General features: G+C 58.3%; 108 protein-coding genes, 2 tRNA genes and 1 pseudogene (2 of these 111 running past the window's edge). 63 read left to right on the top strand and 48 right to left on the bottom strand.

The features are described 5' to 3' along the window. Nucleotides 1-483, bottom strand: partial view of a serine hydrolase domain-containing protein gene (locus AC3ISI_RS06025; RefSeq protein WP_489335919.1) — the beginning only. 612 nt of this gene lie to the left of the window's left edge; only the first 483 of its 1,095 coding nucleotides appear in the window; it begins with the start codon at nucleotides 481-483; the stop codon falls past the left edge of the window. 157 nt (nucleotides 484-640) lie between these two features. Further along, the gene (locus AC3ISI_RS06020; RefSeq protein ID WP_489335917.1) at nucleotides 641-1,519 is read right to left on the bottom strand and encodes an acyl-CoA dehydrogenase middle domain-containing protein; all 879 of its coding nucleotides are present in this window, start codon (nucleotides 1,517-1,519) and stop codon (nucleotides 641-643) included. Between the two features lie 154 nt (nucleotides 1,520-1,673). Between AC3ISI_RS06020 and olsB the strand changes: the two genes are divergently transcribed. Both olsB and AC3ISI_RS06010 read left to right on the top strand, forming a co-directional pair. Next, nucleotides 1,674-2,429 (top strand): L-ornithine N(alpha)-acyltransferase, encoded by a 756-nt coding sequence (olsB, locus tag AC3ISI_RS06015; protein WP_489335915.1) that lies wholly within the window; start codon nucleotides 1,674-1,676, stop codon nucleotides 2,427-2,429. Next, nucleotides 2,429-3,220 (top strand): lysophospholipid acyltransferase family protein, encoded by a 792-nt coding sequence (locus AC3ISI_RS06010; RefSeq protein WP_489335914.1) that lies wholly within the window; start codon nucleotides 2,429-2,431, stop codon nucleotides 3,218-3,220. The genes olsB and AC3ISI_RS06010 overlap by 1 nt, the downstream gene beginning before the upstream one ends. A gap of 116 nt (nucleotides 3,221-3,336) precedes the next feature. Here the strand turns inward: AC3ISI_RS06010 and AC3ISI_RS06005 are convergent, their stop codons facing one another. Further along, on the bottom strand, nucleotides 3,337-3,912 hold the full coding sequence (locus AC3ISI_RS06005; RefSeq protein ID WP_489335912.1) for an acyl carrier protein phosphodiesterase: 576 nt from the start codon (nucleotides 3,910-3,912) through the stop codon (nucleotides 3,337-3,339). A 171-nt stretch (nucleotides 3,913-4,083) separates the two neighbouring features. On the opposite strand from AC3ISI_RS06005, the gene AC3ISI_RS06000 reads away from it, so the two are divergent. The 3 genes from AC3ISI_RS06000 to AC3ISI_RS05990 are packed head-to-tail and all read left to right on the top strand — an operon-like array spanning nucleotide 4,084 to nucleotide 6,665. Next, a complete protein-coding gene (locus AC3ISI_RS06000) occupies nucleotides 4,084-4,386 on the top strand; it encodes an ArsR/SmtB family transcription factor (RefSeq protein WP_110966785.1) in 303 nt (100 codons plus the stop codon). Between the two features lie 35 nt (nucleotides 4,387-4,421). After that, nucleotides 4,422-5,588: an MFS transporter gene (locus AC3ISI_RS05995; RefSeq protein ID WP_489335910.1), complete on the top strand. Its 1,167-nt coding sequence runs from the start codon at nucleotides 4,422-4,424 to the stop codon at nucleotides 5,586-5,588. A gap of 27 nt (nucleotides 5,589-5,615) precedes the next feature. Continuing rightward, a complete protein-coding gene (locus AC3ISI_RS05990) occupies nucleotides 5,616-6,665 on the top strand; it encodes an alkene reductase (RefSeq protein WP_489335908.1) in 1,050 nt (349 codons plus the stop codon). Nucleotides 6,666-6,910: 245 nt separating this feature from the next. On the opposite strand, the gene emhR is transcribed toward AC3ISI_RS05990, so the two are convergent. Next, nucleotides 6,911-7,543: an efflux system transcriptional repressor EmhR gene (gene emhR / locus AC3ISI_RS05985; protein WP_489335907.1), complete on the bottom strand. Its 633-nt coding sequence runs from the start codon at nucleotides 7,541-7,543 to the stop codon at nucleotides 6,911-6,913. 265 nt (nucleotides 7,544-7,808) lie between these two features. On the opposite strand from emhR, the gene AC3ISI_RS05980 reads away from it, so the two are divergent. The 7 genes from AC3ISI_RS05980 to AC3ISI_RS05950 all read left to right on the top strand — a co-directional run bounded on the left by AC3ISI_RS05980 (nucleotide 7,809) and on the right by AC3ISI_RS05950 (nucleotide 17,829). Beyond that, on the top strand, nucleotides 7,809-8,966 hold the full coding sequence (locus tag AC3ISI_RS05980) for an efflux RND transporter periplasmic adaptor subunit (protein WP_489335905.1): 1,158 nt from the start codon (nucleotides 7,809-7,811) through the stop codon (nucleotides 8,964-8,966). Between the two features lie 3 nt (nucleotides 8,967-8,969). Continuing rightward, nucleotides 8,970-12,134 carry an efflux RND transporter permease subunit EmhB gene (gene emhB / locus AC3ISI_RS05975; protein WP_489335904.1) on the top strand — a complete coding sequence of 1,055 codons (3,165 nt, stop codon included), beginning with the start codon at nucleotides 8,970-8,972 and terminating at the stop codon, nucleotides 12,132-12,134. Continuing rightward, the gene (gene emhC / locus AC3ISI_RS05970; RefSeq protein WP_489335902.1) at nucleotides 12,131-13,591 is read left to right on the top strand and encodes an efflux RND transporter outer membrane subunit EmhC; all 1,461 of its coding nucleotides are present in this window, start codon (nucleotides 12,131-12,133) and stop codon (nucleotides 13,589-13,591) included. The genes emhB and emhC overlap by 4 nt, the downstream gene beginning before the upstream one ends. Before the next feature lie 431 nt (nucleotides 13,592-14,022). Further along, nucleotides 14,023-15,285: an OprD family porin gene (locus AC3ISI_RS05965; RefSeq protein WP_489335901.1), complete on the top strand. Its 1,263-nt coding sequence runs from the start codon at nucleotides 14,023-14,025 to the stop codon at nucleotides 15,283-15,285. Between the two features lie 227 nt (nucleotides 15,286-15,512). Beyond that, nucleotides 15,513-16,160 carry a hypothetical protein gene (locus AC3ISI_RS05960; RefSeq protein ID WP_489335899.1) on the top strand — a complete coding sequence of 216 codons (648 nt, stop codon included), beginning with the start codon at nucleotides 15,513-15,515 and terminating at the stop codon, nucleotides 16,158-16,160. A gap of 47 nt (nucleotides 16,161-16,207) precedes the next feature. Then, entirely contained in the window at nucleotides 16,208-16,969 is a 762-nt protein-coding gene (locus AC3ISI_RS05955) for a DUF3050 domain-containing protein (protein ID WP_489335898.1), read from the top strand. Nucleotides 16,970-17,007: 38 nt separating this feature from the next. After that, on the top strand, nucleotides 17,008-17,829 hold the full coding sequence (locus AC3ISI_RS05950) for a methyltransferase domain-containing protein (RefSeq protein ID WP_489335897.1): 822 nt from the start codon (nucleotides 17,008-17,010) through the stop codon (nucleotides 17,827-17,829). A gap of 111 nt (nucleotides 17,830-17,940) precedes the next feature. Here AC3ISI_RS05950 and pcaC read toward each other — a convergent pair whose 3' ends face one another. The 12 genes from pcaC to AC3ISI_RS05890 form a co-directional block, all read right to left on the bottom strand. Further along, a complete protein-coding gene (gene pcaC, locus AC3ISI_RS05945; RefSeq protein ID WP_489335896.1) occupies nucleotides 17,941-18,333 on the bottom strand; it encodes a 4-carboxymuconolactone decarboxylase in 393 nt (130 codons plus the stop codon). A 10-nt stretch (nucleotides 18,334-18,343) separates the two neighbouring features. Then, nucleotides 18,344-19,135, bottom strand: a complete 792-nt coding sequence (gene pcaD, locus AC3ISI_RS05940; RefSeq protein ID WP_489335894.1) for a 3-oxoadipate enol-lactonase — start codon at nucleotides 19,133-19,135, stop codon at nucleotides 18,344-18,346. Between the two features lie 11 nt (nucleotides 19,136-19,146). Next, nucleotides 19,147-20,511: a 3-carboxy-cis,cis-muconate cycloisomerase gene (locus tag AC3ISI_RS05935; RefSeq protein ID WP_489335893.1), complete on the bottom strand. Its 1,365-nt coding sequence runs from the start codon at nucleotides 20,509-20,511 to the stop codon at nucleotides 19,147-19,149. Between the two features lie 45 nt (nucleotides 20,512-20,556). Next, nucleotides 20,557-21,861, bottom strand: a complete 1,305-nt coding sequence (locus tag AC3ISI_RS05930) for an MFS family transporter (RefSeq protein ID WP_489335892.1) — start codon at nucleotides 21,859-21,861, stop codon at nucleotides 20,557-20,559. A gap of 185 nt (nucleotides 21,862-22,046) precedes the next feature. After that, a complete protein-coding gene (pcaG, locus tag AC3ISI_RS05925; protein ID WP_489335891.1) occupies nucleotides 22,047-22,613 on the bottom strand; it encodes a protocatechuate 3,4-dioxygenase subunit alpha in 567 nt (188 codons plus the stop codon). A gap of 1 nt (nucleotide 22,614) precedes the next feature. Beyond that, a complete protein-coding gene (gene pcaH, locus AC3ISI_RS05920; RefSeq protein ID WP_489335889.1) occupies nucleotides 22,615-23,319 on the bottom strand; it encodes a protocatechuate 3,4-dioxygenase subunit beta in 705 nt (234 codons plus the stop codon). Nucleotides 23,320-23,356: 37 nt separating this feature from the next. Continuing rightward, nucleotides 23,357-24,562, bottom strand: a complete 1,206-nt coding sequence (gene pcaF / locus AC3ISI_RS05915) for a 3-oxoadipyl-CoA thiolase (protein WP_489337631.1) — start codon at nucleotides 24,560-24,562, stop codon at nucleotides 23,357-23,359. Beyond that, on the bottom strand, nucleotides 24,559-25,338 hold the full coding sequence (locus AC3ISI_RS05910; protein WP_007947286.1) for a CoA-transferase subunit beta: 780 nt from the start codon (nucleotides 25,336-25,338) through the stop codon (nucleotides 24,559-24,561). The genes pcaF and AC3ISI_RS05910 overlap by 4 nt, the downstream gene beginning before the upstream one ends. Beyond that, on the bottom strand, nucleotides 25,338-26,195 hold the full coding sequence (locus tag AC3ISI_RS05905) for a CoA transferase subunit A (RefSeq protein ID WP_223512219.1): 858 nt from the start codon (nucleotides 26,193-26,195) through the stop codon (nucleotides 25,338-25,340). The genes AC3ISI_RS05910 and AC3ISI_RS05905 overlap by 1 nt, the downstream gene beginning before the upstream one ends. A 268-nt stretch (nucleotides 26,196-26,463) precedes the next feature. Next, nucleotides 26,464-27,810 carry a 4-hydroxybenzoate transporter PcaK gene (gene pcaK, locus AC3ISI_RS05900; protein WP_489335887.1) on the bottom strand — a complete coding sequence of 449 codons (1,347 nt, stop codon included), beginning with the start codon at nucleotides 27,808-27,810 and terminating at the stop codon, nucleotides 26,464-26,466. Between the two features lie 140 nt (nucleotides 27,811-27,950). Then, a complete protein-coding gene (gene pcaR, locus AC3ISI_RS05895) occupies nucleotides 27,951-28,793 on the bottom strand; it encodes a pca regulon transcriptional regulator PcaR (RefSeq protein WP_489335886.1) in 843 nt (280 codons plus the stop codon). 22 nt (nucleotides 28,794-28,815) lie between these two features. Beyond that, entirely contained in the window at nucleotides 28,816-29,271 is a 456-nt protein-coding gene (locus tag AC3ISI_RS05890) for a hypothetical protein (protein WP_489335885.1), read from the bottom strand. A gap of 202 nt (nucleotides 29,272-29,473) precedes the next feature. On the opposite strand from AC3ISI_RS05890, the gene AC3ISI_RS05885 reads away from it, so the two are divergent. After that, nucleotides 29,474-29,674, top strand: coding sequence for a hypothetical protein (locus AC3ISI_RS05885; protein WP_007935837.1), 201 nt, complete (start codon nucleotides 29,474-29,476; stop codon nucleotides 29,672-29,674). A gap of 377 nt (nucleotides 29,675-30,051) precedes the next feature. Then, nucleotides 30,052-31,527: an inorganic phosphate transporter gene (locus tag AC3ISI_RS05880; RefSeq protein WP_489335883.1), complete on the top strand. Its 1,476-nt coding sequence runs from the start codon at nucleotides 30,052-30,054 to the stop codon at nucleotides 31,525-31,527. A 206-nt stretch (nucleotides 31,528-31,733) separates the two neighbouring features. Here AC3ISI_RS05880 and ccoM read toward each other — a convergent pair whose 3' ends face one another. From ccoM to AC3ISI_RS05865, 3 genes are all read right to left on the bottom strand, one after another. Beyond that, the gene (gene ccoM, locus AC3ISI_RS05875) at nucleotides 31,734-31,847 is read right to left on the bottom strand and encodes a cytochrome c oxidase subunit CcoM (protein ID WP_317849332.1); all 114 of its coding nucleotides are present in this window, start codon (nucleotides 31,845-31,847) and stop codon (nucleotides 31,734-31,736) included. Nucleotides 31,848-31,991: 144 nt separating this feature from the next. Beyond that, nucleotides 31,992-32,153: a hypothetical protein gene (locus tag AC3ISI_RS05870; protein ID WP_085988412.1), complete on the bottom strand. Its 162-nt coding sequence runs from the start codon at nucleotides 32,151-32,153 to the stop codon at nucleotides 31,992-31,994. Between the two features lie 72 nt (nucleotides 32,154-32,225). Then, the gene (locus tag AC3ISI_RS05865; protein WP_489335882.1) at nucleotides 32,226-32,567 is read right to left on the bottom strand and encodes an aspartate-semialdehyde dehydrogenase; all 342 of its coding nucleotides are present in this window, start codon (nucleotides 32,565-32,567) and stop codon (nucleotides 32,226-32,228) included. A 218-nt stretch (nucleotides 32,568-32,785) separates the two neighbouring features. Here AC3ISI_RS05865 and rapA point away from each other — a divergent pair, with 218 nt between their 5' ends. Beyond that, complete coding sequence (gene rapA / locus AC3ISI_RS05860) at nucleotides 32,786-35,632, top strand: RNA polymerase-associated protein RapA (RefSeq protein WP_489335881.1); 2,847 nt, start codon at nucleotides 32,786-32,788, stop codon at nucleotides 35,630-35,632. Nucleotides 35,633-36,089: 457 nt separating this feature from the next. Here rapA and tnpC read toward each other — a convergent pair whose 3' ends face one another. Then, nucleotides 36,090-37,643 carry an IS66 family transposase gene (gene tnpC / locus AC3ISI_RS05855; protein WP_489332794.1) on the bottom strand — a complete coding sequence of 518 codons (1,554 nt, stop codon included), beginning with the start codon at nucleotides 37,641-37,643 and terminating at the stop codon, nucleotides 36,090-36,092. 17 nt (nucleotides 37,644-37,660) lie between these two features. Continuing rightward, the gene (gene tnpB, locus AC3ISI_RS05850) at nucleotides 37,661-38,020 is read right to left on the bottom strand and encodes an IS66 family insertion sequence element accessory protein TnpB (RefSeq protein ID WP_489332793.1); all 360 of its coding nucleotides are present in this window, start codon (nucleotides 38,018-38,020) and stop codon (nucleotides 37,661-37,663) included. Between the two features lie 71 nt (nucleotides 38,021-38,091). Between tnpB and AC3ISI_RS05845 the strand changes: the two genes are divergently transcribed. After that, on the top strand, nucleotides 38,092-38,421 hold the full coding sequence (locus AC3ISI_RS05845; RefSeq protein ID WP_489335880.1) for a lipid II-degrading bacteriocin: 330 nt from the start codon (nucleotides 38,092-38,094) through the stop codon (nucleotides 38,419-38,421). A gap of 513 nt (nucleotides 38,422-38,934) precedes the next feature. On the opposite strand, the gene AC3ISI_RS05840 is transcribed toward AC3ISI_RS05845, so the two are convergent. Further along, nucleotides 38,935-40,284 (bottom strand): spinster family MFS transporter, encoded by a 1,350-nt coding sequence (locus AC3ISI_RS05840; RefSeq protein ID WP_489335879.1) that lies wholly within the window; start codon nucleotides 40,282-40,284, stop codon nucleotides 38,935-38,937. Nucleotides 40,285-40,575: 291 nt separating this feature from the next. Between AC3ISI_RS05840 and AC3ISI_RS05835 the strand changes: the two genes are divergently transcribed. Continuing rightward, nucleotides 40,576-40,941 carry a YkgJ family cysteine cluster protein gene (locus AC3ISI_RS05835; RefSeq protein WP_452625201.1) on the top strand — a complete coding sequence of 122 codons (366 nt, stop codon included), beginning with the start codon at nucleotides 40,576-40,578 and terminating at the stop codon, nucleotides 40,939-40,941. Nucleotides 40,942-40,944: 3 nt separating this feature from the next. On the opposite strand, the gene AC3ISI_RS05830 is transcribed toward AC3ISI_RS05835, so the two are convergent. Further along, the gene (locus AC3ISI_RS05830; RefSeq protein ID WP_489335878.1) at nucleotides 40,945-41,832 is read right to left on the bottom strand and encodes an NAD(P)-dependent oxidoreductase; all 888 of its coding nucleotides are present in this window, start codon (nucleotides 41,830-41,832) and stop codon (nucleotides 40,945-40,947) included. A 196-nt stretch (nucleotides 41,833-42,028) separates the two neighbouring features. On the opposite strand from AC3ISI_RS05830, the gene AC3ISI_RS05825 reads away from it, so the two are divergent. After that, nucleotides 42,029-44,224, top strand: coding sequence for a hypothetical protein (locus tag AC3ISI_RS05825; protein ID WP_489335876.1), 2,196 nt, complete (start codon nucleotides 42,029-42,031; stop codon nucleotides 44,222-44,224). A 319-nt stretch (nucleotides 44,225-44,543) separates the two neighbouring features. Here the strand turns inward: AC3ISI_RS05825 and AC3ISI_RS05820 are convergent, their stop codons facing one another. Continuing rightward, nucleotides 44,544-44,849: a DUF2288 domain-containing protein gene (locus tag AC3ISI_RS05820; RefSeq protein WP_489335875.1), complete on the bottom strand. Its 306-nt coding sequence runs from the start codon at nucleotides 44,847-44,849 to the stop codon at nucleotides 44,544-44,546. 351 nt (nucleotides 44,850-45,200) lie between these two features. Between AC3ISI_RS05820 and AC3ISI_RS05815 the strand changes: the two genes are divergently transcribed. From AC3ISI_RS05815 to AC3ISI_RS05775, 9 genes are all read left to right on the top strand, one after another. Beyond that, on the top strand, nucleotides 45,201-46,328 hold the full coding sequence (locus AC3ISI_RS05815; protein WP_489335874.1) for a branched-chain amino acid ABC transporter substrate-binding protein: 1,128 nt from the start codon (nucleotides 45,201-45,203) through the stop codon (nucleotides 46,326-46,328). A gap of 232 nt (nucleotides 46,329-46,560) precedes the next feature. Next, nucleotides 46,561-47,484, top strand: coding sequence for a high-affinity branched-chain amino acid ABC transporter permease LivH (gene livH, locus AC3ISI_RS05810; protein WP_462038688.1), 924 nt, complete (start codon nucleotides 46,561-46,563; stop codon nucleotides 47,482-47,484). Further along, nucleotides 47,481-48,737, top strand: coding sequence for a high-affinity branched-chain amino acid ABC transporter permease LivM (locus tag AC3ISI_RS05805; RefSeq protein WP_489335872.1), 1,257 nt, complete (start codon nucleotides 47,481-47,483; stop codon nucleotides 48,735-48,737). The genes livH and AC3ISI_RS05805 overlap by 4 nt, the downstream gene beginning before the upstream one ends. Continuing rightward, a complete protein-coding gene (gene livG, locus AC3ISI_RS05800) occupies nucleotides 48,734-49,501 on the top strand; it encodes a high-affinity branched-chain amino acid ABC transporter ATP-binding protein LivG (protein ID WP_489335871.1) in 768 nt (255 codons plus the stop codon). The genes AC3ISI_RS05805 and livG overlap by 4 nt, the downstream gene beginning before the upstream one ends. Further along, nucleotides 49,502-50,203: an ABC transporter ATP-binding protein gene (locus AC3ISI_RS05795; RefSeq protein ID WP_027925631.1), complete on the top strand. Its 702-nt coding sequence runs from the start codon at nucleotides 49,502-49,504 to the stop codon at nucleotides 50,201-50,203. Between the two features lie 302 nt (nucleotides 50,204-50,505). Then, complete coding sequence (locus AC3ISI_RS05790) at nucleotides 50,506-50,814, top strand: BufA1 family periplasmic bufferin-type metallophore (RefSeq protein ID WP_489335870.1); 309 nt, start codon at nucleotides 50,506-50,508, stop codon at nucleotides 50,812-50,814. A 25-nt stretch (nucleotides 50,815-50,839) separates the two neighbouring features. After that, nucleotides 50,840-51,694 (top strand): MNIO family bufferin maturase, encoded by an 855-nt coding sequence (gene bufB / locus AC3ISI_RS05785; protein WP_489335869.1) that lies wholly within the window; start codon nucleotides 50,840-50,842, stop codon nucleotides 51,692-51,694. After that, entirely contained in the window at nucleotides 51,691-52,452 is a 762-nt protein-coding gene (locus AC3ISI_RS05780) for an HvfC/BufC family peptide modification chaperone (protein ID WP_489335868.1), read from the top strand. Before bufB ends, AC3ISI_RS05780 begins: the two co-directional genes overlap by 4 nt. After that, nucleotides 52,449-52,931 carry a DoxX family protein gene (locus AC3ISI_RS05775; protein ID WP_489335867.1) on the top strand — a complete coding sequence of 161 codons (483 nt, stop codon included), beginning with the start codon at nucleotides 52,449-52,451 and terminating at the stop codon, nucleotides 52,929-52,931. The genes AC3ISI_RS05780 and AC3ISI_RS05775 overlap by 4 nt, the downstream gene beginning before the upstream one ends. 150 nt (nucleotides 52,932-53,081) lie before the next feature. Here AC3ISI_RS05775 and AC3ISI_RS05770 read toward each other — a convergent pair whose 3' ends face one another. Next, nucleotides 53,082-53,996 (bottom strand): LysR family transcriptional regulator, encoded by a 915-nt coding sequence (locus AC3ISI_RS05770; protein ID WP_489335866.1) that lies wholly within the window; start codon nucleotides 53,994-53,996, stop codon nucleotides 53,082-53,084. A gap of 104 nt (nucleotides 53,997-54,100) precedes the next feature. Here AC3ISI_RS05770 and AC3ISI_RS05765 point away from each other — a divergent pair, with 104 nt between their 5' ends. The 3 genes from AC3ISI_RS05765 (at nucleotide 54,101) to AC3ISI_RS05755 (ending at nucleotide 57,122) form a co-directional block, all read left to right on the top strand. Then, nucleotides 54,101-54,700 (top strand): short chain dehydrogenase, encoded by a 600-nt coding sequence (locus AC3ISI_RS05765; RefSeq protein ID WP_489335865.1) that lies wholly within the window; start codon nucleotides 54,101-54,103, stop codon nucleotides 54,698-54,700. 59 nt (nucleotides 54,701-54,759) lie between these two features. Beyond that, on the top strand, nucleotides 54,760-55,413 hold the full coding sequence (locus AC3ISI_RS05760) for a COG3650 family protein (RefSeq protein ID WP_489335864.1): 654 nt from the start codon (nucleotides 54,760-54,762) through the stop codon (nucleotides 55,411-55,413). Nucleotides 55,414-55,508: 95 nt separating this feature from the next. After that, complete coding sequence (locus AC3ISI_RS05755) at nucleotides 55,509-57,122, top strand: NAD(P)/FAD-dependent oxidoreductase (protein WP_489335863.1); 1,614 nt, start codon at nucleotides 55,509-55,511, stop codon at nucleotides 57,120-57,122. A 116-nt stretch (nucleotides 57,123-57,238) separates the two neighbouring features. On the opposite strand, the gene AC3ISI_RS05750 is transcribed toward AC3ISI_RS05755, so the two are convergent. Next, nucleotides 57,239-58,336, bottom strand: a complete 1,098-nt coding sequence (locus tag AC3ISI_RS05750; RefSeq protein ID WP_489337629.1) for a PLP-dependent cysteine synthase family protein — start codon at nucleotides 58,334-58,336, stop codon at nucleotides 57,239-57,241. Nucleotides 58,337-58,581: 245 nt separating this feature from the next. Here AC3ISI_RS05750 and nhaA point away from each other — a divergent pair, with 245 nt between their 5' ends. The 3 genes and pseudogenes from nhaA (at nucleotide 58,582) to AC3ISI_RS05735 (ending at nucleotide 61,068) form a co-directional block, all read left to right on the top strand. Next, nucleotides 58,582-59,769 (top strand): Na+/H+ antiporter NhaA, encoded by a 1,188-nt coding sequence (nhaA, locus tag AC3ISI_RS05745; RefSeq protein ID WP_489335862.1) that lies wholly within the window; start codon nucleotides 58,582-58,584, stop codon nucleotides 59,767-59,769. A 120-nt stretch (nucleotides 59,770-59,889) separates the two neighbouring features. Then, nucleotides 59,890-60,823, top strand: a pseudogene (locus AC3ISI_RS05740) (colicin E3/pyocin S6 family cytotoxin). A 14-nt stretch (nucleotides 60,824-60,837) separates the two neighbouring features. Further along, the gene (locus AC3ISI_RS05735) at nucleotides 60,838-61,068 is read left to right on the top strand and encodes a pyocin S6 family toxin immunity protein (protein ID WP_489335861.1); all 231 of its coding nucleotides are present in this window, start codon (nucleotides 60,838-60,840) and stop codon (nucleotides 61,066-61,068) included. 173 nt (nucleotides 61,069-61,241) lie between these two features. On the opposite strand, the gene AC3ISI_RS05730 is transcribed toward AC3ISI_RS05735, so the two are convergent. Further along, a complete protein-coding gene (locus tag AC3ISI_RS05730) occupies nucleotides 61,242-61,706 on the bottom strand; it encodes an outer membrane lipoprotein (protein WP_489335859.1) in 465 nt (154 codons plus the stop codon). Nucleotides 61,707-61,872: 166 nt separating this feature from the next. Here AC3ISI_RS05730 and AC3ISI_RS05725 point away from each other — a divergent pair, with 166 nt between their 5' ends. Beyond that, entirely contained in the window at nucleotides 61,873-62,109 is a 237-nt protein-coding gene (locus tag AC3ISI_RS05725; RefSeq protein WP_489335857.1) for a hypothetical protein, read from the top strand. 5 nt (nucleotides 62,110-62,114) lie between these two features. Here the strand turns inward: AC3ISI_RS05725 and pdxH are convergent, their stop codons facing one another. The 5 genes from pdxH to dinG all read right to left on the bottom strand — a co-directional run bounded on the left by pdxH (nucleotide 62,115) and on the right by dinG (nucleotide 69,996). Then, entirely contained in the window at nucleotides 62,115-62,762 is a 648-nt protein-coding gene (gene pdxH, locus AC3ISI_RS05720; protein WP_489335856.1) for a pyridoxamine 5'-phosphate oxidase, read from the bottom strand. A gap of 24 nt (nucleotides 62,763-62,786) precedes the next feature. Next, a complete protein-coding gene (locus AC3ISI_RS05715) occupies nucleotides 62,787-63,755 on the bottom strand; it encodes an OmpA family protein (protein ID WP_489335855.1) in 969 nt (322 codons plus the stop codon). Nucleotides 63,756-63,868: 113 nt separating this feature from the next. Further along, nucleotides 63,869-65,014, bottom strand: coding sequence for a serine hydrolase domain-containing protein (locus tag AC3ISI_RS05710; RefSeq protein WP_489337628.1), 1,146 nt, complete (start codon nucleotides 65,012-65,014; stop codon nucleotides 63,869-63,871). Between the two features lie 231 nt (nucleotides 65,015-65,245). Beyond that, a complete protein-coding gene (locus AC3ISI_RS05705; RefSeq protein WP_489335854.1) occupies nucleotides 65,246-67,756 on the bottom strand; it encodes a beta-agarase in 2,511 nt (836 codons plus the stop codon). Between the two features lie 95 nt (nucleotides 67,757-67,851). Next, the gene (dinG, locus tag AC3ISI_RS05700) at nucleotides 67,852-69,996 is read right to left on the bottom strand and encodes an ATP-dependent DNA helicase DinG (protein ID WP_489335853.1); all 2,145 of its coding nucleotides are present in this window, start codon (nucleotides 69,994-69,996) and stop codon (nucleotides 67,852-67,854) included. A 99-nt stretch (nucleotides 69,997-70,095) separates the two neighbouring features. Between dinG and AC3ISI_RS05695 the strand changes: the two genes are divergently transcribed. Continuing rightward, the gene (locus AC3ISI_RS05695; protein WP_489335851.1) at nucleotides 70,096-70,560 is read left to right on the top strand and encodes a CopD family protein; all 465 of its coding nucleotides are present in this window, start codon (nucleotides 70,096-70,098) and stop codon (nucleotides 70,558-70,560) included. Between the two features lie 124 nt (nucleotides 70,561-70,684). On the opposite strand, the gene AC3ISI_RS05690 is transcribed toward AC3ISI_RS05695, so the two are convergent. From AC3ISI_RS05690 to AC3ISI_RS05675, 4 genes are all read right to left on the bottom strand, one after another. Beyond that, nucleotides 70,685-71,443, bottom strand: a complete 759-nt coding sequence (locus tag AC3ISI_RS05690; RefSeq protein WP_489335850.1) for a collagen-like protein — start codon at nucleotides 71,441-71,443, stop codon at nucleotides 70,685-70,687. Beyond that, nucleotides 71,436-71,714, bottom strand: coding sequence for a DUF1145 domain-containing protein (locus AC3ISI_RS05685; protein WP_489335848.1), 279 nt, complete (start codon nucleotides 71,712-71,714; stop codon nucleotides 71,436-71,438). The genes AC3ISI_RS05690 and AC3ISI_RS05685 overlap by 8 nt, the downstream gene beginning before the upstream one ends. Before the next feature lie 147 nt (nucleotides 71,715-71,861). After that, nucleotides 71,862-72,581: a PA1041 family peptidoglycan-binding anchor lipoprotein gene (locus AC3ISI_RS05680; RefSeq protein ID WP_489335847.1), complete on the bottom strand. Its 720-nt coding sequence runs from the start codon at nucleotides 72,579-72,581 to the stop codon at nucleotides 71,862-71,864. A 90-nt stretch (nucleotides 72,582-72,671) separates the two neighbouring features. Then, entirely contained in the window at nucleotides 72,672-73,361 is a 690-nt protein-coding gene (locus tag AC3ISI_RS05675; protein WP_489335846.1) for a PA1041 family peptidoglycan-binding anchor lipoprotein, read from the bottom strand. Nucleotides 73,362-73,549: 188 nt separating this feature from the next. On the opposite strand from AC3ISI_RS05675, the gene AC3ISI_RS05670 reads away from it, so the two are divergent. The 4 genes from AC3ISI_RS05670 to AC3ISI_RS05655 are packed head-to-tail and all read left to right on the top strand — an operon-like array spanning nucleotide 73,550 to nucleotide 75,269. Continuing rightward, nucleotides 73,550-74,047, top strand: a complete 498-nt coding sequence (locus tag AC3ISI_RS05670; protein ID WP_489335844.1) for a DUF6231 family protein — start codon at nucleotides 73,550-73,552, stop codon at nucleotides 74,045-74,047. Nucleotides 74,048-74,051: 4 nt separating this feature from the next. Next, nucleotides 74,052-74,528, top strand: a complete 477-nt coding sequence (locus AC3ISI_RS05665) for a YchJ family protein (RefSeq protein ID WP_489335843.1) — start codon at nucleotides 74,052-74,054, stop codon at nucleotides 74,526-74,528. Between the two features lie 40 nt (nucleotides 74,529-74,568). Continuing rightward, a complete protein-coding gene (locus tag AC3ISI_RS05660) occupies nucleotides 74,569-75,054 on the top strand; it encodes an LEA/WHy family protein (RefSeq protein ID WP_489335842.1) in 486 nt (161 codons plus the stop codon). A 5-nt stretch (nucleotides 75,055-75,059) separates the two neighbouring features. Continuing rightward, the gene (locus AC3ISI_RS05655) at nucleotides 75,060-75,269 is read left to right on the top strand and encodes an SEC-C metal-binding domain-containing protein (RefSeq protein ID WP_150780435.1); all 210 of its coding nucleotides are present in this window, start codon (nucleotides 75,060-75,062) and stop codon (nucleotides 75,267-75,269) included. Between the two features lie 125 nt (nucleotides 75,270-75,394). Here the strand turns inward: AC3ISI_RS05655 and AC3ISI_RS05650 are convergent, their stop codons facing one another. Then, nucleotides 75,395-75,949 (bottom strand): cysteine hydrolase family protein, encoded by a 555-nt coding sequence (locus AC3ISI_RS05650; protein WP_489337627.1) that lies wholly within the window; start codon nucleotides 75,947-75,949, stop codon nucleotides 75,395-75,397. A gap of 213 nt (nucleotides 75,950-76,162) precedes the next feature. Here AC3ISI_RS05650 and AC3ISI_RS05645 point away from each other — a divergent pair, with 213 nt between their 5' ends. The 8 genes from AC3ISI_RS05645 (at nucleotide 76,163) to AC3ISI_RS05610 (ending at nucleotide 85,972) form a co-directional block, all read left to right on the top strand. Then, nucleotides 76,163-78,613, top strand: coding sequence for a penicillin acylase family protein (locus tag AC3ISI_RS05645; protein WP_489335841.1), 2,451 nt, complete (start codon nucleotides 76,163-76,165; stop codon nucleotides 78,611-78,613). Nucleotides 78,614-78,745: 132 nt separating this feature from the next. Next, nucleotides 78,746-79,780, top strand: a complete 1,035-nt coding sequence (locus AC3ISI_RS05640) for a ligase-associated DNA damage response exonuclease (protein WP_489335840.1) — start codon at nucleotides 78,746-78,748, stop codon at nucleotides 79,778-79,780. Continuing rightward, nucleotides 79,777-81,465 (top strand): ATP-dependent DNA ligase, encoded by a 1,689-nt coding sequence (locus tag AC3ISI_RS05635; protein ID WP_489335839.1) that lies wholly within the window; start codon nucleotides 79,777-79,779, stop codon nucleotides 81,463-81,465. Before AC3ISI_RS05640 ends, AC3ISI_RS05635 begins: the two co-directional genes overlap by 4 nt. Nucleotides 81,466-81,775: 310 nt before the next feature. Further along, nucleotides 81,776-82,558, top strand: coding sequence for a transporter substrate-binding domain-containing protein (locus AC3ISI_RS05630; RefSeq protein WP_489335838.1), 783 nt, complete (start codon nucleotides 81,776-81,778; stop codon nucleotides 82,556-82,558). 57 nt (nucleotides 82,559-82,615) lie between these two features. Next, nucleotides 82,616-83,344, top strand: a complete 729-nt coding sequence (locus tag AC3ISI_RS05625; RefSeq protein ID WP_489335837.1) for an ABC transporter permease — start codon at nucleotides 82,616-82,618, stop codon at nucleotides 83,342-83,344. Then, entirely contained in the window at nucleotides 83,341-84,051 is a 711-nt protein-coding gene (locus tag AC3ISI_RS05620) for an ABC transporter permease (protein WP_027925663.1), read from the top strand. The genes AC3ISI_RS05625 and AC3ISI_RS05620 overlap by 4 nt, the downstream gene beginning before the upstream one ends. A 24-nt stretch (nucleotides 84,052-84,075) precedes the next feature. Continuing rightward, complete coding sequence (locus tag AC3ISI_RS05615; protein ID WP_489335835.1) at nucleotides 84,076-85,194, top strand: succinylglutamate desuccinylase/aspartoacylase family protein; 1,119 nt, start codon at nucleotides 84,076-84,078, stop codon at nucleotides 85,192-85,194. Between the two features lie 13 nt (nucleotides 85,195-85,207). Continuing rightward, complete coding sequence (locus AC3ISI_RS05610) at nucleotides 85,208-85,972, top strand: ABC transporter ATP-binding protein (protein WP_489335834.1); 765 nt, start codon at nucleotides 85,208-85,210, stop codon at nucleotides 85,970-85,972. A gap of 78 nt (nucleotides 85,973-86,050) precedes the next feature. On the opposite strand, the gene AC3ISI_RS05605 is transcribed toward AC3ISI_RS05610, so the two are convergent. Both AC3ISI_RS05605 and dcd read right to left on the bottom strand, forming a co-directional pair. After that, nucleotides 86,051-86,260 (bottom strand): hypothetical protein, encoded by a 210-nt coding sequence (locus tag AC3ISI_RS05605; protein WP_489335832.1) that lies wholly within the window; start codon nucleotides 86,258-86,260, stop codon nucleotides 86,051-86,053. 107 nt (nucleotides 86,261-86,367) lie between these two features. Continuing rightward, the gene (dcd, locus tag AC3ISI_RS05600) at nucleotides 86,368-86,934 is read right to left on the bottom strand and encodes a dCTP deaminase (RefSeq protein WP_007947207.1); all 567 of its coding nucleotides are present in this window, start codon (nucleotides 86,932-86,934) and stop codon (nucleotides 86,368-86,370) included. A 354-nt stretch (nucleotides 86,935-87,288) separates the two neighbouring features. On the opposite strand from dcd, the gene AC3ISI_RS05595 reads away from it, so the two are divergent. Beyond that, nucleotides 87,289-87,498, top strand: coding sequence for a cold-shock protein (locus AC3ISI_RS05595; protein WP_002554837.1), 210 nt, complete (start codon nucleotides 87,289-87,291; stop codon nucleotides 87,496-87,498). 110 nt (nucleotides 87,499-87,608) lie between these two features. Here the strand turns inward: AC3ISI_RS05595 and AC3ISI_RS05590 are convergent, their stop codons facing one another. Continuing rightward, nucleotides 87,609-88,616 carry a DUF481 domain-containing protein gene (locus AC3ISI_RS05590; protein WP_489335830.1) on the bottom strand — a complete coding sequence of 336 codons (1,008 nt, stop codon included), beginning with the start codon at nucleotides 88,614-88,616 and terminating at the stop codon, nucleotides 87,609-87,611. 136 nt (nucleotides 88,617-88,752) lie between these two features. Between AC3ISI_RS05590 and AC3ISI_RS05585 the strand changes: the two genes are divergently transcribed. The 4 genes from AC3ISI_RS05585 (at nucleotide 88,753) to AC3ISI_RS05570 (ending at nucleotide 93,554) form a co-directional block, all read left to right on the top strand. Further along, nucleotides 88,753-89,133, top strand: coding sequence for an MGMT family protein (locus AC3ISI_RS05585; RefSeq protein WP_489335829.1), 381 nt, complete (start codon nucleotides 88,753-88,755; stop codon nucleotides 89,131-89,133). Nucleotides 89,134-89,177: 44 nt separating this feature from the next. Continuing rightward, nucleotides 89,178-90,761 (top strand): AmpG family muropeptide MFS transporter, encoded by a 1,584-nt coding sequence (locus tag AC3ISI_RS05580; RefSeq protein ID WP_489335828.1) that lies wholly within the window; start codon nucleotides 89,178-89,180, stop codon nucleotides 90,759-90,761. Nucleotides 90,762-90,867: 106 nt separating this feature from the next. After that, the gene (locus AC3ISI_RS05575; RefSeq protein ID WP_489335827.1) at nucleotides 90,868-92,583 is read left to right on the top strand and encodes a proline--tRNA ligase; all 1,716 of its coding nucleotides are present in this window, start codon (nucleotides 90,868-90,870) and stop codon (nucleotides 92,581-92,583) included. 17 nt (nucleotides 92,584-92,600) lie between these two features. Then, a complete protein-coding gene (locus AC3ISI_RS05570) occupies nucleotides 92,601-93,554 on the top strand; it encodes a hypothetical protein (protein ID WP_489335825.1) in 954 nt (317 codons plus the stop codon). Nucleotides 93,555-93,677: 123 nt separating this feature from the next. On the opposite strand, the gene dinB is transcribed toward AC3ISI_RS05570, so the two are convergent. Next, a complete protein-coding gene (gene dinB, locus AC3ISI_RS05565) occupies nucleotides 93,678-94,739 on the bottom strand; it encodes a DNA polymerase IV (protein WP_489335824.1) in 1,062 nt (353 codons plus the stop codon). Between the two features lie 300 nt (nucleotides 94,740-95,039). Between dinB and AC3ISI_RS05560 the strand changes: the two genes are divergently transcribed. The 4 genes from AC3ISI_RS05560 (at nucleotide 95,040) to AC3ISI_RS05545 (ending at nucleotide 99,644) form a co-directional block, all read left to right on the top strand. Then, a tRNA-Met gene (locus tag AC3ISI_RS05560) sits at nucleotides 95,040-95,116 on the top strand. 232 nt (nucleotides 95,117-95,348) lie between these two features. Further along, a tRNA-Met gene (locus AC3ISI_RS05555) sits at nucleotides 95,349-95,425 on the top strand. Between the two features lie 278 nt (nucleotides 95,426-95,703). Then, nucleotides 95,704-98,346, top strand: coding sequence for a bifunctional lysylphosphatidylglycerol flippase/synthetase MprF (gene mprF, locus AC3ISI_RS05550; protein WP_489335822.1), 2,643 nt, complete (start codon nucleotides 95,704-95,706; stop codon nucleotides 98,344-98,346). Continuing rightward, entirely contained in the window at nucleotides 98,346-99,644 is a 1,299-nt protein-coding gene (locus AC3ISI_RS05545; protein ID WP_489335820.1) for a virulence factor family protein, read from the top strand. Before mprF ends, AC3ISI_RS05545 begins: the two co-directional genes overlap by 1 nt. A gap of 84 nt (nucleotides 99,645-99,728) precedes the next feature. Here the strand turns inward: AC3ISI_RS05545 and AC3ISI_RS05540 are convergent, their stop codons facing one another. The 3 genes from AC3ISI_RS05540 to AC3ISI_RS05530 are packed head-to-tail and all read right to left on the bottom strand — an operon-like array spanning nucleotide 99,729 to nucleotide 101,864. Beyond that, nucleotides 99,729-100,400 carry a PP2C family protein-serine/threonine phosphatase gene (locus AC3ISI_RS05540; RefSeq protein WP_489335819.1) on the bottom strand — a complete coding sequence of 224 codons (672 nt, stop codon included), beginning with the start codon at nucleotides 100,398-100,400 and terminating at the stop codon, nucleotides 99,729-99,731. Continuing rightward, entirely contained in the window at nucleotides 100,397-101,095 is a 699-nt protein-coding gene (locus AC3ISI_RS05535; protein ID WP_489335818.1) for a hypothetical protein, read from the bottom strand. Before AC3ISI_RS05535 ends, AC3ISI_RS05540 begins: the two co-directional genes overlap by 4 nt. Nucleotide 101,096: 1 nt before the next feature. After that, nucleotides 101,097-101,864: a MarR family transcriptional regulator gene (locus AC3ISI_RS05530; RefSeq protein ID WP_489335817.1), complete on the bottom strand. Its 768-nt coding sequence runs from the start codon at nucleotides 101,862-101,864 to the stop codon at nucleotides 101,097-101,099. Between the two features lie 492 nt (nucleotides 101,865-102,356). Between AC3ISI_RS05530 and AC3ISI_RS05525 the strand changes: the two genes are divergently transcribed. Further along, complete coding sequence (locus AC3ISI_RS05525; RefSeq protein ID WP_489335815.1) at nucleotides 102,357-102,683, top strand: DUF3077 domain-containing protein; 327 nt, start codon at nucleotides 102,357-102,359, stop codon at nucleotides 102,681-102,683. A 230-nt stretch (nucleotides 102,684-102,913) separates the two neighbouring features. On the opposite strand, the gene AC3ISI_RS05520 is transcribed toward AC3ISI_RS05525, so the two are convergent. Next, a complete protein-coding gene (locus AC3ISI_RS05520; protein WP_489335814.1) occupies nucleotides 102,914-103,072 on the bottom strand; it encodes a hypothetical protein in 159 nt (52 codons plus the stop codon). 162 nt (nucleotides 103,073-103,234) lie between these two features. After that, a complete protein-coding gene (locus AC3ISI_RS05515) occupies nucleotides 103,235-105,136 on the bottom strand; it encodes a potassium transporter Kup (RefSeq protein WP_489335813.1) in 1,902 nt (633 codons plus the stop codon). 289 nt (nucleotides 105,137-105,425) lie between these two features. Between AC3ISI_RS05515 and rimO the strand changes: the two genes are divergently transcribed. The 5 genes from rimO to tsaA all read left to right on the top strand — a co-directional run bounded on the left by rimO (nucleotide 105,426) and on the right by tsaA (nucleotide 109,700). Beyond that, nucleotides 105,426-106,763, top strand: coding sequence for a 30S ribosomal protein S12 methylthiotransferase RimO (gene rimO / locus AC3ISI_RS05510; protein WP_489335812.1), 1,338 nt, complete (start codon nucleotides 105,426-105,428; stop codon nucleotides 106,761-106,763). A gap of 111 nt (nucleotides 106,764-106,874) precedes the next feature. Next, nucleotides 106,875-107,348 (top strand): GNAT family N-acetyltransferase, encoded by a 474-nt coding sequence (locus AC3ISI_RS05505; RefSeq protein ID WP_489335811.1) that lies wholly within the window; start codon nucleotides 106,875-106,877, stop codon nucleotides 107,346-107,348. 190 nt (nucleotides 107,349-107,538) lie between these two features. Then, entirely contained in the window at nucleotides 107,539-108,249 is a 711-nt protein-coding gene (locus tag AC3ISI_RS05500; protein WP_489335810.1) for an rRNA pseudouridine synthase, read from the top strand. 76 nt (nucleotides 108,250-108,325) lie between these two features. Then, the gene (locus AC3ISI_RS05495; protein ID WP_223512306.1) at nucleotides 108,326-108,796 is read left to right on the top strand and encodes a YehS family protein; all 471 of its coding nucleotides are present in this window, start codon (nucleotides 108,326-108,328) and stop codon (nucleotides 108,794-108,796) included. Nucleotides 108,797-109,001: 205 nt separating this feature from the next. Continuing rightward, nucleotides 109,002-109,700 (top strand): tRNA (N6-threonylcarbamoyladenosine(37)-N6)-methyltransferase TrmO, encoded by a 699-nt coding sequence (tsaA, locus tag AC3ISI_RS05490; RefSeq protein ID WP_489335809.1) that lies wholly within the window; start codon nucleotides 109,002-109,004, stop codon nucleotides 109,698-109,700. 188 nt (nucleotides 109,701-109,888) lie between these two features. Here tsaA and fpr read toward each other — a convergent pair whose 3' ends face one another. Further along, the gene (gene fpr / locus AC3ISI_RS05485; protein WP_008054100.1) at nucleotides 109,889-110,668 is read right to left on the bottom strand and encodes a ferredoxin-NADP reductase; all 780 of its coding nucleotides are present in this window, start codon (nucleotides 110,666-110,668) and stop codon (nucleotides 109,889-109,891) included. Between the two features lie 122 nt (nucleotides 110,669-110,790). On the opposite strand from fpr, the gene AC3ISI_RS05480 reads away from it, so the two are divergent. Next, nucleotides 110,791-111,717 carry a LysR family transcriptional regulator gene (locus AC3ISI_RS05480; RefSeq protein WP_007947183.1) on the top strand — a complete coding sequence of 309 codons (927 nt, stop codon included), beginning with the start codon at nucleotides 110,791-110,793 and terminating at the stop codon, nucleotides 111,715-111,717. Here the strand turns inward: AC3ISI_RS05480 and AC3ISI_RS05475 are convergent. After that, nucleotides 111,714-111,958, bottom strand: the 3' portion of a protein-coding gene (locus AC3ISI_RS05475) for a diacylglycerol kinase (protein ID WP_034149863.1). Its footprint extends 118 nt past the window's final position; the window shows 245 of its 363 coding nt (coding positions 119-363); the start codon falls outside the window, past its right edge; the stop codon is at nucleotides 111,714-111,716. The two genes, AC3ISI_RS05480 and AC3ISI_RS05475, sit on opposite strands and share 4 nt — an antisense overlap.

Genomic DNA, 111,958 nt, shown 5'->3' with positions numbered 1-111,958 from the left:
ACGGGTGTAAAGCATGGCCACCACCGAGGACTTTAACGGGGCGTATTCGTAGTCTTCCTGCCAGTCCAGCCCCGAGGCCCAGTGCAACAGGTCAGCCATCGTCACACCGGGGTGTTTTTTCATCGGTGGATAAAACGTCTGCACCGAATCCTGGAGCTTGAACAGGCCTTCGCCATACGCCACCCCCAGCACCGTGGCCATGAGGCTTTTGCTGATGGACCACGTCAGGTGTGGCGTGTCGGCGGTGGTCGGGCCGGCGTAGCGTTCATAGATCAACTGGCCGTCGCGGATCACCAGCAAGGCGTCAGTGCGGATGCCTTTTCGGGTGCTGTCATCACGGGGTGGGAAGGCGTAGGTTTCCAAGGCCTGGAGCGCTGGCCCTGAGCTTTTCGGGCCGATGGACCATTGCTCGTCCGGCCAGTTTTCGGCGTGGGCGGTGAGGCCGAGCAACAGCATGACAATCAGGGACAAGCCTTTGAACATGGCGTGGGCTCAGAGGGATTAACTTACAGAGCCTAGTTGAGGTTGATGACAGTTTTGGAGTTTGTGTTGCCAGTCAGGCCGCCTTCGCTGGCAAGCCAGCTCCTACCGGGGAATGCATTTCAAACTGTAGGAGCTGACTTGCCAGCGAAGGGGCCAGTCAAATCACCGCCAACGCTTTAGCCAATCGCTTACCCCTGGCCCCCGCCGCCAAATCCATCACCAGCCGATCGCGCTGCCACATCGCCGCCCAATGCGGCGGCCCGTCGGCCAGCGCCTGATCGATCTCGGCCTGGAGCCCCTCGAACTGGGCAAACAACCCACCCAGCAACACATGCCCGGCCGGATTGTTCGGTGCCTGACGGCTGACTTCCGCACACCCGGCCAGCAACGCCAGTAACCGCAGTTGCAAGACTTGCGGCCAGTCACTGTCCTGGCCAACGCCATACAGCCACGCGGTCATGGCGCTCAATACGTAAACATCTTCAAGGGTGCGGAACGGTTTGACGTAAGCATCCCAACCATCCCCCGCCAACAACTCGCACAGGGCATTGTCGAGCAACAACCGGCCGTGACTTATGTCTGGTATGAGCGCGATGGCCGGGAGTTTTTCCAGACGCACGCCCGGCTCATCGGGGTAGACCACTGCCAGGCTCAGACGCGCCGCCTCGCCGGGCGCTTCACTGCGGGCGGCAATTAACAGCCATTCGGCGGCATCACCGGCGGTGACGAAATCCTTGCGCCCGCTCAGGCGCAAATCGGTGAGGCGGGTTTGCATGTCCGCCGGCCGCAGGCTGCGCTGTTCGGTGGCGCACAACGCGCCGAGCCTCAGCGGCGCGCTCGGCCAAAGCATTCGCAACGCCGCCTGATACCCCACCAGAAACGCCAGCCCCGGCGTGGCCATCACGCGCGCGCCCGCCACCGCCAACTCGAACGGCGTCACCGTGCCCAATTGATCCAACAAGGTCGCGAAACCTTCCGCCAGGTCCGGGTTGGCGGGCAGGCGCTCGCGGCGCTTCAACAGGGTTTGCCAGGGCATAAGAGGCTCCTCGTGGGCTGTCATATAAGCATCACCAAAGCTTAATGGCGATGACACTGGGGCTACATAGCCTGACCTTGCACAAAACGGCCACATAAAGAAAGTCGATCCGCTGTAACTCACGTCAGGTGAGCAGCCCGCAAGGAGATTTGCAATGACTCAGATCGCCCGCATCAGCGACACCGGCAACGACCGCCGCCTGCAAGCCGAACGACTGATCGGCAGCGCCGCCTTGCAGGAAGCTCAGGCCTTGCGCTTCAACGTGTTCAGCGACGAATTCAACGCCAGGCTGAAGGGCGCCGAGCTGGGTTTGGACATGGATGACTATGATGTTCACTGCGCCCACATCGGCGTGCGTGACTTGAACACCGGACGTCTGGTGGCGACCACCCGTTTGCTCGACCATGCGGCGGCCAGCAGTCTGGGCAAGTTCTACAGCGAAGAAGAATTCAGTCTGCACGGCCTGGTGCACCTCAAGGGCCCGATTCTGGAAATCGGCCGTACCTGCGTCGACCCTGCGTACCGTAACGGCGGCACCATCTCTGTGCTTTGGGGTGAACTGGCCGAGGTGTTGAACCAGGGCGGCTACAGCTATTTGATGGGGTGCGCGAGCATTCCGATGCAGGACGGCGGCATTCAGGCCCACGCGATCATGCAGCGTCTGCGCGAACGCTACCTGTGCACTGAACACCTGCGCGCCGAACCGAAAAAGCCGTTACCCACCCTGGATATCCCCTCCAACGTCATCGCCGAAATGCCGCCGCTACTCAAGGCCTACATGCGCCTCGGTGCGAAAATCTGCGGTGAGCCGTGTTGGGACGAAGACTTCCAGGTGGCCGACGTGTTCATTCTGCTCAAGCGCGACGAACTCTGCCCGCGTTACGCCAAGCACTTCAAGGCGGCCATGTGATGAGCCGCCTTCGGGTGTACGCGCGGATTGCGCGAGTGTTGGTGGTGGTCGCGTTGGGCTTGAGCATGGCCAGCGTGTTCGGATTGTTCGAGCGGATGGGCATCGCCCACTCGATGATCCGCCGCCAGCGTTGGTCGCGATTTTTCATGGCGCGGTTGAGCAATGCCCTGCCCTTCCACGTCACTGTGCATGGCGAGTTGCCCAAAGCACCGATGCTGTGGGTCAGCAATCATGTGTCCTGGACCGACATCCCGCTGCTGGGCATGCTCACGCCGCTGTCGTTCCTGTCCAAGGCCGAAGTGCGCACCTGGCCGGTGGCGGGCTGGTTGGCGGCCAAGGCCGGCAGTCTGTTTATCCGTCGCGGGTCGGGCGACAGTCAGCTGATTCGCAAACAAATGACCCGGCACCTGGAACAGAAGCATCCGCTGCTGATGTTCCCGGAAGGCACCACCACCGATGGCCGTTCGTTGCGCACGTTTCATGGGCGCCTGCTGTCGGCGGCGATTGATTCAGAGGTGCAGCTGCAACCGGTGGCAATTCGTTACCTGCGCGAGGGTCAACTCGACACCTTGGCTCCGTTTATTGGTGACGATGATCTGCTGTCGCACTTGATGCGCTTGTTTGCCAATGACCGTGGGAATGTGGAGATTCATCTGCTCAAGCCGATTGTTTGCGAAGGCCGGGAGCGTGCGGCGCTGGCGTTCGAGGCGCAGCAAGCGGTGCAGAAGGCGTTGTTTGGGGTGATTCCTGAAACTCAGAAAATCCCAATGCGTCCCGCAATTGCTGCCTGACACAATCTTTGATTCAACTGGAAACCCTGTGGGAGCGAGCCTGCTCGCGATAGCGGTGTGTCATTCACATGGATGTTGAATGTTAAGCCGCAATCGCGAGCAGGCTCGCTCCCACATTAGATTCGCGGTGTCGCTGCAAAGGCCTGAAGCTGCGGATAGAACAACCGAAAGTCCTCACTCAACGGTTCATACAACACCCGCAATTCCTGCATCGCCGCCGCCAGCTCCTCAGGCCGGGTCAACCGTCGCGAAATCCCCCGCAGCACCTGCTCCAGCACCTCGAATTCCCGGTAAGAACCCAACCAGTCATTCGCCACCATGTACGGCGCGATCTTCGCCAGGCGCTCGGGCAATTGCGGCTCGGCCTTCAGCACCCGATACACATCAGAGGTGAAGAGTTCCAGTGGCCGGTCAGCGTACAGTGTCCAGTCCCGTGCCAGGCAATGGTCAAAAAACACGTCGAGTACGATCCCGGCGTAACGTCGGCGCGTCGTGGAAAACCGCGACAACGAAACATCCACCAACGGGTGGCGGTCGGTAAACACGTCGATGCTGCGGTGCAGCTGGATGGCCGCCTCGATCTCCGGAGCGTATTGCCCTTGCAGCCGTCCTTTGACGAAATCGCCATACAGACTGCCGAGCCATTGGCCGGGACGCTGACCACCGAGGTGAAGATGTGCGAGATAGTTCATGGGCGCAGCTTAGCACTGCGCCTTTGGATCTTTACATCCCACGTATCGTTATAACCCGATATACCGAATTGTTAGCGGTTCAGAGCCAAATCATATTTGTATATCGCGAAATACCGATTTAAAGTTCGCTTCATCGCGATATAGCGTTTTAACCATCACGAGTTCACCCCCATGACCATTAATCTCGACGAAATAATAAAAGCCCTGGCACACCCAGTACGGCGAGAAATTCTGCACTGGCTCAAAGACCCGGACGTCGAATTCCCGGACCAGTCCCACAGCAACGAGCACGGCGTTTGTGCCGGGCAGATCGATCAACGTTGCGGCTTGTCGCAGTCCACCGTGTCCGCGCACCTGGCGACCCTGCAACGCGCCGGCCTGATCAGCAGCCGAAAAGTCGGCCAGTGGCATTTCTTCAAACGCAATGAGGAAACCATTCAGGAGTTCCTCAAAACCTTTAGTAAAGAGCTCTGACCCTTAACGTCAGCCAGCCGACAAGGAATTAACCCATGCCCCTCTCGCTCCTCATTCTGGCCTTGAGCGCCTTCGCCATCGGCACCACCGAGTTCGTCATCATGGGTCTGTTGCCTGATGTGGCGGCGGACCTCGGTGTGTCGATCCCCGGCGCTGGCTGGTTAGTGACCGGTTACGCCCTGGGCGTGGCCATCGGGGCGCCGTTCATGGCGCTGGCCACCGCCCGACTGCCGCGCAAGGCGGCACTGGTTGCGTTGATGGGGATCTTCATCGTCGGCAACTTGCTCTGCGCCCTCGCCAGTGACTACAACGTGTTGATGTTTGCCCGCGTCGTCACGGCCCTCTGCCACGGTGCCTTCTTCGGTATCGGTTCAGTGGTGGCAGCCGGTCTGGTGCCGGCTAACAAACGCGCTTCGGCCGTGGCCTTGATGTTCACCGGGCTGACCCTGGCCAACGTGCTCGGCGTGCCACTGGGCACCGCGCTCGGCCAACAAGCCGGCTGGCGCTCGACCTTCTGGGCCGTGACGGTAATTGGTGTGATCGCCCTGATTGGCCTGATCCGCTTCCTGCCGGCCAAGCGCAATGAAGAAAAACTCGACATGCGCGCCGAACTGGCCGCACTCAAGGGCGCCGGAATCTGGTTGTCCCTGAGCATGACCGCGCTGTTTGCCGCCTCGGTCTTCACCCTGTTCACCTACGTCGCGCCGCTGCTGGGCGAAGTCACCGGTGTCTCGCCCCGTGGCGTGACCTGGACGCTGATGCTCATCGGCCTGGGCCTGACCGTCGGCAATATCATCGGCGGCAAAATGGCTGACAAAGGCATGGCCGCAACGCTGATCGGCGTGTTTATCAGCATGGCGGTGGTGTCCACCTTACTGACGTGGACCAGCGTCGCGCTGATCCCGACTGAAATCACCCTGTTCCTCTGGGCGACCGCGTGTTTTGCCGCCGTACCTGCCCTGCAAGTGAACGTGGTGACCTTTGGCAAAGCGGCACCGAACCTGGTGTCGACCCTGAACATCGGCGCTTTCAACATCGGCAACGCACTCGGTGCCTGGGTCGGGGGCAGCGTCATCGCCCACGGCTTCGGCCTGACCAGCGTACCTCTCGCGGCTGCCGCACTGGCGGTACTCGCCCTGCTGGTGACCTTGATTACTTTCCGTCAGAGCGGCAATCCCGAACTGGCTCCAGCGACTAACTAACCACATAGACCTCACGAGGGTGCATTCATGACGACTATTTTCGATCCGATCAAACTGGGCGACATCGAGTTGGCCAACCGCATCATCATGGCGCCGCTGACCCGCTGCCGCGCCGACGAAGGCCGCGTGCCGAACGCGCTGATGGCCGAGTACTACGTCCAACGCGCTTCCGCCGGCCTGATCCTCAGCGAAGCCACGTCGGTTACGCCAATGGGCGTTGGCTACCCGGACACCCCCGGCATCTGGTCCAACGACCAGGTACGCGGTTGGGCTAACGTAACCAAAGCCATCCACGGCGCGGGCGGCAAGATCCTCCTGCAACTGTGGCACGTCGGTCGGGTTTCTCACACCTCGTACCTGAACGGTGAAGCGCCGGTTGCACCAAGTGCCATCCAGCCAAAAGGTCACGTCAGTCTGGTTCGCCCACTGGCGGATTACCCAACCCCGCGAGCCCTGGAAACCGCTGAAATCGCCGACATCATCGACGCCTATCGCACCGGGGCCGAGAACGCCAAGGCCGCGGGTTTTGACGGTGTGGAAATCCATGGCGCCAACGGTTACCTGCTCGATCAGTTCCTGCAAAGCAGCACCAACCAGCGCACCGACAACTATGGCGGTTCTCTGGAAAACCGAGCGCGCCTGCTGCTGGAAGTGACCGATGCTGCCATTGAAGTCTGGGGCGCTGGCCGCGTCGGTGTACACCTGGCACCGCGCGCCGACTCCCATGACATGGGCGACGACAACCTCGCCGAAACCTTCATCTACGTCGCTCGCGAATTGGGCAAACGTGGCATCGCGTTCATCTGCTCGCGGGAAAAAGAAGCCGGTGACAGCCTTGGCCCACAATTGAAAGAAGCCTTCGGCGGCCCGTACATCGCCAACGAACGCTTCACCAAGGACAGCGCCAACGCCTGGCTGGCCAGCGGCAAGGCCGATGCGGTCGCCTTCGGCGTCCCGTTCATTGCCAACCCGGACTTGCCCGCACGTTTGAAGGCCGATGCGCCGTTGAACGAAGCGCGTCCAGAGTTGTTCTACGGCAAAGGGCCGGTGGGTTACATCGACTACCCGACGCTGTAAACGTGATCCATTGAAATGCAAAAGCCCCGACTCTTGAGAGCCGGGGCTTTTCGGTTTTCGGGGTGGAGTGCTCACGCTCATTCACACCCAGGACACAATTTCACTACAAAATACGTACGTCGCTACCTGTCAACCAGGGGAGCGTCCGTATATAAAAGCACCCCTGGCCATAAAAGCGAGCCGGTGAAGGAATCGGCGCCCGCCTTGATCGTTGACATGAACGAAGCCAGTGACTGACTTTTGTTTCATTTGCGCAGGCTTGGGCTCAAGCGCAGCATGTCCAGCCCGGTCTCCACCCAACGCTCGGCGTCGATGTGCAATTGAAAACTGTCGGGGGCCAGCAGCCACTGGTAGAGGATGCCATCGATATACGCGTGCAGACTGATGGCCGCACGCGCCGTGTCGAGGTCTTCGGGCATTTGCCCCCGATTCACGGCATTACTCAGGGCCAGGGCAATTCGCACATTGCAATCCAGGCTGACCGTTCGACGCTGCTGACGCAGGTCGCACATTTCATCGGTGAATTCGCATTTATGAAACAAAATCTCATTGATGCGTCGGGTTTTCGGGTCCAATGCAACTTGATAAAACAAATGTATCAGCAGCTTGCGCATGCAGCCGAGCGGATCAAGTTCATCTTCGCTTTCACTGGCCCTGGCCATTTCGTCCAGCGGCTCATGCAAGGTATCCAGCATGGCCTGCACCAGATCGGCCTTGTTGCTGAAATGCCAATAGATTGCACCGCGAGTAACGCCGGCCAAGGTAGCGATATCCGCCAGTGTCGTACGCGCCACGCCCCTTTCATAAAAGGCTTTCTCTGCCGCTTCAAGTATCTGGCTGCGGGTTTCTTGAGCTTCCTCTTTGGTGCGACGGACCATGGCAGTAAAACCTCAATCAGGGTGCTTCAGCGATGTCTGAATATCAGCTGAATAAAAGTGGAGCGACCGCTCTAGGGCGCCGTCCCCGTCTTACAATTCAAACCTTTGAACGGCTTTTGTAGTGAAGTGGATACGCAGCCGAGGTGTTTACAAACAACCATGAACGTAAGTATATTCCTTAGCAAGCTACTTATCTACTCAGCCCCCCATTTTTACCTTTCCACCTTTCTCGTGCGCATGATGCGCGCCTGACCCGAGGATTTTCATGCAATTCAAGCCAGCTGTTACCGCTCTGGTCACTGCCGTCGCCTTGGCATCGCTGCTCAGCGGATGCAAAAAGGAAGAAGCCGCACCAGCCGCACCGCCTCCTCAGGTCGGCGTTGTTACCCTGCAAACCCAAGCCTTCACCCTGACATCTGACCTGCCGGGCCGTACCAGCGCCTACCGCATCGCCGAAGTTCGTCCTCAGGTGAACGGCATCATTCTCAAGCGCATGTTCAAGGAAGGCGGCGACGTCAAGCTTGGCCAGCAGCTGTATCAGATCGATTCGTCGGTTTATGACGCTACGTTGAAAAGTGCAGAAGCCAACCTGCAACAAACCAAGTCGATCTCCGACCGCTACAAGCAACTGGTCGCCGAACAAGCGGTAAGCCGTCAGGAATACGACACGGCCGTGGCCAATCGGATGCAATCGGAAGCTGCCCTGCAAACCGCCCAGATCAACGTGCGCTACACCAAGGTTTACGCACCGCTGACCGGTCGTATCGGTCGCTCCAACGTGACTGAAGGCGCGCTGGTCACCAGCGGCCAGGCTGATCCGATGGCGGTGATCCAGCAAATCGACCCGATCTATGTCGACGTGACCCAGTCCTCGGTGGAATTGCTGCAACTGCGCCGCGAACTTGAAAGCGGTCGCCTGCAAAAGTCCGGTGATAACTCGGCAGCGGTCAAGCTGACCCTCGAAGACGGCAGCCAGTACAAGCTGGACGGCAAGCTTGAATTCTCAGAAATCTCGGTTGACCAGACCACCGGTTCCGTCACCCTGCGCGCCGTGTTCCCGAACCCTGAGCACACCCTTCTGCCGGGCATGTTCGTTCACGCCCAGTTGCAGTCCGGTGTAAACGCGGCAGCGATTCTGGCCCCGCAACAAGGCGTAACCCGCGACCTTAAAGGCACCCCGACCGCCCTGGTCGTTGGTCCGGACAACAAAGTTGAACTGCGTCAGCTCAAGGCCAACCGCACCGTCGGTAACCAATGGCTGATCGAGGATGGTCTGAAGGCAGGCGATCGCCTGATCACCGAAGGGCTGCAATTCGTCAAGCCTGGCATTGAAGTCAAAGCCACTGAAGCGACTAACGTTGGCGTAAAGAACCCGGCCCCCGCACAGGCAGCTGACAAAGCTTCCAGCGGCAAAGGGGAGTAAACCATGTCGAAATTTTTTATCGACCGTCCGATTTTCGCCTGGGTGATAGCCCTGGTGATCATGCTGGTCGGTGCATTATCGATCCTCAAACTGCCGATCAACCAATACCCGAGCATTGCGCCTCCGGCAATCGCCATTTCCGTTGCCTATCCGGGTGCTTCGGCACAAACCGTACAGGACACCGTGGTGCAGGTGATCGAGCAACAGCTCAACGGTATCGACCACCTGCGTTATGTGTCCTCGGAAAGTAACTCCGACGGCACCATGACCATCACGGCGACCTTCGAGCAAGGCACCAACTCCGATACCGCGCAGGTTCAGGTCCAGAACAAACTGAACCTGGCCACCCCGTTGCTGCCGCAAGAAGTGCAGCAGCAAGGTATCCGCGTCACCAAGGCGGTGAAGAACTTCCTGTTGGTGATCGGCGTGGTCTCGCGTGATGGCAGCATGACCAAGGACGACCTGTCGAACTACATCGTATCGAACATGCAGGACCCGATTTCGCGGACGGCCGGTGTCGGTGACTTCCAGGTATTCGGCTCCCAGTACGCCATGCGTATCTGGCTCGACCCGGCCAAGTTGAACAACTTCAACCTGACCCCGATCGATGTCAAAAATGCCATCGCCGCACAGAACGTCCAGGTGTCGTCCGGCCAGCTTGGCGGCTTGCCTGCCCTGCCCGGCACACAGCTGAACGCCACGATCATCGGCAAGACCCGCCTGCAGACCGCTGAGCAATTCAATAAAATCCTGCTCAAGGTCAACAAGGACGGCTCCCAGGTTCGCTTGAAAGATGTCGCTGACGTCGGTCTGGGTGGTGAAAACTACAGCATCAATGCGCAGTTCAACGGCGCCCCGGCCTCCGGTCTGGCGGTAAAGCTGGCCACTGGCGCTAACGCTCTGGATACCGCCACCGCCCTGCGCAAGACCATCGACGACCTCAAGCCGTTCTTCCCGGAAGGGATGGAAGTGGTGTTCCCGTATGACACTACCCCGGTGGTGACCGAGTCGATCAAAGGTGTGGTTCACACCCTGGTCGAAGCGGTTGCACTGGTGTTCCTGGTGATGTTTCTGTTCCTGCAAAACTTCCGCGCCACCATCATCACCACGATGACCGTGCCGGTGGTGTTGCTGGGTACGTTCGGCATCCTCGCGGCTGCCGGTTTCAGCATCAACACCCTGACCATGTTCGGTATGGTCCTGGCCATTGGCTTGCTGGTGGACGACGCCATCGTTGTGGTGGAAAACGTCGAGCGGGTGATGAGTGAAGAAGGCCTGTCGCCCAAGGAAGCCACCAAAAAATCCATGGGCCAGATCCAGGGAGCATTGGTGGGTATCGCCCTGGTGCTGTCGGCAGTTCTGCTGCCAATGGCGTTCTTCAGCGGCTCCACCGGCGTGATCTACAAGCAGTTCTCGATCACCATCGTCTCGGCCATGGCCTTGTCGGTACTGGTTGCACTGATCTTCACGCCGGCGCTCTGCGCCACGATGCTCAAGCCCATTCCCAAGGGTGAGCACGGCGTACCCAAGCGCGGCTTCTTCGGTTGGTTTAACCGCAACTTTGATCGGGGCGTCAAAAGCTACGAGCGAGGCGTGGGCAGCATGCTCACGCAAAAGGCGCCGTACCTGTTGGCCTACCTCCTCATCATTGTCGGCATGATCTGGCTGTTCACCCGTATCCCGACGGCGTTCCTGCCTGAAGAAGACCAGGGTGTACTGTTTGCCCAAGTGCAGACGCCGGCCGGTTCAACCTCCCAGCGCACCCAGGTGGTCGTGGACGAGATGCGTGAATTCCTGTTGCGTCCGGGCAAGGATGGCGGTGAAGGCGATGCGGTGAACTCGGTGTTTACCGTGACCGGGTTCAACTTCGCCGGTCGTGGCCAGAGCTCGGGTATGGCGTTCATCATGCTCCGGCCATGGGACGAACGTAACGCCGACAACAACGTGTTCAAGGTGGCGGCCCGTGCCCAGCAGCACTTCTTCACCTTCCGTGATGCCATGGTGTTTGCCTTCGCACCACCGGCGGTACTGGAACTGGGTAACGCCACCGGTTTCGACGTGTTCCTTCAGGACCGTGCCGGTATCGGTCACGAAAAGCTGATGCAGGCACGCAACCAGTTCCTCGGCATGGCAGCGCAAAGCAAGATTCTGACCCAGGTCCGTCCCAACGGCCTGAACGACGAACCGCAATACCAACTGGAAATCGATGACGAGAAGGCCAGTGCCCTGGGCATTACCATCGCTGACATCAACAACACCCTGTCGATCGCACTGGGCAGTAGCTACGTCAACGACTTCATCGACCGTGGTCGCGTGAAGAAGGTTTACGTACAAGGTCAGCCCGGCTCGCGTATGAGCCCTGAAGACCTGAAGAAATGGTATGTGCGCAACAGCGCCGGCACCATGGTTCCGTTCACGGCGTTTGCCAAGGGTGAATGGATTTATGGGTCGCCGAAGCTGGCCCGTTACAACGGCGTCGAAGCGATGGAAATCCTCGGCTCCCCGGCGCCGGGCTATTCCACCGGTGAAGCCATGGCCGAAGTCGAAGCCCTTGCCGCCAAACTGCCAGCGGGTGTCGGTATTTCCTGGACCGGCCTGTCGTACGAGGAACGGTTGTCCGGTTCGCAAGCGCCAGCGCTGTACGCCCTGTCGCTGCTGATGGTGTTCCTGTGTCTGGCGGCGTTGTATGAAAGCTGGTCGATCCCGATTGCGGTGATGCTGGTGGTGCCTTTGGGGATCATCGGTGCACTGATGGCGACCAGCCTGCGTGGCCTGTCCAACGACGTGTACTTCCAGGTGGGCCTGTTGACGACCATCGGCCTGGCGGCGAAAAACGCCATTCTGATTGTCGAATTTGCAAAGGAACTGCATGAGCAAGGGCGCAGCCTGCGCGATGCGGCGATTGAAGCCAGTCGGATGCGTTTGCGACCGATCATCATGACCTCGCTCGCCTTCGTCCTGGGTGTGGTGCCACTGGCCATTTCCACCGGTGCAGGTTCGGGTAGCCAGCATGCCATCGGCACCGGAGTGATTGGCGGTATGATCACCGCCACCGTTCTGGCGATCTTCTGGGTCCCACTGTTCTTCGTCACTGTGTCGTCCATCGGTCAGCGCAAAAAAGTCGACCAGGATGACGCCACTGAAACTCCTAAAGAGGCTGGCCAATGAGCAAGTCGCTACTCTCCCTAGCCGTCGCCGCGTTTGTGCTTGGTGGCTGCTCGCTGATACCCGACTATCAGCAGCCTGAGGCACCGGTGGCAAGCCAATACCCGCAGGGCCCGGCGTATTCGCCGGCTCAGGCACCGAGCCAGGCTGCGGCGGAGCAAGGCTGGAAGCAGTTTTTCCATGACCCGGCCCTGCAACAGCTGATTCAGGTCGCACTGGAAAACAACCGTGACCTGCGTGTCGCGGCGCTGAACATCGATGCCTTTGCGGCTCAATACCGCATCCAGCGTGCCGACCTGTTCCCGGCCGTATCGGCCAATGGCAGCGGTAACCGCCAGCGCGTTCCGGATAACGCTACGCAGACCGGCCAGTCAGGTATCGTCAGTTCCTACTCAGCCACAGTCGGCATCAGTGCCTATGAACTCGACATGTTTGGTCGGGTTCGCAGCCTGAGTGAAGAAGCGCTACAAAAATACTTCGCCACGGAAGAAGGTCGACGCAGCACGCAAATCAGCCTGGTGGCCAACGTGGCCAACGCCTACCTGACCTGGCAAGCCGACAAGGAACTGCTGAAAGTCACCCAGGACACCCTCGGTGCGTTCGAGGAGAGCTACAAGCTCACCGCGCGCAGTGCCGAAGTCGGTGTGGCGTCGGCGCTGGACCTCGCCCAGTCACGCACCTCGGTGGAAAACGCCCGGGCGCAACTGGCGAAGTACACCCGCCAGGTCGCTCAGGATGAAAACAGTCTGGTGCTGCTGCTCGGCACCGGCATCCCGGCCAACCTGCAAGCCGCGAAGCCGCTGTCTGACGATTTGCTCAGTGATGTGCCAGCCGGTCTGCCATCGGACTTACTGCAACGTCGTCCGGACATCCTCCAGGCTGAATACAACCTCAAGGCCGCCAACGCCAATATTGGCGCGGCACGGGCTGCGTTCTTCCCGAGCATCAGCCTGACGGCCAACGCCGGCACCCTGAGCCCGGACTTGTCCGGTCTGTTCAAGGGTGGTTCGGGTACCTGGTTGTTCCAGCCGCAGATCAACTTGCCGATCTTCAACGCCGGCAGCCTGCGCGCCAGCCTGGATTACTCGAAGATCCAGAAAGACATCGGCGTGGCGAACTACGAGAAGTCCATTCAAACGGCCTTCCAGGAAGTCGCCGACGGCCTGGCCGCCCGCCAGACCTACACCGCTCAGTTACAGGCTCAGCGTGACTTCGTCACCGCCAACCAGGAATACTACCGTCTGGCCCAGCGTCGTTACCTCATTGGTGTCGATAGCAACCTGACCTTCCTCGATGCCCAGCGTCAGCTGTTCAACGCCCAACAAGTGTTGATTACCGACCGTCTGGCGCAACTGGTCAGCGCGGTCAACCTGTACAAGGCCTTGGGTGGCGGCTGGAATCAGCAGACCGCCAAGGTCGAACCGTTGAAAGAAGAAGCGCCGAAGATGAAGTATTTCTGATAGCGCTCTGAACACAGGAAGCCCACCTTTTCGGTGGGCTTTTTGTTGGCTGTTGAAAAGTTGAGTGGCCAGTTCCGGCCCCTTCGCGAGCAGGCTCGCTCCCACAGGGGATCTTCAATCAACACAATACTGATGAACAACAGAGATCAATGTGGGAGCCAGCCTGCTCGCGAAGAGGCCCGCCCACTCGCCACAAATCACTCGCCAAATCTTACGTTCGATAATCGCCCAAATCTCGCTTTCACCAATTGAACCATCTAGTACATTCCCCGCACCATCCTTCGCACAAGACCAACAACATCAGGTTCACCCCATGCGCCCTGCCCTGTCCGGCTGATATCACTGCGTTTAATCAATCAGTTCTTTTGACTGCGACCCTACGTTGCGGCAGTGCCCTGTTTCATCCCCAAAAATTAGAGAGACCCGAGCCCATGACGCCTTCCACCGCGCAGTATTTCTTCCCTGGCCTGATTGCCATTGCTGTGACCACGGCGGCCCTGCCCGCCCAAGCCGAGGACTCGGGGTTTGTCGAAGGCGCCAAGGTCAACCTGAACCTGCGCAATTTCTACATCAACCGCAACTTCACCAACCCGGCCTTCCCCCAAGGCAAGGCTGAAGAGTGGACGCAGAACTTCATTTTCGACGCCAAGTCCGGTTTCACCCAAGGCCCGGTGGGATTCGGTGCGGATGTGCTCGGACTGCTGTCGGTCAAACTCGATGGCGGTAAAGGCACCGGCGGCACGCAGTTGTTGCCAATTGGCAGTGACGGTCGCCCTGCCGACAGCTTCGGCCGTCTGGGAGTAGCCGGGAAGATGAAAGTGAGTAAAACCGAAGTGAAGGTCGGTGAATGGATGCCAGTACTGCCCATCCTGCGTTCAGACGATGGCCGCTCGCTGCCACAAACCTTCCAGGGTGGCCAGTTGACGTCCACCGAAATCAACGGCCTGACGATCTACGGTGGCCAGTTCCGCCAGAACAGTCCGCGTAACGATGCGAGCATGCAAGACATGTTCATGAACGGCAAATCCGCTGCCATCACTTCGGACCGTTTCAACTTTGGTGGCGGTGAATACACCTTCAACGACAAACGCACCCAGGTGGGTGCCTGGTACGCAGAACTCAGCGACATCTACCAGCAACAGTATTACAACCTGAACCACAGCCAGCCGATTGGCGACTGGGTCCTCGGCGCCAACCTTGGTTATTTCATCGGCAAGGAAAACGGCAGCGCCCTGGACGGCGATCTCGACAACAAAACCGGGTTCGCCATGCTCTCGGCCAAATACGGTGGCAGCACCTTCTACGTCGGCCTGCAAAAACTCACCGGTGACGATCAATGGATGCGCGTCAACGGCACCAGCGGCGGTACCCTGGCCAACGACAGCTACAACTCCAGCTACGACAACGCCCAGGAAAAATCCTGGCAGGTGCGCCACGACTACAACTTCGTCGCCCTCGGCGTGCCGGGCCTGACAATGATGAACCGCTACATCAGCGGCGATAATGTGCACACCGGCACAATCACTGACGGCACGGAATGGGGTCGCGAATCGGAACTGGCCTACACCGTGCAAAGCGGTCCATTGAAAAGCCTCAACGTCAAATGGCGCAACGCGAGCATCCGCAAGAGCTTCAGCACTAACGAGTTCGATGAGAACCGGGTGATCATCAATTATCCGATCAGTTTGCTGTAAGGGAATCCCACCACGAAAAACCAAAACACCAAGCCACATCGGAAGTGGCTTATTCAAAAACGTCGAACATGCTTTCGTTGCCGGACAATCTTATAACCAATCTAACGCCCTTCTATTATTAAAACGACTTAAAGCCTGTTAGTTCTAACAGTAGTTTGCCATCCACCAGGTTTCTAATATCTGCTTAAAGCAACACCTCGCAGATGACAACCATGGAAGGGAATACTATGAGCTGGTGGCAGATCGACACATTGATTATGTTTTCTTATGGCTTCGTCCACTCCTGCCTGACAACCCGTCCAGCGATGAAACTTTACGAAATATTCTTCCCGGAATGGAGTTGGAACATCGGCATGTGCGTGTTTTCTGCCGCAACGCTGGCACTCGGCATTGTTTACTGGCAACCCTCGGGAGATTACATCTATGTATTGATTCCGGGTAGCCCGCTGTTTCACTTCGCAGCGTTATCAATGGTGACTCTACTAGGTCTAACTATTTACTGCTTTCGTTATACCTCCACCTTTTGGCAGTGGCTCGGTGCTCACCAATTAATTGCCAAATTAAAAGGTCAAAAACCCCCTACGCCTTACCGAATGAACGTACAAGGCATCAAGCGATACATACGTTTCCCCCATCATACTTTTCTGATGTTGTTTTTCTGGGCCCACCCGATCATGACCTACGACACATTGCTTTTTTCGGTCGGTGCCACGATCTATATGTATTTGGGTACATGGCACATGGACAAACGTCTGGAGTCCATTTTTGGAAATGAATGGCGAGCTTATAAAAAAGTGACTGGATTAATGCTGCCGTCACCTAAAGCATGGTCACAACTTTTTGCAGATCTTCGTCAACCGCGCAATGCTATTTAACCCAGTGCCGCACATTGCGTTTAAACCTCTTTGCAAGGATGCAAGCCATGTTTGAAAAAGAGCTCAAGCCGTATCAGGATCGATTGGCCCAACACCCGATTTATAGCGCTATCCGTTCGGTCGAACACGTCAGAATATTCATGAGTCGTCATGTATTTGCAGTATGGGACTTTATGAGCCTGGCCAAACGCCTGCAACGCGACTTCACTTGTGTCGAGCTACCCTGGATGCCGGTGCTGAATGAAGATAGCGCCCGCCTCATCAATGAAATCATCACCGGCGAAGAATCGGACATTGGCCATGATGGCCAGCCGGCCAGTCATTTCCGTCTGTACCTAGACGCAATGATTGAAGTCAGTGCGCCCACTGAAAAAATCGAGACGTTTATCAGTCAATTCGCCCTTACTTATGCACTAGGGAAGGCACTAAACCAGGCCCGTGTTCCTGCGTACGTACAGACGTTTGTTAAACACACTATTAAGACCGCTCGCAACGGCTCGACTGCCGAAGTGGCCAGCAGCTTTCTTTTTGGCCGCGAAGACCCGATCCCCGAAATGTTCCAGACCTTAATGAAACGTTGGGGGCTAACGGCTCAACAAGCGCCCAAGTTGACTTACTACCTGAATCGACACATCGAAGTGGACAGTGGCGACCACGGACCAGGCGCACAAAAAATGTTGTCTCGATCAATCATCACGCCGCAGGTGCGGGAAAAAGCATTGCGGGCGGCCATTGACGCTATCGAGCAGCGAATCAGGTTATGGAACGGTATCTACCGTGAAATAAAAAAGTCGGATGCAGGTGCCTAGTCATTCACTGACCACTCATGGCCACAGAGGACTACCTCATGCCCACGCTACGAAAACTTAAGGCTTCAGTTAGCACTACCGACTGGGACGCCAAGGCCTATCAGCAATTCTCCCGACTTCGACAACGACCGGTGAACGAATTGCTCGACCGTGTCGACATCAAAAACCCCAAACACATCTACGACCTGGGTTGCGGCACGGGCATTGCGACGCAGGTTCTGGCCAAGCGCTGGCCCCGAGCGCACCTGTTGGGCATCGACAGCTCGGAGCAAATGCTTCAGGAGGCCAGGTGTTTGCCGATCAAAGCCCGGTGGAAGCAATGCGACCTGCAAAACTGGCAACCCGAACAACCCGCCGACCTGCTGTTTGCCGCCGCCGTGCTGCATTTCATCGACGATCATCCACAGCTGTTGCCTCGATTGCTCAAGCACTTGAACCCGGGCGGTTGTCTGGCGGCGCACATGCCCGATTGGCGCGATGCGGTGTGGTATCAACTGATGCTCGACACCCTCGACAATGGAGGCCACGACGGTCAGCCGCTGGGCACTCCGCAGCTACGTGAAAGCATGGCGCGGCGGCCATTGTTGTCGCTGGAGGACTACTACCGCTTGCTGGCGCCGCGCTGCGCAACACTGGATATCTGGGAAACCGAGCAGCTACAGGTCGTCGACGGCAAGTCGCCGATTTATGACTGGATCAAGGTGTCGGCGTTGCGGGCGGTGATGCAGGGGTTGGAGGATGACGAACAGGCCAGGTTCATCTATCACTTCACGATGCGGGTGCATGCGCATTACCCGCAGGAAGATGACGGGCATACGTTGTTTCCGTTCAAGCGGGTTTTCATTGTGGCCACTGTGTAGGCCATGACATCGCCTTCGCGGGCAAGCCCGCCCCACATTTGAAACGCATTCCCCTGTAGGAGCGTGGCTTGCCCGCGATGGCGTCAGTTCAGACAACAAAAAAATTGAATGTTAATCCCGCGACTCAACCCCCAACTCATCCCAAACCGACTCCGCCAAGTGGAATGTCGCATTTGCCGCCGGGATGCCGCAGTAGATCGCGCTCTGCATGATCACTTCCTTGATCTCGCCACGGGTTACGCCGTTGTTGGCTGCGGCTCGCAGGTGCAGTTTCAGTTCTTCGTTGCGATTCATGCCGATCAGCATGGAAATGGTGATCAGGCTGCGGGTGTGGCGCGGCAGGCCCGGGCGGGTCCAGATGTCGCCCCAGGCGTGGCGGGTGATCATCTCCTGAAATTCCGAGTTGAACTCGGTCAGGGCGGTCAGACTGCGGTCGACGTGAGCATCGCCAAGCACTGCGCGACGGACTTTCATGCCCTCGTCGTAACGTTGTTTCTCGTCCACAACAATCCCCTTAATGAGCGTTCAAAAACGCCAAAACCCGCTCGCTGAACGCAGCGCTGGCCTGGACGTTGGACAAGTGCGCGGCGTAGAACTCGGCGTATTCGGCACCTGGCACATGTTCTTGAATGAAGTGTCCGCCAGACGGCGGCGTAACCGCGTCCTCAGTGCCGGCGATGACCAGCAGCGGCGCCTTGATCGAAGACAACTGCTCACGGAAGTCCGCATCACGCACCGCCGCGCAATTGGCCGCGTAGCCTTGAGGCGAAGTGGCGGCCAGCATGTCGGTGATCTGCTTCGCAGCAGATGGATTGGCTTCGACAAAGTCCGGGGTAAACCAGCGCGCAATCGAGGCATCGCGCAGCGCAACCATGGCAGCCGGACCGTCACGCAGCACGGTTTCAATGCGCGGGTTCCAGATCGACGGATCGCCGATTTTCGCGGCGGTGTTGCATACCACCAGTTTGTTCAATCGATCACCGGCATGGATCCCCAGCCACTGGCCGATCAGACCGCCCATCGACAGACCGCAGAAATGTGCGCGTTCAATGTGCAACGCATCCAGCAGCGCCAACACGTCGCGGCTCAGTTGCTCGATGCTGTACGGTCCCGGCGTCACCAGCGATTTACCATGGCCACGGGTGTCGAAGCGCAGCACCCGGAAATGTTCGGTGAACGCCGCAATCTGCGCGTCCCACATGTGCAGGTCGGTGCCCAGCGAGTTGGACAGCACCAGCACTGGCGCATGTTCAGGTCCATCAAGTTGGTAATGCAGTTCGCCCTCGGCGAGTTGTACAGAAGCCACAGCAATCTCCTTCAGGCAGTCAATGCAGAATGTTCAGCTATCGCCCGCTCGACCCAGGTCTTGGCCTGGCCGAGGTAATGGGCGGGATCCAGCAAATGATCGAGTTCAGCAGCCGAAAGCTCGGCAGTCACTTGCGGCTCGTCACCGAGGACGGCGCGCAGATGACGCTGTTGCGCCACCGCACGTTTGCAGCAGAGTTCCAATAGATGATGCGCAGTGTCGCGACCAACCCGTTGGGCAAGGACGATGCTCACCGCTTCAGCCAACACCAGGCCTTGGGTCAAATCAAGGTTGCGAGCCATGCGATTCGCGTCCACTTCCAGCCCCTGCGCCACCAGTAAGGCTTGCTTGAGGCTACCGGACACCAGGCAGCAAATCTCTGGCAGGGTTTCCCACTCGGCATGCCATAGACCGAGGCTGCGTTCGTGTTCCTGCGGCATCGCGCTGAAGAGTGTCGAGAGTAAGCCCGGCACACGCGTCGCCGCACCGATCAGCACTGCTGCACCGACCGGGTTGCGTTTGTGCGGCATGGTCGAGGAACCGCCCTTGCCCGGCGCCGACGGTTCGAAGACTTCGCCCGCCTCGGTTTGCATCAACAGGCTGATGTCGCGGCCAAGTTTGCCCAGGCTGCCGGCGATCAATCCCAGCACCGAGCCAAACTCCACCAGGCGATCACGCTGGGTGTGCCATGGCTGATCCGGCAAGGTCAGTTGCAGCTCCTTGGCCAATGCTTCAGCAATCGGTATCGCCTGTGCACCGAGGGCTGCCAGAGTTCCGGAGGCGCCACCAAATTGCAGCACTAACAGACGAGGCTTGAGCTCTTGCAAGCGTTGACGGCTGCGAGTGACCGCCCCCAGCCAACCAGCGATTTTCATGCCGAGGGTGACCGGTGTTGCATGCTGCAACCAAGTGCGGCCGGCCAAAGGTGTAGCGACATAACGTTTGGCTTGAGTCGCGAGGGTGTCGCCCAGTTGCGCCAGATCACTTTCGATCAGCCCCAGCGCCCCACGCAATTGCAACACCAGCCCGGAGTCCATCACGTCTTGGCTGGTCGCGCCCAAATGCACATAACGCTCGGCTTCGGCATCACTGGCCGCGATTTGCTTGCCCAACGCCTTGACCAATGGAATGGCGGAATTGCCCGCAGTGGCAATCGCCTCGCCGAGGGCGGCAAAGTCGTAATGCCCGGCCTGACACGCAGCTTCAATCGGGGCGACAGCCGTTTGCGGAATCAACCCGACACGCGCCTCGGCCCGGGCCAGCGCGGCTTCGAAATCGAGCATGGCCTGTACGCGGCCTTGATCGCAGAACACCTCACGCATATCGCGCGCAGTGAAATAGGCATCGAACAATTGATTGCCCGGTCGCTCGTTCATAAACAGTCCCTGGAGGCGCGAGCCCGTGAGGCCCGCGCGTAAAGATCAAAGGTCGTGGTGCAAATACTTCGCCTGTTTCGGCAGGCGCAAACTGAACAGGAACGCCACTGCCATCATCACTGTGACGTACCAGTAGAAGGCGTTTTCCATGCCCACGGCTTTCAGGCTCAGGGCGACGTATTCTGCTGAACCGCCGAAAATCGCATTCGCCACCGCGTACGCCAGGCCGACACCCAGGGCACGCACCTCCGGCGGGAACATTTCGGCTTTTACCAGGCCACTGATCGAGGTGTAGAAACTCACGATCGCCAGCGCCACAGTAATCAGCACAAAGGCCAGGAACGGACTGCTGACGCTTTTCAAGCTCAACAGAATCGGCACGGTGCACAACGTTCCGAGCGCGCCGAACCAGAGCATCGAGTTCCGGCGGCCGATCTTGTCGGCGAGCATGCCGAACACCGGCTGCATGCACATATAAAGGAACAGCGCGCCGGTCATGATGTAACTGGCAGTCTTGGCCTGCATGCCGGCCGTGTTCACCAGGTACTTCTGCATGTACGTGGTGAAGGTATAGAAAATCAGCGAGCCACCGGCGGTATAACCGAGCACGGTAATGAACGCGGCTTTATGGTCGCGGAACAACGCACTGATGCTGCCGGCGTCTTTGTTTTCACGCATTTCCTTGCTGCTGGTTTCTTTCAGAGAACGACGCAGGAACAGCGAAATCAACGCGGCCAGCGCACCGACCACAAACGGAATCCGCCAGCCATAGGCACGCAAATCATCCTCGGTAAGGAACTGTTGCAGGATCACCACCAGCGACACCGCCAGCAACTGCCCGCCAATCAGCGTCACGTACTGGAACGAGGCGAAGAAGCCGCGCTGGCCCTTGAGCGCGACCTCACTCATGTAGGTGGCCGTGGTGCCGTATTCGCCGCCTACCGATAAGCCTTGAAGCAAACGCGCGAACAGCAACAGGATCGGCGCCCAGACCCCGATGCTGTTGTAGGTCGGCAGGCAGGCGATGAGCAATGAGCCGAAGCACATCATCAGCACCGAAATCATCATCGAGCTCTTGCGCCCGCGCTTGTCCGCCAGCCGGCCGAAAATCCAGCCGCCAATGGGGCGCATCAGGAACCCGGCGGCGAATACGCCAGCAGTGTTGACCAACTGAACCGTGGGGTTGTCAGACGGAAAAAAAGCCGGCGCAAAAAAGATCGCGCAAAAGGCGTAGACGTAGAAGTCGAACCATTCGACGAGGTTGCCGGACGAAGCGCCGACAATGGCGAAGATCCGCTTGCTGCGCTCTTCACCGGTGTAGTGTTCTGTAGTGGCGGTGGTTGTTGTCATTGTTTTTCACTCAATGGGGACAGTGAGAGTCTAGACACACTTCGCAACAGTCCTGTTCCCAAGTAGGCAATGCTGTCCCCTGTAGGAGTGAGCCCGCTCGCGATTGCGGTGTATCAGTGCCATCAATGCTGAATGACACTCCGCCCTCGCGAGCAGGCTCACTCCTACAGGGATTTGCGGTGTTTTCAGTAGTCGAAGAACACCGTCTCAGCATCAGTTCCTTGCAAAATCACATTCCACTGATAAACACCCGACGCATCTTTTTTCGCCAGCAACGTACTGCGGCGCTCGGCCGGAACACATTCCAGCAGCGGATCCGCCACGTTGGCCGGTTCGCCATCAAAGTAAATCCGCGTCAGCAAATGCTTGACCAACCCGCGAGCAAACACCAGCACCACCAGGTGCGGCGCCTGGGTGGAGCCCTTCAGGCCTGCAACCGTACCCGGTTTGATGGTGGTGAAACGAAAACGTCCTTCGGCATCCACCGGCACCCGGCCAAAGCCTTCGAAGTTCGGGTCCAGCGGTTTGTCCTGATCATCTTCCGGATGATCGTACTTGCCGGCGGCGTTGGCTTGCCAGACTTCCAGCATCGCGTCGTTGACGACGTCGCCGTTGCCATCGACAACTTGCCCGGTGATCGCCACGCGCTCGCCGAGGGTTTGCTCCACGGTCAGGTCTTCGCGGTTCAGCCAGGTCAGGCCGATGTGGTAATACGGCCCGACGGTGTGGGACGTGGTCGCGTTCAGCGTCATCTTATTTCTCCATCGGCGTGGCGTCGCGGCCGCGCAAGACGATGTCCCAGCGATAACCGAGGGCATAGGAAGGGATGGTTTTTTCCAGATCAAACGTCGCGATCAAACGCTCTTTGGCGCTGGTGTCCGGCACGCAGTTGTAGATCGGGTCGTAGGCCAGCAACGGATCGCCCGGGAAATACATCTGCGTGACCAGGCGCGTCAGAATGCTCGGCCCGAACAGTGAGAAATGGATGTGCGCCGGGCGCCACGCGTTGTGGTGGTTGCCCCATGGATAGGCACCAGGCTTGATGGTCTGGAACTGATACCAGCCGTCGGCGTCGGTCACGGTGCGGCCGGTGCCGGTGAAGTTGGGGTCCAGCGGCGCGTCATGCAGGTCGCGGGCGTGGTTGTAGCGACCGGCGGCGTTAGCCTGCCAGATTTCCACCAGAATCCCCGGCACCGGCAGACCGTTTTCATCCAGCACGCGGCCGTGAATGATGATGCGCTCGCCCTGTGGTTCGCCCTCGTGTTGGGCAGTCAGGTCGTTGTCTTTCTCATTAATGCGATCGGCGCCGATGGTCGGTCCGGTGATTTCCGACAGCGAGTGCGGCAAAAATACCAACGGCTTGGACGGCGAGCGCAGGTTGGTGGATTGATACGTCGGGTGCAGGTAGTCGGGCTGAGTGCCCTCCTGCGGGCGGCGGTAACCAGGCTTGTCAGTCATTTCGCTATCCTCTGTTCTTATAGGTCGACGCGGCGTGTCAGACGCGTTCGATCGCCAGGGCCAGACCCTGACCCACGCCAACGCACATGGTCGCCAGACCTTTCTTGCCACCGGTTTTTTCCAGCTGATGCAACGCGGTCAGCACCAGACGTGCACCGCTCATGCCCAGCGGATGGCCCAAGGCAATTGCGCCACCGTTCGGGTTGACCTGAGCCGCGTCGTCCGCCAGCCCCAGTTCACGCAGCACCGCCAAACCCTGGCTGGCGAAGGCTTCGTTGAGCTCGATCACGTCGAAATCGCTGACGGCCAAGCCAAGACGCTCGGTCAGTTTACGCACCGCCGGGACCGGGCCAATGCCCATCACCCGAGGCGCAACGCCGGCACTCGCCATGCCGAGCACTTTGGCGCGGGCGGTCAGGCCGTGTTTTTTCACCGCTTCAGCAGACGCCAGAATCAACGCCGCCGCACCATCGTTCACGCCCGAAGCGTTGCCGGCAGTGACGGTTTTGTCGGGGCCGTTGACCGGTTTGAGTTTGGCCAGCGTTTCCAGGGTGGTGTCGGCGCGAGGATGTTCGTCCTGCGTGACCACCGTTTCACCCTTCTTGTGGGCAATCCGCACTTCAACGATTTCTTCAGCGAAAAATCCTGCGGCTTGTGCAGCGGCTGTGCGCTGCTGGCTGCGCAGCGCGAAAGCGTCCTGGTCTTCACGGGACACTTCGTAATCGTCGGCCACGTTGTCGGCGGTCTGCGGCATCGCGTCCACGCCGTATTGCGCTTTCATCAACGGGTTGATGAAACGCCAGCCGATGGTGGTGTCTTCCAGCTTCATGTTGCGCGAGAACGCTGCATCAGCCTTACCCATCACGAAAGGCGCGCGGGACATCGACTCGACACCGCCGGCAATCGCCAACTCCATTTCGCCGCTGGCGATGGCGCGGAACGCAGTGCCAATGGCATCCATGCCTGACGCGCACAGGCGATTGAGCGTAATGCCGGGAATGCTTTCCGGCAGCCCGGCCAGCAGCAATGCCATGCGCGCAACGTTACGGTTGTCTTCGCCGGCCTGGTTGGCGCAGCCGAGGAACACCTCGTCCACCGCCGTCCAGTCCACCGACGGGTTGCGTTCCATCAGCGCCTTGATCGGCACGGCAGCCAGATCGTCCGCGCGGACGGCCGACAGACCGCCGCCGAAACGGCCGATGGGGGTGCGAATGGCGTCGCAGATATAAACGTCACGCATCAGGCTTCTCCGGGGGCTTGGCCATGGGCGGCGGCGGTGCGGGCTTCAAGATCGCGCAGTGCGGTCAATTCGACTTCGGTGGGCTCGGCAGTGTTTTCAACCGTGTCAGCGAAACGAATCGCCCAACCGGTGGCGGCAACCACTTGCTCACGGGTCACACCTGGGTGCAGTGCGGTGACCACAAATTCATGGGTGCCGGCTTCGGGTTCCATGATGCACAGGTCGGTAATAATGCCCACCGGACCGGCGCCCGGCAGACCGAGACGCTTGCGTGAATCACCGCCCTCGCCATGGCCGACCGAGGTAATGAAGTCGAGTTTATCGACGAAGGAACGCGCCGACTGCTTGAGGATAATCAGCACGCTTTTGGCCGAACCGGCAATCTCCGGCGCGCCACCAGCACCCGGCAGACGAACTTTCGGCGCATGGTAATCGCCGACCACGGTGGTGTTGATGTTGCCGAAACGGTCGACTTGCGCGGCGCCGAGGAAACCGACGTCAATACGCCCACCCTGCAACCAATAGCGAAAAATCTCACCGGTCGGGACCACGGTGTCAGCGGTTTCAGCCAGCTCACCGTCACCAATCGACAGTGGCAGTACGCTTGGTTTGGCGCCAATCGGACCCGATTCGTAGATCAGGACCACATCCGGCGAAGAAGTAAGACGCGCCAGGTTCGCCGCTTTCGACGGCAGGCCGATGCCGACGAAACACACCGAACCGTTTTTCAAACGGCGAGCGGCGGCAACGGTCATCATTTCATTGGTGGTGTAAGTCATTACTTGGCCTCCGAAGCAGCGGCCAGCTTGGCCTGGAACTCGCTGAAATCAGCGCAGCCGTGGATGTATTCGTTGATCCACGCGGTGAAGGTTTCACGGTCGCGGGCAATCGGGTCCCAGGCTTGGTAGAAACGGTTATCACGCTCGGTGTAACCGTGAGCGTAGGAAGGATGCGCGCCGCCGGGTACATGGCAGACTGCGCTCAAAGCCCAGGTCGGCAGTACACAAGCGTTCATCGGTGCATTGAGGTCGTCGACGATTTCTTCGACGGTGACGATGCAACGCTTTGCGGCCAGTGCGGCTTCTTTCTGCACACCAAGAATGCCCCACAGCAGCACGTTGCCTTTGCGGTCGGCTTTCTGCGCGTGAATGACTGTGATGTCCGGACGCACCGAAGGCACCGCTGCGAGCACTTCGCCGGTAAACGGGCAGGTGACGGTTTTGATCAGCGGATTGACCTTCGGCAGGTCGGAACCGGCGTAAGCCCGCAGCACCGCGAATGGTAGGCCGGAGGCGCCAGCGACATAGGCATTGGCGAGGTCGGCGTGGCTGTGTTCTTCGATTTCCAGCGCGTGCGGCCACTGCTTCTCAACTGCGTCACGCAGACGGTGCAGCGAACCGACACCCGGGTTGCCACCCCAGGAGAAAATCAACTTGCGAGCACAACCGGCGCCGATCAACTGGTCGTAGATCAGGTCCGGGGTCATGCGTACCAGTGTCAGGTCTTTCTTGCCCTGACGAATGATTTCATGACCCGCCGCCGTAGGGATCAGATGAGTAAAGCCTTCGAGCGCGACTGTATCGCCGTCGTTTACGAATTGCTTCACCGCGTCGTGCAGCGAAAGGATTTCAGCCATGGGGCAGGCTCCCGTTTTGTTGTGAACCGACAGTGGAAGAAAAAGGCGCGATGCGCAGCGCCGGAATGACTGAAGGTTAAGCCTGTGCAAAACGCCAAACAATCCGATAATCGACTAAGCGTTCGTTTATCGAACATATTGTTGGCTCGCTATCGACCCTCAAAAGCATCGCGAGCAGGCTCACTCCCACAGTTACCGCGTTCCCCTGTGGGAGCGAGCCTGCTTGCGATGAGGCCATCAAGCTCACCAAGAATCCTGGATCAGCCCCTCAAGTCGCATCCGCATGACTGACCATGCCCTTGATCACCACCGCCGTGGTCGCCAAGGCCGCCGGGATCACCAGCGCCGTCAACACTTGCTCAAAATTCCAGCCCAACCCGAGCAGCGTCGCGCCCATCCATGCCCCGAGAATCGCGCCAAACCGGCCAATCCCGAGCATCCACGACACCCCGGTCGCCCGCCCTTGTGTCGGATAAAACCGCGCTGCCAAGGAAGGCATCGCCGATTGCGCACCGTTGACGCACATGCCCGCCACCAGCACCAACGTCGCCAACAGCGTGATGTTGCCCAGGCTCTGCCCCACCGCGTAGGCAAACACCCCGGCCAGCAGGTAAAAAATGCCGATGACCTTGTGCGGATTGAACCGGTCCATCGCCCAACCTACGCCCACCGCGCTCAGCACCCCGCCAAACTGGAACAGTGCGCCTATGAACGCAGCCTGCTCCATGCTCGCGCCGCTGTCGCGCATCAGTGTCGGCAGCCAACTGGTCAGCAGGTACACAATCACCAGGCCCATGAAGTAGGTCAGCCACAACAGCAATGTGCCGGTGCTGTAGGTGCCGGAGAAGATCACCGCGAACACGTTGCGCGCCTTCACGGTTTTCTGTTCCGGCACGCTGAAGCTTGAAGCCTGGGCGACGATGGTCGGGTCGATGGGCGCCAGGGTCTTGCGTACTTTGTCGGTGCCGCGGTTACGGACTACAAGGTAGCGCGCCGATTCCGGCAGCCAGAACAGCAGGACGACCGAGAGGATCAGCGGCAAGATCCCGCCGATCAGCAGCAAACTGTGCCAACCGAAAGCCGGGATCAACTTGGCCGAGATAAACCCGCCGCCGGCCATGCCGAGGTTGAAGCCGCAGAACATGCTGGTCACCAGCAGGGACTTCTTGCGCTCCGGGGTGTATTCCGACAGCAATGTCGTGGCGTTCGGCATGCCGGCGCCAAGGCCCAGGCCGGTGAGGAAACGCAACACCAGCAATTGATCGACATTGGTGCTGTAGGCCGACGCCAGACTGAAGACACCAAACAATAACACCGCGCCGACCAGTACGACTTTTCGCCCGAAGCGGTCAGCCAACGGGCCGGACCCCAGTGCGCCGAAGACCATGCCGATCAACGCAGCACTCATGACCGGGCCGAGACTGGCGCGGTCGATGCCCCAATCCTGCGACAGCGCAGGCGCAATAAAGCCCATGGCCGCCGTATCGAGGCCATCCAGGAAAACTATCAGGAAACACAGGATCACCACTCGCCACTGATAGCGCGAAATGGGTTGAGCATTGATGAAGGACTGCACGTCGAGGCAGTTACCTACAGCAGACTGGGGCTGGTTCATTATTTTTATTCCATACAAGAACGCAGTCGGATAGGTGCCAGCCTGGGCTGGCGCTGCCGCGACAGTAATGATCCCGGGGAAAGAGCGTCAATTCGATAAACGCAAGTCTGTGCGTTTATCGAACATCTTAGACAGAGGGCTTAGGCGAAGAGCTGCGCGCTGAGGTCGCGGCTGGCACTGAGCAGTCCCGGCAGGAATCGTTGTTCCAGCTCATTGCGGCTGACACGGCCAGCGTGGGTGCTGACGTTCAAGGCAGCCACTACCTGGCCAGAAGCGTCATATACCGGCACGGCAATCGAGCGCAGGCCCTGTTCCAGTTCCTGATCGACGATGCACCAGCCTTGTTGCCGCACTTCTTGCAGGCATTCGAGCAACGTCTCGGGCGTGTGCAGCGTGCGGCTGGTCTTGGCTTGCAGCTCTGCATGATCGAGGTATTCGCGCAGCGAGGTGTCATCCAGCGCGGCGAGAAGAATCCGGCCCATTGAAGTGCAGTAGGCCGGCAGGCGGCCGCCCACTGAAAGGTCGACGGAAATCAGCCGTTGGGTCGTTGCCGAACGGGCGATGTATAAAATGTCGTCCCCTTCCAGCGTGGCCATGTTGCACGCCTCATGAAGTTGCTCACTCATGCGGTCCAGGTACGGCTGGGCCGAGACAGCCAAAGGCGTCGAAGACACGTAGGCATGGCCCAGGGTCAACACTTTGGGCAACAGTGAATAGGTGCGACCATCGGTGGTGGCGTAGCCGAGTTTGATCAAGGTATGCAGGCACCGTCGCACGGCTGCGCGGGGAATTTCCGTGCGATGACTGATCTGAGCAATGGTCAGATGTCGCTTGCGCTCCTGAAACGCTTGCACCACCGCCAGGCCACGAGCCAGCGAGGTCATGAAATCGGGGTCGCCGGTCAGGGCCTGAATTCGCTTGGCAGGTGAGGCGACAATCGGCGGCGCGACTGAAGTGAAAGAGTTGCGCAGTTGATCGTTCATGAAAGATCCTTTCCGAGGCAGATCAGCGGTTATTACACGCGCCCCCTGCTTCATCACACAAGACAGGGATCGCCGAGACTGGGCGATTATCGAACCACAGGCCGATAATCGCAATCCACACCATGCACTGCCCAGCGTGCTCGCCGCTGGTTTTCGCGCCGACCAGCCGATACTTTTTATCGTGTTCGATCACTGACTTGAAAAGCCATGTATTAGGCTTAACTTGCTCGACTTCATGGCGCCAGAAAGACATCACTGCAGATGTGACATCACCGCCCCCCTTATTAACGTTAAAAGTTGCGAGTAACAAAATCATCACACAAGAAGAACTACTTTTAACGCTCAAATGATAGTGTTCTTCAAATCGACCGCTATAATGCACCTCAGTGGCAATCCGGTTTTTATGTACCGATTGCGCCACCCGGCAGCCCGGTATTCTATCGTCGCTGCCCGCAGCAAGCGCTTGGCGCTCATTCATTGCTTCGCCAACGCCCTCGCTGAAACAGGTAACTGATGCTACGTCAGCATTTTTTCTCTGGTGCCGTGGCCGCCTGCAACATGGAAGTATTGTTCGCATGCCCTAAACGATGCTTTTGGCATTGTCCTTTGCGCGATTGTGGTCAATAGATTCGATGCAGCGCGTTTCACCAGAATTTATCTCAACTCATACAGGTAGCACTGTGACGAAAGACGAACTGCGCGCGGAACTTGAGCGCCAGGAACAACGGTACAAGGAAGTTTACGGCGGGGAAGTCACCACCTACGCCGCCCAGCCCGAGCCGGAACGTAAACCCTGGCGTAAACGCGCCACCGTTCAGGATCAGGCGTTCACTCAGGAATTGCAGAAGATGGAAAAGGAACTTAAAGCCGAAGAGCCTTGACCGCCTCGGTCGAAATCCTTTCAAGGGTCTGCGTCTGCTCCTGTTAAAAGCGGGTTGCATTGATCAAGCCTTTCGCGCCCGCTACAAGCGGGCTGCGGCTACCTCTCCCATCGGATGAGGTCCATGGCTCCTTTCTGACCCTTTTCTCAGATATTTCCCAAAGGCGTTTAAATCTCTCGACTTCACGAGAGAAACCCTTGTTTCCGCGGTATTTCCCTATGAATTCAAGGGCTTGTAAAACCCGGTAAAACGCTGGGAGATAGGCAATCGCCACAAATTAATTCGTTGAAGAATGTTACCGATGAGCAGCAAGTGCATTGATTAGCAGTCTTTTCTGGCATAATCGCGCCCCCTTACGACCGGGTCAGAAAACCTTCATGATCGATTTATTCAGCGGACTTGATGCTTGGGTGCTTGTGAGCCTCTTGCTCGCCCTGGCCTTTGTCCTCGCCTTCGAGTTCATCAACGGCTTTCATGACACCGCAAACGCGGTGGCCACTGTTATCTACACCAAAGCCATGCCGCCTCATCTGGCGGTGTTCTTTTCCGGTGTGTTCAACTTTCTCGGCGTGCTGCTGGGCGGTGTTGGCGTGGCGTACGCCATCGTCCACCTGCTGCCGGTAGAACTGCTGATCAATGTGAACACCGGTCACGGACTGGCCATGGTGTTCTCGCTACTTGCTGCCGCCATCACCTGGAACCTTGGCACTTGGTACTTCGGTATCCCGGCGTCCAGCTCCCATACCTTGATCGGTTCGATCCTCGGTGTCGGCCTGGCCAACGCGTTGATCAACGACATTCCTCTGGCGGATGGCGTGAACTGGCAGAAGGCTATCGATATCGGTGCCTCCCTGGTGTTCTCGCCAATGGCCGGTTTCCTCGTCGCAGCGCTGGTATTGATCGGCCTTAAATGGTGGCGTCCACTGTCCAAGATGCACAAGACACCGGACCAGCGCCGCAAGCTCGACGACAAGAAGCACCCACCGTTCTGGAACCGTCTGGTCCTGGTGATCTCGGCCATGGCCGTGAGCTTCGTGCACGGTTCCAACGATGGCCAGAAAGGTATCGGCCTGATCATGCTGGTACTGATCGGGATCGTGCCGGCACAGTTCGTACTCGACCTGGGCAGCACGACTTACCAGATCGAACGGACTCGCGATGCGACCCTGCACCTGAGCCAGTTCTACAAGCGCAACGCCGACACCCTGGGTGAATACCTGGCGCTGGGCAAAAGCGTAGAGGGCGATCTGCCGGAGAAATTCCGTTGCAACCCGCAACAGACGGAACCGACCATCTCCGCCCTGCTTGGCACCCTTAAAGGTGTATCGGACTACCACTCGTTGTCGTCGGAAAGCCGCATCGAAGTGCGTCGTTATCTGCTCTGCCTGGATGACACGGCAAAGAAAGTCGGCAAGCTGCCTACCCTCAATGCCCGCGAAAAGGCTGACCTGGACAAACTGCGCAAAGACCTGACCACCACCACCGAATACGCCCCGTTCTGGGTGATTCTGGCGGTTGCACTGGCGCTGGGCCTGGGCACCATGGTTGGCTGGAAACGCGTGGTACTGACCATCGGCGAGAAGATCGGCAAGCAAGGCATGACTTATGCCCAAGGCATGTCGGCGCAGATCACCACCGCGTGCATGATTGGCCTGGCCAACATCTTCAGCCTGCCGGTGTCCACCACCCACGTGCTGTCCTCGGGCGTGGCTGGCACCATGGTCGCAAACAAAAGCGGCCTGCAAGGCGGCACGGTGAAAACCATCCTGCTGGCCTGGGTTCTGACCCTGCCCGCGACGGTGGCCCTGTCGGCCGGACTGTTCTGGCTGGCATCTAAGGCACTGGGCAGCTGATACATCGCTGCCAAATAAAAAGGCGCGTTCCGTGAGGTTCGCGCCTTTTTTTGCATCTGCAATCTATCAATCACCGCAGTTCCCTGTGGGAGCGAACTTGCTCGCTCCCACAGGGGTTTTATGTAAGCCAATAGATTTTTGCAGACAAAAAAAGGGCAACCTAAGTTGCCCAAAATGCCTTGCGTGCTCATTACATCTGGAAAGAACTACGATTTGCGCTTGTGCGAATCTTTCCAGATAAAAATTCCTAATCCTGCGAAAAACATAACCATGAGGCTGACAGTCAGCACTCCGGCGAACACCACGTTGTCGAAAAACATGACTGGCCTCCAGGACTTGCTCTGTTGCGATAGGGCTAAGTTAACCAAACAGGCAGATCAGAAAATTGACCTGGATCAATGTCGCCCGAGACCGGACGTAAAGGAGGGGAAATAACTGACCTGCGTCAAAAGACGCAGGGTACTTCAACGCTTTTTCGGCTTGCTCTTCGGTTTCTTCTTGGCTTTACCCAATGGCATCGCCTGTTCAAACGCCTGCCGAACTTCGTTCAGACGTTTTTCATTAAGGTCGTGAACCCGCTTGGCGCGTTCAGAATTGAGATCAATCAGCTTATCGTCTTGGCTCATGGTGCTCTGTGCATCGTTTGACAGGGTTGTCGTAATAATGCGGTCTGATGGCCGCGCTGACCAGCCGCAACCTCAAATCTGAATATCGACCCACAAGCCCTGACGTGGCTGATCTTCCATCAACGGCGCCACCGGCACCGTATTGTCGGCATTCAGTTCGTTACCGGGAATCGCCAGATGCGCCTCCGGGTCTTCATCGGCTTCGCGACGGCGACGCTCGCGTTCCTGCTTGCGACGCTGCTCCTCGCGCAGCTGAAAAGCCGCTTCCTCGGGATCGCGCTGCTGCAAGTCGATCGTGCTCTCGCTGGAGCTTTCCTGCACGGGCACCACCGGCGGAATATCCGGGCGCTGGCGAATCGGGTCCTGCTGGGAAGTGATCGGCACGGCACTCAAGGGGAGCATCGGTGGCAACATAATTATTAGTCTCCTGTCAGCACGCTGTCGGCTGCGGGGATGGCGACTTGAGCCATCGGTCGCAAACTGTGACCCGTTTGGCACGAATGGGCGCCCTGGCCTGCGGGCATGGTTTCGTTGGGCTAACGTAAGACTGCGAGTTTTTATGAGAGTCCTTTGGCCCTGAAGGTCTCATTCCGTTAAGATAGCCCGCTTTTTCAAGGTGGGAGTCAGGCAGCATGGCGCAGCAGTATCAACCGGGGCAACGCTGGATCAGTGACAGCGAAGCCGAGCTGGGTTTAGGTACCGTTCTGGCACAGGACGGCCGCTTGTTGACCGTGCTCTATCCGGCCACTGGCGAAACTCGCCAGTACGCGCTAAGGAATGCGCCCCTCACCCGCGTGCGATTTTCGCCCGGTGACTCGATCACTCACTTCGAAGGCTGGAAACTGACAGTTCAGGAAGTCGACGACGTCGATGGCCTGCTGGTCTACCACGGCCTTAACGCGCAGAACGAAGGGGTCACCCTGCCGGAAACCCAGCTGTCGAACTTCATTCAGTTCCGTCTGGCCAGCGATCGTTTGTTCGCCGGACAGATTGACCCGCTGCCCTGGTTCTCCCTGCGGTACAACACCCTGGAACACACCAGCCGCCAATTGCAGTCCGCGCTTTGGGGCCTCGGTGGCGTACGTGCGCAACCGATCGCGCACCAATTGCACATTGCCCGTGAAGTCGCCGACCGCATTGCACCGCGTGTTCTGCTGGCGGACGAAGTAGGCCTGGGTAAAACCATCGAAGCCGGTTTGGTGATCCATCGCCAACTGCTCTCGGGCCGCGCCAACCGCGTACTGATCCTCGTTCCCGAGAACCTGCAGCACCAGTGGCTGGTCGAGATGCGCCGCCGCTTTAACCTGCAAGTTGCGCTGTTCGACGAAGAACGCTTCATCGAAAGCGATGCCACCAACCCATTCGAAGACACCCAGCTCGCGCTGGTCGCACTTGAGTGGCTGGTCGAAGACGAAAAGGCTCAGGATGCGCTGTTTGCTGCTGGCTGGGACCTGATGGTCGTCGACGAAGCCCACCACCTGGTGTGGCATGAAGACAACGCCAGCCCGGAATACACCCTGGTCGAGCAGCTCGCCGAAACCATTCCCGGCGTGCTGTTGCTGACCGCGACCCCGGAACAACTGGGTCAGGACAGCCACTTCGCCCGTCTGCGCCTGCTCGACCCGAACCGTTTCCATGACCTGGCCGCCTTCCGCGCCGAGAGCGAAAACTATCGCCCGGTGGCCGAAGCCGTTCAGGAGCTGCTGGACAAGGGGCGCCTGTCGCCTGAAGCACACAAAACCATTCACGGCTTCCTCGGCAACGAAGGCGAAGCCCTGCTGGCCGCCGTGAACGACGGCGACACCGAAGCCAGCGCCCGCCTGGTGCGCGAACTGCTGGACCGCCACGGCACCGGCCGTGTGCTGTTCCGTAACACCCGCGCCGCCGTGCAGGGTTTCCCGGAGCGCAAACTGCACCCGTACCCGCTGCCATGCCCTGACGAATACCTCGAGTTGCCACTGGGCGATCACGCCGAGTTGTACCCGGAAGTCAGCTTCCAGGCCCAACCGGACGCCAACGAAGAAGAGCGCTGGTGGAAGTTTGACCCGCGCGTCGAGTGGCTGATCGACACCCTGAAGATGCTCAAGCGCACCAAAGTGCTGGTGATCTGCGCCCATGCCGAAACCGCCATGGACCTGGAGGACGCCCTGCGCGTACGTTCCGGGATTCCGGCCACGGTCTTCCACGAAGGCATGAACATCCTCGAACGTGACCGCGCCGCCGCGTACTTCGCCGATGAAGAATTCGGTGCACAAGTGCTGATCTGCTCGGAAATCGGCAGTGAAGGTCGCAACTTCCAGTTCTCGCACCACTTGGTGCTGTTCGATCTGCCGTCGCACCCGGATTTGCTGGAGCAGCGTATCGGTCGTCTGGACCGGATCGGCCAGAAGCACACCATCGAACTGCACGTGCCGTATCTGGAAACCAGCCCGCAAGAGCGCCTGTTCCAGTGGTATCACGAAGCGCTGAACGCGTTCCTCAACACCTGCCCGACCGGCAACGCCTTGCAGCATCAGTTCGGCCCACGCCTGCTGCCGCTTCTGGAAGAGGCTGACGACGGCGAGTGGCAAGCGCTGATCGACGAAGCCCGAACCGAGCGTGAGCGTCTGGAAGCCGACTTGCACACCGGTCGTGACCGCTTGCTGGAGCTCAACTCCGGCGGTGCCGGTGAAGGCGACGCACTGGTTGAAGACATTCTTGAGCAAGACGATCAGTTCGCCCTGCCGATCTATATGGAAACCCTGTTCGATGCATTCGGCATCGACAGCGAAGACCATTCGGAAAACGCGCTGATCCTCAAGCCGAGCGAAAAAATGCTCGACGCCAGCTTCCCGCTCGGCGACGACGAAGGCGTGACCATCACCTACGACCGCAACCAGGCGCTGTCTCGCGAAGACATGCAGTTCATCACCTGGGAGCACCCGATGGTTCAGGGCGGCATGGACCTGGTCTTGTCCGGATCGATGGGCAACACCGCCGTGGCGCTGATCAAGAACAAGGCGCTCAAACCTGGCACCGTGTTGCTGGAACTGCTCTACGTCAGCGAAGTGGTTGCCCCGCGCTCGCTGCAACTGGGCCGTTACCTGCCACCAGCCGCCCTGCGCTGCCTGCTCGATACCAATGGCAATGACCTCTCGGCCCGCGTGTCGTTCGAAACCTTGAACGATCAACTGGAAAGCGTACCGCGTGCCAGCGCCAACAAGTTCATCCAGGCTCAGCGTGATCAGTTGACGCCACGGATCAACGCGGGCGAAGAGAAAATCTTCCCGCGTCATGCCGAACGTGTTGCCGAGGCGCAGCGTCGTCTGGCCGCTGACACTGAAGAGGAACTGGCTCGCCTGACCGCGTTGCAAGCCGTCAACCCGACCGTGCGCGACAGCGAACTGGTTGCCCTGCGCAAACAGCGCGAGCAAGGGTTGGCCATGCTCGAAAAGGCTGCGCTGCGACTGGAAGCGATTCGGGTGTTGGTGGCGGGTTAATCTCCCGCATCTACACCGTCAATAAAAAAGGCCCGCAGCGATGCGGGCCTTTTTTATTGGACGAATTCTTGGTCTTGTCAGTTCAGGATTTCAAACTTACAAGCAGAACTTTCTAATAATTGCGCAGGACGCTTCTGACAACTGCATAGGACAATTCGTTAAAGCCATAAAGCAGCAACAAATACATTTAACATCGCCTCTTCTCCACACCCAAAAAGAACTTTCCTACTCAACTCTCAGACCCATTCTTACCATTAACACACTAGTATAAAAACACAGACCACCGCACCAAGCGCGAGGAATGCACGTAGCACTCGCTACTGACAACCATAAAATATTGTAGGATTTTACAATGAGTAATGGATTAACTCTCCCTCCCCTCAACATTACAGCTACAGCACCAGGATATTCCGTATCCGATCCATGAACTACACCTACCGCCAGACTACCGCCTCGTTTACCGTGGCATCTCTGGCGAGCAGTTCCATGGCAATAGTGCTTCGTAGTCGGCCACCGACTGCGCATGCGGCAGTCGTTCCAGTACGTGGCGCAGCCACGTATAGGGCTCTTGGCCGTTGACCTTGGCGGTCTCGACCAGACTGTAGATCTGCGCGCTGGCAGTCGCGCCTTTGGGCGTGTCGCTGAACAGCCAAGCCTTGCGACCGATTACAAATGGTTTTATTGCACGCTCTGCCGGGTTGTTGTCGATGGGTAAAAACCCAGCCTCCACGTAGCGCTCCAGTCGGCTCCAGTTACTGGCAAGATAATTAACGGCCTTGCCCAAAACACTTTGCGGTGTCACCTGCGACTGCGTTTTATCCAGCCAGCTTTTCAACTGCGCCAGGATCGGCAGGCTCTTTTCCTGACGATTCATAAAGCGCTGTTCATCGCTGACGTCCTTGAGTTCACGCTCGATGCCATACAGCTTGTTGATCATCGTCAGCGCGATATCGGCACGTCCCGTCTTGCCCTTGGGCTGCACTTTTTGCGCGTCCACGAACTTGCGTCGCGCATGGGCCATGCACGCCAACCGCTCGACACCGGGCTGCAACGCCAATGCGTTGTAACCCGCGTAGTCGTCGGTCATCACGTAGCCGCGATAACTTTCCAGCAGGCGCAACGGTACTTCCTGCGCACGGCTGGAGGTGTAGTCGAACAGCACGACTTTTCGATCTGGCGGCCCACTGGCTTGCACCCACATCCAGGATTGACTGGTCGGGTCTCGACCTGGCTCTTTGAGTACCTGGACGCGGGTTTCATCGCAGTGGATGACCGGACTTTCCAGCAATCGATCACGCATCAGATTCAGCAACGGTTGCAAGTGCTCGCCGCATTGGATGATCCAGCGCGCCAAGGTTTGACGCGGGATATCGATACCGTGTCGGCTCAGCACCGTTTCAAAACGATGCAGCGGTAATCCGTCGACATACTTGGTGGTTAGCAGCATCGCCAAGACGCTCGGACTGGCCATGCTCTTTTCGATCAACTGGGCGGGTTTGTCAGCAGTGACCGGAGCGGTTTCACAACCACGGCAACCGTAGACTTTACGGATGTGTTTGATCACCCGAATCTGCATCGGCACGATATCCAGCTGCTCACTGGTTTCTTCGCTGATCACATGCTTGCGGCAACCGCAGGCACAGGTCAGTTCGTGCTCAGGCAATTCGTGGATGACTTCGATACGCGGCAGATCAGCAGATAGTGGCTTGCGTTTACCACGGCGTGGAGCTGGAGCAACGACTTCTTCATCGGCATCCTCGACGGCGGGCATCGGTTCACTTTCGGGCTCATTGAACAGCGCCAGTTGCGGCGTGTTGGATTCGACCGTTTGTTCGGACTTACAGCCAAATATACGGTCACGCAGCAACTTGATCTGCTCTTTCAGATCAACGATATGGGTCTGGTAAGCCTCTTTGACTTCCTGATCACGTGCACGCGCTTCGTACGTCTCAAGCAGCATCTGTTTGAGACGCACGGGGTCATCAGGAAGGTTGTCAGGCATGGAAATCATGCCGCGGATTATAACCTTTAGGCGACAAATCTTGGAGTCAAAACCTGATGGGGGCGGTTACGCCACAGATCAAAACCGTCGAGTAACCAGTTCAACTCCTGGACGCTTAACACGATGGCCTCGTCGGTGGCATCGGGCGATGTTTTGAAACGTTCCGACTCCAGGCGCTTGAGCCAAAGGCAGAAGCCGTTGCGCTCCCAGTACAACACTTTGACGCGGTTGCGGTGGCGATTTAGAAAGACGAAAAGCACGGGGTCGAACACCGCAACTTTGATGTCCAGTTCGACCAACGCAGCCAAGCCGTCGATGGACTTTCGAAAATCTACAGGCTTCGGGTAGAGGTACACTTTTTCGACGCTGGCATTTGGACGCATCATGGTGATGGGCTCCTGATGGAAATCGGGAGCACAGCATCAGCCGTCAACTATCAGCTTGGAATGTGGAGTTCATGGAGCGGATACCTCCGACGGGGCAAACAGCAATTGTTCTAGACAAGGTACCTTACAATACTGGCTCAAACTCTTTTCTCACCGAGATGTGGCTTGGCAATATTACTTTAAAAATTGAAGGCACAATCATGAAGTATGAAAGTGGCAAATTGTCTTTCAATGGTGGAGCTCGATCTTACAATGACATCTACGACGCTAACCCAGGGGATTTTCGCAGTGCAATAGGTGAAAGTGCTACCCGCGTTCTTGCCGCCGTTGAAAAATACTTGAACGCCCAACCTTATCAAATAGCAATTAAAGGGACGAATGTGATAACAATAGAGCGCTAACCGCCTCCAACAACACATTATAATAGATGCAATATTGGTCGCGTACATAATGTGCGACCAATCCATATATCAGGAACAACACTCCATGCGACCATACCAACGTCTACTGATTTCATTTGTACTATTCATTGCCGCCTGGTTTTCCTTGTTTCATGCAGCAATCCAACTCCCACCAAACCCGAAGGATCTTTCCGATACTACAGGCCTACCTGTTGTATTACTACTGACGATAGCACTGCTAGCCATAGGCATCCCAGCCATCATATTTTCAAGCGTAGGCATTCTTATATCGATCTTTACAAAATTCAAATCATTTCCTGTAAGGCTACTCATTTTTTCAATTTCAAACTTCCCCCTATTGCTTGCCTCACTTCTCGGAATACTCGTGATTGGTTTATTTGTAATTGAGACATTAAACAGTATCATCGGGGTCATTTTTTTTGCAGGCGTGATAGTCCTGCTAGTGTCTGCCACCCCTAAACGGGTAGCAGACAAAACCAAAAGTGAACCCCTTTAGGCAGTCTCCACAGCAACTCCAGGCTCAACCACAGCCACCAACCCTTCCTTCATCCGCTTCGAATCCCGCACAAAACACCGCGATGCTATAAACAGAAACACCATGGTGAAAAACAACGCCACCGGAATCAGGTACATCGCGTCATGCAGCCCGACCGCCTTGAATGCCTCGGTCATCTGCTCGGTACCGGCTGCCAGCATCGCCATGTGCGCAAAGTGGTCAGATAAACCGCCCACCACCACTGGCCCCAAGCCACCGCCCAGCAAATACAGACCGGCAAAGAACAGGGCCATCGCCGTAGCCCGCAAGCGTGGCTCGACCACGTCCTGAATCGCGGTGTAGACGCAGGTGTAGAAATTGTAGGCAAACAACCAGCCCACACTGAAGACCGCGACAAACACACCAATCTCGATTCGGCCGGAATGCAGCGCCCAGGCCGTGCACAGAGTCGAGATAATCAGGCTAAACGCTGCAAACAACAGCCGCCCGTTGGCCACCCGCTGGTGAATCTTGTCAGCGACCCAACCGCCGAGCGTCAAGCCGAACAGACCGGTGACGCCGACGATCACACCTGTTGCCACTGCAGCTTCCTGCAATGGCATCAGAAAGTAGCGCTGCAGCATCGGCACCAAAAATGAGTTGCAGGCGTAGGTCGCAAAGTTGAAACACAGCCCCGCCATCACCAGCCACAGGAAAGTCGGAACCGCCAGCACCCGGCGGATTGGCCGGTCTATGCGCTCCTGGGACACCTGCACCGTTTCTGCTGCGCCGCGTTTCGGCTCCTTGATGAAGAACATGAAAATCGCCAGGATCAACCCCGGTACTGCCGCGATAAAGAACGGTGCGCGCCAGCTGTCGAACGCCTTGACCATTGCGCCGATGGTGAAAAATGCCAGCAGCAGCCCCAACGGCAGGCCCAGCATGAAGATGCCCATCGCCCGCGCCCGGCGATGCGCCGGAAACAAATCGCCGATCAGCGAGTTGGCGGCGGGAGCATAACTGGCTTCACCGATACCGACGCCCATGCGCACGATCAGGAAACTCCAGAAGCTGCCCACCAGCCCGTTGACCGCCGTCAGCCCGCTCCAAACCGCCAGGCCCCAGCCCATCAACTTGCGGCGCGAACCGGTATCGGCCATCCGTCCCAATGGCAAGCCGGCTATTGCATAAACGAGGGTGAAAGCGGTGCCGACGATCCCCAGTTGAAAGTCGCTAAGGTGCCATTCCATGCGGATCGGCTCGATAATGATGGCGGGGATAGTGCGATCGAAGAAGTTGAACAGGTTGGCCAGAAACAACAGGAACAGAATGCGCCAGGCATTCGCCGCTTGGGTCGAGTTCTGCATGGGTCCGTCTCTTTTATTGTTATTGGGGCCTCACTGTCCCCGGAACCGTCAATCTAGGCAGGCCCGCCAACACTGTCTGTCATTATTTGTCAGGCTGATATCAGTCCATGGCATTTAAGCAGACCTGCTGACCGCCAGGCCCTGGTTTCACGAGCATTGGGCCGATGTTTTCACAGTGCCACCCGTCGTTGAAAAATACCTTTCGCCCCCCCTTCCAAAGCCCGTGGCGAAGCCTAGAATAGCGAGCCTGCCCGCTTCCCAGCGTGCCTATTCCTCCTTAGATAATCGCCCATGTCCGAAGTCAGTCCATGCCTGAATTGCGGTGCCTGCTGTTCTCATTTCCGTGTGTCTTTTTTCTGGGGTGAATGCACCTCGGCCGGGGGAACGGTGCCTGACGACCTGGTCGCGTCGATCAGCCCCAGTCGGGTGGCAATGCTTGGCACCGACTGCAAACCCACCCGCTGTGTCAGCCTGGTGGGTGAAGTCGGCAGCGAGGTCAAATGCTCGATTTACAACGAACGTTCCAGCACCTGCCGTGAATTCGAAGCCTCATGGGAAAATGGCGAGGCTAACGTGGATTGCGACGCGGCCCGGGCAGCGTTCGGCCTTCCGGCCTTGCAACCGGAGTTCGACATGCCCTACGAACAAAGCGCCTGAGGCTTAGCCTGGCTCGCGGTACATCTGCACTAACGTTGACGGATCTTTTTCCAGGAAACCCTGACACCCATGCAGTCGCATTAACTGTGCAGCCAATCCACTGAGTGGCGTGGCCGAACCCTGTTCGCGGGAAAACTTCACGGCGCTGTCGAGGTCCTTGAGCAGCGTGCGCACATGCCATTTCACCGGTTCAAATTGGCTGAGGGCCATTTGCGGAGCGAGGATCTGCAACGGTTTTGAATCGGCAAAACCACCGGCGAGTGCCTCGGCGATCATTCGAGCATCAACTCCGGAACATTCTGCCAACGCCACCACTTCGGCGATGACCAGCGCATTACACGCCACGATCATCTGATTGCACGCCTTGGTCACCTGCCCGGCCCCGACTCCGCCCATGTGGGTGACACGCTGGCCCACAGTCAGCAAAAGCGGACGCACTCGCTGCAGATCCCCGGCCTCGCCACCCACCATGATCGTCAGGCTGCCGGCCTCGGCGCCGACCACGCCGCCGGACACCGGAGCATCCAGCCAACTCATCCCCGTGATGTTGATCAACTGTTTGGCCATTTCTCGTGTGGCGCTGGGCTCCAGGCTGGAAAAGTCCACCAGCAACTGACCGCTTTTCGCCCCTGCAGCCACCCCGGCCGGGCCAAAAACCACCTCGCGCACGACTGCGGTGTCCGCCAGGCACAACATGACAATGTCGGCCTGCTGACACAATTCAGCAGGCGTTGCCACTTGTCGAGCACCGGCCTCAACCAGCGGCGCGCACTTGGCTGGATTGCGATTCCACACGGTCAACGGATAGCCCGCTGCCAACAGGCGCCGGCACATGGGCAGGCCCATCAGACCGATCCCGGCGAACCCCAACGAAGGTAGCGTTGACATCATTTAGCCTCCCTTTGATTAAAGAACGCCGAATATTGGCCGATTCATCATGACTAAGGAAAGGATTCCCCCACTGTTGCTCAGGAAAGTCCCTGAGACTTGGGCCAAATACGCGCAAAAAAAGACGCGAGCCCCCCCATTCCGTGAATGGTTCGACGACAGATGTCGCCAACCAACAAGTCCAGGTAGATGGCGCACAATGACTTCTAAAAATAACCCGGCCACTGCGGTCTCCGATCTGCTTCTGAGCCCTGCGGCGAACAGCCCCTCATCGTTGAAGCCATTGATCCCGGCGCGCCCGCTGGCCACACAGCAATACCTGTATTTCACCGAAACCAATACTGACCGCATCCTCGATAACCTCGACGGCCTGCGCGACATGGTGTTCCCGCGCCCCCCACATTTGGAAGGCACCAGCGAACAGCACAGCGACCAGGAATTCCCGTCGGTGTGCCTGATCGGTTTGGGCCGCTGCGGTTCCAACATCGCCCTGGACGTTGCGGAGCTGGTGTACAACGCCCGCAAGTTTTATCTCAACGAATTCAATAACGAAGACCGTCTGTCGTCGGACAAACGTTATGCAGAAAAGGGCTACAGCCCGGCACAATGGATTCGTAATAACCTGCGCCTGGGTACCAACAAGGGCGCCAAGCCGGTGTTCCTGGTGGAACCGCTGGTCATGCTCGGCGACCTCGACAAAGACATCGCCGGTCGCATCCGTTTCTCGCGCAAGGGCGAAAAAAGCGGTTTCCTGCGCGACTACAGCAAAATGAAAATCATGGACTTGTCGGAAGTCCACGCCGGTGGTGCCGGTAACGCACCAATTCTCGGTCAGTACCTGGCCAAGATCATCCTGAACAAGGATACCCAGCGTTTCTCCAGCCCGGACTGGAAGATGATTCACTCGTACCTGATCGACAGCTGCGGAATCAAGGCCAATCAGTCGCGCCTGTATTTCTCGATTTTCAGCGCCGGCGGCGGTACCGGTTCGGGCATGGCTTCCGAATTCGGCCTGGCCCAGCAGCACTCGTACATGAACAAGACGTTCGACACCAAGCCAATGGACGAGCACGACGGCAAAAGCGGTCATTCCTTCGTCTTCGAGCCGATCTTCACCAGCGGCATTTGCGTACTGCCGAACATTTCCGATCACCGCAGTGAAATGTCCGAGGCGCTGCACATCAACGCCGGTCGACTGCTGTGCAAATACCTGTCGGAAGAGTGGGACTTCTCCTACAACTTCGCCAACGAAGACAGCAGCGAAGCCAGCGTCATGGGGCGTATCCGCCCATGGAACGCCATGATGCTGATTTCCAACGACATCATGCGTTATGCCGAAGAAAGCGATGACGGCAACATCCAGAACATTGACGTCAATGCGATGGAAAAACACGCCAACCAATACATTTCGCAGCAGATCTTCAACATCCTGACCGCGCAAGCGGTCACGACGGACTACGATCAGAACTATTTCCGCCGCGCCGGCATCGACATCGGCGAAACCATTCGCCTGGACGCCAACGACCTGTTCATGAGCCTGGCCGGCCCGGTGGCGATTGCCTATGCCGAGTCCGTGGTGCCGGAAACACCACCACCAAGCAGTGACAAGTTCAAGGTTTTCGAGAAAGAGCCGCAGCGACTGAACATCGACGATTTGTTCTTCCGCTCCATCGACCTGCCGCACTTCAACAAAGTGACCCAGGCGATCGAAGGCATCAGCCTGCTGCCGATCGAGTCCAAGCGCTATCGCGCGTCGCTTGAGCAGTACAAGAATTCCGGTTACGACGCGGCGGCATTACACGACCTGCACTTCTTCAAGAACTGCTCGTCGGTGGTGTCGATTGTGTCCTTGCCCAAAGACTACAAGTTGTCCTACATGGATCTGAACCGGTTGAAGACCCACCTCAACAGCCTGTTCCCCAACACCACGCTCAAGCGTTACGCGCTGGTGATCGGCGCATCGGCCAACTTGTCGCTGACCACCCTGATCGCCAAGAGCCCGTGCCTGTCGGACGACTTCCTGACACTGATCGTCGCGTTCATCAAACGCTGCTTTGCGAAAACCCCGTATCGCTTCGACGAAACGCTGGATAACTCGATCCTCGACTTCATCATTAATGAAGAGTTCGACGAAGACCGGATCGACGACTTGCTCAATGAATTCGAGAACCCGGCGAAGATCCTCGATACCAACTGGTACGCGATCAAACCGATGTACGAGAAGAAGTACCGCGAGCTGATCAACGACAAGGACAAGTTTGTCTCGATCAACGACATTCGTTTGTCGCGTGATTGTGTGAAAAAAGCGATCAAGTACTTGCGTGAGATCTACCGTCACCGGATTGGCAAGACCAAGGTTATTTCCCTCAATAACCATACTGGCAAGACCGCCTAAGACCGGCGCAACACCGCGTCGTGGCCAATCGCGAGCAAGCTCGGCTCCTACAGGGGCGATGACGATCACAAAATTTGTGAACGCCAGCGAACCCTGTAGGAGCCGGGCTTGCCCGCGATGGCGGCATCAGATTCGCCACAAATCCACAAACCAGAAACAATTAAGCAGCCCTTCGGCTGCTCACTGAACTGTTCCCGTTACGTTTACGTCACCGTGATGCTGGCCCCGCCTGTGGCCTTTCTCTACGGCAACATGCCATCACGCTACTCACCTACACACTTTTGGTCGCCAACGGGGTGCACCAATAAGGCGCAGCGATTCAGTTCGTCGCCCTTTCCTGGATCAGAATCCACGGCGAAACCACGACAGCCCATAGCTGCGGATCGCGTTCAAAAAGATCCAACGCCCGCGTTTCAGAGAGCTTGGCGATTTGATCAGCAGCCAGCCAGGCAGCCACTTTCTCGCCCTCATCCTGGGCCACGGCCTCGGCGGCGGCGATCAAATCCAGATCCGGATCGACCCACAATAGGGCACCCCTGGCGAAGAACGGTTCCAGTTCTTTCCAGGTAATAGATGCGGTTTCACCAAGCAGCTTGGCATAGAGGGTGCTAGGTTCTTGAGTCATGGGTCCTGTCCGGAAAAGAAATCGACGCGAATGATAACGTTGGTGGTCCGTCAGAAAAACCCGGATGCAATTTAGTCACCGATTGAAAAAACCCAGGAAAGCCAAGGAATGCTGCTGAATCAAGCAATTAGCCAGCTAACATCCCGCCGCTATTCTGTCTTTTTCTTTCAAAAAAGCGACATCCTCAGGTTTTGCCCCCTTGCGCCAGCTTCCCAGGCTAACAATTGGCGCTCTACACTGTACCGGTACAGTTGTCGGGGGCATTTTCCGGAAGGTATCGCAGATATCTGACCCGGTTCTGCTGCTACGGCGCCAGGACTATAAAAACTACAACAGTAAGAGTGGAGCACTATGACTAAGGCTACTAAGCAGATTTCCAAACTGTTTGCCGCTATGGTTCTGGCCGGGGTTGCCAGCCATTCGTTCGCAGCTGACACGATCAAGATCGGCATCGCCGGCCCTAAGACCGGTCCTGTAGCCCAATACGGCGACATGCAGTTCAGTGGCGCCAAAATGGCCATCGAACAGATCAACGCCAAAGGCGGCGTAAACGGCAAGAAACTCGAAGCCGTTGAATACGATGACGCCTGTGATCCGAAACAAGCGGTCGCGGTCGCGAACAAAGTCGTCAACGACGGCGTCAAGTTCGTGGTTGGCCACCTGTGCTCCAGCTCCACTCAACCGGCTTCGGACATTTACGAAGACGAAGGCGTGATCATGATCACCCCGGCTGCCACCAGCCCGGACATCACCGCTCGTGGTTACAAAATGGTGTTCCGCACTATCGGTCTGGACAGCGCCCAGGGCCCTGCCGCCGGTAACTACATTGCCGATCACGTAAAACCGAAAATCGTTGCTGTGCTGCACGACAAACAGCAATACGGTGAAGGCATCGCCACCGCCGTGAAGAAAACCCTGGAAGCCAAAGGCGTCAAGGTTGCCGTGTTCGAAGGCGTCAACGCCGGTGACAAAGACTTCTCGTCGATGATCGCCAAGCTCAAGCAAGCCAACGTCGACTTCGTCTACTACGGCGGCTACCACCCAGAGCTGGGTCTGATCCTGCGTCAATCCCAGGAAAAAGGCCTGAAAGCCAAGTTCATGGGTCCGGAAGGCGTGGGTAACGACTCCATTTCGCAGATCGCCAAAGACGCTTCCGAAGGTCTGCTGGTAACCCTGCCGAAATCCTTCGACCAGGATCCGGCCAACGTTGCCCTGGCTGACGCGTTCAAAGCGAAGAAAGAAGACCCGAGCGGTCCGTTCGTGTTCCCGTCCTACTCGGCTGTGGAAGTGATCGCTGACGGCATCACGGCTGCCAAGTCCGAAGATACGGCCAAAGTGGCTGAAGCTATCCACGCAGGCACCTTCAAGACTCCAACTGGCGACCTGAGCTTCGACGCGAAAGGCGACCTGAAAGACTTCAAATTTGTGGTTTACGAGTGGCACTTCGGCAAACCAAAAACTGAAGCTTCGCCTCAGTAAGGCTTTGCCATACTGACTGCCAATAAAGCCCACGGCGTGCCGTGGGCTTTGTTTTACGAACGTTTTGGGCCGCGCTGGCGTGATCCGCCAGTCTCCCCACCTGAAAATCTCAAAACCGTCATCAGCGGTTCGCTGGCAAACCTCGAATTCGAAGTGGATGCAGATCCATGGGGCTCGAGCGGGAAAATGACTCCACCAGTGAAATGCGTATCAGGTTTTTAGGAGCGCTGTAATGCCTGACATCTATCACTTTTTCCAACAGCTGGTTAATGGTCTGACCATTGGCAGCACGTATGCCCTGATCGCCATCGGCTATACGATGGTTTACGGCATCATTGGAATGATCAACTTCGCCCACGGCGAGGTGTACATGATTGGTTCCTACGTGGCGTTCATCGCCATTGCCGGGCTGACCATGATGGGACTCGACAGCGTCCCGCTGTTGATGACCGCCGCTTTCCTCGCGACCATTGTCGTGACCAGTGCCTACGGTTACAGCATCGAACGGATCGCCTACCGCCCCCTGCGCGGCAGCAACCGTCTGATTCCGCTGATCTCCGCCATCGGCATGTCGATATTCCTGCAGAACACGGTTCTGCTGGCGCAAGACTCCAAGGACAAATCCATCCCCAACCTGATTCCGGGCAACTTTGCCTTCGGGCCAGGTGGCGCACATGAAGTGCTGATTTCCTACATGCAAATCGTGGTGTTCGTGGTGACCCTGGTCGCCATGCTCGGCCTGACGCTGTTCATCTCCCGCTCTCGCCTGGGCCGCGCCTGCCGTGCCTGTGCCGAAGACATCAAGATGGCCAACCTGCTGGGTATCAACACCAACAATATCATCGCCCTGACCTTCGTCATCGGTGCGGCTCTGGCGGCCATCGCGGCTGTGCTGTTGAGCATGCAATACGGTGTGATCAACCCGAACGCCGGTTTCCTCGTCGGCCTCAAGGCCTTCACCGCAGCGGTATTGGGCGGTATCGGCAGCATCCCCGGCGCCATGCTCGGCGGGATCGTGCTAGGGGTAGCGGAAGCCTTCGGTGCCGATATCTTCGGCGACCAGTACAAAGACGTCGTGGCTTTCGGTCTATTGGTTCTGGTGTTGTTGTTCCGGCCAACCGGCCTGTTGGGCCGTCCGGAGGTTGAAAAAGTATGACTAGGAATCTTAAACAGGCGTTGTTCAGCGCCTTGCTGGTGTGGGCCGTAGCCTACCCGGTACTGGGTCTGAAACTGACCATTGTCGGCATCAACCTCGAAGTCCATGGCACCAGTAACGCCACGCTGATTACCATCGCCGTGTGCTCGGTGCTAATGTTCCTGCGGGTGTTGTTCGATCATCAGATCAGCTCGGCCTGGAAATCCTCGCCGAACATGCCGGTAATGCCGGCCAAGGCCAGTAACTTCCTGACCCTGCCGACCACCCAGCGCTGGATCATCATTGCGCTGATCATCGGTGCGCTGGTCTGGCCGTTCTTCGGCTCGCGCGGCGCGGTGGATATCGCCACTCTGGTGCTGATCTACGTAATGCTGGGCCTTGGCCTGAACATCGTGGTCGGCCTGGCCGGCCTGCTCGACCTCGGCTATGTCGGTTTCTATGCCGTCGGCGCCTACAGTTATGCGCTGCTGTCGCATTACTACGGCCTGAGCTTCTGGATCTGCCTGCCAATCGCCGGGATGATGGCGGCGACGTTCGGCTTCTTGCTGGGCTTCCCGGTATTGCGTTTGCGCGGTGACTACCTGGCCATCGTGACCCTGGGCTTCGGTGAAATCATCCGTCTGTTCCTGCGTAACCTGACCGATATCACCGGTGGCCCGAACGGCATCAGCAACATTCCCAAACCAACGCTTTTCGGACTGACCTTCGATAAAACGGCCGCAGAGGGACTGCAGACGTTCCACGAGTACTTCGGCCTGGAATACAACTCGATCAACAAGGTGATCTTCCTTTATCTGATCGCGGTGTTGTTGTCGCTGCTCGCCCTGTTCGTCATCAACCGCTTGCTGCGCATGCCTCTGGGCCGTGCCTGGGAAGCGCTGCGTGAAGATGAAATTGCCTGCCGTGCGCTGGGTTTGAACCCGACCATCATCAAGCTTTCGGCCTTCACCCTGGGTGCGTGCTTCGCCGGTTTCGCCGGTAGCTTCTTCGCCGCGCGTCAGGGCCTGGTGACACCGGAGTCCTTCACCTTTATCGAGTCGGCGACCATCCTAGCCATCGTGGTGCTGGGCGGCATGGGCTCGCAACTGGGCGTCGTGCTGGCGGCCACGGTGATGATCCTGTTGCCGGAAATGATGCGTGAGTTCAGTGAATACCGCATGTTGATGTTCGGCGCCTTGATGGTGCTGATGATGATCTGGCGCCCTCAAGGCCTGCTGCCCATGCAACGTCCTCACATGGAGCTGCGCAAATGAGCCGCGAGATCCTTAAAGTAGAAAATCTGAGCATGCGCTTCGGCGGCTTGCTGGCGGTCAATGGCGTGGCCCTGACCGTGAAGGAAAAACAGGTCGTGGCATTGATCGGCCCCAACGGTGCCGGCAAAACCACGGTGTTCAACTGCCTGACCGGTTTCTACAAGCCGAGCGGCGGCAGCATCCTGTTGGACGGCGAGCCCATCGAAGGCCTGCCGGGCCACAAGATCGCCCTCAAAGGCGTGGTGCGCACCTTCCAGAACGTGCGGTTGTTCAAGGACATGACCGCGGTCGAGAACCTCTTGATCGCCCAGCACCGTCACCTGAACACCAACTTCCTTGCCGGCCTTTTCAAGACTCCGGGCTTTCGCAAAAGCGAACGCGAAGCCATGGAGTTCGCCGCGTACTGGCTGGACAAGGTCAACCTCACGCAGTTTGCCAACCGTCCGGCCGGCACCCTGGCCTACGGTCAGCAACGTCGCCTGGAAATCGCTCGCTGCATGATGACCCGCCCGCGGATCCTCATGCTCGACGAACCGGCTGCTGGTCTGAACCCGAAGGAAACCGAAGACCTCAAGGCGCTGATCAGCGTGCTGCGTGAAGAACACAACGTCACCGTGCTGTTGATCGAACACGATATGAAACTGGTCATGAGCATTTCCGACCACATCGTCGTGATCAACCAGGGCACGCCTCTGGCCAACGGTACGCCGGATCAGATCCGCGACAATCCCGAAGTGATCAAAGCCTACCTGGGGGAAGCGTAAATGCTGCAGTTCGAAAACGTTTCCACCTTCTACGGCAAGATCCAGGCCTTGCACAGCGTCAACGTGGAAATCCGTCAGGGCGAAATCGTCACCCTGATTGGTGCCAACGGCGCGGGCAAATCCACTTTGCTGATGACACTTTGCGGTTCGCCGCAAGCCCACAGCGGCAGCATCAAGTACATGGGTGAAGAGCTCGTGGGGCAGACCTCGGCGCAGATCATGCGCAAGAGCATCGCGGTGGTCCCGGAAGGTCGTCGAGTGTTCTCCCGCCTGACCGTGGAAGAAAACCTCGCCATGGGCGGCTTCTTCACCGACAAGGGCGACTATCAGGAACAGATGGACAAGGTTCTCGGACTTTTCCCACGCCTGAAAGAACGTTTCGCCCAGCGCGGCGGCACCATGTCCGGCGGCGAACAGCAAATGCTCGCCATCGGCCGTGCGCTGATGAGCAAGCCCAAGCTGCTACTACTCGACGAACCTTCGTTAGGCCTGGCACCGATCATCATCCAGCAGATCTTCGACATCATCGAACAACTGCGCAAGGATGGCGTGACCGTGTTTCTGGTTGAGCAGAACGCCAACCAGGCGCTGAAAATTGCTGACCGCGCGTACGTTCTGGAGAACGGCCGGGTGGTGATGCAAGGCACCGGTGAAGCGCTGCTGACTGATCCGAAAGTGCGCGAAGCGTATCTGGGTGGTTGAGTCTTTGCGGTAAACAAAAACGGCCTTCGGGCCGTTTTTTTGTGCCTGCCATTTACCTTGCAGACAATGACAATCCCCTGTAGGAGCCGAGCTTGCTCGCGATGACTATTTCACTTTCAACAAAGATGTCGACTGATCTACTGCTATCGCGAGCAAGCTCGGCTCCTACAAGGGATTGGTGGTGTTTTGAGGTTTTTTAAAAAGTTTTGGGGATGGCTGTAACGCATCGCCATGACCTTTCTCTAGAGGGGTAAGCCGGCACAAACGCCGCTGACCAAAACCTCAAAAACCGGAGAAACATCATGACTGCTACCACCCGCACCCTGTCCGCCACCGCCCTGGTGCTGGCCCTCGGTTCTGCACTGAGCATGGCCGCTGTGTCCACCGTCCACGCAGCCGATGACATGGAAAAATGCTTCGGCGTAGCCATGAAGGTTCACAACGATTGCGCCGCAGGTGCTGGCACCACTTGCGCCGGCACCTCGAAAACCGACTTCCAGCCTAATGCCTGGAAACTGGTCCCGAAAGGCACCTGCGCCACCACCGCAAGCGAGACCTCGCCGACCAATTTCGGTCAGTTGGAAGCCTTCAAAGCCAAAGCAAAAGCCTGATCTGAACCCCGCCCGAGTGTCGACAATGAACCATTCACCGTTCGGGCTCCCGCCCCGCGCCGGGCTGGGGCTCAAGACCGAGCACTTTCGTGAAGTGCTCGGTTCGGAGCCGGACATCGGCTTTTTCGAAGTCCACGCCGAAAACTACATGGTGGCCGGCGGCCCGTTTCATCATTACCTGGGGTTGATTCGCGAGCAGTATCCGCTGTCGCTGCATGGCGTCGGCTTGTCGATTGGCGCCGAAGGTCCGCTGGACACTCAACACCTCAAACGCCTCGCCGCACTCATCGAGCGCTATCAACCCCAGGCCTTTTCCGAACACTTGGCCTGGTCCAGCCATGGCCCGGTGTTCCTGAATGACTTATTGCCGCTGACCTATGACAACGCAACCCTGAACCGCGTCTGCGAGCACATCGATCAAGTCCAAAACACTCTCAAATGCCCGATGTTGCTGGAGAACCCGGCCACCTATCTGGCGTTCGAACGCTCAACCATTGATGAAGCCGGCTTCATCAGCGAAGTCATCCACCGCACCGGCTGCGGGCTATTGCTGGATGTGAACAACGTCTACGTATCGTGCATCAATCATCATCGCGATCCGTTGGCCTACATCGACGCCCTGCCCCTTCATGCCGTCGGCGAGATTCATCTGGCGGGTTTTGCCGAAGACACTGACAACCTCGGTGACCGCCTGCTGATTGATGATCACGGCGCCCCCATCGATAACGCGGTCTGGTCGTTGTACCAGCACGTACTGGAGCGGACAGGCCCGATAGCCACCCTGATAGAACGCGACAATCAATTGCCGGCCTTCAGTGTCTTGCAGGCCGAGGCGCGTCAGGCCGATGAGTTGTTGCTGTTCCCGGGAGGTCGGCCTTGAGCACACAAGCCGCGTTTGCCGCCGCCCTGCTTGATTCCCGACTGATCTGCCCTGAGGGTTTGTTCAGTAGCAACGGCGCCGATCCCTCCAGCCGTTTCGCGGTGTATCGCAATAACGTACAGAGCTCGCTGATCAACGCCTTGGCCCACAGTTACCCCGTCGTAATGCAATTGGTAGGTGAGGAATTCTTCCGTGCCATGGCCGGGGTTTATCTGCTCAACAACGCGCCCCAGAGTCCGCTGATCAAAGACTACGGCAACCAATTTGCGCAGTTCATCGACGGCTTCGAACCGGCGAACAGCGTGCCGTATCTGGCCGATGTCGCGCGATTGGAGCGCTTACGAACCATCGCTTATCACGCAGCCGACGCCCAGCCGTTGAGCCATGAACAGATCGGCGCAGCGCTTGCTGATCCGCAAGCCCTGAACGAGCTGACAGTCGAACTTCACCCGTCCCTCAACCTGCTGACCTCTGCCTTCGCAGTGGTTTCGATCTGGGCGGCTCATCAGCAAGACGCAACACTGGCCGGGATTGACCTGCACCAGGCGCAACACGCACTGATTCTGCGCAATGGCCTGGACGTTGAAGTCTTCGTCATCGAGCCCGGCGCCGGCGCCTTCATCCACAACCTGCGAAGTGGACAGCCGCTGATTCGGGCAGTGGAGACCGCACCCGCATTCGATCTCAGCCAGACCCTGGCCCTATTGATCAGCCACGACGCCATTACTCACTTACACCACAACAAGGTATTGCCATGAACACCCAGAACCCGATCAGCCGCGCCATTGCGCTGCTGGAACTGATTCCACAGAGCCTGATCGCTTTTATTGCGCGGTTTTCCATCGCGGCGGTGTTCTGGAAGTCCGGGCAAACCAAAGTCGAAGGCCTCGCCATCGACCTGATCGAGGGCACGTTCGAGTTCGGCTGGCCACACCTGGCCGACTCAACCATCCCGTTGTTCAAGAGTGAGTACCCCGTGCCGTTGCTGTCGCCAGAGATCGCTGCGCACATGGCGGCGTTCGCCGAACACTTTTTCCCGGTGCTGATCCTGATTGGCTTTGCCACGCGTTTTTCGGCGCTGGCCTTGCTGGGCATGACCCTGACCATTCAACTGTTCGTGTACCCGGACGCCTACCCGACTCACGGCACCTGGGCGGCGGTGTTGCTGTACCTGATGGCGACCGGGCCAGGGAAATTGTCCATCGATCACTTGATCGCCAGGCGTTTCGCCCGCTAATGCCGCCCCAACACTCCAGGTGATGAAGATCCCCTGTGGGAGCGAGCCTGCTCGCGATGACGGATCAACATTCAACAGAGATGTTGACTGATCTACCGCTATCGCGAGCAGGCTCGCTCCCACATCAGGATTGTGGTGTGCATTCAAAATCTAGCGCTGAAGGCGATCCAGCGCCTCACCGCTGCGCTTGAACCAGCCGATCAGGTAATCCGCCAACACTTGCGTGCGTTTCGGCAGGCCGCCCTGATACGGATGAACCAGGTACATCGGCATACGCCGCGTCTGATAATCGCGAAGGAGCCAACGCAAGCGTCCGTCAGCCAATTCCGCTTGCAGCAGATACGACGGCAAACGGGCAATACCGGCACCCGCCAATGCGGCTTTTTTCAGCAAGCTGTAGTGGTTACTGGCAAACGGCCCCGACACCCGCACCCGCAGCAACTCGTGTTGCTGGTGATAGAGCCATTCTTCGCGACCGCTGTAATGGCTATTGAGCAAGCAACGGTGTTCGGCCAACGCCTGGGGCGTCTGGGGCTCATCGTATTGTTGGAGATACGCCGGGCTGGCGCAGGTCATTTCGTGCCAGGCCAACAGCGGACGTGCTACCAGACGCTCGTCCTTGCCCACCTCGGAGCGAATCGCCAGATCGAAGCCATCCCGTGACAAGTCGTGATACTGATTGCTGAGGTCGAGTTCGATCTGCACCTCCGGGTACTTGCTGGAAAACTCCAGCAACAAACCATCGAAGAAGGTTTCCCCCAGTGACACCGGGACTGTCATGCGCACCGGCCCGGCCATGTCGTCCTTCAAACGCGCCAATGCCTGACGCGCCCGCTCGACTTGCACGACCAGTGCCTGAGCCTGGGGCAACAAAGCCGCGCCTGCCGCCGTCAGACTTAAACGGCGGGTAGTGCGTTGCAGCAACACCACCGAAAACCGCGCTTCCAGCAAACTGATGCGCTTGGACAGCTGCCCCTTGCTGCAACCCAGCTGCTGCGCTGCCAGGGTAAAGCTCCCCGCTTCGATCAATACCGCGAACGCCGCCAGGTCATCCATCTCGCTCATGGATTGTTTCCATTTGAAAACCAAAGGTTGCCTATTAGCGCGCTTATCAACAGAAAAAACCACTCTAGACTGAGACCTCATTCAACCAATCGAGGAACAGCACGATGAAAATTCTATTGATAGGCGCAGGTGGCACCATCGGTTCGGCGGTCGACAAGGAGCTGTCCCAGCGTCACGAGATCATCCGTATTGGCCGCACCAGCGGCGACTTTCAGGTGGACATCAGCGACAGCGCCTCGATCCGCAAGCTGTTCGAACAGACTGGAAACTTCGATGCGCTGGTCTGCGCGGCGGGTAACGTGACCTTTGCACCACTGGATGAAATGACCGAAGAAAGCTTCGCGTTGGGTCTGAAAGACAAACTGATGGGCCAGGTCAATTTGCTGCTGATCGGCCGCGAGTTCGCCAATGACGGCGCCTCGTTCACCTTCACCACCGGCGTGCTCAGCCATGACCCGATTCGAAGTGGCGCCTCGGCAGCGCTGGTCAATGGCGCACTGGACAGCTTCGTGCGCGCCGCCGCCATCGAACTGCCACGTGGCCTGCGCGTGAACTCGATCAGCCCGAATGTGCTGGTGGAAGCCATGGGTAAGTACGCGCCTTACTTCCGTGGTTTCAAACCGGTTCCTGCAACTGATGTGGCATTGGCCTACGCCAAAAGTGTAGAAGGCTTGCAGACAGGCCAGACCTTTCATGTGGGCTGAGCCCTTGTGATGAACGGTCAGGCTGAGTAACGTGGCAGCACTTGTCTGGAGAGCCAAAGATGCGTGTTGCCCGTTCCTTAGTCGTTGTTGCCCTGCTGCCGCTGTTTGCCGCCTGTCAGTTGTTCGATGGCCCGCGTGAAAACGCCTCCCACGAGGGCCAGACCCGCATGCAAGGCCAGTTGACAGCGGCGGACGGCAAATTGCTGTTCCAGCCATGCAATGAAACACGCAGCTTTGTGGTCAACGACACCGGCAACACCAGCGTGCTGCAACAGGCCGCGTCACTGGCCGATGCCAAGGGCAAGTTGTTCGCCGACGTGCGCGGGCGCATCGTCGACAGCCGTCTCGATCTTGAGCAGCTGTACCGCGTCGAGCGCTCGGGCACGGCATGCGACGATCCCAATTTCAAACTGCAGACTCTTCGCGCGGCGGGTCACTCGCCCGAGTGGAGCGTCAAGGTCACCGGCAAAGGCATGGTGATTGATCGCGCCGGTCAACCGCCTCTGGCCCTGCCATACGTGGAAGAACAACTGGGCGATGGCCGTTTCAACCTCGGCACCGAAGCCAATAACCAGCACATCGAACTGTGGGTCACGCCGCAACGTTGCGTCGACAGCACCACCGGCAGCGTCCAGCACATGAGCGCCGAACTGCGCATCAATGGCCAGGTACAACGCGGTTGCGGGTATTTCGGCGGTTCGCGTAACGACTGATCGTTTAAGCCTCACGGGAAACCTCCTTTGGGGCTTATAATCGCCGGTTTCAAACGCCTTGGCGCAGTTGTGCGCCCCGCGAACCGGGTCCTGCCATGTTACGAATCACTGAACTCAAGTTGCCGATCGATCATCCCGAAGAAGACCTGCGCCCTGCCATCGTGCAGCGCCTGGGCATCGCCAGCGATGACCTGCTCGATTTCACCTTGTTCAAGCGCAGCTACGATGCGCGTAAAAAGTCCTCCGAACTGTGCTTCATCTACACCATCGACCTCACCGCCAAGGACGAGGCCGCGTTGCTGCAAAAGTTCGCCGATGACCGTAACGTCAATGCGGCACCGGATGTCAGCTACAAAGTAGTCGGCCACGCGCCGGCCGATCTGCAGCAACGTCCTGTGGTCGTGGGGTTCGGGCCGTGCGGGATTTTCGCCGGGCTGTTGCTCGCACAAATGGGCTTCAAGCCGATCATCCTTGAGCGCGGCACCGAAGTGCGTCAGCGCACCAAGGACACCTGGGGCCTGTGGCGCAAAAGCGTGCTCAACCCCGAATCCAACGTGCAATTCGGTGAAGGCGGTGCGGGGACTTTCTCCGACGGCAAGCTCTACAGCCAGATCAAGGACCCGAAATTCATCGGCCGCAAAGTCCTGCACGAATTCGTCAAAGCCGGTGCTCCGGACGAAATCCTCTACGTCAGCAAGCCTCACATCGGTACGTTCCGTCTGACCGGTGTAGTGGAAAACATGCGTGAACAGATTCGCGCCTTGGGCGGCGAAGTACGCTTCCAGCAACGCGTCACCGATGTGTTGATCGAAGATGGCCAACTGGTCGGCGTCGAGCTCAATGGTGGCGAGCAGATCCATTCGAAGCACGTGATTCTGGCCCTTGGGCACAGCGCCCGGGACACTTTCCGCATGCTCCACGGCCGTGGCGTGTTCATGGAAGCCAAGCCGTTTTCGGTGGGTTTCCGTATAGAACACCCGCAGTCACTGATCGACCGCGCGCGGTTGGGCAAGTACGCGGGCCACCCGAAACTCGGGGCGGCCGACTACAAACTGGTGCACCACGCCAAGAACGGTCGTTCGGTCTACAGCTTCTGCATGTGCCCTGGCGGCACCGTGGTTGCAGCGACATCCGAGCCGAACCGCGTGGTCACCAACGGCATGAGCCAGTACTCGCGTAACGAGCGCAACGCCAACTCCGGGATCGTCGTCGGGATCACCCCGGAAGTCGATTACCCGGGCGGCCCGCTGGCCGGCATCGAATTGCAGGAACGCCTGGAATCCCATGCATTTGTGCTGGGCGGCAGCAATTACGAAGCACCGGCGCAACTGGTGGGTGACTTCATTGCCGGCAAGCCATCGACTGAACTGGGCAGCGTTGAACCGTCCTACAAACCAGGCGTTGCATTGGGTGATTTGTCGTTGGCCTTGCCGGCGTTCGCCATCGAAGCCATTCGTGAAGCATTGCCAGCGTTCGAGAAGCAGATTCGCGGTTACTCGCTGCATGACGCCGTGTTGACCGGGATCGAGACACGCACCTCGTCACCGCTGCGCATTACCCGTAACGAGTCGATGCAGAGCCTGAACGTGAAGGGCTTGTTCCCGGCGGGCGAAGGCGCGGGTTATGCGGGCGGGATTTTGTCGGCGGGTGTGGACGGTATTCGAATTGCCGAAGCCGTGGCCCGCGACATCCTCGGCCTGGAAGCCTGACCGAGATCCTGTAGGAGCGAGGCTTGCCCGCGAAGAAATTGACGCGGTCTTTCTGAAAGACCGCATTATCGTTCTTCGCGGGCAAGCCTCGCTCCTACGGGGGGCGAAGTTTGGTATTAGATATTAGCGCGCAGCACGCTGGCCGGAAGCGGCTCACCGCGCTCGACGCTCGCCGCTACGGTATCCATCAACCCACTCAACTCATACCCTTGGCCCTTGAGCCAATCCTGATCGTAATAGGTGGTGGCATAACGTTCACCGCCATCACACAGAATAGCCACGATCGACCCCGACTCCCCCGCCACCGCCATCTGCTGAGCCGCCATCAAGGCGCCGATCAGGTTGGTCCCGCTCGATCCGCCCACCCGCCGCCCCAGACGTTGCGCCAGGTAGTGCATGGCCGCCAAGGACAACGCGTCCGGCACTTTGACCATGGCATCAATCACTTTAGGCAGGAACGACGCTTCCACCCGTGGCCTACCGATGCCTTCAATCCGCGATCCATAGTCCAGGCGCAGGCTGGCATCGCCGTTCTGGTAGTAATCGAAAAACACCGAACGTTCGGCATCGGCGCACAGCACACGCGTGCAATGCTGGCGATAACGCACGTAACGACCCAGCGTTGCGGTGGTGCCGCCAGTGCCAGGGCTGGAGATCAACCAGCTCGGCTCCGGGTGCCGCTCGAAACGCATTTGATGGAAGATCGATTCGGCGATGTTGTTGTTCGCCCGCCAGTCCGTAGCGCGTTCGGCGTAGGTGAACTGGTCGATGAAATGACCATCATGCTCGCGCGCCAGCCGTTCGGACTCGGCGTAGATCTGGGTCGGGTCATCGACCAGATGGCTCTTGCCGCCATAGAACGCAATTTGCGCGATCTTCTCTTTGGAGGTGGTCGCCGGCATCACCGCAATAAACGGCAAACCCAGCAAGCTGGCGAAATACGCCTCGGAAATCGCCGTCGAACCGCTGGACGCCTCGATCACTGGCGCACCGGGTTTCAACCAGCCATTACACAAGGCGTAGAGGAACAAGGAGCGCGCCAGGCGGTGCTTCAGGCTGCCGGTGGGGTGACTGGATTCATCCTTGAAATACAACTCGATGCCCGGAAAACCCGGCAGCGGCAAGGGGATCAGGTGGGTATCGGCGCTGCGCTGGAAGTCCGCTTCGATGATCCGGATGGCTTCGCGGGCCCACTGTCGGTTGTCGCTCATGATGGTTTTCTCGTGGAATCAGGCAAGAGTCAGCCTTTTTGCAAGGCTCAGCCCCAAGCTTAGGAAAAAACCTACAGCACGCACAGGTACAGCTGACGTTCAATACGGCCGGCAACTGCTAGGCTCAAGTCCGGTCCCGTCCTTCACGTTGTTACGGCATATAACAAAAAAGAATATAACTTTTGTTTTAACAACTAACGGTACGGGTTAGGGTGTGCCACCTTTTGAATTATCGATGGAGAGCGACCTTGCCTCTGCGTAGCACTTTCACGCGTTTCTTTCAGTTGGAAGCTGCCAGCGGTCTATTACTGATCGCCGCTGCAGCCCTGGCTTTAATCATCAACAACTCTTCCCTTTCGTGGCTCTACAGCGGGCTGCTGGACACCCCTGTCGTCGCTCAGATCGGCGCGCTGAAAATTGCCAAGCCGTTGCTGCTGTGGATCAACGACGGCCTGATGGCGATGTTCTTCCTGCTGATCGGCCTGGAAGTGAAGCGCGAAGTCCTCGACGGCCAATTGTCGAACCCCTCGCAAATCGTCCTGCCCGGCGCCGCGGCGATTGGCGGCATGGTCGTGCCGGCGCTGGTCTACTGGTTTTTGAACCGAGACGACCCGACAGCCCTGGGTGGCTGGGCCATCCCGATGGCCACCGACATTGCCTTTGCCCTCGGCGTACTCGCCTTGCTGGGCAAACGGGTGCCGGTGTCGCTGAAGCTGTTCCTGATGACCCTGGCGATCATTGACGACCTGGGCGCGATCATCGTCATCGCCGTCTTCTATTCCGGCACGCTGTCGACGCTGTCGCTGGCACTGGCTGCCGCCTGCATCATCGCGCTGATCGCCATGAACCGGCTCGGCGTGGTGAAGCTCGGGCCCTACATGATCATCGGCTTGATCCTCTGGGTGTGTGTGCTCAAGAGCGGCGTCCACGCCACTCTCGCCGGTGTGACGTTGGCCTTCTGCATACCGCTGCGCACCAAAAACGCCGAGTCTTCGCCGCTGTTGACCCTTGAACATGCCCTGCACCCGTGGGTGGCTTACGGCATTCTGCCGCTGTTCGCCTTCGCCAACGCCGGCCTGTCCCTGAGCGGCGTCACCGTTGAAAGCTTCACCCACCACGTCCCGATGGGCATTGCGACGGGACTGTTGTTGGGTAAAACCGTCGGGGTATTCGGCCTGACCTGGCTCGCCGTGAAGATCGGCATCGCCGCCCTGCCCCAAGGCGCCAACTGGGGCCATGTGCTGGGTGTATCGATCCTCTGCGGGATTGGTTTCACCATGAGCCTGTTTGTCGGCTCCCTGGCGTTTGAGCCAGGCGTCAGCGATTACGCCGGGATGGACCGGATGGGAATTTTGACCGGTTCGATTCTGGCGGCATTGATCGGCTATGCCGTGACGGCAATGGCAAGTCGCAAGAGCGCCGTGCTGAAATCCTGAGCAATAGAGAACGCTCTTAGCAGCATTCAGGATTCGTCCTACAGCCACGATTAACCTCGTTCGTTAACCTCGCACAGCTCCATTTTTGGAGCTGTCGACGGACGAACGCAGGGAAGATCAGTGGCTGGTAACAAGGACGTTCCCAGGGTTAAAAACCCACCCTCCGGTGACGGTCATCACGTCACCTACCGCTTCATGACGACCACCGAGCTGGCCGAATGCGAGGCACGACAAAGCGCTTACGACGCCATGCTCGCCCGGCAACAGGCATTTGAAGATCGTCTTCTGATCTCGGCGAAAAAGCCCGAAATCGCGCGCGGGAGCTGCGGCGTTGGCCGGTGTCGTCGCGTTGTTCTGGACGCCGAGCCTGGGTGACAGCGCGCTTTATACCGAAGACCAATTGCGCGCCCTCAAGCAGGCCAGAATCCGTGTTCGTTTGCAGATCGAGCAACAGGCTGACGGCAGTCTCAAGGGCTACTGTTTTTACACCGGCAAAAACCGCGATTGGGAAATGGTCGATGTCGTGCAGTTCACATTGCGCGGCAGTCAGCAGGTGGTGGATCTCGGGGATGGCATTGAGCTGATCTGGACGCCCGCTGTGGATGGTTCAGACATCCTCGGCATTCCAGCACTGGAGGCTGCACCACAAGCACCACATATCTAGGTGTATCCGCCGACGCCTGCGGCGGACAGCATTATCGTGAACCCGGTGTATCCGCCTGAGTACAAGGATTTCATTCTTGTGTTTCCGGTGGGGTCGGGGGTGAAGCCGGTTTACATTGTGGTGAGTGTTTCTGATCACAAATATCACCAGGCACCAAAAGGTCTAACCGCTTTTCCTGATGCCGTGAAAGACAAAGCAAGGAGCAACGTTCAAGGTGGCAGCGGACTGCGCAAACGCTGGAAAGACCGCAAGGGGCGGATTTACGAGTGGGATAGCCAACATGGGGCGGTTGAAATGTACGACACGCAAGGAAAGCGTTTAGGCGAATTCGACCCGGAAACAGCGGAACAGACCAAGCCCGCGAAACCAGGAAGAACCACGCCTAAATAGACTGAGAGGTAGTTATGTATTTGTGCATTACGGGATTTTTGCCTGACAGCTTTGAAGATAGCTCGCTGAAATATGAGCTAGATGTAGATACTGCCTTCAACGACCAGATTGTGCAGCTCCTCGGTCATAAAAACCTAAACGAAATGGCAAGCGGAGAATGGCTATTAACAGCTGAGCAGATTGGTGCGTTGATCAATCAACCCATTCCCCGCAACCTTGAAATTTTTATTGGCGTTGAGGCCTAGCCCCAAGGGTGCAAGTCCATTAAGGCTCGCTTGAACGGTACTGGAAAATTTGAGTACCTTCGCAAACACCTGTCCATGGTTTGAAAAATATTGAATCTGACATAACCGACGACCCCAGACACAAAAAACCCCGACCAGTCACCTGATCGGGGTTTTTCTTTACCCATTTCCGCTTAGTGCGAAACGCGGCTAGTCCCGTCAACAGTAGAAATCCGCACCCGCTCACCCACGCGGAACACTTCATTCTGCTGAACCTGCTGTACATAGGCGCGCATGCTGCCGTCGTCTTCGCGTACGGTGATTTCAACACCTTGGGTGCGGGTCAGGCCTTCTTCGGCCGCCGAGCCCACCAGGCCGCCGGCGACTGCGCCGATGACCGCGGCAACGATACTTCCGTTACCTTGACCGATGGAGCTAGCGCCTACACCGCCGACCACTGCGCCAGCAGCGCCACCAATTGGCGTTTTGGTGCCTTCGATTTTCACTGGGCGCAGCGCTTCGATGGTGCCCATACGAATCGTTTGTACACGACGCGCTTCATCACGGGAGTAGGAGTCACCGGTCAGGCTGGATTGGCAGCCAGTGAGCAACATCGCCATCGTGGAAAAGGAAGCAACCAACAAAACAGACTTACGCATAACATCAACTCCAAAGGACAGGTGTCCATTAAACCCCGCAGCTTGACGCCTGTCACGGCATCGCCCGGATAAAAGTGGTTTGATTCAGGCCAAGTACAGGCGAACCCACAAACTCACCAACCGGTTATCGGCCACTTCCGCAATCCACGCAGCCCCAAGGATTTTCATGGACTACTTCATCATTGTCGCCACGACAGTCGCGGGTCTGTACTTCCACGGGTGGCTGTACGTGCGGATAAAACGCTGGATGGATCGTGATCTGGCGCTGGCCCTGGCTGGGGAAGACGAGCAGAAAAAAGCGTTCATGCTCCAGCAACTGGCAAACGCTCAATATCAGAAAATCAAGCGCCGGGACCTGCAGCAGTGGCTTGAAGCCGCTGCTGCACGGTATCCCGAACGGTAGACTGCCTAGGGTGCCAGACGTTCAAGAATCCAGTCGGCGCCCTGTAGGCGGTAGTTGAGGCGATCGTGCAGGCGGCTCGCGCGGCCTTGCCAGAACTCGATGCGCTCTGGCAGCAAGCGGTAACCGCCCCAATGATCCGGGCAATGAGGCGCTGTGTCGCTGAAACGTTGCTCGGTGTTCTTGAGCAACGCTTCCAGTTCCGCACGATCAGCAATCACCTGGCTTTGCGGTGACGCCCAGGCACCGAGTCGGCTGCCCAGTGGACGAACCTGGAAATAGGCGTCGGACTCTTCAGGCGAAACCTTCACCACCCGACCTTCGATGCGCACCTGGCGCTCCAGGGCCGGCCAGAAAAAGGTCATGGCCGCGAACGGATTCGCCGCCAGATGCTGTCCCTTGGCACTTTCGTAGTTGGTGAAGAACGTAAAGCCCTGCGCATCCAGACCTTTGAGCAACAGAATGCGGCAATGCGGCCGACCTTCCTGATCAACCGTCGCCAACGTCATGGCATTAGCCTCCACCGGCGCTTGCTCGGTTTTCACCGCGTCGGAAAACCACTGGTGGAACAGCCCGAACGGCTCAGCCGGGGCTTGAGCCTCGGTCAAGCCATCACGGGTGTAGTCACGACGCATATCAGCCAGGCGCTGGGTCATGGCGCATTCCTTTTGGTTAACGAATCACTTTTTGGTGGCGTCAGCGGCGACGTCGCTTTTCTTGGTGTCGGCAACCGCTTTAGCCGGAGTCGTTTTCTTCGCCGGCGTTGCGGTTTTAGCAGGCGCTTTCTTGGCGGTGGTTTTGCTGGCCGGGGCCTTTTTCACAGCAGGTACAGCCGCTTTCTTCGCCGCAGGCGCCGGGGTGACCGGTGTAGCCACTGGCTTGATGTCCTTGGCCGCAACCATGCTCACTGGCGCCGGGGCTGGCATGTTGTACTTGGCCAGCAACGCCACCATGGTGTTTTGCGGGGTCACCAGCAATTCCACGCGACGGTTCAAGGCCCGACCTTCAATACTGTCGTTAGCCGCACGCGGGGCATCACCGCCCATACCGCGGAGCATCAGGCGATCACGCTCCAAACCGCTGAGGCGGAAAATCGCCGCCACTGCTTGAGCACGTTCCTGGCTCAGTTTCACGTTGGCCGGTGCGGCACCCGACGTATCACTGTGGCCGAGGATCAGCACGGCAGTTTTCGGGTCGACTTCGAGTATTTTCGCAACACGGGTGAACGGGCCAAGAGTGACCGGCAGCAGCATGGCCGGACGATCCGGGTTGAACGAGCCTTCTACCGGCGCGATGACCACCAACACGTTTTCACGACGCTCAACCTTCAGGTTGCTGTCCTTGACCGCTTCGCGCAGGCGCGGCTCGTAGTCGTCAAGCCAGGCCTGGGTGACTTTAGGGTCTGGCATCGGTACGGCTTTGGTGCTGCTCTTCTCTGCCCCACCGAACGGCCAGTACCAAGGGCTGGCGCTTTCAGTTTTAGCGACGGGTGCGATGGCGGCAGGTTTCAGCGGCGCCGGGGTCGGTTCTTTAGCGGCGGACGAACCGAACGGCCACCAGCTGCTGCCATCGGAATCACTTTGTGGGGTCTGTGCGCAACCGGTGATAGCGAAGCACAGGGCCAGGGCGAGAGTTGGTTTGGATGACATTGGATATCCACAAAGTTGAAGTAATGAAAAATCAGACCGTATCGGCCCGCACAAACTGAAGCTTTGAAACAGAAAAGACTACCGGGTTCCGTTCTGGAGCCCGACAGCCGTTTTTACAGACAAGTGGCCAGTACTCGCGCAAGGTTTTGCGCGCGTGGATCCATCAAGACGTACGGCCCCAGGGTATTTGTCACAAAACCGAAGGCTACATCGCGTTCCGGGTCAGCAAAACCGATGGAGCCACCAGCGCCCGGATGACCGAACGCTCGCGGGCCGAGGCCGTAAGTCGCGTTGGGGACGTCCGGTTGATCGAGCATGCACCCCAGGCCGAATCGGGTTCGGGTCAATAAAGTCTTGTCGTCGCCAAGGCTGTGTTCGCGGGTCAGCTCATCGAGCATTTCGCCTTCCAGCAAGCTGCCGTCGAGCAGCCCTGCGTAGAAACCTGCCAGGCTGCGCGCATTGCCATGGCCGTTGGCGGCGGGTTGCTGCATGCGCCGCCACTCGGGTTTGTTGGTACTGGTCATGATCGACGGGGGATTGGTGAAGGCGCGGGTAGTCATTGCAGTGGGCTCGCGCATGGTCACTTGCAGCAGACGCTGGGCCGCTGCATCACCGACGTTACCCTTGCCACGGGCGATGTGCGCCACGCGATGAAACTCCTCATCCGCGAGGCCGACGTGGAAATCCAGCCCCAATGGCTTGGCAACGCGAGCGACAATGGACTCACCCGGCGCACGACCATCGGCGCGGCGCAATAACTCGCCGACCAGCCAGCCATACGTGATCGCGGCGTAGCCATGGCCTTGGCCCGGCGTCCACCACGGTGCTTCGGCCGCGAGGGCATCGACCATGGTTTGCCAGTCGTAAAGGGCTTCCGGTGCCAGCAATTCGCGCAACGCCGGCAAGCCTGCCTGATGGCAGAGCAACTGACGCAGGGTCACGGATTCTTTGCCGGCTGCGGCAAATTCGGGCCAGTAGCGTGCAACCGGGGCGTCCAGTTGCAACTTGCCTTCAGCCACCAATTGCAGGGCCGTGACGGCGGTGAATGTCTTGGTGCAGGAGAACAGGTTGGCGATGGTGTCGCTGTGCCAGGCTTCGCTGCCGTCCTTATCGGCGGTGCCGGACCAGAGGTCGAGGACGGTTTCGCCGCCGATCTGGATGCACAAGGCTGCGCCGCGTTCCTGAGGATCGTCGAACAGTGCCGCAAACGCTTCGCGCACCGCTTCGAACTTGAGCTCGTAATGACCCTGAATCTGCACCCGAATTGCTCCCGGATAATCGCTATACAAAGTGGCCCGCATTGTTCCAGCCCTTGAGGGTTTTGGGAACAGGGTTGGGCCGGGCGGTCGCCCGGTTACCAGCTTGCTTGAATAAATCGCTGATGCTGATGACGCCTTCGCGAGCAAGCTCGCTCCTACACTTTGACCGCACCCGTCTGAACACTTCGATCAACAATGTGGGAGCGAGCCTGCTCGCGATGCTCCTGGAGTTTAATGACCATTACCCGAATGCCCACCGGCATGCCCGGCGCCCTTCCCCGGGCCTTTGCCAGCCTCGGCCTTTCTGCCGCCTTCGGTATCACGGCTGACTTTGTCAGCCTCGGCCGCCGCTTTCTCGGCTGCTTTGCCCAACTGGTCGACAGTCGCCAGGTTGCTCTTGCGCACAGACTCGACGAACCCCTGGAACGGCACATCGGTGATGCCCACCAGACCAAAGTGGCCATTCTCACCATCCAGCAAACGTCCGGTCACGGGTTGGTCCAGGTACTGGAACCAGTGCACACCGACAATCGAAGGTTCGCTCAACGCCTGTTTAAGGAAGTTCGCGTAGGCTGACCCCCGGTCTTCTTCCTTGGCCAGTTGTGTCACACCGCCCCAGAACGGTCCGCGATCTGTCGAGCCGAAGTTGAATTCGGTGATCAGCACCGGTTTGTCGAGGCTGCGCAATTTAGTGAAGTCGTAACCGTCCTGCGGTTGCAGGGTGTACATGTTGAAGCTCAACACGTCGCAATACTGGGCGCAGGAGTCCACGGCTTCCGGGGTGCTGATGGCGAAGCGACCGCCCAGCAACAGCTGGTTCGGCGCATGCCACTTGAGCGAATCGGAGATGGTTTTGAAATAAGTGTCGGCGAAGACCTTCTGGAAGTATTTGAAGTCCGCTTCGATTTCCGGGTGGTCAGCGCTTGGCAGCGGCGGTACGAAGCCTGGGTCTTCCATCAACTCCCAGGCCGGCAAGTCGATGCCCCAGGCTTTTGAAAGACCGGCCTGATTACGGTACTTGTCGCGCAGTTGCTTGAGAAACGCGCGTTTGGCCGGCACGTCGGTGGTCATTTTCAAGGTGCCGTAAGCCAAGGCGTAACGGGCTTTCGGGTCATCACCGGGACCGGCCCAGGCCAATTCGTTGTCAGCGTAGTAACCGATCAGCCACGGATCGTCGCGATGGTCACGGGCGGCAATGGCCACGGCACGTTCGGTGGCCATGGCAAAGCGTGGGTCGAACGGATCGGGCATGCCGCCCCACCAATCGGTACCGGTGCTGATGCTGGCGTAATCGCCGACGATCGATAGTGGCAAGGTGTAAGGCACTCGATCAGCATTGCCTAGCGCCGCAGCGCTCCAGTTGCCAATGGTGTTGAAACCCCAGGCTTGCAGGCGATCCAGGGTGTGACCAGTCCAGCGTTGTTCATCCACCACCGCTTTGCAGGGTTCGACGGCGGTGTGCTCAGCCTTTTTCGCGTCAGTCGCGTCGACGGCGCCAGTCTTTGCCGCTTCGGCGACACCAGATTCGGCGGTCGACGGGATCACAGGGGGCTCGGCGGCCTTCTCGACCGTCGCTTCGACTGCGTCAGCCTTGGCCGCTGCGGCGACGCCAGCCTTGGTGTCACCGCCCAATGCACAGGGTTCGCCATACAAACGCTGCAAATTGGCGCCGTAAAAGTCGTACCAGCGACCCGCGTCGTAGCTACGGCCCTGATCGGTACCATTGCCCCCACGGTTGTTACCTTCACCAAAATGATTAGCCAGCACTTCGTCGGGTTTCGGCAGGGACTCGAACATCCATTCACGGCCTTCGACATAGGTCTGGTTAACGTCCGGGGTCACAGTGTTGACCCCAAGCGAATAAAACGGATGCCCTTGCGGGGTCACCAGATACCAGCGACCGTCGCGCTTTTCGGTGCGGAAAAAGCCGCTGGCCTTGAACGTCGGGCCTTTGGTCCAGCCACCGAAAGTGTCCAGGGATGATTTTTCACGTTCGGCCAGCCAGGTTTTCAGTTGCTGCTGTTCCTTGGCGGCGGCGCTTTTGAGTTGCTCATCACTGCTGACCTTTTCCGGCCATTTGGCCCGGGTCGACTGGCCGTAAGCATCCACCAACCCGCCATAAACGGCCTGGATCACAGCCTCGCCGTCCTGCACGCCAAAACGCTCCAGCAAAATATTCTGGGCCACTTTAGGTTGATCCATCGACAACGTCACCGACACCACTTGGCCGCGATCCAGTTGCCCGGCGCTGCTGGCCAGCAAAATGCGCTGCCCGTCGACCGTCATCGGCATGGGCGGCCCGGCTTTCATGCCCTGGCTCAACGGTGAGCTTGCCACCAATGGCACCAGCAAGGTCTGCGCAGGGCCGGCCGGCAAATCGACGCGACTGAACAGTGTCTTGCCGTCATTACTCTGGATTTTGACGTAAAGGGTCACGGCCCAGTCCATCGCGCTCTGAATCCGCAGGCTCATGACACCCGACTGCGACCAGTCCCAGGCGCCGCTTTGCGGCGTCAGTCGCAGACTCGGCTGCGCCACCGGGTTGAAAGTGACCCGGCGCAAGACTTCGCCTTCGGCTGTTTGCTCCGCATTGGATTGCGGCAGGCTGGCATCCTGAGTCGTCACCTGGACCACGTCGGCAGGGCGTACAAAGTTGAACAGCGTCTGTTGACCGGCGGGGGCCGCCAGCAAAGGGGCTGCGAACATCAGGGCAAATACAGCGGGCAACGAACGGCGAATCATAGGAACGTGGATCTCCCTAACGACCTTCAATGGTCAGTGGAAAAGCGATGGTAGAGAGATAGACAACACGGTGGGCAAATGTGCCCACCGATGTATCAGGAAATTTCGCGACGGAATGGCGGCAATGCATTGAGGATGGCTTTGCCGTAACGCTGGGTGACCAGACGCCGATCCAGCAAGGTGATGGTGCCGCGGTCTTCTTCGGTACGCAGCAAGCGACCGCAGGCCTGGACCAGTTTCAGCGAGGCATCGGGCACGGAGATTTCCATGAACGGATTGCCGCCACGGGCTTCGATCCATTCCGCCAGCGCCGCTTCAACGGGATCGTCCGGCACCGAGAACGGGATCTTCGCGATCACCACGTGCTCGCAGTACGCGCCCGGCAAGTCGACCCCTTCGGCGAAACTCGCGAGGCCGAACAGCACACTGGAGTCCCCGCCATCGACACGCGCCTTGTGTTTGTTCAACGTTTCCTGCTTCGACAGGTTGCCTTGAATGAACACTTGCTTGCGCCAGTCGCGGTCGAGGCCGTCGAATACGTCCTGCATCTGCTTGCGCGAGGAGAACAACACCAGCGTACCGCGCGAGCCTTCAACCAAATCTGGTAAATCGCGAATGATCGCCGCAGTGTGGGCCGGCGCATCCCGCGGGTCGGCTTTCAGATCCGGCACGCGCAGTACGCCGGCATCGGCGTGGTGGAAGGGACTTGGGACCACAGCGGTCACGGCTTTTTTCGGCAGGCCGGCACGCATGCGGAAACGGTCGAAAGTGCCGAGGGCTGTCAACGTCGCCGAGGTCACCAATGCACCGTAAGCGACGTTCCACAGATTGCGCCGAAGCATTTCCGCCGCGAGGATCGGGCTGGCATTAACCTCGATGTCGAACAGCGAACCGCTTTCAGCCAGGGTCAGCCAACGAGCCATGGGCGGGTTGTCTTCCGGGTCTTCCGCAGTGAACGCCACCCACAATTCCCAATTGCCCGAGGAACGGGACAACAGGCTGCCGAACAGGGGATACCACTCTTCGGCCTGATTGCTGGCGATGCCAATGTTGACCTCGCCGTCCATGCCCTCCTTGAGCAACTCGGTGAGCCGGGTGAACAGGTCGGTAAGCCGGACAAAGCCCTTCTTCAACTCGATGCCCATCTCGCGCATGTGCTCGGGAATCACCCCGCCAACGAATCGGTGACGCGGCCGCTCGCGACCTTCGACGTCTTCGCCGGGTTTGAAATCGGCGGCCTGTTCACAGGCGGTGAACATGAATTGCTGCTGGGTCTTGATCTCGCGGGCCAGTTCCGGCACTTGCTCGATCAATTTGCCGAGGTCGCCTGGCAGCGGGTGTTGGGCCAACAATTTGGTGAGGTTTTTCGCGGTGGTTTCCAGCCAGTCAGCGGTGGAACGCAGGCGTGTGTAATGGGCGAAATGGCCGATGGCCTTGTCCGGCAGGTGATGGCCTTCGTCGAATACGTAGATGGTATCGCGCGGATCCGGCAGCACGGCACCGCCACCCAATGCGAGGTCGGCCAGCACCATGTCGTGGTTGGTGACGATAACGTCGACCTTGCCCATGCCTTCGCGTGCCTTGTAAAAGGCGCACTGGCCGAAGTTCGGGCAATGGCGGTTGGTGCATTGGCTGTGATCGGTGGTCAGACGCGCCCAGTCGGCGTCTTCCAGGGCCGTGGACCAACTGTCGCGGTCGCCGTCCCATTTATTGCCGGCGAGTTTTTCGATCATGCTGGTGAACAGCTTCTGACTGGCCTCGTCGACCTCGATCTTGAAGCCTTCTTCTTCGAACAGCTGCGCGGTAGCGGTTTGTGCGTGGCCTTCCTGCAGCAGCATGTCGAGTTTGGACAGGCACATGTAGCGCCCACGGCCCTTGGCCAACGCGAAGCTGAAATTCAGCCCGCTGTTGCGCATCAGGTCAGGTAAATCCTTGTAGACGATCTGCTCTTGCAGGGCCACGGTGGCCGTGGCGATCACCAGACGTTTGCCGGCAGCCTTGGCGGTCGGGATCGCCGCCAGGCTGTAGGCCACGGTTTTACCGGTACCGGTGCCGGCTTCCACCGCAACAATTGCGGGGTCGCCACTGCGCCGGCCTTCGTCGTCGGTGTCGATGTCACCGAGGACTTTGGCAATTTCGGCGATCATCAGGCGTTGGCCGTAGCGCGGTTTGAGGCTCTTGGCTTCGAGAAAACGCGAATAGGCGCCCTGGATCGTGGTTTTGAGTTCGGTGCTGATCATGGATTGTCGGGCGCAAAAAACGCTGGATAAATTTTCAGTGGTTTGGATGGGCAGCTATCATACCCCGCTAATTAATCCCGCGCAGAACGGAGTACCCCAATGACACCTTTTGGCATCGTTTATACCCTGCATGTCCTGTCCGCCCTGGTATGGGTAGGCGGCATGTTTTTCGCCTGGATGGTCTTGCGCCCCGCCGCAATGAAGGCGCTGGAGGGCCCCGCCCGGTTGAAGCTGTGGGTGGAAGTGTTTCAAGGATTTTTCCGCTGGGTCTGGGTCGCGGTCGTGCTGTTGCCGATAAGCGGTGTCGGCATGATTCATCTGCAATACGCCGGGTTCGAGACCGCGCCGCGCTATGTGCAGGTGATGATGGGGTTATACGTGGTGATGACGGCGCTATTTATCCGGATTCAGGCACTGATGTTGCCGCAGTTGCGCACAGCGGTGACGGCGCAGGATTGGCCGGCAGGTGCGGCGGTGCTCGGTAGAATTCGGCGGTTGGTGGGGATTAATCTGCTGGTGGGTTTGTTGCTGGTGGCAGTTGCTGCGGCGCGACCTATCTTTTAAAAAAGTATTGACTGATCGAACGCCATCGCGAGCAGGCAAGCTCCCACAGGGATCACACTATCCATTGTGGGAGCGAGCCTGCTCGCGATGGGTATCGTTCAGTCGGCAAACCTTTCGCAACTACTTACAACCGCTGAACCGTCACCGAACCCGTCGCACCGGCAGGCCCCGGCTGGCCATCAGCACCTGGTCGGCCACTCTGGCCACCCTCGGTGGTGTACACGAGACAGCCCTTGGCCTTGCCACCGGCCCCTGGTTTGCCGCCAGGTCCTGCAAGGCCACCGGCACCGCCAGCGACCTGAACCTTGATTTTATCCGCAGGGTATTCGCGCGGCACTTCCAGTTTTACCAAGGCACCCGAGGCGCCTGGCTGACCATCACTGCCATCGCTACCATCGGCACCGCGACCGGCCTGCCCCCAGGTGCAACCCGGTGCCTGGCCATTGCCGCCATCAAGTCCAAAAAATCCCGGAGCACCCGCACCGCCGCGAGCATCTACCGACAGTTGCGGTGCTTTCAGTGCCTTGATCTGCAAGTTCAGATTACGCCCCGACCGTGCCGCTTTCTGGAAGCTACCTGGCGCTCCCCTCGTGGTGATCTGGCTGCCTTCAGACAACTCGGCGCGCAGGACTTTCAATTCCAGCGCCTGCTCACTCGGCACGATGGCAATTCGCGCTTCACGCCCCAAATGCAATTCGCCCACCGTCACTTGGGTCACATTCGAAGGAATCAACAAGGTGCCGTAATCGGCGACTTCCAGCCGTTCCAGTTGCAAGGTGCTGGCCGTGTTGGGCAGGCGCATCAGCGAGTTGGTTTCGACACTGACAACCTGAGCGCAGGCCAGTGGACTGATAAAGGCGGCGAGCAGACAGAGATTACGCATGGGAAGCCTTGGATGCGGAGGGAGCCGGAATGGTTTGCAAATGAAACACGCCGAAAATGGCAATCTGAAAGCGATCACGCCAAGGATGGACGCGGCCTTTGAGGCTGCGGTTGCAGAACAACAGCTCCAGAAGATGGAACAGTGCCAGTACGCCACCGGCCAGTTCGACCAACGAGTGCAGCGGATAAACAAACGGCGTGAGCAGATTGACCAGCACCACAAACCAGAACAGCAGGGTCAATAACTTCCCCAGCCCCCAAAACACCTTCATACGCTCCCCCACTGATCATTATTCTTTGCGCGCACAGTAGCGGCTTCCACAAGGAGTACGCCAGAGGACAACTGAAAAATCTTGATGAAGACCGCCGAATGGCCGTCGATCCCACTACAAGGCTGGCCGACGGCTGTATTTCGTGGCTTAGGTCAAATTAATGTGCAAATCCACGCGACGGTTTTTCGCGCGCCCTTCTTCGGTATCGTTACTAGCCACAGGCTCACTTTCGCCCTTGCCTTCACTGGTGACTTTGTTCGGCGCTACGCCCTGACTCAGCAGGTAGTCCGCCACGGCACTGGCGCGGCGTTCCGAAAGCGCCTGATTGTAGGCATCGGTGCCGACGTTGTCGGTATGGCCGACCACCTTGATACTCATCACGTCGGCGCCTTGTAACCTGGACATCAAGGCATCCAGCTGACTCTTCGCTGCTGGGGTCAGGTCAGATTGGTTGGTGGCAAACAACACATTGCCAGCATCGCTGAGGGTGATGACTTCCGACTGCACAACCGGTTCTTTCACGCCACCCGGGTACTGTGGCAGCGGACAGCCATGATGCTCGACGGGCGTATTGGCAGGGGTATCGGGGCAACGATCACGTCGATCGAAGACACCATCGCCATCTTGGTCGCCATCCTGGGCGTAACAGATCAAGCCGCCGGTCAAGATTCCGAGCGCTGCGCCTCCGGCCGCCCAGGCACCACTTTCGATAGCGCCCAAACCTCCGCCCACCAGACCGCCAATGACGCTGCAGATCGGCCAGTTTTCTTGATTGAGAGGGGCAGTGCCATCGCTGTGAGTTGCGCATCCGGTCAGCAGGCTGCCAAGCAGCAGAACCGGTAGGACGGTCCTTGTGAGAACGCTCATATTGAAAGCTCCTGTGTTACCGGCCCATACCGGTTACACAGGAGTAAAGACCCGCATCCGCGACTGCACAAGCCGCGGAGCGGAAGGGGCTTAGCGCTGGATATGGATTTCTGTGCGACGGTTCTGCGCGCGGCCGTCAGCGGTGCTGTTATCGGCGACCGGATTGGTTTCACCAGCACCGACCACAGACACGAAGCTGCTGCGTGGCACGCCTTTCTGGATGAGGTATTCAACCACCGAGTGAGCGCGTTTATCCGACAATTTCTGGTTGTAGGCATCGCTGCCCACGCTGTCGGTATAACCGGTAACGGTCAATTGAGCAGTAGGTGCTTCCGCTTTCAAGCGCGTGGCAATCTTGTCGAGTACCTCCTTGTCAGATGCGGTGAGCGTGGCTTTGTCAAACTGGAAGTGAACATCGCGGATGACAATCGTTTCTTCCTTGACCACAACGGCCTCTTCAACCACTGGCGCTGGTGGAGGGCAACCGTTGGCATCGACATGCACGCCGTGTGGAGTGCCTGGGCACTTGTCGCGGCTATCCGGTACACCATCGCCATCTTCGTCGCCATCACCGTGCACCCAGCAATAGGCCGCTGCCGTGCCGCCGACAAGCAGCGCACCATAGCCTGCCCACGCCGAGCTCTCGGTCGCGCCGAGACCCGCGCCCACGACACCACCGACCAACGCACAGGTCGGCCAGTCGGTTTTCTGCAAACCTGCGCAACCAGTCAACACACTGGTTAGCAGAACCAAGGGTAATGCTGTCCGAACTATGCTCATCTAGTTTTCTCCTGAGGGATCGGCTTAGAACCGATTCTGGTAGTAAAGACCCGAGTATTAATCTGCGCCAGCAACAGGCCATGGCTGTTTTAAACGTGTTCACCACGGATTGGCGTATTTGCTGTCAACCTGCGCTAGGCCCGCACGTTCAGGCAGGCTAGTCTTGGCGCTCTGATTGAGGATCTTTGATGATTGCAGGTATTTCTTCGCGCACGCCGCAGCAGGCGTTGGCTGCTTTGCTGGACCGTTACGCCCCCGCACAGCTCTTGTTGATCGGCGCCAGTGAGTTCCCCGCGCTGGAGGCATTCAAGCTTGCTCACCCGGATACATGTGTGGCCCATGCGCCCCCCGGGCCATTGCCCGAAGAACTGGCGGCGCGCCGGTTTGACCTGGCGCTGGCGGTCGATTGCCTCGAACATTTGCCCAAGCGCGATGGCCTGAACCTGCTCGGCGGGATCCGCAACCTCAACGCCAGCCGCATTGCCGTGCTGGCGGATTTGTCGGCCAGTGGCTGGCAGGAGACGGATTTTTTCTCCCTGGCCCTGCAAGCGAGCGAGCGCTTCCAGCGCGATGAACAAGTGTTGACCCTGTTTACCTATGATCTGCTTGAATACAAGCAAGTACCCGACTGGCTCAACTCTCGCTTTTGGGCCAATCCGGAAAACTTCGGGAAATATTGGTGGTAATGCAATGAATACATCCATTTGCCCTTGTGGCAGCGGCACCCTGCTCGATGCCTGTTGCGGTCATTACCATGCCGGGCACCCGGCGCCGTGTGCCGAAGCCTTGATGCGTTCACGCTACAGCGCCTACGTGCTGGGGCTGATCGACTACCTGGTGGCGACCACCCTGCCTGCGCAACAGTCCGGCCTGAATCGTGAATCCATCAGCGACTGGAGCGCACAGAGCACATGGCTGGGTCTGGAAGTGGAAGGCTCCGAAGTTTTTGGCGGCCAGCCGGAACACGCGTTCGTGACCTTTACCGCGCGCTGGCACGATGGCACCGGCGAACACAGCCACCGTGAGCGCTCGTCATTCGTGCAGAATGCCGGCCACTGGTACTTCATCGACCCTACCGTGCAACTCAAGGCCGGGCGCAATGACGCTTGCCCATGCGCCAGCGGGCAAAAATTCAAGAAGTGTTGTGCAGGTTATTTCAGCAATTGAGGTGACGCCCCTGTAGCAGGTTGAAGGGAGATACACGACCATGATCACCCGGCGACACGCATTTTATCTGCTCAGCCTGCTTCTGTTTTTGGGGCTCACCGGCTGTGCGTCCTGGTTCGATGACGATGAACCGGACCCCGAGGTGCATCTGGTCAAAGTCGAAGTCGTGCGGGCAAAACTGCTGGAACAGAAATTTCTCCTGCACTTTCGTATCGACAACCCCAACGACAGCGACTTGACCGTGCGCAGCCTCGAATACCGGATTCACTTGGGTGACATCCTGCTGACTGAAGGCGACTACGACAACTGGTTCACAATCGGCCCCAAGCACAGCGCCTACTTGAAAGTGCCGATCCGTACCAACCTGTGGCCTCAGGTGCGGACCCTCATGAAAATGCTGAAAAAACCCGATCAGCCCATTCCCTATCGTCTTGAAGGTGAACTGCAAACCGGTTTATTCATCGCGCATGACGTGCACCTGGCGCGCAATGGCGTGATAATCGCCGCCGATTTAATTCCGGAGTAAACCCGATGACCCAGCAACCCCACGTCCATGGCCCTGACTGCAACCACGACCATGACCATCACGACCATCATGATCACGACCATGGCCATGTTCACGGCCCAAACTGTGGCCACGCCCCCCAGGAACCGGTGCGCAACGCCCTGAAAGACGTCGGCCGCAACGACCCTTGCCCGTGCGGCAACGGCAAGAAGTTCAAGAAGTGCCACGGCGCTTGATGCTTCGAGCGGAGAAATTTTTCGCTTGTTGAATCGCTATCGCGAGCAGGCTCGCTCCCACATTGGATGTTCGGTGTACAACGATCCCTGTGGGAGCGAGCCTGCTCGCGATGACTGACTTGAAGTCACCCCTTCAGGATCTGCGCAGTGCTGACGACCGTCGCATACTCCCCGTGCAAATTCCCCAGTGACATCGCATGCACGTCCTCGGCTGATCGGGCATTACCAAAATAATCCGCCTTGTCGAAGGTAAAGCACGCATCCTCCACCACCCATGTTTCAAACCCCAGGTTGCCGGCCGTTCGCGCCGTGGACTCCACCGAGTTGTTCGTTGCCACGCCAACAATCACCAATTGATCAATTCTCGCCTCGCGCAAACGCGCCTCCAGCTCCGTTGCACAAAAGGCATCCGGCACCTGTTTCTGAATCAGCTGCTCACCCGCCATTGGTTCAAACCGTTGCTGAAACTCCACGCCTGATTGCTGCGGCCAGAACACTGAATCCGCTGAGCGGGACAAGTGCTGCACATGAATCACCGGTCGCCCGGCCCGACGCCAAACCCCCAACAACTCAAGGATTCGCTCCTCGGCCTGTGGATTATTTCGGCGACCGAGTCTCGGGTGCAGAATGCCTTTTTGTTGATCAATGATGATCAGCGCTGCGTGGGTCTTGAGCTCCATTGCGGTTTTTCTCATGCAAGGTCATTGAGTCTCACCACTTCAGCATCACGTCCTCTAACAGGCAAGTCATGGAACGCTGGAGGACTTCCCGGCTGTATTGCGACCGTTGAATCAGACAAATCTTGAAATAACCCCGCCCGCCGCTTGCGCGCCCTCCTCCTGCTCACTAACGTAGCGCCTTTATTGCGCCTCTACCCCCGCAGGAGCTTTGCCATGGCCTCGCCAGCCCTTACACATTTTCTTCCCCGGTTCGGCGTTGCCGCAGCAGTAGCCAGTGTTTTGAGCCTGACCGGTTGTCAGACCATGAACGCGCAGGACACCCTCCCGCCGGCCTCCGGCGTGCAGCCGCTCAAGGGCTTGGCGCAGAACGTTTCGGTCCGCCGCAATGCCATGGGCATGCCGCTGATTGAAAGCAACAGCTACCACGACGCGTTGTTCGCCTTGGGTTACGTCCATGCCAGCGACCGCATCACGCAAATGGTGACGTTGCGCCTGCTGGCCGAAGGTCGTCTGGCGGAAATGTCCGGCACTGACTTGCTGGATGCCGACCGCTATATGCGCGCGGTCAACCTGAAAAAAAATGCCGGCGAGCTGTATAAAGCTTCTTCGCCGCGCCTCAAACGTTTCTTCGAAGTCTATGCTCGCGGCGTCAACGCCTACCTGTTCCGCTACCGCGACAAGCTGCCGGCGGACCTCGCGGCCACCGGTTACAAACCGGAATACTGGAAACCGGAAGATTCGGCGCTGATTTTCTGCCTGCTGAACTTCAGCCAATCAGCCAACCTGCCGGAAGAAATTTCCTCGTTGATGCTGGCTCAGACCGTCACCACCGACAAACTCGCCTGGCTGACGCCGTCCGCGCCGGATGAAAAACTGCCGCTGGCTGAAGCCGAAAAACTGCAAGGCATCAAGCTCAACGGGGCTATCCCCGGGTTGGCCGAGATCAGTAAAGCCACGACCCAACTGTCCGACCTGAATCTGTTGGGCGCCAGCGCGTCGAACAACTGGGCGATCGGCCCGCAACGCAGCCGCAGTGGCAAAAGCCTGCTGGCCAGCGACAGCGATGGCTCGCTCGGCGTGCCGTCATTGTTCAGTTACGTGCAGATTCGCGCGCCGAAATATCAAGCCTCGGGCGTGACCATTGCCGGTCTGCCAATGGTACTCAGTGGTTTCAACGGCAAAGTGGCCTGGAGCATGACCACGGTCATGGGCGACAACCAGGACCTGTTCCTGGAAAAAATCAAACGCCAGGGCAACGGCCTCACGTACGAAGTAGCCGGCAAATGGCAGCCAGCAGTCGTGCGCAACGAAACCTACTTCGTCAAAGGCCAGCGACCCATTCGCGAAGCGGTGTACGAAACCCGTCACGGTCCGCTGCTCAACAGTGCCCAAGGCACGACACTGGCGAACGGTTTCGGCCTGGCCCTGCAAACGCCGAACTTCACCGACGACAAAACCCTGGACGCGTTTTTCGACCTGTCCCGGGCCCAGACGGTCGAGAACGCGTCGGACGCCAGCCGCGAAATCCGCGCCATCGCACTGAACCTGGTCTTCGCCGACGCCAGCAACATCGCCTGGCAAGTCACCGGCCGCTACCCGAACCGCCGCGAAGGCGAAGGCCTGTTCCCGTCGCCGGGTTGGGAAGGTCGCTACGATTGGGACGGTTACGCCGACCCGATGCTGCACCCCTACGACCAGGACCCGGCCCAAGGCTGGCTCGGCACCGCCAACCAGCGCGTCATTCCCCATGGCTACGGCATGCAATTGTCCAATTCCTGGGCGGCACCGGAGCGTGGTGAACGCATGGCCGAACTGGCGGGCGCGGGCAAACACGACATGCGCAGCGTGATCGCGATGCAGTATGACCAGACCACCACGTTCGCCGCCAAACTGAAGAAAATGTTTGAAGCACCGGGCATGGCCCAGCCACTCAAGCAGGCGATTGATGCGTTGCCGGTTGCCGATCGGGCCAAGGCTCACGAGGCGTATACGCGCCTGATGGCGTTCGACGGCAAGCTCGCCGCGACCTCCGCTGATGCGGCGCTGTATGAGTTGTTTCTGCAGGAAAGCATGAAGCAAATCTTCCTGGACGAACTGGGTCCGCAAAGCAGCCCGACCTGGAAAGCCTTCGTGGCCAACGGCAAGTTGTCCTACGCCGCTCAAGCCGATCATCTGCTGGGGCGCGAAGACAGCCCGTTCTGGGATGACGTGCGCACGCCACAAAAAGAAGACAAACCGGCGATTCTCGCTCGCAGTCTGGCAGCGGCGATCAGCGCCGGTGACAGTCAGTTGGGCGGCGATCACAAAGCCTGGCAGTGGGGCAAACTGCACCGCTATGAATGGAAAAATGCCAACGACCAGACCGTCCGCGGGCCAGTCGCGGCGGGCGGTGACCACACCACGTTGAACACGGCGGCTTTCGCCTGGGGTCAGGACTTCAACACCACGCTGGCGCCGGCCATGCGCTTTATCGTCGACTTTGGCCAGGCGGAGCCGCTGATGGGCCAAAACAGCACCGGTCAGTCGGGCAACCCTGCCAGCCCGAACTACCTCAACAGCATCGAGCCTTGGCTCAAAGGGCAATACATGAGCCTGCCGATGCAACCGCAGAACTTTGACAAGGTGTATGGCAAGACTCAGTTGACCCTGACACCCGGCAAGTAAGGCTCACCACCGAACCCATGTAGGAGCAAGCCCGCTCCTGCATGGGAAATGTGATTGTTCAATGGATTCAGATAGAACTTCTGGCTCCACGCCAACCTCATAGCTAACAAGTCCCTCCATCCTGGCAATGACATGGATCTTGTTATCGCGCGTCCTGAAGGCTTGTACTGCCCGGCCGGGGATTTCTATATCGACCCGTGGCGGCCCGTCGAGCGCTCGGTCATCACCCACGCTCACAGCGATCATGCCCGTAGTGGCAATCGACACTACCTGACGGCTTCAGCCGGCGAAGGCATATTGCGCGCTCGTCTCGGTGCAGACATCAATCTGCAAACCCTGCCATACGGCAAGGTCCTCAAACATCATGGCGTCACCCTCAGTTTTCACCCCGCCGGCCACGTACTCGGCTCGGCCCAGGTGCGCCTGGAATACGGTGGCGAAGTCTGGGTTGCCTCAGGGGATTACAAGACCGAAGCCGACGGCACCTGTGCGCCCTTCGAACCGGTGCGATGCCATACTTTCATCACCGAATCGACCTTCGGCTTGCCGATTTATCGCTGGCAACCCCAGGCCGAAGTGTTTGCCGAGATCAATCAGTGGTGGCAGGCCAATGCCGCCGCCGACATTGCCAGCGTGCTGCTCTGCTACTCGTTCGGCAAAGCCCAGCGCATTCTCCACGGCATCGATGCCAGCGTCGGCCCCATTCTGGTGCACGGCGCCGTGGAGCCGCTCAATCAGGTGTATCGCCAGAGCGGCGTTTTCCTACCCCCAACACTCTATGCCGGCGACGTCAAGAAGAGCGATCCGATGATGCGCAAAGCCCTGATCATCGCCCCGCCGTCAGCGGGCGCCAGCACTTGGATGCGTCGTTTCGGTGAGTACAGCGACGGCTTCGCCAGCGGCTGGATGCGTTTGCGAGGCACTCGCCGCCGGCGCGGAGTCGACCGCGGATTTGTCCTGTCCGACCACGCCGACTGGCCGGGCCTGCTGTGGGCGATTGAACAGACCGGCGCCGAGCGAGTCATGGTGACCCACGGCTCAGTCGGCGTGCTGGTGCGCCATCTGCGTGAACAGGGACTGGATGCACAGGGCTTCAACACTGAGTACGGCGATGACGAGGAAGAAAACGCCGGGATCGAACCTGAAAAAGACAAGGTGCTGGCATGAAGGCATTCGCCGAGCTGTATGCCGAACTCGACGCCACCACGTCGAGCAACGCCAAACTGGCCGCGATGCAACACTACTTTGCCCAGGCCTCACCGCAAGATGCCGCATGGGCGGTGTATTTTTTGTCCGGTGGGCGGCCGCGGCAACTGGTCCCTGTGCGCGTGCTGCGAGAGCTGGCGCAAGCGTTTTCCGGGCTTGAACCCTGGCTGTTCGAAGAGAGTTATCAAGCGGTGGGTGATCTGGCGGAAACCATCTCACTGGTATTGCCCGAATCGCCGCACCGTTCCACCGACGGGTTAGCGGCATGGATTGAAGACAAGCTGCTGCCACTGCGTGGCGAATCCCCCGAAGTGCTTGCCGAGCGCCTGCCCGAACTCTGGGCACAACTGGATCGCACCAGCCTGATGCTGTGCATCAAACTGATCACCGGCAGCTTCCGCGTTGGCGTATCCAAGTTGCTGGTGACCCGTGCGCTGGCGGCCATGGCCGGGCTCGACAGCAAACGCGTGGCCCAGCGAATGGTCGGGTACACCGACCTCACAAATCGCCCGAAAGCGGTGAGTTACCTGAAACTGATCGCCGCCGAATCCGCGGGTGAACACGCTGAGCGGGGTGGTCAGCCCTATCCTTTTTTTCTGGCCCATGCGCTGTCGCAACCGGTCGAGCGATTCGAAGGGTTGCTTGGCCCCGCCAACCAATGGCTGGTGGAATGGAAATGGGATGGTATTCGTGCCCAAGTGGTCAAGCGCGACGGGCGTTTGTGGATCTGGTCGCGGGGGGAAGAGTTGGTGACTGAGCGCTTTCCCGAGTTCGATCATCTGGTGCACGGCTTACCTGACGGCACCGTGATCGACGGCGAAATCGTTGCCTGGAAAGCGGCCCGACCCAACACCGAGGATGCATTTGACCCGACTGAACCCGCCACACCAACCGTACAACCGTTCGCCCTGTTGCAACAGCGAATCGGACGCAAAGTCCTCAGCAAAAGAATCCTCGACGATGTGCCCGTGGTTGTCCTCGCCTACGACCTGCTGGAATGGCAAGGCGCCGACTGGCGCAATCAACCGCTGGCCACGCGTCGCGCTCAGTTGGAAACAGTCGTCGCCACCTGCAACAGCCCGGCGTTACTCGTCTCACCGATACTCACCGGCGATGACTGGTTCGACCTCGCCCGCCAAAGGGAAGCCTCCCGCCGACTCGGCGTCGAAGGCATGATGCTCAAGGCGCGGGATGCGCTGTACGGGGTCGGCCGAACCAAGGACATGGGTGTGTGGTGGAAATGGAAAGTCGACCCGTTCAGCGTCGACGCAGTGCTGATCTATGCGCAACGCGGCCATGGACGCCGCGCCAGTCTCTACAGCGATTACACCTTCGCGGTGTGGGACGCGCCGCCCGATGCCAGCGAACGCAACCTGGTGCCCTTCGCCAAGGCCTATTCCGGACTGACAGATGAAGAGATCCGTCAGGTCGACAACATTGTGCGCAAAACCACCGTGGAGAAATTCGGCCCGGTCAGCAGCGTGAAACCGAGCCTGGTCTTTGAATTGGGATTCGAAGGCATTGCCCTGTCAAAAAGACACAAGAGTGGGGTCGCCGTGCGTTTTCCAAGGATGCTGCGCTGGCGTCAGGACAAGACGGTTGAAGAGGCTGACGACCTCGGTACATTGCAGAATCTATTGAGCTGACCGGATCTCTTTGTGGGAGCGAGCCTGCTCGCGAAGAGGGAGTGTCAGCCACATCCATCTCGACTGATACGCCGTCTTCGCGAGCAAGCTCGCTCCTACAGTAATTTGTGTCAGCCTGAACTACATTGGTGCGGCACTTTCATAGCGCCCGTTTTCGTGCACAATTGCCGCGCAGTCATTTCTTGTATGACCTTTTAAAACGCTTGTTCGGGACTCTGGTTCGGAAATTGCTACTTCATCAGGTCTTACGCTTTCCAGTAACAATAATTCTGCGCCACAAGCGCTCATATTGGTTCTTAGGGATTGAATAATGAAAAAAGCATTGCTGACCTTTTCTGCACTGGCGTTGTGCATGGCTGCTGGTTCCGCACTGGCCAAGGAGTACAAAGAATTGCGTTTTGGCGTTGACCCTTCCTACGCACCCTTCGAGTCGAAAGCGGCCGACGGTAGCCTGGTAGGCTTCGACATCGATCTGGGGAATGCGATCTGCGCCGAGCTGAAGGTTAAATGCAAATGGGTCGAAAGCGATTTCGACGGCATGATTCCGGGTCTCAAGGCCAATAAATTCGACGGTGTGATCTCTTCGATGACCGTCACCGAAGCCCGCGAAAAAGTCATCGACTTCTCCAGCGAGCTGTTCTCCGGCCCGACGGCCTACGTGTCCAAGAAAGGTTCTGGCGTGACTGAAGACGTCGCCTCGCTCAAGGGCAAAACCGTCGGCTACGAACAAGGCACCATTCAGGAAGCCTATGCCAAAGCCGTTCTGGACAAGGCTGGCGTGAAAACCCAGGCCTACGCCAACCAGGATCAGGTCTACTCCGACTTGACGTCCGGTCGTCTCGATGCAGGGATTCAGGACATGCTGCAAGCCGAACTGGGCTTCCTGAAGTCGCCACAAGGCGCCGACTATGATGTCAGCAAGCCGCTCGACGACCATTTGCTGCCGGCCAAAACCGCCGTCGGCATTAAGAAAGGTAACACCGAGCTGAAGGCACTTTTGGATAAAGGTATCAAAGCGTTACACGATGATGGCACCTACGCCACCATTCAGAAGAAACACTTTGGCGATCTGAACCTGTACAGCGGCAAATAATGCCCGGCGCCCATCTCGCGATGGGCGCTTTTTTCATCCGATCAGGTTGCTGATTTTATGTTCGAAAACCTATTACAAAATCTGGGGCTCTCTGCCTTCAGCCTCAAGGGCTTCGGCCCGCTGCTGATGCAAGGCACCTGGATGACGATCAAGTTGTCGGCGTTGTCGCTATTGGTGGCCGTGTTGCTCGGACTACTCGGCGCCAGTGCCAAGCTGTCAAAAGTCAAACTGATGCGCGTGCCTGCCCAGCTTTACACCACCCTTATTCGCGGCGTCCCGGACCTGGTCCTGATGCTGCTGATTTTCTACAGCCTGCAAACCTGGCTGACGTCGCTGACCGATTACATGGAATGGGAATACATCGAGATCAACCCGTTCAGCGCCGGGGTCATTACCCTTGGCTTCATCTACGGCGCGTATTTCACCGAAACCTTCCGTGGCGCGATTCTCGCCGTCCCACGGGGCCAGGTCGAAGCGGCCACCGCTTATGGCCTCAAGCGCGGCCAGCGTTTCTGGATCGTCGTGTTCCCGCAGATGATGCGTTATGCCCTGCCGGGTATCGGTAACAACTGGATGGTGATGCTCAAGGCCACGGCCCTGGTGTCGATCATCGGCCTTGCCGATCTGGTCAAGGCTGCTCAGGACGCCGGAAAAAGCAGCTATCAGCTGTTTTATTTCTTGGTGCTCGCCGCGCTGATCTACCTGGCGATCACCAGCGCGTCCAACTTCATTCTGCGCAGGCTTGAACGTCGTTACTCCGCCGGTACCCGGGAGGCCGTACGATGATCGAACTTCTGCAGGAATACTGGAAACCTTTCCTCTATAGCGACGGCAACAACATCACCGGTCTGGCCATGACAATGTGGCTGCTCAGCGCTTCGATCTTCTTCGGTTTTATCGTGTCGATCCCGCTGTCAATCGCCCGTGTATCGCCGCGCTTCTACATTCGTTGGCCGGTGCAGTTCTATACCTATCTGTTTCGTGGTACGCCGCTCTATATCCAGCTATTGATCTGTTACACGGGGATCTACAGCCTGGCGGCCATTCGGGCTCAACCGGTACTGGATGCGTTCTTTCGCGATGCGATGAACTGCACCATCCTCGCCTTCGCCCTGAACACCTGCGCCTACACCACGGAGATTTTCGCCGGGGCGATTCGCAGCATGAACCACGGTGAAGTCGAAGCCGCCAAAGCGTATGGCCTGACCGGCTGGAAGCTGTATGCCTACGTGATCATGCCGTCAGCCCTGCGTCGCTCGTTGCCCTATTACAGCAACGAAGTGATTCTGATGCTGCACTCGACCACCGTGGCGTTCACCGCGACCATTCCGGACATCTTGAAAGTCGCTCGGGACGCCAACTCGGCGACCTTCCTGACCTTTCAGTCGTTCGGCATTGCCGCGCTGATCTACCTGACCGTGACCTTTGCGCTGGTCGGCCTGTTCCGTCTCGCCGAACGGCGATGGCTGGCCTTCCTCGGGCCGACTCACTAGGACCCGCTTTAGGGATAAAGAGACATGCGCCACCAGATTCATGACCTGCTGGCCCCGCTGCCGGGGACCGCACGACAGATCCACAGTTTTCATTACGGCCCTACATCGGCCAAAGGCAAGATCTACATCCAGTCGTCACTGCATGCCGATGAAATGCCTGGCATGTTGGTGGCCTGGCATCTCAAGCAGCGCTTGGCGGAACTCGAAGCCGCCGGCCGGCTGCGCAGCGAGATCGTATTGGTGCCGGTGGCCAATCCGATCGGCCTGGAACAAGTGTTGTTGGAGGTTCCGCTGGGTCGCTTCGAGCTCGAAAGCGGTCAGAACTTCAATCGCTGGTTCGTCGATGTGAGCGAAGCGGTCGGCAATGAGATCGAAGGCCAACTCGGTGACGATCCGCAACATAACCTTGGGCTGATCCGCGACAGTTTGCGCAACGCCCTGGCCAAGCAGACCGCCAGCACTCAACTGCAATCCCAGCGCCTGACCCTGCAACGCCTGGCCTGCGATGCGGACATGGTGCTGGACCTGCATTGCGATTTCGAAGCCGTCGCGCACCTTTACACCACGCCGGAAGCCTGGCCGCAGGTCGAGCCCTTGGCGCGATACATCGGTGCCGAGGCGAGCTTGCTGGCCACCGACTCCGGCGGCCAATCATTCGATGAATGTTTCACCCTGCTCTGGTGGCAGTTGAAGGAGCGCTTCGGCGAACGCTTCGACATTCCGCTGGGCAGTTTTTCGGTGACGGTCGAGTTGCGCGGCCAGGGTGACGTCAATCATCCGCTGGCCAGCCTCGATTGCCAGGCGCTGATCGATTACCTGATTCACTTCGGCGCCATTGCCGGCGAACCGGTGCCACTGCCTGAGCTGCCCTACCCGGCCACACCGCTGGCCGGCGTAGAGCCTGTGGCCACACCGGTCGGCGGTCTGCTGGTGTTCACCGCGCTGCCGGGGGAGTACCTGGAAGCCGGGCAGTTGATCGCCGAAATCATTGACCCGATCAACGATCGCGTCACCCCCGTTCATTGCACCGCCGCCGGGCTGATGTACGCCCGCTCGCTGCGGCGCATGGCCACTGCCGGCATGGTGATCGCGCACGTCGCGGGCACCGAAGCCTATCGCAGCGGCTACCTACTTTCGCCTTGAGGATGCATGCCCCATGTACAAACTGACCATCGAAGGCCTGCATAAAAGCTATGGCGATCATGAAGTCCTCAAAGGCGTTTCGCTCAAGGCCAACACCGGTGACGTCATCAGCCTGATCGGCGCCAGCGGCTCGGGCAAAAGTACGTTCCTGCGCTGCATCAACTTTCTGGAACAACCCAACGACGGCGCCATGAGCCTCGACGGGCAGAACATTCGCATGATCAAGGATCGTCACGGCATGCACGTGGCCGATGCCAATGAACTGCAACGGATCCGCACCCGCCTGGCCATGGTGTTCCAACACTTCAACCTGTGGAGCCACATGACCGTGCTGGAAAACATCACCATGGCCCCGCGCCGGGTGTTGGGTTGCAGCAAGGAAGAGGCTGAAGACCGCGCCCGGCGTTATCTGGACAAGGTTGGCCTGGCCGCGCGCGTTGCCGATCAGTACCCGGCATTTCTGTCCGGCGGCCAGCAACAGCGGGTCGCCATTGCCCGGGCGCTGGCCATGGAACCGGAAGTCATGTTGTTTGATGAACCGACGTCGGCGCTCGACCCGGAACTGGTGGGTGAAGTCCTGCGAGTGATCCAGGGCCTGGCCGAAGAGGGCCGGACCATGATCATGGTGACGCACGAAATGAGCTTCGCCCGCAAAGTCTCCAGCCAGGTGCTGTTCCTGCACAAAGGTCTGGTGGAAGAAGAAGGCGCACCGGATGACGTGCTGGGCAATCCGAAGAGTGAACGGCTGCAGCAGTTCCTGAGCGGCAATCTGAAATAATCTCGCTCCAAAAATAATAGCCAGACAGCTGACGTCTTTGCGGACATCAGCTGACTGGCCATTATTTTTGGCGGCAGATCAGGCGACAGGCGCCGGAGGCGGCTCATCCGGCAAAGTAGGTTCACCGGGTTCCGTCGGCTGTTCGTTCGGAGAATCGGGGTCTGGTTGACCGGGGATGCCCCCCGTCATGCTGACGGGTGGATGTGCCAACAAGGACCAGGCCAAAACGCCAATCTGATTGGGCTCAAGCCTTGCCAGTTCGGCACTTATTCGCGGATCGATCTTCATAAAGCACTCCTGAGCGAAGGCCCCGCCCGCTGTGCGCGAACCGGGCAGTACACCCCATAGAGTGTCTACCCGCTCAAGAATTCCCGCTGACTGTCCAGATGAACGGATCAGGTGCGCGGCAGGGTGACGCCGAGCTGGCCTTGATACTTGCCGCCACGGTCCTTATAGGAAACTTCGCACTCTTCGTCGGATTCGAAGAACAGCATCTGTGCGACGCCTTCGTTGGCGTAGATTTTCGCCGGCAGCGTCGTGGTGTTGGAGAACTCCAGCGTTACGTGCCCTTCCCACTCAGGCTCAAGCGGCGTCACGTTGACGATGATGCCGCAGCGCGCGTAAGTGCTTTTACCCAGGCAGATGGTCAGCACGTTGCGTGGAATACGGAAGAATTCCACGGTACGGGCCAAGGCGAAGGAGTTTGGCGGAATGATGCAAACATCGCTTTTAACGTCGACGAAGCTCTTCTCGTCGAAGTTCTTCGGATCAACGGTCGCAGAATTGATGTTGGTGAACACCTTGAATTCATCAGCGCAGCGCACGTCGTAGCCATAGCTCGAAACACCGTAGGAAATCACGCGCTCGGCGCCTTCGCCGCGCACCTGGCGCTCAACGAAGGGTTCGATCATGCCGTGCTCTTGCGCCATGCGGCGAATCCACTTGTCCGATTTGATGCTCATGGCGGGTGTCCTGAATAGCGAGGTGGAAAAATTCTGTTCGGCATCTTACCGGGCGCGCGCTTCGGGTTCAAAGTCTGGGGCAAAATTCTCACGGATCCCCCCTGAATTCGGGGCCTTTCCGCAAATTCGATTGACCGTCAGTCCTGAATTCAGAGAAACCTTCGCAAGAAGCATTGGCACGTTCGGGAAAAAGGGTTAAGGTGGCGCCACTGTGCTGCTTGTGTCACTGAGAATCTCTACACGATATGTTGAATTTCGATCCAACCATCTACAAGAATTTTTCCTGCTCTTTGCACTCAGTCTCGGCCAGGGTTCTTCCTGAGTCGCAGTTATCTTTGTTCAAGGAGTTACACCATGTCTAATCGCCAAACCGGTACCGTTAAGTGGTTCAACGATGAAAAAGGCTTCGGCTTCATCACTCCACAATCCGGTGACGACCTGTTCGTTCACTTCAAAGCTATCCAATCCGACGGCTTCAAAAGCCTGAAAGAAGGCCAACAGGTTTCTTTCATCGCTACCCGCGGTCAGAAAGGCATGCAAGCTGAAGAAGTTCAAGTTATCTAACTTGTACTTGCTTTAGTAAAAAGCCCCGCCCTTAAAAGCGGGGCTTTTTTGTGCCTGAATGTTTTGCAGGCACAAAAAGATCGCAGCCAATGACTGCGATTTTTTTTGCCTTACCAGGCCACGCCAAACCCGGCGGTGTAGCGGATCTGGTCCAAATCAGCGTCTTCGGTACCGCTGACGACATCTCGCTCGGCCTTCAGGTTCAGCGACGCCCATTCGGTCACCTTGTAGCGCAAGCCCAATTGCGCATCGAGTGCGTAATTGGCCACGTCCGACAACGGCTTACCCACTTCGCCATTGGTGAAGAGTTCCACCTTCTTGCCAATCAGGTAACGGTTGTAATCCCACGTCATGGCCAGGGCATAGAAGTTGTCCTTGCCGCCGTCCGTGAACTCGTAATCCGTGCGATTGACCAGCGAGCCCAGCGAGAATGCACCCAATTCGTCGTCCCAGAACTGATATCCCGGACCGGTACCGACGGTGCGCTGACGGGAAAGGTTTTCGACTTTATCGCGCTTATAAACTGCCCGCCCCTGCCAGAACCATTTCTCGGTCAGGAAGCGATCGAGCGAGTATTCCGCTCGCCAGTTGTCAGTCGTAACAACGTCATCCTGGAATTCGCGGTTGTACTCGCCTTCCGCCGTATGCCGCCATTTACCATGGCGCGCAGTTGTCTTGAAGGCGATGTTGTAATCATCGGTGTCATTTTCCGCCCGCTGGTAATCCAGCGCCGCGTCGATATTCCCCTTCCACACCAGATCTTCGACCACCGGCTTGGGCTTAAGTATCTGCTGAATACTGGCCAGCTCCACCGTCCTGGGAGCCTCGCCATTTTCCAGTGTCACCTTGCCGTCGCCTGCCGCATGCAGCGACTTGGCCTTCTCGCCCGTGTACGCATCCTGCTTGACCAGCAACTCTTGATCGCTTTCCAGGGTTTTGACCTGTTTCCAGTCAATCGGGATCGCACCGGCGTACTCGGTCTGGATCACCAATTTGCCGCCATCGAATAACGTGATCTTGCCGCTCAACTTGTCACCGTTCTTCAACCAAACGGTATCGGCGAACAAGGGCGTGGAAGCACTCAGGACAGCGAGGCAAAGCAGTGTTCTGGACAACATAAGCAAAAACAGACTCAAGTTTGCGAAAAAAAGTCGGCATTATCCTCAGGAATAAGACCCTAGCAAGGACTGACCCGACTCTTTCTATTGAGTTCATTTCTCAAACAGTGATCCGGGTTTTACTCTACAAACGGCAATGCGACATTTTTCAGGAATTGCGGACGTGACCGAACCAACCTCCGAAACCGAAAGTGCGGCGCAAATCCGACGCACGGCACTCTACCTGACGCTGGCACAAGTGCCAGAAGGCAAAGTGGTGAGCTATGGTCAACTCGCGGAGCTGGCCGGACTCGGTCGTGCTGCCCGCTGGGTCGGACGCACACTGAGCCAATTGCCGGGCGACACCAAACTGCCCTGGCATCGAGTTCTTGGTGCCGGCGGTCGGATAAGCCTGCCTGTGGGCAGCCCTTCAGGGGATGAGCAGCGCGCGCGATTGCGCTCGGAAGGTGTCAGTATCCAGAACAATCGAGTTGATATTCAGCGCCATGGCTGGCGCCCGGTAGAGCACAGCGGTTAGAGTGCGCGCTTTGTTTCCGTAATTCTTGAGGCAGACTCCAGCCCATGCCCCGTAAAACCTGGCGCGCCGCGCTCGCCGCCTATGCCAGCCCTTCGACGCTCGTGTTGTTGCTGCTTGGTTTCGCCGCCGGCCTGCCCTACATGCTGGTGTTTTCGACGCTTTCCGTCTGGCTTCGCGAGGCAGGTGTAGCTCGTGAAACCATTGGCTATGCAAGTCTCATTGGCTTGGCCTATGCCTTTAAATGGGTCTGGTCCCCCCTGCTCGATCAATGGCGCCTGCCATTTCTCGGCAAATTGGGGCGACGACGCTCGTGGCTGGTGTTATCGCAGGCGCTGGTGATCCTCGGTCTGGTCGGCATGGGTTTTTGCGACCCACAAAAGCATTTGTCCTGGCTGATCGCCATCGCGGTCGTCGTCGCCTTCGCCTCGGCGACGCAGGACATTGCTGTCGACGCCTATCGCCTGGAAATCGCCGAAGACAGTCGTCAGGCAGCACTCGCCGCCAGCTATATGTCGGGTTATCGGATCGCCGCGCTGCTCGCGACGGCCGGCGCGCTGTTCTTCGCCGAGGGCTTCGGCTCCACCGGCTTCAATTATCAGCATTCGGCCTGGGCAGGTACCTACGTGCTGTTTGGCGCGCTGATGGTTCCAGCATTGATCACCTCACTGTTCATGCGCGAACCACCGGTACCACTGCGCACCCAGCTTCAGGCCGGCCGCTACAGCTTTGCGCATCAACTGGCGTCGGTGTTTGTGCTGATCGTGTTGCTGGTGTCCGTGCCAGCCATGTTCACTCAACTCTATTACACCGACTTCGCCAGCGTCCTGTTCCAAGGCGTAAGCCTGCTCGACCTGGTACTCGAAGACCGGGCACTCCTGCGGGCGATCCTCTACATCACGCTGACCGCCATGTGCTTGTCGACCCTGGGTCGCCGCGGTCTGGCGCCGGTGCTGACGCCGGTCAACGACTTCATTACGCGGTATCGCTGGCAAGCCTTCCTGCTGCTGGGCCTGATCGCCACCTATCGGATGTCCGACACGGTGATGGGCGTCATGGCCAATGTGTTCTACATCGATCAGGGATTCACCAAGGATCAGATTGCCGGGGTCAGTAAAGTCTTCGGCCTGATCATGACCCTGGTCGGTGCCGGCATGGGCGGCCTGCTGATTGTGCGCTTCGGCATTCTGCCGATTCTGATGATCGGCGGCATTGCGTCGGCCGGCACCAACCTGCTGTTCCTGATGCTCGCCGACATGGGCGCCAACCTGAATATGCTGATCCTTACCATATCCCTGGACAACTTCAGCTCGGGCCTGGCGACATCGGCGTTCGTCGCGTATCTGTCGAGCCTGACCAACCTAAAGTTCTCCGCCACCCAGTACGCCCTGCTCAGCTCGATCATGCTGCTTCTGCCACGCCTGATCGGCGGCTACTCGGGGGTCATGGTCGAGAAATTCGGCTATCACAATTTCTTCTTGATCACCGCCCTGCTCGGTGTTCCAACACTGCTGCTGATCGCCCTCCACTGGTTCCAGGAGAGCCGTCGTGCAGGTCCGACACCGACGCCAGAGCCGGCTCCGCCCCAGATCGTGGAAGAATCGCAGGAGTCATCGCAAAGGGCGGTGTGATTCCCGCCCTCCTGCCACATCACCGACCGCACGCCTGTACGCCAGCGGATCTCGCCCGTACAATGCTCCGTCATTTCTCGTCATCAGCAACCGACAACGGCCAACCATGCGCACCAGTCAATTTTTGCTCGCCACACAGAAAGAAACGCCTTCCGACGCGGTCGTGATCAGCCATCAGCTGATGCTGCGCGCCGGCATGATCCGCAAACTCGCCTCGGGCCTCTACACCTGGCTGCCGATGGGCTTGCGAGTAATGCGCAAGGTCGAAGCTGTCGTTCGTGAAGAAATGAACGCCGCAGGCTCTCTTGAAGTGTTGATGCCGAGCACACAACCGGCTGAGCTGTGGCAGGAATCCGGTCGCTGGGAAGAATACGGCCCTGAATTGCTGCGCTTCAAGGATCGCCACGGTCGTGATTTCTGTGCGGGCCCGACCCACGAAGAAGTGATCACCGATCTGATGCGCAACGAGTTGAGCAGCTACAAACAGCTGCCAATCAACCTGTACCAGATCCAGACCAAATTCCGAGATGAAATCCGTCCACGCTTCGGCTTGATGCGCGGTCGTGAATTCATCATGAAGGACGCCTATTCGTTCCACGCTGACCAGCCTTCGCTGCAAGTCACCTACGACCGCATGCACCAGGCCTACTGCAACGTGTTCACCCGTCTGGGCCTGAAGTTCCGTCCTGTAGAAGCCGACAACGGCTCCATCGGCGGCGCCGGTTCCCACGAGTTCCACGTACTGGCCGATTCCGGCGAAGACGACATCGTCTTCAGCAACGGTTCTGACTACGCGGCGAACATCGAGAAAGCCGAAGCGGTACCACGGGAAACCTCGCGCGCGCAGCCTGCCGAAGAACTGCGCCTGGTCGACACCCCGAACGCCAAGACCATTGCGCAACTGGTCGAAGGCTTCAACTTGCCGATCGAAAAGACTATCAAAACCCTGGTGGTTCACGCTGAAGAGCCAGGCAAGCTGATTGCCCTGATCATCCGTGGCGACCACGAACTGAACGAAATCAAGGCGGCCAACCAGCCAGGCGTTGCCAGCCCGCTGGTCATGGCGTCCGAAAGCGAACTGCGCGACGCCATTGGCGCCGGCGCTGGCTCTCTGGGCCCGTTGAACCTGCCACTGCCGATCATCATCGACCGCTCCGTCGAGCTGATGAGCGACTTCGGCATTGGTGCCAACATCGACGACAAACACTACTTCGGTGTGAACTGGGAGCGAGACCTGCCGGTTCCGACCATTGCCGACCTGCGTAACGTGGTAGCCGGCGACCCAAGCCCGGATGGCAAGGGCACGCTGGAAATCAAGCGTGGTATTGAAGTCGGGCACATCTTCCAACTGGGCAACAAGTACAGCAAAGCGATGAAATGCGAAGTGCTGGGCGAGAACGGCAAACCGGTCACCCTGGAAATGGGTTGCTACGGCATCGGCGTTTCCCGCGTGGTGGCGGCGGCCATCGAACAGAACAACGACGCCAACGGCATCATCTGGAGCGACACCCTTGCGCCGTTCCAGGTTGCGCTGGTGCCATTGCGCTACGAAACCGAACAGGTCCGCGAAGCCACCGACAAACTCTATGCAGAGCTGACCGCAGCCGGCTTCGAAGTTCTGCTGGATGACCGCGACAAGAAGACCAGCCCCGGCATCAAGTTCGCGGACATGGAACTGATCGGCATTCCTCACCGCATCGTGGTGAGTGACCGCGGTCTTGCCGAAGGCAATCTGGAATACAAGAGCCGCACCGAACCTGAAGCTCAAGCGCTGCCAGTCGCTGACGTGCTGTCTTTCCTCCAGGCCCGTATCCGCCGCTGACACCAGATAGAGAAGTCATGTTCAAGCGAAACACCTTAGGCCTCGGTGGTGCCGCCCTGTGCGGCACCCTGCTGGTCAGCGGCTGCGCCAATCAGATGTCGCAACGTAGCGAGCACGAGGAACGTGTCGAGCGAAAATTGCTCGATCACAGCCTGCAGATCGATGTCGGTGACCCCAAGGTGCTTGATCTACCGCAACGTCGGGTGAAGATCCACGAGCAGAAGACCTTCGAAGTCACCGAATTCGAAGTCACACGCAATTACGATCGCTACACACCTTACCAACCCTGGCGGGAGATCTATGAAATCCCGCTGGGCGCGGTGGCCGTCATCGCCGGTGTCGGCGCAAACGTGGTCAACGTGTTTACCCTTGGCAACCTGCCGGACAGCGTGACCAAGGATTGGCTGAGCTACGGCTTCGCCGGGCTCAACCCGTTCATGAACGTTCAGTCTCACGGCCGTGCGCAGCAAAACCTGGCCAGCATCGACGAAGTTCAGCTCGACAAACGCACTGAATACTCGAGCCTGCCCTGGAGCGAACGTCCGGTGGAGGTCAAGGCCGGCAAGGAAACGTTCGAACTGAGCACCGACAAAAACGGCGTTTTGCGCATCAATCTGCTGGACAGCCCGTTCGCCGAGCATGACATCAACCATATAACCCGCCTGTTGATCACAGTCGAAAACGGTCCGGACGATGTGCACACTAAATCATCTTTGGAAGTCAGCAGCTCTTTGCGCGGCAAGCTGCTCGAAGCCCACGGACTGATTTACGACGATCTCGAAGACGACGAAGTGAGTCAGTGGGTACACCGGGTCAAGCGCCTGTCGGAACTGGGTCTGGAAGAAGAAGCCAGCGAACTGGAGCAAAGCCTGATCGAACTGACGCGCAACGATCCCGAGTTGCAGACCGAATTCCTCAAGTCGCTGACCAAGGATGCAGGGCGTCTGGTCGCGGGCCAGGGACCGAATTAAAGGCAAAAAGCTTCGCGAGCAGGCTCGCCTCCACATGGATCTTGGGTATGACATAGATCCAATGCAGGAGCGGGCTTGCCCGCGAAGGCGACCTGACATTCACCGCAGCATCAAAACCTGCTACTACCGCTCAAACAACTCCATCTGTTCAAACCCGCCCCGTAAATCCTCAAGCCTGACCCCAACTCCCAACAACCGCACCGGCTTCCCGCCGCGATTGAACGCCTGGGTCAGCAGCAGCTGATAACTCCCCAAATCCCGTCCTGCCCCGGCCTGCTCCAGCGTGGTCTGGGTAAAGTCATGGAATTTCACTTTGACGAACGGCTTGCCCGGCCGATAGCTACTATCGATTCGTGCCATGCGGCCCGTCAGGGTTTCCAACAGCTCGGGTAGTTTATCCAGGCAGCTCACCAGGTCCGGCAGGTCCACGTCGTAGGTGTTTTCAACACTGATCGACTGCCGACGACTGTCGTTGTGGACCAAACGCTCATCGATCCCACGGGCCAGGCTCCAGAGTCGCTCACCGAAACTACCGAATTCGCGCACCAGCGCTAATTTGTCCCACTCGCGCAAATGCGAGCAATCGACAATGCCGAGCCTGCCCAGCTTATCGGCAGTGACTTTGCCCACACCGTGCAACTTGCTCACCGGCAAGCCACTGACAAAGTCTTCCACTTGATCCGGGGTAATGACAAATAAGCCATTGGGCTTTTTCCAGTCACTGGCGATCTTGGCCAGAAACTTGTTGGGCGCCACACCGGCGGACACGGTGATGTGCAATTGATTGGACACTCGCCGACGAATGTCCTGGGCGATACGCGTAGCACTGCCACCGAAATGCGCGCTGTCAGACACGTCGAGGTAGGCCTCATCGAGGGACAGCGGTTCGATCATGTCGGTGTAATCGCGAAAAATCGTGTGAATTTCCTTCGAGGCTTCTCTATATGCCTCCATGCGCGGCTTGACGATGGTCAGGTCCGGGCACAGCTTCAACGCATGCCCGGAAGACATGGCCGAACGTACGCCATAGGCCCGCGCTTCATAATTACAGGTTGCGATCACTCCCCGTCGATCCGCCGAACCACCCACTGCCAACGGTTTACCGGCCAGGCGCGGGTCGTCACGCATCTCGATGGCGGCGTAGAAGCAGTCACAATCGACGTGGATGATTTTTCGCTGGGTCATATAAAAGCGCAGTTCATGACGAAGAAAAGGAGCGTTGGCGAGTCGGATAAGCAGTATCTCACCGACACCTGTATATAGCACCAGTACTAAGAATGTTCTTTTTCACCCGTAGGAAAGTACGCCGTGCATTTATTTTCTCAATCGAACGCAACCTGCCAATAGAGCTACAAGCCTTGCCACACCTGCCTTACAGCCATTCACTCCACTCTTTTTTCAAGCTAAGCGGTTGAACAGGAACAGGTTTTTCCAATATTTGAGGTTGACACCCCTGCGTTCCTCTGTAGAATGCCGACACACAGACGCGGGATGGAGCAGTCTGGTAGCTCGTCGGGCTCATAACCCGAAGGTCGTCGGTTCAAATCCGGCTCCCGCAACCAAACATCAAAAAAGGCTACTCGAAAGAGTGGCCTTTTTTGTGCGTGCCTGTTTTGTAGGCACGCAGGAAAAAATGAAATACGAACGCTTGAGCGGCCTGGAATGAGAATTCGTCCTGATTCCGAAACTTAGGCCTCCCCTGCGACCGCTCGCCACTCATTTACGCTTATTTGACTCATCTGGGGATTAACGGTTGACACTCCGCCGTTCGCCTGTAGAATGCCGCCACACAGACGCGGGATGGAGCAGTCTGGTAGCTCGTCGGGCTCATAACCCGAAGGTCGTCGGTTCAAATCCGGCTCCCGCAACCAAACATCAGAAAAGGCTACTCGAAAGAGTGGCCTTTTTTGTATCCGCTGAAAAAATCCTTTCGCAACAATGATCTGTCACAGTGTCGATAAGCGTCAGGGATCTTCACACTGCTGAGTCCAGACTATGCTGGAACTCAGTCTGTCCTCTTTTCGACTCATGACGCGCCATCGCCGGAACCCGGTGAGAGGCGTTAATATTCATGATTATTTTTTTCTACAGGGATTGGTAACTTGGCTCGATACCTCCATCCTGTCGCGCACAATCCAAGAGGTGATTGATGCGCGCCAACTCGTCTGATCCACAAGACACCGTCACAGTGACACAGCCGATCAAGGCCGAGCGCTTGCGCCTGCTCGATCTGATCAGCAAATACCGTCAGCCCATCGGCCTGGCGGTCACACTGCTGCTGTTCGCTATCGCGTTGATTGCCTGTCGTCATTTGCTGAGCGAACTCGATCTGTACGCTTTGCACGACTCGATTCTGGAAGTCCCGAAACCGGCATTGCTGGGTGCACTGGGTGCGACCATCGTCGGCTTCATCATTTTGTTGGGTTACGAATGGTCGGCCAGCCGCTATGCGGGCGTAACGCTGGCGCCTCGAATTTTGGCGCTCGGCGGGTTCACGGCCTTTGCCATCGGTAACGCCATTGGCCTTTCGATGCTCTCCGGGGGCTCGGTTCGTTACCGTTTATATGCGCGGCATGGTCTGGGGGCTTCAGAAGTCGCTCACATGACGTTGTTCGCCAGCCTGTCGCTCGGTTGCGCCTTGCCACCACTGGCCGCCCTAGCAACGCTCAGCGACCTGCCTGCCGCCTCCGCGGCACTGGGCCTGCCCGAAATTTTACTAGGCGCGATTGCCGCGGCGGTTCTGCTGCTGTTCAGTGTTCTGGCCATCGGCATCTACCGGCGCCGTCTACCGGAACAGCCTTCCCCTGACAACCTGCTGGTCAAAGTCGGCCGTCGTACCCTGCGCCTGCCCGGCCGCCGCCTGACCTTCCTGCAACTGATCATCACCGCCCTGGACGTGGCCGCCGCCGCGACGGTGCTGTATCTGCTGCTGCCAGAGGCACCGCCCTTCGGCGCCTTCTTGCTGGTGTACTTGCTGGCATTGGCCGCGGGTGTACTCAGCCACGTGCCGGGCGGGGTTGGCGTATTCGAAGCGATCCTGCTGGCCGCCTTCGCCGATACGCTCGGCGCGGCACCACTGGCCGCTGCCCTGTTGTTGTATCGACTCATTTATGTGGTATTGCCATTACTGGTGGCCTGCCTGTTCCTGCTGATCAACGAAGGCCAGCGCCTGTTTCAGTCGCGTCAGTCCCTGCGCGCAGCTTCGGGCCTCGCGGCACCGGTTCTGGCGGTGCTGGTGTTCCTGTCCGGCGTTGTGCTGCTGTTTTCCGGCGTGACCCCGGAAATCGACACCCGCTTGGAAAACATCGGCTTTCTGATCCCCCATCGCCTGGTCGATGCCTCGCACTTCGGCGCCAGCCTGATCGGCGTGTTGTGCCTGTTGCTGGCTCAAGGCCTGCGTCGTCGCCTGTCTGCCGCCTGGATGCTGACCACCATTTTGCTGCTGATCGGTGCCCTACTTTCCCTGCTCAAGGGGTTTGACTGGGAAGAAGCCTGCCTGCTGACCCTCACCGCCAGTCTGCTGGGGGTTTTCCGCCGCTCGTTCTATCGCCCAAGCCGCCTCACCGAATTACCGTTCTCGCCGCTGTATCTAGTGTCCAGCCTGTGCGTGCTGGGCGCCTCGATCTGGTTGTTGCTGTTTGCGTATCAGGACGTTCCGTACAGCCATCAACTCTGGTGGCAGTTCACCCTCGATGCCGATGCGCCGCGTGGCTTGCGCTCGCTGCTGGGCGCCGCCGTGCTGCTGGTCGTGGTGTCCCTGACCTGGCTGCTGCGCACCGCCCGCCCGGTCATTCACTTGCCGACGCCGGATGAACTGGACCGCGCCGTAAAGATCCTCATGGCGTCCGCCCAGCCGGATGGCGGCCTGGCCCTGACCGGTGACAAGGCGCTGCTGTTCCACCCTAACGACGAGGCATTCCTGATGTACGCCCGCCGTGGGCGCAGCCTGGTGGCGTTGTACGACCCGATCGGCCCGACCCAACAACGGGCGGAAATGATCTGGCAGTTCCGCGACCTCTGCGACGTCCACCACGCCCGACCTGTGTTCTATCAAGTGCGCGCCGAGAACCTGCCGTACTACATGGACATCGGCCTGACCGCAATAAAACTGGGCGAAGAAGCCCGGGTGGATCTGCATCGCTTTGATCTCGAAGCCAAGGGCAAAGAGATGAAAGACCTGCGTTACACTTGGAACCGTGGCACCCGTGACGGCCTGTCGCTGGAAATCCACGAACCAGGTCACGCACCGATGGACGAGCTCAGGGTCATTTCCGATGCCTGGCTGACCGGCAAGAATGTCCGCGAGAAAGGCTTTTCGCTCGGCCGCTTCAGCGATGACTACCTCAAACACTTCCGCATTGCGGTGATCCGTTTCGAAGGGCGCCCGGTGGCATTCGCCAATTTGCTCGAGACCTACGGCCATGACCTGGCCAGCCTCGACCTGATGCGTGCGCACCCGGACGCGCCGAAGTTGACCATGGAGTTCATGATGGTCGGCCTGATTCAACATTATAAAAATCATGGATACGCGCGTTTCAGCCTGGGCATGGTGCCGTTGTCGGGGTTGCAACCCCGTCGTGGCGCACCCCTGACCCAGCGTCTGGGCTCGATGGTTTTCCGCCGTGGTGAGCAGCTCTACAACTTCCAAGGCTTGCGCCGCTTCAAAGACAAATTCCAGCCTGACTGGGAACCCCGTTATATGGCCGTGCCCGCCGGACTGGATCCGCTGGTTGCCCTGGCCGATACTGCTGCCCTGATTGCGGGCGGCTTGACTGGATTGGTGAAACGCTGATGATTCAACGCTCCTTGCGGTACGTACTGGCCACACTGGTAGTGCTGGCCCTGATTCTCGGTGGCGGTTACTGGTACTTGAAACGCCCGGCACCGGCACCGACGCTCGAACTGCTGACGCCCGCCAATGGCGCCGCGATGACTCGTGTGATTCCCGGCACCACGCCGAAGGCTCAAGTGCTGGTGGCGGTCAACGAAGACCAGAAGCTCAGCGACCAGCAACTGATGACCCTGAGCCGCTCCGCCTCGGCGCAGATTGTTCAGGTGATTCTGCCTAAAGACTGCTTGCTGCAAAGCCGCGCCTTGCAATCGGGCTTGAGAGAACTCAACGGCCCGGCGACCCTGGTCAGCGGTATCGGCCCAGGCGCGGTTCTGGCCTGGCGCTGGTTGTCCGAACAAAAGAATGACAAGGCTCAGGCAATCTCGGTCGACCTGGCCCTGGAAAAAGGCGGTTGCACACACCTGTTTCCGAAAAGCGCCGCTCACGGTCACTGGCTGGTGGCGTGGAACGACAACCCGGACGACGCCAGTGCGGGTTTCGTGCGCGACCAACCCAACGCCGAAACCAGCATCAGCGACTACGACATCAACCTGCCGCAAGTGCTGAACAACGAACTGCGCAAAATCCTCGTCGGTGGCGACAAAGCCGCCGGCGGCTTGCAAATTCCAGTGGTCGAAGTGCCGGCTGGCCAGGCCAAGGACACCGTCACCCTGTTCCTCTCCGGCGACGGCGGCTGGCGTGACCTCGACCGCGACGTCGCAGGCGAGATGGCCAAGATCGGCTATCCGGTGGTCGGCATCGACACCCTGCGCTACTACTGGCAGCACAAGAGCCCGGAGCAAAGCGCACTGGACCTCGCCGAACTGATGCAGCACTACCGGCAGAAATGGGGCACCAAACGCTTCATCCTGACGGGTTACTCGTTCGGCGCTGACGTACTGCCAGCGATCTACAACCGCTTGGCCGAATCGGAACAGCAACGCGTCGACGCCATCATTCTGCTTGCGTTCGCCCGCACCGGCAGCTTCGAAATCGAAGTCGAAGGCTGGCTCGGCAACGCCGGCAAAGAAGCCGCCACCGGCCCGGAAATGGCCAAGCTGCCACCGGAAAAAGTGGTGTGCATCTACGGTGAAGAAGAAGTCGACGAAAGCGGCTGCACCGACAAGTCCGCCGTGGGCGAAACGATCAAACTGCCTGGCGGCCACCACTTCGACGAGAACTACCCGGCATTGGCCCAGCGCCTGGTGGACATCATCGTCAAGCGACAGGCCAAGGACGAGGCTGCGACGCAGGAGTGATCTGAGCGTCGCGCACAAAAAAGCCCCCGCAGCTGTTTGGTTGCGGGGGCTTTTTTTCATGTGCAGACGTGAAGTGCTTTCAGGTTAGAGCTGAACATCTATCCACGTTACGTCATCATCAACAGCGATAAAGTCGCTATCCGGTGCTGCCAACAAGCTGCGTTGCTGCGACTCCGTTAACTCTGCCCAGAAGCCATCGGTTACGAAGACCAGTCGCTCACCGACGGCCAACGGGTGAAAAACAAAGTCAGGGTCCGGAGCACGATTAACCTTCAGGCATCGGGTTATCCGGTTTCGAGCAGGATCTTTCGCCAACTCATGGTGCGAACGGTCGCGCCTCCAATTGGCCTTGCAGTGGGGCGGCGTAATCCATTCGATTGTGCCTGCCGGTGTCACTACACCGCACGAACAGTCACCCTCATACGCAAGCGTGAGCTTCCCGTGAGCTGCGAAGCCGACCAGGTAACACGCAGTCCCTGTCTGGTCCTCAAACAAAGTAGGGTGTAGCTCAGCCAACATTGCACCAAGTAACCGCTCAACGGCTCTGTGTTCAGTGATATCGACACTCTGATCCAGCTGATTCGGGTAGGCCGCCAAAACACCTTTGACGAAGTATTCAGCCAGTTGGCCACTGCCGGGCTTCGAAGTACCGTCCGTAATGACGAACAGCCCTCTGCCACCGTCGCAGAGAGCGCCAGCGGCGTCATGATTGGCTTGCGTGGTCCGTCCTGTCACCGATCTGGTGATGTATCTCATGCATTGCTCAGGTTTTTCATGCGCATGTAGATGATTCGACCTCTATCCGGATTGGCCTGCACCGAGCCCGAACTTTCAATCACGTAGTCGATACCACTGAGCCCCATGAGTTCTCGAATTCCAGACGTGATGAAACCCTTGAGCTCAGGTTCAGCCTGGCGAACCTCTTCCAAAAGCTCTGTACGACCATCAATCAAGATGAGGATGTCTTCGACATCTTTGTGGTAAGGGTCACCCCCACCACGACCGCCAAATGCCTCTAGTTTCGTCGCTAGAAAGTAAGTCGGTTTAAATATCTGGATGACGGTCCCACTGGGTAACGTAAATTTTTCGGCCCTCGCCAGCCCCTCTACGAACCAACGGTTGGCATATCCGAGAACAGCGGGGTCAGAAGGCATCACATCAACAACGACGTCGTTGAAACGGAAACGACAGTTGACTTCATCCTCACCGGTAATCTTGAAGTTCTTGGCCGCCAGCCGCTCAATGAGGTGTTGCCAAGCGCTAATCCCTGCCAGCTCGATCACTAGGTCAACATCATCGGTGAAACGAATATCGTCCAGCACAGCCGTATCAGTGACCAGCATGGCTGTGGTGCAACCGCCGACAAAAGCAACCTCAGTGAGAAACGCCGCCCCCAAGCCGTCTGCAACAAATTCTATGAGCTCGTAGTTGTGATCAGCGTTTGATGACATGTTATTTCAGGCCCATCCCTGCTTTTAAAATGTTAATCGCCACACTGCACTCTCGCGGCCCACCAATACGGATCGCATCAGCCAGCGCAAGATAGTGATAAAGGATCCTGTCCCGCTTCACCGCTTCCGGCACTGTCTTGTATAGCGGCTCTATCGCTTGACCACGTTCAGTTCCAAGTGCATCAGGCCAAACCGGAATCAACCCGCCAGCGCTCTTGATGCTTTTGGACAGCGCGGGGGCAGCGAAGCCTGTTGGAATACCGCGAACCATCGCGCCCGGTTTCACGGGAAAAAAGTATTTCAGAGCGTGCTCGGTGATTTTCAGCAGCTCTCGCCGACTAACTTTCGGGAGCCCGGTGTCGTAGTCATTGGTGAGCAGTCCGGACTCTCGGCATCTGGCTATAGCGTTTGAAATCTCGCTTTTGCTTAGCCCAAGAGACGCAGACAACGCACGCAACGAGTAGCTTTCACTCCAGCTCGCCAGCGAAGCAGAAGGTACGGGGTCCGACCACCCTTCCCAGTCATCCTCATCAACCAAGGATGAGTCGAACGCCTGGCGGTGGAATACAGTTTCTTCACCATCAGCGGGGTAGGTGACTAACGACTGCCCCACTCGCCCCCCTGCCGTCATTCGATTTATCTGCTGGGGCTTCAACAATTCCTCAACCGTGTTCGAGTTCGACTCTGACTCCATCTTCCCAATGAGGTTTTCCTCCTGGGCGTGCAGGCTGGCCATCTTGAATAAAAGCAAAATATCTTGACTCTTCATGAAGCCTGGAACTCCAAGTGTCCACATTCCATAAAACGTGGACACTTGTCTCATTGGAAATATTGAACCGTCAAGACCTTTCGATATTTGCAACAACGCGAAATCTCCCGCGACTTGTCAAATCCCTCACCGCGTTTAGTTTCGTTTACTTTGAGGTGTCGCAATATCGGATGACGCCCGCGGACCTTGTAGGCAAACTCCGAATCTCGTGGTTGGGCACTTTGCCGCCTTGTTGCGCGTTTCTTCGACGGGATACTCTCCGGACGTCGCTGCCAATGCAGTGATCGGGTGTGGTAACCCGGCGAAACAAACGCAATAGTGCACTGATCACGGACACGGGCAGTTATGCCCGCGATTCTGATATGGCGGCTGTGCGTGGGACGCTTTCGGGCGTGCCGGTTTCCTAGTTTCCCGGTTTACCACCCTGCGTACAGCTGCCTCCCTTTCGTGTGGTAACGGAAATGGCAGTTCCTCAAACTAAGGAGCTATACCGTGCACAAAACAAACCCGCCCGCGATTTCAGAATTAAAAACCATCGGCTTCACCCCCCTCATCTACTGCTCGGATCAAGCGCTATTCAACGTCCGCGCCGGCGTCCCCATCGTCGAAGCATTGTCCCAAGCCTCCGACCTCCTCTTCCTTGGCAAATCATTCGCCGAGGATGCCGCCTACGCAAAAGACACAGATCGCCACGCCTGGGCCGCGCATTACCTGACGGCGATGGGTAAGGCAGTAATTGATGATGTGTTGAAGGTTCTGACACCGCGACCAGCCCGGACAAAGACCGAATCCGAAGAAGAGCTGCCTGAAAGCAAGTAAGCCCACAGAAACGAAAAAGCCGCGTAATCACGCGGCTTTTTCATTTCAGCAGACACCGCAACTCCCCTGTGGGAGCGAGCCTGCTCGCGAAAGCAGGCTGACATTCACCATTGATGTATCTGACAGACCGCATTCGCGAGCAGGCTCGCTCCCACAGGGTTCTTCATGCACCAACGGAATTTGCTGAGGTGCAAAAAAACACGGACGCCAATCCCTTCTGAACCGCTCCGTCAGTCTTTTTGCGTGTACCGAGCCCGCAAATCATCGTGACTAACCGCCTCGGCTTGATCAAAACCAGTCAGTCGCTCCCGGGTTACAGTTTCAATCCGAAGCCCCTCAAGCTCATCGAGCATTTTCTGCTGCACATCGACGTTGATCTCTGCCTCCATACTCACCTCTCCCTCACTATCGTGCGCATGCACGCCTATGTGATCGCAAAATATTGCGTCGACGGAACATAGATCAAAGCCAACAGTCGAGAAACATAAGAAAAATCCAGACACAAAAAAGCCCCCGCTACCTTCACGGCAACAGGGGCTTTTTGTTGGGGCTTACATTTCTACCTGAGTACCGAGCTCAATCACCCGATTCAGCGGCAGATTAAAGAACCGCAAATTCCCATTGGCGTTCTTCAACATGAACGCAAACAACCCCTCTCGCCAACGGGCCATGCCTTCGAGCTTGGAGGCGATAACCGTCTCGCGGCTGAGGAAGTAGGTGGTGCGCATCGGGCTGAAGTCCAGGTCATCGAGGTGACACAGTTTCAGCGCTTGCGGCACGTCCGGTTCGTCGACGAAGCCAAAATGCAAGATCACCCGGAAGAACCCTTCGCCGTAGGAATCGACTTCGAAGCGCCGCGTCGGCGGTACCCGCGGGATGTCTTCGTAGACCACCGTCAGCAGCACCACTTGCTCGTGCAGCACCTGGTTATGCAGCAGGTTGTGCAACAGCGCGTGAGGCACGGCATCCGGACGAGCGGTCAGGAATACGGCGGTGCCCTGCACGCGATGCGGTGGTTGTACGGCGATACTGCTAATGAAGATCGGCAGTGGCAGCCCACCCTCGTCCATACGCTCCACCAGCAATTGCTTGCCGCGCTTCCAGGTGGTCATCAGCACGAACAGCGCAATACCGGCGATCACCGGGAAAGCACCGCCCTGGGCAATTTTCGGCACGTTGGCGGCGAAGTACAGACCGTCGACCAGCAGGAAACCGATCGATAACGGCACCGCAAGGATCGGTGGCCATTTCCACAGCAGCAACATCACCACCGACACCAGGATGGTGGTCATCAGCATTGTGCCCGTCACCGCCACGCCGTAGGCCGAGGCCAGGGCACCGGAGGATTCAAAACCCAACACCAACAGAATCACACCGACCATCAGCGCCCAGTTCACCGCGCCGATATAGATCTGGCCTTGTTCGGCGCTGGAGGTGTGCCGGATGTGCATGCGTGGGATGTAGCCGAGCTGGATCGCCTGACGGGTCAGGGAGAACGCACCGGAAATCACCGCCTGCGAGGCAATTACCGTGGCCAGGGTCGACAAGCCGACCAATGGAATCAGCGCCCAGCTTGGCGCCAACAGATAGAACGGGTTGCGAGCCGCTTCCGGGTCACCGAGCAACAGCGCGCCCTGACCAAAGTAGTTCAGCACCAGCGCTGGCAGCACAAGGATGAACCAGGCACGCGCAATCGGCTTACGACCAAAGTGACCCATGTCGGCGTACAGCGCTTCGGCGCCGGTCAACGCCAGCACCACCGCGCCGAGAATCGCCACGCCCATGCCCGGATGAACCACGAAGAAGCGCACGCCCCAGACCGGATTCATCGCTTGCAACACTTCCGGGTGCTGCATGATGCCGTAGACGCCCAGCGCGCCCAGCACCACAAACCAAGTGACCATGATCGGCCCGAACAGAATGCCGATGCGCGCCGTACCGTGGCTCTGGATCAGGAACAGCGCCACCAGCACGATCAACGACAACGGGACGACCCAATGATCGATGCCCTCGAACGCCAACCCCAGACCTTCAATGGCCGAGAGGACGGAAATCGCCGGGGTGATCATGCTGTCACCGTAGAACAGCGCCGCACCGATTAGCCCGCAGACCACCAGCAAGGTGCGCAACTTCGGATGCCCCGCCGCCGCCCGCCTGGCCAGCGCGGTCAGCGCCATGATTCCGCCTTCGCCCTGGTTGTCGGCGCGCAGCACGAACATCATGTATTTGATCGAGACGACCCAAATCAGCGACCAGAAGATCAGCGCCAGTATCCCAAGCACGCCGTCATGGTTGACCGGCACGCCATAGCCACCGGAAAACACTTCTTTGAGGGTGTACAGCGGGCTCGTGCCGATATCGCCATAAACCACCCCGACCGCCGCGACCAGCATGCCGATCGGCTTCGTCGCCGAATGCCCGGCGCTCGCTGCCTGACTACTTGCCTGACCCATCCACCACTCCTACTACCCAGACCGGACTTCTTTAGAAGAAGCACTATGCTTTGCCACGCAGCATGCGCTGTTTTACTTATGGTTACAGACGTTTCGTTGACTGTAAAAATTCGATAAAGCCTAACGGCGCGAAGCATAGCGCAGCACTCGTCGTATTTCCCTGCATAAAGCTGGTCAAGTGAACGACTCATCGCTAGAATTGCGCACTTTTTGATCAGAGGCGCGACAAAGCGCCCGTTTGTCGCCTTGCCGACTTCGGCTGGAGGCGTCACAAATACCGAGGTTAGACATGTCCACCACTCCTGCGCCGGCCAATCCAAAGGTTGGCTTCGTATCCCTGGGTTGCCCTAAAGCACTGGTCGACTCCGAGCGCATCCTTACCCAGCTGCGCATGGAAGGCTATGACGTTGTGTCCACCTATCAGGACGCTGATGTCGTGGTGGTCAACACCTGCGGCTTCATCGACTCGGCCAAGGCTGAATCTCTGGAAGTGATCGGCGAAGCCATCAAGGAAAACGGCAAGGTCATCGTGACCGGCTGCATGGGCGTCGAAGAAGGCGCCATTCGTAACGTCCACCCAAGCGTGCTGGCCGTGACCGGTCCGCAGCAGTACGAGCAAGTAGTCAACGCCGTGCACGACGCCGTGCCGCCGCGTCAGGATCACAACCCGCTGATCGACCTGGTGCCGCCGCAAGGCATCAAGCTGACCCCGCGTCACTACGCTTATCTGAAGATTTCCGAAGGCTGCAACCACAGCTGCAGCTTCTGCATCATCCCGTCGATGCGCGGCAAACTGGTCAGCCGTCCGGTCGGTGACGTGCTCGATGAGGCCCAGCGCCTGGTCAAGGCCGGCGTCAAAGAGTTGCTGGTGATCTCCCAAGACACCAGCGCTTACGGCGTTGATGTGAAATACCGCACCGGTTTCTGGAACGGCGCGCCGGTAAAAACCCGCATGACCGAACTCTGCGAAGCCTTGAGCACCCTCGGCGTCTGGGTTCGTCTGCATTACGTTTACCCGTACCCGCACGTCGACGAACTGATTCCGTTGATGGCCGCCGGCAAAATCCTGCCGTACCTGGACATCCCGTTCCAGCATGCCAGCCCAAAAGTCCTCAAAGCCATGAAACGCCCGGCTTTCGAAGACAAGACCCTGGCGCGCATCAAGAACTGGCGCGAGATCTGCCCGGACCTGATCATCCGTTCGACCTTCATCGTCGGCTTCCCAGGCGAAACCGAAGAAGACTTCCAGTACCTGCTGGACTGGCTGACCGAAGCCCAACTCGACCGCGTCGGCTGCTTCCAGTACTCGCCAGTCGAAGGCGCCCCCGCCAACCTGCTGGACGCGGCCATCGTGCCGGACGACGTCAAGCAAGACCGTTGGGACCGTTTCATGGCGCACCAGCAAGCGATCAGCTCGGCGCGCCTGCAAATGCGCATCGGCCGTGAAATCGAAGTGCTGGTGGACGAAGTCGACGAGCAAGGCGCCGTTGGCCGCTGCTTCTTCGATGCCCCGGAAATCGACGGTAATGTGTTCATCGACAATGGCAGCAACTTGAAGCCGGGCGACAAAGTCTGGTGCAAAGTGACCGACGCCGACGAGTACGACCTGTGGGCTGAACAGATCTAAACGCAAAAAATACGCAAAGCCCCGCTCTCTTGACGAGATGCGGGGCTTTTTTACGTCTATCGTTTGGGGGAGAAAGGACTCGCATAATTAACGCACATAGGGCATCCGGCCATGCGCCATCATTCGGTCATCCACACACCGAAACAAAGTGACTACGAAGAACTCGCCCGAGTCTGGGAAGCCTCGGTGCGCGCCACCCATGACTTTCTGCCGAACAGTTACATCCAGCTGCTCAAGGAACTGGTACTGACTCGTTACCTCGATGCTGTGATGCTGATTTGCACCAAAGACCCGCGCCAGCGCATCACCGGATTCGCCGGGGTCGCTGCCGGCAAGATCGAAATGCTCTTCATCGATCCGGCTCACCGCGGCCAGGGCCTGGGCAAACAATTGCTACGCTATGCCCTGGAACACCTGAATGCCGATCAACTGGACGTCAACGAACAGAACTCACAAGCGCTGGGGTTCTATTTCAAACAAGGCTTTGAAGTGATCGGACGCTCCGAATTTGACGGCATGGGCCAGCCTTATCCGCTGCTGCACATGCGCTTGCGCCAAAATCAACAGGTCTCACAGCACGGCTGACATAGCGCGAAACACGTGTGGGAGCGAGCCTGCTCGCGAATGCGGTCTGTCATTCAACAGATAAATTGACTGATCTACCGCTTTCGCGAGCAGGCTCGCTCCCACAAAAAGACATACCTTGCAAATGGAGCCGGGATTAACCGGCGCCAGGCAGGTACAATGCCCACCCCTTTTTTGTTACGGCCCTGTCATGACTGACCCGATTCGTCTCTCCAAACGCCTCATCGAACTCGTCGGCTGTTCCCGTCGGGAGGCTGAGCTGTTCATCGAGGGCGGCTGGGTGACCGTGGACGGTGAAGTCATCGACGAGCCGCAGTTCAAGGTCGACACGCAAAAAGTCGAGCTCGATCCAGAAGCCAAGGCCACTGCGCCAGAGCCGGTGACTATCCTGTTGAACGTGCCCGTGGGCATGGACGCGGACACCGCCATGGCCACTCTGAGCGCCGAGACCCTGAGCGACGAACACCGCTTCAGCAAACGTCCGCTCAAGGGCCATTTCCTGCGCCTGACCGCCAGCACCGACCTGCAGGCCAACGCCAGTGGGTTGCTGGTGTTCACCCAGGACTGGAAGATCCTGCGCAAGCTCACTGCCGATGCCAGCAAGATCGAGCAAGAATATGTGGTCGAGGTTGAAGGTGACATGGTGGCTCACGGCCTCAACCGCCTGAACCACGGCCTGACCTACAAGGGCAAGGAACTGCCGCCAGTCAAAGCCAGCTGGCAGAACGAAAACCGCCTGCGTTTTGCGATGAAGAACCCGCAACCGGGCGTGATCGCCCTGTTTTGCCAGGCCGTAGGCCTGAAGGTCGTCGCTATCCGCCGCATCCGCATCGGCGGCGTGTCCATCGGCAAAGTGCCGCTGGGACAATGGCGCTACCTGTCCGGCAAAGAGAAGTTCTAAGACTTCTCCCGCCGCCACACATTCCGGCGCCGCTGTCTGATGCGGCGCCCACTGCTGAATATCAGGATTGCACACCATGATTCACAACGACGTATTGCGCAGCGTTCGCTACATGCTGGACATCAGCGACAAGAAAGTCATCGAGATCATCAAGCTCGGCGGCATGGACGTGACCCTCGCCGACCTGCTGACGTACCTCGACAAGAAAGAGGAAGACGAGGAAGGCTTCGTCCGCTGCCCGGACGACGTCATGGCGCACTTCCTTGATGGCCTGGTGATCTTCAAACGTGGCAAGGACGAAAGCCGTCCGCCGCAGCCGATCGAAATCCCGGTGACCAACAACATCATCCTGAAAAAACTGCGCGTGGCCTTCGAACTGAAAGAAGATGACATGCACGCGATCCTCAAGGCCGCCGAATTCCCGGTATCCAAGCCTGAATTGAGCGCTCTGTTCCGCAAGTTCGGCCACACCAACTACCGCACCTGTGGCGACCAGTTGCTGCGCAACTTCCTCAAAGGCCTGACCCTGCGCGTTCGTCCGCAGTAAGCGCCCCCCGTAGGAGCTGGCTGCCAGCGAAGGAATCAAAAGCAGCGCGTTTATTCGGTCAACACGCGTTGTCGTTTACGACCATCGCTGGCTAGCCAGCTCCTACAGGAGCGTGTCTCGCCCGCGATGACGGAATGACAGGCACCAACGATCCTGTGGCTGCCCGGGTTATCATGCCCGCCCTCTCCCCGCTTCGACCCAGACCATGACTTACAGCGTTTCCCCCATCGGCTTCGTGCGCTCCTGTTTCAAGGAGAAGTTCGCCATCCCGCGCCAGCCGCAACTGGCCCCGGCCGCTCGCGGTGTTCTGGAGTTGGTCGCACCGTTTGATCAGGGGGATGCAGTACAAGGCCTTGAGCAGGTCAGTCACGTCTGGTTGCTGTTCCTGTTCCATCAGGCACTGGAAGAAAAACCGCGGCTCAAAGTCCGCCCGCCTCGCTTGGGCGGCAATAAATCCATGGGTGTATTCGCCACCCGCGCCACCCATCGCCCCAATGGCATCGGCCAATCCGTGGTCAAGCTGGACAAGGTCGAAGCCAATCGCCTGTGGATATCCGGCATCGACCTGTTGGACGGCACGCCGATTCTCGACATCAAACCCTACGTGCCTTATGCCGACATCATCGACAACGCCTCCAACAGCATCGCCAGCGCCGCGCCGCAGCTGATTCCCGTGCAGTGGGCGGATGCAGCGCTCCAACAGGCTCATGGCCATGCTCAGCGCCTTGAAGAGCCGCTGGTTGAGCTGATCGAGCAATGCTTGGCACAAGATCCGCGTCCGGCGTACCAGACGCCGACGCCCGAACGGGAATACGGCGCACAGTTCTGGGACCTGGATGTGCGTTGGCATTATCCGGAGGCTGGGGTGATTCGTGTCCTCGAAGTGATTTTCGCGAACATTTAAACGCCAGAATTAAAAAAGCTCACGCTGCCTTTTCAGACAACGCGGGCTTTTCTTTGCGCTACACGTCGATTGTAGGAGCTGGCTTGCAAGCGATAGCGGTTTGTCTGCCGGCATTATCGCCAACAGACAGACTGTCTTCGCTGGCAAGCCAGCTCCTACACAAGCCAGCCCCTACAAGTGATCTACGGTCACTTCTCGACGAACGCTCGCTCGATCAGGTAATCACCCGGCTCGCGCATCCGTGGCGAAACTTTCAGGCCGAAGCTGTTCAACACTTCGCTGGTCTCATCGAGCATGCTCGGGCTACCGCACAACATGGCGCGGTCGTCCTGCGGGTTGATCGGAGGCAGGCCGATGTCGCTGAACAGCTTGCCGCTGCGCATCAGGTCGGTCAGGCGGCCTTCGTTCTCGAACGGCTCGCGGGTCACGGTCGGGTAGTAGATCAACTTGTCACGCAGGGCATCACCAAAGAACTCGTTCTGCGGCAGGTGCTCGGTGATGAATTCGCGGTAGGCGACTTCGTTGACGTAACGCACGCCGTGGCACAGGATCACTTTTTCGAAACGCTCGTAGGTTTCCGGGTCCTGGATGACGCTCATGAACGGCGCCAGACCGGTACCGGTGCTGAGCAGGTACAAATGTTTGCCTGGCTTCAAGTCATCCAGCACCAGCGTGCCGGTAGGCTTCTTGCTGATGATGATCTCGTCGCCTTCCTTCAGATGCTGCAACTGGGAAGTCAGCGGACCATCAGGCACTTTGATGCTGAAGAACTCGAGATGTTCTTCCCAGTTCGGGCTGGCGATCGAGTAAGCGCGCATAAGCGGGCGGCCGTTGGGCTGTTGCAGGCCGATCATCACGAACTGACCGTTCTCGAAGCGCAGGCCCGGATCGCGGGTGCACTTGAAGCTGAACAGAGTGTCGTTCCAGTGATGAACACTGAGGACACGCTCGTGGTTCATGTTGCTCATGTACGTGGGACTCCTGGAGATTTTGCCTGCGCCATTGATGTGCGCAATTGCATCGCATTCTAAAGGCAGAGACAATATCTGTTAAATGGATTATTAAGATAAGGGTTATCGGTTATATAGATATGCGATTTACTCTCCGTCAACTTCAAGTATTCGTCGCCGTCGCCCAGCAGGAAAGCGTATCCCGTGCTGCGGGCTTGCTGAACCTGTCGCAATCGGCGGCGAGCACCTCGATCACCGAACTGGAGCGCCAGTCCAGCTGCCAGCTGTTCGACCGCGCCGGCAAACGGCTGAGCCTTAATGCCTTGGGCAAACAGCTGCTGCCACAAGCGGTGGCACTGCTCGATCAGTCCAAGGAAATCGAAGACCTGCTCAACGGCAAGACCGGTTTCGGCTCATTAGCGGTCGGCGCGACCCTGACCATAGGCAATTACCTGGCCACCTTGCTGATCGGCAGCTTCATGCAGCGCCATCCGGAAAGCCAGGTGAAGCTGCACGTGCAAAACACGGCCAATATCGTGCAGCAAGTGGCCCACTATGAAATTGATCTGGGTCTAATCGAAGGCGACTGCAGCCATCCGGACATCGAAGTGCAGAGTTGGGTCGAGGATGAACTGGTGGTGTTTTGCGCCCCTCAGCATCCACTGGCCAAACGCGGTATCGCGACCATGGAGGAGCTGAGTCACGAGGCGTGGATATTGCGAGAGCAAGGCTCTGGCACGCGGCTGACCTTCGACCAGGCCATGCGCCACCATCACAGCGCGCTGAACATCCGTCTTGAGCTTGAACACACTGAAGCGATCAAGCGCGCCGTCGAGTCGGGATTGGGGATTGGTTGTATTTCGCGGCTGGCGCTACGCGATGCCATTCGCCGTGGCAGCCTGGTGCCGGTGGAGACACCGGATCTGGACCTGGCGCGGCAATTCTATTTCATCTGGCACAAACAGAAATATCAGACCTCGGCGATGCGCGAATTCCTCGACCTGTGCCGCGCTTTCACCGCAGGGGTTCAGCGCAGCGACGAGATCGTTCTGCCAAACATCGCTTAAAGCAGGATGACGGCCCAGACCAGCGCGATCATGGTCAACGCCACGAACTGAGCAGCGCTGCCCATGTCCTTGGCGTTTTTCGACAGCGGATGCAATTCGAGAGAAATACGATCGATGGCCGCCTCCACCGCCGAGTTCAGCAACTCGACGATCAGTGCCAACAGGCAGACAGCGATCAGCAGCGCCTGCTCGACGCGGCTGACGTTCAAGAAGAACGAAAGCGGAATCAGGATGACGTTGA

It is taken from the genome of Pseudomonas sp. GL_139_B, assembly GCF_057834475.1.
Note: the sequence above shows the minus strand (reverse complement) of the source record. Positions and strands in the feature narration are given on the sequence as shown.

What these genes read in the sequence shown, in the direction of transcription:
- rapA (WP_489335881.1), top strand. Translation starts at nt 32,786, where the DNA reads ATGGCGCAGCAGTATCAACCGGGGCAACGCTGGATCAGTGACAGCGAA.
- dcd (WP_007947207.1), bottom strand. Translation starts at nt 86,934, where the DNA reads ATGAGCATCAAATCGGACAAGTGGATTCGCCGCATGGCGCAAGAGCAC.
- AC3ISI_RS05990 (WP_489335908.1), top strand. Translation starts at nt 5,616, where the DNA reads ATGACGACTATTTTCGATCCGATCAAACTGGGCGACATCGAGTTGGCC.
- AC3ISI_RS05530 (WP_489335817.1), bottom strand. Translation starts at nt 101,864, where the DNA reads ATGAAGAGTCAAGATATTTTGCTTTTATTCAAGATGGCCAGCCTGCAC.
- AC3ISI_RS05980 (WP_489335905.1), top strand. Translation starts at nt 7,809, where the DNA reads ATGCAATTCAAGCCAGCTGTTACCGCTCTGGTCACTGCCGTCGCCTTG.
- AC3ISI_RS06010 (WP_489335914.1), top strand. Translation starts at nt 2,429, where the DNA reads ATGAGCCGCCTTCGGGTGTACGCGCGGATTGCGCGAGTGTTGGTGGTG.
- AC3ISI_RS05950 (WP_489335897.1), top strand. Translation starts at nt 17,008, where the DNA reads ATGCCCACGCTACGAAAACTTAAGGCTTCAGTTAGCACTACCGACTGG.
- AC3ISI_RS05495 (WP_223512306.1), top strand. Translation starts at nt 108,326, where the DNA reads ATGATTCACAACGACGTATTGCGCAGCGTTCGCTACATGCTGGACATC.
- rimO (WP_489335812.1), top strand. Translation starts at nt 105,426, where the DNA reads ATGTCCACCACTCCTGCGCCGGCCAATCCAAAGGTTGGCTTCGTATCC.
- AC3ISI_RS06005 (WP_489335912.1), bottom strand. Translation starts at nt 3,912, where the DNA reads ATGAACTATCTCGCACATCTTCACCTCGGTGGTCAGCGTCCCGGCCAA.
- AC3ISI_RS05690 (WP_489335850.1), bottom strand. Translation starts at nt 71,443, where the DNA reads ATGCGTAATCTCTGTCTGCTCGCCGCCTTTATCAGTCCACTGGCCTGC.
- AC3ISI_RS05590 (WP_489335830.1), bottom strand. Translation starts at nt 88,616, where the DNA reads ATGTTGTCCAGAACACTGCTTTGCCTCGCTGTCCTGAGTGCTTCCACG.
- AC3ISI_RS05770 (WP_489335866.1), bottom strand. Translation starts at nt 53,996, where the DNA reads ATGAGCGAGATGGATGACCTGGCGGCGTTCGCGGTATTGATCGAAGCG.
- AC3ISI_RS05835 (WP_452625201.1), top strand. Translation starts at nt 40,576, where the DNA reads ATGTCCGAAGTCAGTCCATGCCTGAATTGCGGTGCCTGCTGTTCTCAT.
- AC3ISI_RS05735 (WP_489335861.1), top strand. Translation starts at nt 60,838, where the DNA reads ATGTATTTGTGCATTACGGGATTTTTGCCTGACAGCTTTGAAGATAGC.
- AC3ISI_RS05955 (WP_489335898.1), top strand. Translation starts at nt 16,208, where the DNA reads ATGTTTGAAAAAGAGCTCAAGCCGTATCAGGATCGATTGGCCCAACAC.
- emhB (WP_489335904.1), top strand. Translation starts at nt 8,970, where the DNA reads ATGTCGAAATTTTTTATCGACCGTCCGATTTTCGCCTGGGTGATAGCC.
- bufB (WP_489335869.1), top strand. Translation starts at nt 50,840, where the DNA reads ATGAACCATTCACCGTTCGGGCTCCCGCCCCGCGCCGGGCTGGGGCTC.
- AC3ISI_RS05805 (WP_489335872.1), top strand. Translation starts at nt 47,481, where the DNA reads ATGACTAGGAATCTTAAACAGGCGTTGTTCAGCGCCTTGCTGGTGTGG.
- AC3ISI_RS05715 (WP_489335855.1), bottom strand. Translation starts at nt 63,755, where the DNA reads ATGTCATCCAAACCAACTCTCGCCCTGGCCCTGTGCTTCGCTATCACC.
- tnpB (WP_489332793.1), bottom strand. Translation starts at nt 38,020, where the DNA reads ATGATGCGTCCAAATGCCAGCGTCGAAAAAGTGTACCTCTACCCGAAG.
- AC3ISI_RS05995 (WP_489335910.1), top strand. Translation starts at nt 4,422, where the DNA reads ATGCCCCTCTCGCTCCTCATTCTGGCCTTGAGCGCCTTCGCCATCGGC.
- tsaA (WP_489335809.1), top strand. Translation starts at nt 109,002, where the DNA reads ATGACTTACAGCGTTTCCCCCATCGGCTTCGTGCGCTCCTGTTTCAAG.
- AC3ISI_RS05660 (WP_489335842.1), top strand. Translation starts at nt 74,569, where the DNA reads ATGATCACCCGGCGACACGCATTTTATCTGCTCAGCCTGCTTCTGTTT.
- livG (WP_489335871.1), top strand. Translation starts at nt 48,734, where the DNA reads ATGAGCCGCGAGATCCTTAAAGTAGAAAATCTGAGCATGCGCTTCGGC.
- AC3ISI_RS05880 (WP_489335883.1), top strand. Translation starts at nt 30,052, where the DNA reads ATGATCGATTTATTCAGCGGACTTGATGCTTGGGTGCTTGTGAGCCTC.
- AC3ISI_RS05575 (WP_489335827.1), top strand. Translation starts at nt 90,868, where the DNA reads ATGCGCACCAGTCAATTTTTGCTCGCCACACAGAAAGAAACGCCTTCC.
- AC3ISI_RS05635 (WP_489335839.1), top strand. Translation starts at nt 79,777, where the DNA reads ATGAAGGCATTCGCCGAGCTGTATGCCGAACTCGACGCCACCACGTCG.
- AC3ISI_RS05620 (WP_027925663.1), top strand. Translation starts at nt 83,341, where the DNA reads ATGATCGAACTTCTGCAGGAATACTGGAAACCTTTCCTCTATAGCGAC.
- AC3ISI_RS05480 (WP_007947183.1), top strand. Translation starts at nt 110,791, where the DNA reads ATGCGATTTACTCTCCGTCAACTTCAAGTATTCGTCGCCGTCGCCCAG.
- AC3ISI_RS05830 (WP_489335878.1), bottom strand. Translation starts at nt 41,832, where the DNA reads ATGATGTCAACGCTACCTTCGTTGGGGTTCGCCGGGATCGGTCTGATG.
- AC3ISI_RS05500 (WP_489335810.1), top strand. Translation starts at nt 107,539, where the DNA reads ATGACTGACCCGATTCGTCTCTCCAAACGCCTCATCGAACTCGTCGGC.
- AC3ISI_RS05840 (WP_489335879.1), bottom strand. Translation starts at nt 40,284, where the DNA reads ATGCAGAACTCGACCCAAGCGGCGAATGCCTGGCGCATTCTGTTCCTG.
- AC3ISI_RS05605 (WP_489335832.1), bottom strand. Translation starts at nt 86,260, where the DNA reads ATGAAGATCGATCCGCGAATAAGTGCCGAACTGGCAAGGCTTGAGCCC.
- livH (WP_462038688.1), top strand. Translation starts at nt 46,561, where the DNA reads ATGCCTGACATCTATCACTTTTTCCAACAGCTGGTTAATGGTCTGACC.
- AC3ISI_RS05540 (WP_489335819.1), bottom strand. Translation starts at nt 100,400, where the DNA reads ATGAGATACATCACCAGATCGGTGACAGGACGGACCACGCAAGCCAAT.
- AC3ISI_RS05775 (WP_489335867.1), top strand. Translation starts at nt 52,449, where the DNA reads ATGAACACCCAGAACCCGATCAGCCGCGCCATTGCGCTGCTGGAACTG.
- AC3ISI_RS05765 (WP_489335865.1), top strand. Translation starts at nt 54,101, where the DNA reads ATGAAAATTCTATTGATAGGCGCAGGTGGCACCATCGGTTCGGCGGTC.
- AC3ISI_RS05645 (WP_489335841.1), top strand. Translation starts at nt 76,163, where the DNA reads ATGGCCTCGCCAGCCCTTACACATTTTCTTCCCCGGTTCGGCGTTGCC.
- AC3ISI_RS05625 (WP_489335837.1), top strand. Translation starts at nt 82,616, where the DNA reads ATGTTCGAAAACCTATTACAAAATCTGGGGCTCTCTGCCTTCAGCCTC.
- AC3ISI_RS05935 (WP_489335893.1), bottom strand. Translation starts at nt 20,511, where the DNA reads ATGAACGAGCGACCGGGCAATCAATTGTTCGATGCCTATTTCACTGCG.
- dinG (WP_489335853.1), bottom strand. Translation starts at nt 69,996, where the DNA reads ATGATCAGCACCGAACTCAAAACCACGATCCAGGGCGCCTATTCGCGT.
- AC3ISI_RS05960 (WP_489335899.1), top strand. Translation starts at nt 15,513, where the DNA reads ATGAGCTGGTGGCAGATCGACACATTGATTATGTTTTCTTATGGCTTC.
- pdxH (WP_489335856.1), bottom strand. Translation starts at nt 62,762, where the DNA reads ATGACCCAGCGCCTGGCTGATATGCGTCGTGACTACACCCGTGATGGC.
- AC3ISI_RS05680 (WP_489335847.1), bottom strand. Translation starts at nt 72,581, where the DNA reads ATGAGCGTTCTCACAAGGACCGTCCTACCGGTTCTGCTGCTTGGCAGC.
- AC3ISI_RS05655 (WP_150780435.1), top strand. Translation starts at nt 75,060, where the DNA reads ATGACCCAGCAACCCCACGTCCATGGCCCTGACTGCAACCACGACCAT.
- dinB (WP_489335824.1), bottom strand. Translation starts at nt 94,739, where the DNA reads ATGACCCAGCGAAAAATCATCCACGTCGATTGTGACTGCTTCTACGCC.
- AC3ISI_RS05820 (WP_489335875.1), bottom strand. Translation starts at nt 44,849, where the DNA reads ATGACTCAAGAACCTAGCACCCTCTATGCCAAGCTGCTTGGTGAAACC.
- AC3ISI_RS05815 (WP_489335874.1), top strand. Translation starts at nt 45,201, where the DNA reads ATGACTAAGGCTACTAAGCAGATTTCCAAACTGTTTGCCGCTATGGTT.
- AC3ISI_RS05675 (WP_489335846.1), bottom strand. Translation starts at nt 73,361, where the DNA reads ATGAGCATAGTTCGGACAGCATTACCCTTGGTTCTGCTAACCAGTGTG.
- AC3ISI_RS05760 (WP_489335864.1), top strand. Translation starts at nt 54,760, where the DNA reads ATGCGTGTTGCCCGTTCCTTAGTCGTTGTTGCCCTGCTGCCGCTGTTT.
- pcaG (WP_489335891.1), bottom strand. Translation starts at nt 22,613, where the DNA reads ATGACGCTGAACGCGACCACGTCCCACACCGTCGGGCCGTATTACCAC.
- AC3ISI_RS05870 (WP_085988412.1), bottom strand. Translation starts at nt 32,153, where the DNA reads ATGAGCCAAGACGATAAGCTGATTGATCTCAATTCTGAACGCGCCAAG.
- AC3ISI_RS06020 (WP_489335917.1), bottom strand. Translation starts at nt 1,519, where the DNA reads ATGCCCTGGCAAACCCTGTTGAAGCGCCGCGAGCGCCTGCCCGCCAAC.
- AC3ISI_RS05910 (WP_007947286.1), bottom strand. Translation starts at nt 25,338, where the DNA reads ATGACTTACACCACCAATGAAATGATGACCGTTGCCGCCGCTCGCCGT.
- AC3ISI_RS05580 (WP_489335828.1), top strand. Translation starts at nt 89,178, where the DNA reads ATGCCCCGTAAAACCTGGCGCGCCGCGCTCGCCGCCTATGCCAGCCCT.
- AC3ISI_RS05535 (WP_489335818.1), bottom strand. Translation starts at nt 101,095, where the DNA reads ATGTCATCAAACGCTGATCACAACTACGAGCTCATAGAATTTGTTGCA.
- AC3ISI_RS05845 (WP_489335880.1), top strand. Translation starts at nt 38,092, where the DNA reads ATGGAGCGGATACCTCCGACGGGGCAAACAGCAATTGTTCTAGACAAG.
- AC3ISI_RS05670 (WP_489335844.1), top strand. Translation starts at nt 73,550, where the DNA reads ATGATTGCAGGTATTTCTTCGCGCACGCCGCAGCAGGCGTTGGCTGCT.
- AC3ISI_RS05595 (WP_002554837.1), top strand. Translation starts at nt 87,289, where the DNA reads ATGTCTAATCGCCAAACCGGTACCGTTAAGTGGTTCAACGATGAAAAA.
- AC3ISI_RS05790 (WP_489335870.1), top strand. Translation starts at nt 50,506, where the DNA reads ATGACTGCTACCACCCGCACCCTGTCCGCCACCGCCCTGGTGCTGGCC.
- AC3ISI_RS05630 (WP_489335838.1), top strand. Translation starts at nt 81,776, where the DNA reads ATGAAAAAAGCATTGCTGACCTTTTCTGCACTGGCGTTGTGCATGGCT.
- AC3ISI_RS05615 (WP_489335835.1), top strand. Translation starts at nt 84,076, where the DNA reads ATGCGCCACCAGATTCATGACCTGCTGGCCCCGCTGCCGGGGACCGCA.
- AC3ISI_RS05705 (WP_489335854.1), bottom strand. Translation starts at nt 67,756, where the DNA reads ATGATTCGCCGTTCGTTGCCCGCTGTATTTGCCCTGATGTTCGCAGCC.
- AC3ISI_RS05585 (WP_489335829.1), top strand. Translation starts at nt 88,753, where the DNA reads ATGCGACATTTTTCAGGAATTGCGGACGTGACCGAACCAACCTCCGAA.
- AC3ISI_RS05725 (WP_489335857.1), top strand. Translation starts at nt 61,873, where the DNA reads ATGGACTACTTCATCATTGTCGCCACGACAGTCGCGGGTCTGTACTTC.
- AC3ISI_RS05695 (WP_489335851.1), top strand. Translation starts at nt 70,096, where the DNA reads ATGACACCTTTTGGCATCGTTTATACCCTGCATGTCCTGTCCGCCCTG.
- AC3ISI_RS05795 (WP_027925631.1), top strand. Translation starts at nt 49,502, where the DNA reads ATGCTGCAGTTCGAAAACGTTTCCACCTTCTACGGCAAGATCCAGGCC.
- mprF (WP_489335822.1), top strand. Translation starts at nt 95,704, where the DNA reads ATGCGCGCCAACTCGTCTGATCCACAAGACACCGTCACAGTGACACAG.
- AC3ISI_RS05520 (WP_489335814.1), bottom strand. Translation starts at nt 103,072, where the DNA reads ATGGAGGCAGAGATCAACGTCGATGTGCAGCAGAAAATGCTCGATGAG.
- AC3ISI_RS05730 (WP_489335859.1), bottom strand. Translation starts at nt 61,706, where the DNA reads ATGCGTAAGTCTGTTTTGTTGGTTGCTTCCTTTTCCACGATGGCGATG.
- pcaR (WP_489335886.1), bottom strand. Translation starts at nt 28,793, where the DNA reads ATGAACGATCAACTGCGCAACTCTTTCACTTCAGTCGCGCCGCCGATT.
- AC3ISI_RS05755 (WP_489335863.1), top strand. Translation starts at nt 55,509, where the DNA reads ATGTTACGAATCACTGAACTCAAGTTGCCGATCGATCATCCCGAAGAA.
- AC3ISI_RS05650 (WP_489337627.1), bottom strand. Translation starts at nt 75,949, where the DNA reads ATGGAGCTCAAGACCCACGCAGCGCTGATCATCATTGATCAACAAAAA.
- AC3ISI_RS05515 (WP_489335813.1), bottom strand. Translation starts at nt 105,136, where the DNA reads ATGGGTCAGGCAAGTAGTCAGGCAGCGAGCGCCGGGCATTCGGCGACG.
- fpr (WP_008054100.1), bottom strand. Translation starts at nt 110,668, where the DNA reads ATGAGCAACATGAACCACGAGCGTGTCCTCAGTGTTCATCACTGGAAC.
- AC3ISI_RS05685 (WP_489335848.1), bottom strand. Translation starts at nt 71,714, where the DNA reads ATGAAGGTGTTTTGGGGGCTGGGGAAGTTATTGACCCTGCTGTTCTGG.
- AC3ISI_RS05570 (WP_489335825.1), top strand. Translation starts at nt 92,601, where the DNA reads ATGTTCAAGCGAAACACCTTAGGCCTCGGTGGTGCCGCCCTGTGCGGC.
- emhC (WP_489335902.1), top strand. Translation starts at nt 12,131, where the DNA reads ATGAGCAAGTCGCTACTCTCCCTAGCCGTCGCCGCGTTTGTGCTTGGT.
- ccoM (WP_317849332.1), bottom strand. Translation starts at nt 31,847, where the DNA reads ATGTTTTTCGACAACGTGGTGTTCGCCGGAGTGCTGACTGTCAGCCTC.
- AC3ISI_RS05665 (WP_489335843.1), top strand. Translation starts at nt 74,052, where the DNA reads ATGAATACATCCATTTGCCCTTGTGGCAGCGGCACCCTGCTCGATGCC.
- AC3ISI_RS05930 (WP_489335892.1), bottom strand. Translation starts at nt 21,861, where the DNA reads ATGACAACAACCACCGCCACTACAGAACACTACACCGGTGAAGAGCGC.
- emhR (WP_489335907.1), bottom strand. Translation starts at nt 7,543, where the DNA reads ATGGTCCGTCGCACCAAAGAGGAAGCTCAAGAAACCCGCAGCCAGATA.
- AC3ISI_RS05965 (WP_489335901.1), top strand. Translation starts at nt 14,023, where the DNA reads ATGACGCCTTCCACCGCGCAGTATTTCTTCCCTGGCCTGATTGCCATT.
- AC3ISI_RS05890 (WP_489335885.1), bottom strand. Translation starts at nt 29,271, where the DNA reads ATGAATGAGCGCCAAGCGCTTGCTGCGGGCAGCGACGATAGAATACCG.
- AC3ISI_RS05505 (WP_489335811.1), top strand. Translation starts at nt 106,875, where the DNA reads ATGCGCCATCATTCGGTCATCCACACACCGAAACAAAGTGACTACGAA.
- AC3ISI_RS05825 (WP_489335876.1), top strand. Translation starts at nt 42,029, where the DNA reads ATGACTTCTAAAAATAACCCGGCCACTGCGGTCTCCGATCTGCTTCTG.
- AC3ISI_RS05545 (WP_489335820.1), top strand. Translation starts at nt 98,346, where the DNA reads ATGATTCAACGCTCCTTGCGGTACGTACTGGCCACACTGGTAGTGCTG.
- tnpC (WP_489332794.1), bottom strand. Translation starts at nt 37,643, where the DNA reads ATGATTTCCATGCCTGACAACCTTCCTGATGACCCCGTGCGTCTCAAA.
- AC3ISI_RS05610 (WP_489335834.1), top strand. Translation starts at nt 85,208, where the DNA reads ATGTACAAACTGACCATCGAAGGCCTGCATAAAAGCTATGGCGATCAT.
- AC3ISI_RS05905 (WP_223512219.1), bottom strand. Translation starts at nt 26,195, where the DNA reads ATGGCTGAAATCCTTTCGCTGCACGACGCGGTGAAGCAATTCGTAAAC.
- pcaH (WP_489335889.1), bottom strand. Translation starts at nt 23,319, where the DNA reads ATGACTGACAAGCCTGGTTACCGCCGCCCGCAGGAGGGCACTCAGCCC.
- AC3ISI_RS06000 (WP_110966785.1), top strand. Translation starts at nt 4,084, where the DNA reads ATGACCATTAATCTCGACGAAATAATAAAAGCCCTGGCACACCCAGTA.
- pcaK (WP_489335887.1), bottom strand. Translation starts at nt 27,810, where the DNA reads ATGAACCAGCCCCAGTCTGCTGTAGGTAACTGCCTCGACGTGCAGTCC.
- AC3ISI_RS05865 (WP_489335882.1), bottom strand. Translation starts at nt 32,567, where the DNA reads ATGTTGCCACCGATGCTCCCCTTGAGTGCCGTGCCGATCACTTCCCAG.
- AC3ISI_RS05640 (WP_489335840.1), top strand. Translation starts at nt 78,746, where the DNA reads ATGGATCTTGTTATCGCGCGTCCTGAAGGCTTGTACTGCCCGGCCGGG.
- olsB (WP_489335915.1), top strand. Translation starts at nt 1,674, where the DNA reads ATGACTCAGATCGCCCGCATCAGCGACACCGGCAACGACCGCCGCCTG.